The following is a 112,860-nucleotide window of genomic DNA, read 5'->3' as shown; positions in this document are numbered from 1 at the left end:
TTCAAGGGTCTCAAGGGCGTCTACAAGAAGATGCCGCAGTCGTTCAGCGAGGATCCGGTCGAGGCTTTCAAGCGCTGCGTCTACATCACCCCGTTCTGGGAGGACCGGTTCACCGAGATCGTCAACATGGTGGGCACCGACCGCGTGCTGTTCGGGTCCGACTGGCCGCACCCTGAGGGCCTGAAGGATCCCATCTCGTTCGTCGACGAGCTCACCGATTTCGAGCAGGACGATGTCGCCAAGATCATGGGCGGCAACCTGATGAAGCTGATGAAGGTCTCGAAGCCGGCCAAGAAGCCCGTGTCCGCCTGACGGCGTCCCCGGATTACACCTAGCGCCCGCCTCCGAGGTCCGTTCGGAGGGGCCCAACTTTGTCTGCCCTGGTGAAAACTCGGCCTATAGACGGGCCCGCCCGTGTTGCTATAGAAAAGAACCCACGCAACACCACGGTCAGTATCCAGAGATAGACGGGCATCCATCGCGGCCTCGCCGAGGCGGCCGACTAGGAGCGCACGATGAATCTGGCTCCCGCGGAGTCATTCCCCACTCAGGTCGCTTTGAGCCCTCGACTGCTGTCGGAGCTGGGCGATCCGCACAGCACGCTGAGGGCAACCACCCAACGCAGCGGAACGGTAGTAATCGTTCGCGCGGGCGGTGAGGTCGACGCCTCCAACGAGCACATTTGGCAGCGGCTGGTCGGCGAGGCGGCCGCAGTCGCCAGCGAACCCGGTCCATTCGTTGTCGACGTCAACGGCCTGGGCTTCATGGGTTGCTGCGCGTTCGCCGTCCTGGCTACCGAATCGGAGCGGTGCCGTCGTCGCGGAGTCGATCTTCGGCTGGTGAGCTGCGATCCGAGCGTCGCCCGGGTGGTAGAAGCATGCAATCTCCGCGACGTTCTGTCCCTGCATCCCACCACCGATGCCGCACTGACGACGGCACCTGCAGGCCGTTAGCAAACTGTTGCGCTGAGCATCCGTTACCCGTTGATAGGCTTATTACCTGCGAGTAATTGGATTCGCGCGGGTTCATTGCCCGGTCCGCAAAGGAGGGACGGCCATATGGTCGCCGAAAAGGACTGGGACAAAACCGTGGGTCCGGCCGACGAAGTGCGCCGCATATTCGAGAATGTGCCCGCGATGCTCGTCGGCTTGGAGGGCCCGGACCATCGCTTCGTCGCCGTCAACGCGGCTTACCGCGCCTTCAATCCGACCGGTAACCCCGTGGGAAAGCTTGCGCGGGAGGTCTTTCCGGAGCTGGAGAGCCAGCAGATCTATTACATGTTCGACCGGGTGTATGAAACCGGTGAACCACAGTCCGGATCGGAGTGGCGGCTGCAGGCCGACTACGACGGTTCCGGATTGCAGGAGAAGTTCTTCGACTTCGTCGTCACACCCCGCCGACGCGAGGACGGATCGATCATGGGTGTGCAACTCATTTTCGACGATGTCACCGCCCGGGTGCGGGCACGGCTGGCCGCCGAGGCGCGCATCGAGGAGCTGTCCGAGCGCTACCGAAACATGCGCGATTCGGCCACCGTTATGCAGCAGGCGCTCCTGGCCCCGTCGGTGCCCGTCGTTCCCGGTGCCGACATCACCGCGCAGTACCTCGTCGCCGCCGAGGACACGGGTGCCGGCGGCGACTGGTTCGACGCAATCGCGCTCGGCGATCGGCTGGTTCTGATCGTCGGCGATGTCGTCGGCCACGGCGTCGAAGCCGCCGCGGTGATGTCGCAATTGCGCACCGCTCTTCGGATGCAGATTGTTGCGGGCAGCACCATCGCCGAGGCCCTCGACACTTTGGACCGCTTTCACGAGCACGTACCCGGATCGAAGTCGGCCACCATCTGCGTAGGTTCGCTCGACCACGCCACCGGGGAGTTCCAGTACTGCACCGCCGGACACCCGCCACCGCTACTGGTGAGCGCCGACGCGCAGTCGCGGTACGTGGAACCGACGGGCGCGGGCCCTCTCGGCAGCGGGGCCGGATTTCCGGTGCGCTCCGAGCTCCTCGACGTCGGCGACTCGGTCCTGCTGTATTCCGACGGCCTGATCGAACGTCCCGGGCGGCCGCTGGTTGCCAGCACCGCGGAATTCGCCGACCTGGCCGCCAACATCGCCGGCGGCAGCCGCGGTTTTCTCATCGACGCGGGGGCGCGGCCGATTGACCGCATCTGTTCGGAAACCCTCGAGTTGCTGCTCCGGTCAACCGGCTACAACGACGACGTGACACTGCTTGCGGCGCAACGGCGTACGCCACCTTCGCCGTTGCACATGACCTTGGATGCGACGATCCACGCCGCGCGCGCCGTGCGCCATCGGTTTCGTGATTGGTTGGCGGAGATCGGTGCCGACGACGTCGACATCTCCGACGTGGTGCATGCGATCTCGGAGTTCGTCGAGAATGCCGTCGAACACGGTTACGCCACTGACGTTTCCGACGGTGTCGTCGTCGAGGCGTCCTTGTCTGGCGATGGCAACCTCCATGCCTCGGTCAGCGATCATGGCAAGTGGAAGGACTACCGGGAAGGCGCAGGGGGTCGCGGGCGCGGACTGGCGATGGCCGAAGCCCTGGTATCCCGGGTGCTCGTCACGCATGGCGCCGACGGGACGACTGCCAGTCTCACGCACCGCCTGTCCCGACCGGCAAACTTCGTCTCCGACCCGATGATCGGCCGGCCGACCTACCAGCGGGCGATGAACTCCGAATTCGTCTCCATGGTGGACGAAGCCGGTCACATCATCGTCAGCGGCGATGTCGATGCCCACACCGCATCCACCCTGGATCGCCAGATTGCAGTCGAAAGCCGCTCGGGCATAGCATCTTTGACGATCGACCTCAGCGCGGTCACCCACCTGGGATCGGCGGGCATCAGCGCGCTCGCCGCCGCGCGGGACCGGGCGCGCATGCAGGGTGGCGACTGTCTGCTGGTGGCACCGCCCGGAAGCCCGGCGCACCATGTCTTGTCGCTGGTCCAGATCCCCGTAGTCAGCGGCGACATCGAGAACGTCTTCGTCGAAGATTAGGTCAGCGCGCCTTGCCGTGACGCACCTGATTGAACGGCACCCCGCGGTCGGCGGCGTATTCCCGCGGAAAGTCCAGCACCCGTTCGCCGATGACGTTGCGGGCCATCTCCGTGGTGCCGCCGCCGATGGCGACGTTCTGCCGCGACAGATACCGCAGCCCGGCCTCCAGCCCTTCGCCGATGTCGCCCACCACACCGGCCGCCCCCGTGATCGCCAGCGCGGTGTCCATCTCGAGGGTCACGGTCTCGGAGTGGAAGAGCCGGATGAGTGTGCCGCCGGCCGGGGGCAGCACGCCGTCCCTGACGTTGCGGTAGACGTGATCGATCAGCTGCTCGGCCACCGCGCGGTGCACCAGCGCCCGGCCGGCCATTTCGTGCACGCGTTCGTTGTCGGCCTGTCCCGTCTTCTCGGCGAGGTCGGCGTAGTCGACCGGGGTCGTGTGGCCGCCTTCGTGGCCCGCGCCGCTGGAGAACTCCGAGCCCTGCCCGACGGCCCGGCGTTCGTGATACAGCTGCCGCGACGCCACCGCCCAACCACCGTTGACCTCCCCCACGACGGCGTCGTCGCCGACGTCGACCTCGTCGAGGAACTCCTCGCAGAATTCCGTTGAACCGCTCAGCATCGTGATGCGCCGCAACGTGATTCCCGGGTGCGCGATGGGCACGAGGAACATCGTCAGTCCCTCGTGCTTGGGCACTTCCCAGTCGGTGCGGGCCAGGCACAGTCCGTAATCGGCGGCGAACGCGCTGGTGCTCCACGTCTTGGCGCCGTTGAGCACCCAGCGGTCGTCCCGCCGTTCGGCGCGGGTGAGGACGCCGGCAAGATCCGATCCGCCGCTGGGCTCCGACAACAGTTGCACCAGAACCTCATCGCCACGCAGGGCGGCGGCGATGTGCTGCCTCTTCTGATCTTCGCTCCCCATGTCGAGCAGCGTGGCGCAGCAAATGGTGAATGTCGGGGTGTTGAGGATCAACGGCATCTCGTAGTTGCGGGATTCCTCGTCGAATGCCTTCTGGTATGCGTACTCCAGCCCCAGGCCACCGTATTCGCGGGGAAAGCAGATGCCGGCGAATCCCCCGTCATAGAGCCGCTTTTGCAGTTCGCGAGCCCGCAGCCAGGACCGTTCGTCGTCGCGTGGTGCGCCCGGCGGAGAGTCGGGGTCGATGGCAGGCATGTTGTCCGCCAACCACTCTCGCGCGCGGGCGGCGAACTCCGCGACTGTTTCGGCTGCCGTCATCCGGCGTTCGCCATCGACCGGACCGCCTTCTCCGACTCGTACACCCTCAGGTTGTGCTCCTCGGGAGTGCCAAACATCGAGCGGTACAACGTAACCCGCCTCAGGTACAGGTGCAGGTCGTGCTCCCAGGTCACGCCGATGCCACCGTGCATCTGCACGCAGGCCTGAACGACGCGTCCCGCCGTCTCCCCGACGTAGGACTTCGCGATGCTGGCCGATAGGCCCGCCTGGGACGCGCCGGCGGCCACGTCGGCGACCGCCGCGGCAGTGGTGGCGCGGCACGCCTCCAGCCACAGCTTCATGTCGGCGAACCCGTGTTTGAGCGCTTGGTATGACGCGAGCGGACGACCGAACGTGTGCCGGTCCAACGCCCATTTGACGATGAAGTCGAACACCGTCTGCAGGACGCCGACCACCTCCGCGCACTGCAGCACCTGAGCGATCTGGCTCTGCCGTTCGATCAGCGCTGGGGTCTCGGCCGCGCCGCCCACGGCCGCCGACCGCTCCACGTCCACACCGTCGAACTGCACCCGCGCGTACTGCTTAACCAGGTCGACCGACTGCTGGGGCACAATCCGTACGCCCGGCGCGTCCGTCGGCACCAGGAATTGGCGAACGTCAGAAGCATTTGGGCCGCACCGCGCCACCACCAGCAGCAGGGCACTCTGGGCGCCGGCCTCGACGCGGTCCTTGGTGCCGTCGATGCGGTAGCCGGAGTCGGTTTCGGTGGCCGTCAGGGACGGGTCCAGCGGCGCCCAGCCCCGCCCTGGCTCGGACACCGCCCACGAGGCCACCGTTTCGCCCGACATCAGCGACTCGATCGTGTCGGCGTGCGCGTGCGCCTCGGCGCAGCCGGCGAGTGCGGCGAGCACGATGCTGACCGGGTACAGCGGTCCGGGCGCGACCGTCTTGCCCAGCTGCTCGGCGACCATCGCGAGGTCCGCCACCCCGCTGCCCGACACGCTGCCGCCGCCCAATTCCTCCGGAACCAACAGACCCGTCCACCCGAGTTCGGCGGCCCGCTGCCACCATGCAGGATCGAAGGACGCGCCCGCGGCGTGCAGCTCGCGGACATGACGCAGCGGCGCTTCCTTTTGCAGAAAGGCTTGGGTTGTCGAAGCGAAGAGTATCTTTTCGGGAGAGTCGACGGCGGTCATGGTGTCGACAGGGCCTTCCTGGGCATTCGATCGCCGCTGCCAGGGATGCAAGGTGGAAAGTGTGGGTGGATGATCGTCCGCCTCATCGGTCCTCGTCGGAGTTCGCTGGAGACTCTGATGCTATCAATGAGCAATACAGTAAGAGATACCGGAGTCCAGTCGATAATGATGTTGACCAGCGGTGAGCGCGATGACTAAGGCGAAGGAACCCCCGGAGGATTCGGCCACATCGAAAGCCGACGCCATGGCCCTTCTCGAGGAGGCCGAGGCCGAGGCCGCCGAGGCCGAAGCACTGGCAGCAGCCGCACGCGCCCGCGCCCGCGCCGCCCGGCTGCGCCGCGAGGCACTGGCCAAGGCCGAGCCCGAGCCCGAGGCCGAAGCTGAGATCAAGGCCGAGGCCCAGCCCGAAGATGAGCCCGAACCCGAGCCCGAGGCTGAGAGCGAGCCCGCCGCCGAGACCGAGGCCCAGGCCACCGATGCGGAAGCCCCAGACGCCGAGCCCGAAGAGACGGCCGATGAGGAAGTCTCCGACGAGACCGCCGACGCTACGGAACCGGCGTCCCGGCCGGCCCGGTGGCGGCGCTGGCTGCCGTCACTGTCCGTGACGTGGAAAGCCGCGGCGATCATCCTGATCGTGGGCTTCGGCGCGGCCAGTGGATACATGATCTGGCAACACAATTCCGCCACTGAGCGAGACCAGCGCGCCGCGAGGTTCATCGCCGGTGCCCGACAGGGCGTCATCAACATGACCTCCCTGGACTTCAACAGAGCCCAGCACGACGTCCAGCGCGTCATCGACAGCTCCACCGGACAGTTCAGGGACGATTTCCAGCAGCGTGCAAAAGATTTCACGACGGTCGTCGAGCAGTCCAAGGTCGTCACCGAAGGAACGGTCAACAGCGCGGCCCTTGAATCCATGGACGACCATTCGGCATCGGTATTGGTCTCCGCGACCTCCAAGATCACCAATTCCGCGGGCGCCAAGGACGAACCGCGCGCGTGGCGGCTCCGCGTAACCGTGACCGACGACGGCGGGCAGTACAAGATGTCGAAAGTTGACTTCGTGCCATGACCGAAAAGACGCCCGAGGCAACCGACAAGCCCGCACCGCAGGAATCCCCAGCGCGACCCACCCGGAAGCGGTTGCGCATGCTGCGAAACGTGAAGCTCGTTCCCGTGATTTTGATCGTGCTGCTGCTGATCTCCGCCGGCTCGGCGGCGTGGCTGTACTTCAAGCAGTACAAGCCCCAGCAGCAGACCAGCCCCGACGTGGCCCGCGTGGTGGTCAGCGCGGCATCGGATGGCACGGTGGCGTTGCTGTCCTATTCGCCGGAGTCGCTCGACAAGGATTTCGCCGCCGCCAAGTCGCACCTCACCGGGGACTTCCTGTCCTACTACAACCAGTTCACCTCGGAGATCGTGGCTCCGGCGGCCAAACAAAAGTCGCTGAAAACCACGGCTCACATCATGGGCGCGGCGGTGTCGGAGTTGCATCCGAACTCGGCCGTCGTCCTGGTCTTCGTCGACCAGAGCACCACGAGCAAGGACAAGCCCGATCCGTCGATGGCGGAAAGCAATGTGCTGGTGACCCTGACCAGGGTCGACAACAACTGGCTGATCACCAAGTTCGACCCGATCTAAGCCGCGCGACGCGAGCGCTACATCGCGAACACACGGCGCAACGTCTGCGCGTGCAGGGCCCGGTTCTCTTGGGACACAACCCAATCCGGCACCAGCGAATCGAATCCGTTGAAAGTCGCCGCAATAACGTGCAACTCGGTGTGAACGTAGGCGTGTAACAGCCTGTTGGCATAGTCGATCGCCTCGTCGCGGCACGGGTCGATCTCGGAGCAGCTGATAAACGTGGGGGGCAGGCCCTCCAGGTTCGCCCGATGCGCCGGAACGTGTTGACCGTTGGCGCCGGCCTGACTGAGGTAGTGGTTCCATGCCCGGCTCACCGCGGGGCCGTTGAGCCCCGGCGTGCGCTGGAATTCGCGCCGCGACTGGGTGGCGTCGGAGTCCAGCATCGGCTGATGCAGGATCTGCACCAGGATCTGCGGACCTTCGTCGTCGAACATGCGCTGGGTCAGGCCCGCGACCAGTGCGGCGCCGGCGTCACGGCCCATCACCGCGATCCGGCTGACATCCACGTTCAGTGCGGTGCAGTTCCGGATGGCGTAGTAAAAGCCCGCCTCGACATCGTCCAACGCTGCCGGGCAAGGGTTTTCCGGCGCCAGCCGATAGTCGACCGAGACCAGCAGGCATCCCGCGTCCCTGGCCAGCTCCACGCATTGCGCGTGATCGGTGTCGAGACTTCCGGTCACGAAGCCGCCGCCGTGGGCATAGAGCACCAGGGGTGTGCCCGAAGCGTCGTGCGAGGGTCCCCGGTACAACCGGAGGTCGAGCTGCTGGCCTCCCGGCCCGGGTATCGATCGCGATTCGATGGTCACGCCATCGGCGCCGACCGCCGCGGCACGCTTTGCGGCCAGCCGGTTGGCGTGTTCCCGCTCGGCAGAAAGTGTCTCGGCCTGGAATTCGACGATGCCCACATCGATCGCGGCCTCGCGCAGCACCGGGTCGATGCGGTTAAGACCTTGCGGCCGCGTCAGATCCGTTTGTGTCATACCCTCTCAACTTCCGTCCGGGAAACCCTCTTCAAGGTAGACCTGCGATTCCATGTGGTGAAAGATGCGGTACCCCTCGCCGCGCGGCGCCAGCAGCCAGGTGATCCAGCTGGCGCCGGTGTGCGCGGTATCAGATTCTTCTCCGGTGAAGCTCCACCGGCTCAGCACGACGCAGCGAACGATGCCGCCGGGCAGTTCCTCGGCGGACCACAGCCCCGACGACATCGACGCTCGCTTCAAACGGCCGGCGTGCCGGGCCCAATGCCGGTCGAGTGCGTCGGCGCCGATCAGCGGCATCGCGTACTCGTCGCCGATGTACATCGGCCGCGGATCGTCACGCTCCCACAGGTCGGCGACCGCGGCGACATCCAGCGCCGCCCATTTCGCGTCGTATTCGCCGATCAGAGCGCTCAACTTGGCGGTCAGATCGGCCATCGCTCACCGTTCCCCGGGCAACGCCTTGACCGTCGCGGGTAGCCCGTAGAGCGCTGTCGCGTTACCGCGCATGATCCGCTCGCGCTGGTCGGCGGGAAACCGGTTGATGGCGTAGGTCGGGGCGTCGTAGCTCCAGTGCGGGTAGTCGGTCGAGAACATGAGATTGTCGCCGAGGTCCATCATCTCCAGGTATTCGCGGAACTGCACGGTGTCGATGTCCTCGAGCGGCTGGGTGGTGAACCGGATGTGTTCGCGCACGTAGTCCGACGGGCGGCGACGCACGTGTGGCAGGTCGCCGCGGCGGGCTTCCCAAATCCTGTCCATCCGCGACATCACCGGCATCGCCCAGGTGAAGCCGCCCTCGACGAAGACCACCCGGAGGTCGGGATGGCGATCGAACGCACCGTCAAACACCAGGCTCATCAGGTGCGAGACGTACAGCAGCGGCCAGGACGCGAAGAAGTCATGCCAATGCGCGGGGTTGCCGACCGGGTACAGCGGAATCAACTCGAAGGGTGTCTGACCCATCAGGTGTGTGGCCACCGGGAAGCCGTTGCGCGAGGCGGCTTCGTAGAGCGGGTCGAAATGCGGGTTGCCGAAAGGGATTCCACGCGTCTGCGGGGTCATCAGCACCTGCGCCATGTACGGATGCCCGGCCCACCGTTCGACTTCGCGGGCCGCCTGTTCGGGCGTTTGCGCGCTGACGCTGATCGACCCGCGCCAGCGGCCGTGCCAGTTGTGTTTGTCGAGCCAGACGTCGGCAAGCCAGTCGTTGTGGGTCGACTTGAGCACATGCTCGGCCTGCGGCAGCTGCGCGTCACACATCGGCTCCAGCGTCGCGATGCTGACCCCGGCGTCGAGCAGCAACTGCTTGGCGGCGAAATCCGGGTCGCTGCCGGCGACTCCGCCGTTGGGCGGGGCCGCATCAAGGCGCAGCGACATCGTCTTGTAGGAGTCCGGGGTGTCGTAGAAGTGCGGCACGGGGCTAACGGCGTTTCCCGTCGGCCAGATCTTGTCCACCCATTCGGCCGGCGCATAGGACTTCAACACGTCGGCAGAGACGGGCAGTGGGTGCACATCGGTGTCGACGATGGTGACCGCAATTTCGTCCTCTTGACCCGTTGGGGAATCGACTCGCTCGATCGTGGTCATACCGCACTCTCCTTCACCGCAAACCCGTAGAGCTCATTGGCGTTTCGCCACAACACCTTGTCGCGTTGCGCATCGTCGAGCCCCTCGGCCAGCACCTCCGGCGACGAGGTGGACCAGTGCGGGTAGCTCGACCCGTACATCAGCAGGTCGGACTTGCCGCTGAACTCCATCCAGCGCTGCATCGCGCCCGTGTCGACCGGCCCGTCGAACGCCGACGAGCAGAACCGGACATGGCCGGGCAGGTACTCGCTGGGATAGCGGTCCACCCAAGGTGTTTGGTCGCGCATCGACAACCAGAAGGTGTCCAGCCGCCACATCAACGGGGTGAGGATGTCGTAGCCGCCGTCGGCGAACACGAATTTCAGGCTCGGGTGCCGGCCGAACACGCCCTCGACGATGAGGGTGGCCAGGTGCACGAAATAGTTCAATGGCATGAACGCCGCATATCCGGGGTAGGTGTGCGCGTGGCCGGCGAACGTGGGGGGATGGTCGACGCCGTTGCCGCCGTTGATGTGCACCGCGACCGGCAGGCCATGGGCGGCCGCGGCCTCCCAGATGGGCTCGAACATCGGTTTGCCATATGGCTCGCGTGACTGCATCGGAACGCCGACCTGCACCAGCTTGGGATGCGCAGCGAGGCGCTCGATCTCGGCGACCGCGCCCTTCGGGTCCTCGGGATTGACGCGGATGGTGCCTAGGAAACGGGTGGTGAAGCGGTCGGTGCTGTCGGGTTCCAGCCACCGGTCCAGCAGCCAGTCGTTGACCGCGGCGCAGATCCTGCTGTTGAGCAGGTAATCCGCGATGTTTCCGCGGGTCAGCGGGTTCAGGATCGCGTAGTTGACGCCCTGCGAGGACAGATGCCGGCCGACTGTGTCGGGATCCGACCCCGGGTAGCTCTCTCCGTAGAGGTCTTGGCGGTAATCGCCGCCCGGCGCCTGGTACCACTGCTGCTCGACGTCGGGGATCGCCCGCAGCTTGTGGGCATCGGGGAGATAGCGCCGGATCTCGGCGTTGTAGCGGAAGTGCGGCTGCACATTGGTATCTACGATGTTGGGGCTCATGCCGTCAGGTACACCTCACCGTCGGTGACGTCGACTTCGTAAGTGCGGACGCGGCGCCGCGGATCGGCGATGTTTTGTCCCGTAGTGACATCGAATTCCCAATTGTGCCAAGGGCATCGAACGATTTGGCCGTCCCGAGCCCGGCGCATCCGGTCAGGTAATTCGGGAGCCGACTCGTTGGTGCCGCCGATCAGCCCCAGACACAACGGCGCACCCTCGTGCGAGCAATAATTCACGATCGCATACAACGCACCGCGCACGTTGTACACACCCACACCGAACTTCCCGACGTCAACCAGTTTCATGCCGCCGGGTGGCAGCTCGTCGAGGGAACACACGAAACGCCGCGTGGGCACCTGCTGAATCACCGCCTTCTTGACACCAGGGTCAATACTGTGCCCGTTACGGTAACTACTACAAGACCATTGGGCTTCGTTGCTATTTATACTATGATAGCGATATTCCCTGCGATACATATCCGCCATACCGGCTGTTCAGGAGGAGCGCCGATGACGCTCAGCACCGACCCCGGCGGCCAGTCCGTCACTCTCGACCTCACTGGTGAAACCAGTCCATACCCGTTCTTCGAATACATGAGGAGTACCGACCCGGTCTGGCATGGTTCCTTGGCGGACCACACACAGATGCCGGAGGAACTGCGGCCGACCGACGAGTGGGTGCTGTTCGGTTACGACGCCCTGTTCCAGGCGTTCCGCGACGACCGCATCTTCAGCTCGCACAAGTACGACGAGACCATCGGTTTGGTGATGGGCCATACCATCCTGGCGATGGGCGGCAAGGAACATCACGACCACCGCAACCTGGTGGCGAAGGCCTTCCGCGCCACCGCGCTGGAGCGCTGGGAGCCGTCGGTCATCGCACCGGTCTGCGATCGGCTGGTCGACGAGATCAAAAACGAGGGCCACGCCGACCTGGTGAAGGCGGTGACGTTCGAGTTTCCGACCCGGATCATCTCCACGCTGCTCGGACTCCCCCGCGAGGATCTCGACCTCTTCCGGCGACTGTCCCTCGACCTCATCTCGATCCCGACCGACATCGAGGCGGGGCTCAACGCCGCAGCCGAGCTGCACGGTTACTTCTTCAACCAGGTCGAACAGCGGCGCCGCAAACCCACCGACGACATCATCGGCGATCTGGTCGCCGCCGAAATCGACGGCGAGAAGCTCAGCGACGAGGCGATCATCGCGTTCTTGCGCCTGCTGCTGCCCGCCGGACTGGAGACCACATATCGCTCGTCGGGCAACCTGCTGTACTTGTTGCTGACGCATCCCGAGCAGTTGGCGATGGTCTATCACGACCGGTCTCTGATTCCCGCGGCGATCGAAGAAGGCCTGCGCTACGAAACCCCGCTGACCACGGTCATGCGGACTACCACCGAAGAAGTCGAAATCGGCGGCAAGACAATCCCGCCCGATGCAGCCATTGGGATGTGCATGGGCTCGGCAAACCGCGACGACAGCCGCTGGACCGACCCCAACACGTTCGACATTCGCCGGCCCCGCCAGGCCCACATCGCGTTCGCCGGCGGGATTCACATGTGCCTCGGCATGCATCTGGCGCGCCTGGAAACGCAGGTCATGCTGAACAGCCTCTTCGACCGCGTCAAGGATTTGGCGTTCGTGCCCGACGACGGAACCGGCGAGGAGTCGAAAATCGTCGGGCTCACCTTCCGGTCGCCCAACAAGCTTCCGGTCACGTTCAGCCCGGCCGCATGAGAAGCCGCGCGGCCATCCTCCACGATGTCGGAGGGCCTTGGTCTGTCGAGGAATTCGAGCTTGACCCGCCCAAAACCGGCGAAGTTCTGGTCGAGATGGCCGCGGCCGGGTTGTGCCACTCCGACGACCACATCCTCAAGGGCGACATGTCGGCGCCCAACGAGGTGATGCGATCCCTCGGGCTGCCCACCATGTTCCCGATGATCGGCGGCCACGAGGGCTCCGGTGTCGTGCGTGAAGTCGGTGACGGTGTAACAGATTTCGTGCCGGGCGACCACGTGGTGATGTCGTTTGTCGCCGTGTGCGGACAGTGCCGCTGGTGCGCGACCGGGATGGAGTACATCTGCGACGTCGGCATCGGCACCATGATCCCGGGAATGCCCACCGATGGCACCTTCCGCCATCACACCGCCGACGGCCGCAATCTGGGTCACATCGCCAAGGTCGGTGCGTTCGCCGAACACACTGTCGTATCGACGAATTCACTCGTGAAGATCGAGCCCGACCTGCCGCTGGGGCCGAGCGCGCTGCTGTCGTGCGCGATCCCGACCGGCTACGGCTCCGTCGCGAATCGCTCCAACATGCGCGCCGGGGACACCGTCGTCGTGATCGGCGTCGGTGGGATCGGCACGGGAGCGATCCAGGGCGCCCGCATCAACGGCGCCGCGCAGATCGTCGCCGTCGATCCCGTTGAGTTCAAACAGAAGTCGGCGTTGCAGTTCGGCGCGACCCACAGCGTCGCGACGGTCGACGAGGCGCTCGACCTGGTGCGCGGTCTGACGTACGGGGTAATGGCCGACGCCGTGGTGGTTTCGCCGTCGTTGATCACCCCCGACGACGTGCGCGACGCGGTGCGACTCACCCGCAAGGGCGGGACCTGTGTGCTCACCGGGATGACCTCACAGTTGACTCGGTCAGTCAACATCGATCTGCAGGACTTCATCCTGATGAATAAGACGCTGGCGGGCACCATATTCGGGTCCTGCAACCCGAAGTCGGACATCGCCCGGCTAGCCAGGCTCTACCAGACCGGGCAGCTGCAGCTCGACGAGATGATCACCAGGCGATATCGCCTCGACGACATCAACGACGCCTACGACGACCTCCTCAACGGCAAGATCGTCCGGGGCATCATCGATTACGGGACCGCCTGACACTGCCTGTCGCGCGCTGGGCTTGCCCGTAGGCGTCGATCGGGCTGTGCAACGCCAAGCCGCCATCGGCATGCACGATTTGGCCCGTCACCCAGGGCAATTCGAGAACGCCCACGATGGCGTCGGCCACGTCGCCCGCGTCACCCACGCCGCCCAGCGCCGTCCGCTCGGCTAGTCCTTCCACCCAGCCCGGAAGTTGTTCGGGCTTCGCCAGCATCGGCGTCCGGGTGACACCGGGCCCGACGGCGTTCACCCGGATGCCGTGCTCGCCCCATTCCACGGCGGCGACTTTCACCAGCATGTCCACGCCCGCCTTGGACACGCAGTAGGCGCCCATATCGCGGTCGGCGAGGGTGCCGCTGATGCTCGACACCGCGACGATCGAGCCACCCACGCCCGCGTCGACCATGGCCCGCGCGCCCGCCCGGATCGTCAGCCATGTCCCGGTGAGGTTGACCGCCAACACCCGTTCCCATTCCGCGGGCGGCTGTTCGAGCAGCATGCCCGACGCGCCGATTCCCGCGCAGGTCACTATCCGGGTGGGCACGCCGTGGTCGCGCACGGTTTGTTCCATCGCGGTCGAAACGGCGTCGGGATCGCTGACATCGCAAGCGATGTCGCCGCCGGACAGGTCCCACACCACGACGCCGTGACCGGCCTCGCGCAGGCGCGCTGCCACCTCGCGCCCGATCCCCGACCCGCCGCCCGTCACCAGGGCGGTCATTGCGCGGACCTCAGTTTGGCCAGGGTGCGCTCCCACAGCTCGCGCGCTAGCTCGGGGTCATAGGCCGCGCGATTGGCCTTGGCGATCTTGTGCTTCGCGTAGTACGCGCCGGACGTCCAATCGACGCCGGGCCGACTCGACGCCAACCAGACCAGCTGGTCGGCTCCCTGGTCCGCGGTGACCGTGAACCGGGCGCTTATCGGCACGCGGTACTTCATGAACGTGAGAAACCGCGATCCCGACGCGTCGCCGAAATTCGAGTTGACGAAGCCGGGGTGAAACACCGCGGCCGAGAGCCCGCTGGCATGGTATCGCCGATGTAACTCCATGGTGAACAACACAATTGCCAGTTTGCTGAAGGCATACGCGACGCTGGGTCGTCGTCCCGCCGTGCTCTCCAGGTCGGAGATCCTGGCTCGGGGAAGCAGCCGCTGGGACGAGCTCGTCGTGTTGATGACGGCGGCACGCGACTCGACGAGCACCTCGATCAATTGCGTGGTGAGTAGAAACGGCGCGAGATAGTTGACCTGAAAAGTCGTCTCGTAACCGTCGGCGGTGCTGTGGGTCTTGGTGAACATGCCGCCGGCGTTGTTGGCCAACACGTCGATGCGCGGGTATTGGGAACGAATCTTGTCCGCCAGCGCCCGAACCTGGGACAGGTCGGAGAAGTCGGCCACGAAATAGTCGGCGTCCAATTCGGCGGCCACCGCGGCGGTCTTGCTTTCCGAGCGCCCCACCACAATGACGTTCTCGCCGTCGCTGTGCAGCCGACGGGCCGCCGCGGCACCGATGCCGTCGCTGGCACCCGTGATGAGAATCGTCCTGCGCGCCATTGCCTGGTCCTCCACGGGGAGTCTAGCGAGCGCGATCTAAGCGGAGCGCTCAGCGGCCGCGGCCCGATTCAGGCCAGCGAGTAGCGCACCGGCAAATGCTTGAGGCCGCCGACGAAGGTCGTCGCGACAAGCTCCGGATCACCGGTCAGCTCAATGGATTTGAGCCTGGGCAACAGCTCGGAAAAGAAGCTGTTGACCTCCATGCGAGCCAGGGCGGCGCCCATACAGAAGTGCACGCCATAGCCGAAGGCCAGGTGCTTGTTGGGGTCGCGCCCGACGTCGAAGCGGAACGGATTGTCGAAGACATCCTCGTCGCGATTCGCCGACACGTACGACAGCAGCACGGACTCGCCCGCGGCAATGGGCACCCCGCGCACGACGGTGTCCTCGGCGGCGGTGCGCATGAACTCCTTGACCGGGGTGACCCAGCGGATCATCTCCTCGGTGGCCAGTGGCATCAAGTCGAGGTTGTCGCGCAGCCGCTCACGCTGGTCTGGGTTCTCGATAAGTGCCTGCATGCCCCCGGAGATGGTGGCGCTGGTGGTGTCGTGGCCCGCGGTGGCGACGATGAGGTAATACGACACGGTGTCGATGTCCGACAGGGGCTCGCCGTCGACTCGGGCGTTGGCGATCGCCGACGCGAGATCCTCGGTCGGGTGCTCGCGGCGTGCCGCCGTGACACCGTTGAAGTACTGGAACATGTCCATCAACGCCGGCAGCTGGTCCTCGTTGGTGCTGCCGCGCTTGAACTCCGAGTCGTCGCTGCCGAACAATTCCTGCGTCAACTTGAGCATGCGGGGAAAGTCGGCCTCCGGCAGGCCCAGCAGCGACATGATCACGTAGAGCGGGTAATTGACCGCCACCTGTTGAACGAAGTCGCACTCGGGGCTCGCGGCCATCATCTTGTCGACGTAGATCTTGGCCAGCTCGTCGACGCGAACCTTCAGCGCTCGCATGGCCTTTGGGCGAAACCAGTCGGAGCCGATCGCACGCACCACCCGGTGCTGCGGGTCGTCCAGATGGATCAGCGTGCGCACGCCCGCGGCGGCCTGCATCTCGTCGCCTTCCGCGGTGGTCAGGACCGGGCGCGGCCAGTTGGTGAACAGCATGTTCTCGCGCTCGATGTCCATGATGTCGGCGTGTTTGGTGATCGCCCAGAACGGCCGGTAGTGGGGCACGTCGACCCAGGACACGGGTGCGCTGGCGCGCAAGTGAGCCAGCGCGGCGTGCAGGCGCGGCTCGTCTGTGTACGCCAGCGGATCCGCCAACAACTTGGCGGCCTCGTCCATCGTCGTTGTGCTCACTCGCGAAACTCCTTCAGTGCGGCGGTGATACAGGACTTCGAAGCGGTCGGGAAGATCGGCAGGACCCGGTCGACGGCGCCCTCGCAGCGGCTTTTCAGGGCCGCGCCGACGGTGTCGACCGGGCCCACGACCGCGAAAGCGGCCAGCATTTCGTCGTCGATGAGCGAGCCCATCGTGTCCCACTCCCCCGCGAGGGACAGGCGGTGCAGCTCGGTGTGCAGCTCGCCCCAGCCGTGCAGGTCGAGGACCTTCCGATACGCCGGCGTGGACCCGTAGAAGGCGATCTGCTTGCGGACCGCGGCGGCGGCGGCCGCCAGTTCGGCGTCGTTGTCGCCGGTCGCCACCATCACTTCGGTTGACACCTCGAAATCACGGCCGTCGCGGCCGGAGCGCTGCATGCCGCGCCGCAGCGCCGGCAGCGTCACCTCGTCGAGGTAGCGCTTCGACACCATCGGGTGACCGAGGTGGCCGTCGGCGACCTCGCCGCACATTTCGGTCATGGCCTCGCCGACGGCGGCGAGGAAGACCTTCGGCGCCGGATGTGGCTGCGGCTCAGGGGTGAACATCGGGGTCATGATCTTGTGGGTGTAGAAGTCGCCCTCGAAGCGGAGTTTGGTGCCGTCCTTCCACGCCGACCAGATCGCGTGCAGAGCGGCGACGAATTCGCGCATCCGCCGCGCCGGGTGGCTCCACGGCATGCTGAACCTCTTCTCGATGTGGGGCTGGATCTGCGTGCCCAGCCCAAGGATGAATCGGCCCTCCGAATACGCCTGCAGGTCCCAACCGATGTTGGCGACGATCATCGGATTGCGCGCGAACGCCACCGCGATGTTGGTGCCGAGCTCGAGGCGCGACGTGTGTTCGGCGGCGAGCAGCAACGGCAGAAACGGGTCATGGCTAGTTTCAGCGGTCCAGCCCCCGTCGTACCCCTGCCGCTCGAGGTCCGCGGCCGCCTCGGTCACCCCGGCGAGTCGATTGGGGATGCCCCCGTCGATCTTGAGGCGGGGGGCGTCAGCCATGCGGGTAACTTTACAGTAAGCAATCCAGTATGTGACCCTGCAAGTTCCAACTAGGCGATCGCAGCCGCACGAGGTAGGACAGAAGCATGACGAAAGCCCAGGACTGGGACGAGACGCTCGAGGATCTCGACCGTCGCCGGCAACGCACGTTGGCCATGGGCGGGCCGGAGCGCCTCGACAAGCACCGCGGCAAGGGCAAGCTCGACGCCCGCGCGCGGATCGAGCACCTGCTCGACCCGGGCACGTTCCGCGAGCTCGGCACCCTCGTCGGCGGTGAAGTCGCGGCCGACGGGCTCGTCGTAGGCTCCGGTGCGATCAACGGCTCGCCGGTGATGCTGGGCGCCGAGGACTTCACCACGATGGCCGGCAGCATCGGACCCGGAGGCAACTCCAAGCGATACCGCATCGCCGAACTGGCGCTGCGCGACAAAATTCCGCTGGTGATGCTGCTCGAAGGCGCGGGCTTTCGTCCCACCGGTGGGCATTACGGCCGCAGCCCGACCGACCTGCTGGCCCAGGCGCAGTGCTCGGGTCGTGTGCCGACCGTCGCCGCCGTACTCGGCCCCTCGGCCGGCCATGGCGCGTTGGTGGCCCCGGTGTGCGACTTCCGAATCATGAGCGCGCAGGGCGCGATCTTCACCGCCGGGCCCCCGGTCGTCAAAGAGTCCACCGGCGAAGACATCTCGAAGGAGGACCTCGGCGGACCCGACGTCGCTTTGCCCAGCGGGGTGATCCACAACGTCGCCGAGGACGACGAAACCGTGCTCGACGACATCCGGCGCTACCTGTCGTACTTCCCGCCGAGCGCCTGGTCCTACCCGTCGCCGCTGCCCGCCTCCGAGACCAGCGAGCCGCGCCAGACACCGGAGCTGCTCGACATCGTCTCCCGCGACAACCGACGCGTCTACGACATGCGGGCGGTGCTCGACGTGATCTTCGACCGGCCCGACTGGTTCGAGGTCCAGCCGCAGTACGGCAAGGCGATCATCTGCGCGCTGGCCCATCTCGGCGGCCATCCGGTCGCGGTGGTGGCCAACCAGCCCCAGGTGCTCGCCGGCTCCATCGACGCCGCCGCCGCGGACAAGGCGGCGCACTTCATCATGGTGGCCGACTCGTTTCACTTGCCGATCGTCTTCCTCGCCGACAACCCCGGGATGCTGCCCGGCAGTCGGTCCGAGCGCAGCGGCGTGCTGCGCGCCGGGGCCCGAATGTTCGCCGCGCAGACCGCGGCCACCACCTTGAAACTGCACCTCACGCTGCGCAAGGCGTACGGGTTCGGTTCCATGGTCATGTCGTTGCTGGGCTTCGACCACCAGGTCGCGACCTTCGCCTACCCCGGCGCGACGATGGGCGCCATGAGCGCGGCGGCGCTGAGCAAGGCGTCGCACGCGGGCGAGGATCTGTCGGAAAAGCTGCGCAATGCCGAGTTGCAGGCGTCGTATCGGTCGGCCGAGGGCATGGGATTCGACGAACTCATCGACCCCCGCGAAACACGCGACGCCTTGCTCGCATCCCTGCTTCGGGGTCTGTCCAGCCGTCAGGCCGCCGCCGAACCGGTGACCCGAACCGTCATCATGCCGTGAGGCGATAGGCAGCGACCACGGGTTCCAGCTCGTCGGGCGTCGCGCCGTGCAGGATCACCGCGTCGGCCCCGTAGTCGAACTCCTCGCGGATGCGGTCCACACACTGGTCCGCAGACCCGGTGGCCGACGGTTCCAGCCATTCGTCGGGTATCAGCGTCGCGATGTGCTCGATCTGCTCGGGCGTGGCCTTGTGATCGATCCCGCCCGCGATCGACGTCACCACCGCGTCTTCCCGAAACCGTTGCAGCACAGCTGGATCCCACTTGTTGGTCCGCACCAAGAGATCACCGTAGCCCTGCAGATAGGTGGCCAGGCGCGCGACGGTCTTCTTCAGCCGCAACTCCTCGGGAAGGTGGTCACCGACCGTCGCAAAGCACGACCACACCCGCACGCCGTCGGGATCGCGGCCCGCCTTCTCCGCGGCGGACTTCACCGTTTTGACGCAGCGCTGCAACGTCTCCGGGGTGAAGTAGGTGTGCAGGATGACGTCGTCGAAAACCCGGCCGCCGAGCGCGAGCGTCTGCGGCCCGAAGGCCACCAACGCCAGGCGAATGTCTTCGTTGAAGTCCGGATCCAGAAACAGGATCGGGTAGTTGCCCATCGGGCCGTCGTGGTTGAAGATCACCTCGCCGTGCCAGAGCCGGCGCATGACCTGGGCCCAATCCTCCATCTGTGCGGTCGTGACGGCGGGGATGCCGAATGCTCCGTAGATCGCGGCGATGCCGCGGCCGATGCCGAGGGTGAATCGACCGCGGGAAAGCCGGTGCATGGTGGTGGCCCACGATCCGGTGATCAGCGGATGACGGGTGTTGTGATTGGTTGCGGCGGTGGCGATCTGCATCCGCGTGGTCACCGCGCACGCGGCACCGACGAGCGACGAGGCCTCCTTGAGGTTCCAGCGCTCGGAGATGAACGCGGTGCCGAAGCCCAGCTCCTCGCCGCGGCGCGCCTCGTCCATCAAGGTCGCCGGTCCCTCGCCGCCGGCCCCGGCCAGCAGGTAGTAGCCCAATTCGTCCAGCGCGCGATCGCTCAATTCCAAACCCCTTGCTTGTAGCCGCAATTCCAGACCTCGATGATCTTGCCGTCGACGACGCGGAACACCTCGATGCTGGCGACGTTGGTATCGGTCCCGTCCTTGGTGGTCATCGTCGAGTCGTAGACGATCGCGACGTGCTCACCGTCGTCGCCGGCGACCACGATGTTCAGATCGAAGCGCAAGCTGTCGAACAACTCCCAGAGGTCCTTGACGCGATTGACCGCCTGCTCCCGGGTCAGGGTGTGCGCCTCCCCCACCTCGTGCCGAATCACGCTGTCGGCGAACAACTCCTCGGCAAGCGTCAGGTTGCGTTCGTTCCACACCACGAGGTTGTAGAGTTCGACCACTTCGCGCGCGGTCCGAACGGCCATCAGCCGGCGGCCGCGTCGTCGGCGACCCCGCGCAGGAATCGCTCGGTGACCCGTTGCACGCGCCGGGAGAACACGTGGCCGACGTGGCCGCCGTCGTACCAGTACAGCTGGCCACCCCAGCGTTCCTGCAGCGCGATTGCGGGTTCGCGCATCGCCATTCGGTCGTGCCACGCGCCGACGATGAGCCTGCGGTCCGGAGGCGGGGCGGGGTCGGCCGCGAGCGGGTCGATCACCGAGGTCAGCTTCGAGATCTCCGGGGACCCCAATAGCTCCCGGAACCCGTTACGCGACGGACCCCACCGCGCCAGGTGTCGAGCGATCATCGCGTTGAGCCCCAGAATCGGGGTGTAGAGCGCAACCGCGTCGATCTGCCTCTCCAGGTGGGAAACCAGCGCGGCGACCGGGGTGCCCATCGAAATCCCCGCCACCACAACGGCGGTCGCCTGCGGCTGCACCCACCGCACCACCGCGCGCACCTCCGAGACCGCGCGCATCATGCCGGCGACGTTGCCCAGCGGATCCACGTCGGGGTAGGCGGGCCATTCGCGGCGGCGGCACCCGTGGCCGGGCTGCACCGGCATCGCGACGTTGAACCCCAGCCCGTGATGTATCCGGCCGATTCGAGACAACAACAGGTCTTCCGTGCCGCCCTGGCCGGCGCCGTGCACCCACACCAGCCACGGCCTCGGGAGACCGCGGTGCCGGCACAGATGCGCCACCGCGCGCGCCGGGCCACCCAGACCCTCGGCTTCCAGCGTCCGCGGCAGCGCCGGATCGTGCTCGAACATCATCCGCTCGTATGCCAGTCCCGCGATCCGCCGTCGCCGTAACGACGTCACCCGCAACGGTTTTGGATCGGCGTGCGCACGGTCGATGCCCAGCTCCGACAGCTCCTCGGCCGCCGCGGAACACGAACCCAGCGACCGCAGCGGACCGGGCACCCCGCCCAGCAGCGAGAAGCCGCTCAGCACAAGCTCGTCCAGCATGACCTCGCCGAACTGACGCACGCCGCGCCGCGACGCCGGGACCCAGCCCGTCGACTCGTTGAGGCCCGACACCGTGCGCGGTAGCACCATGCCCAGCTCGCGGGCTGCGAGGCCCAAAGCGCTCAATGCCTTAACCGCCATCGCTGAGCTTCAGGATGGTTCGGGTCAGATGCAGGGACTTGATCCGCCAGTCGCCGTCCCGCTTCTCGTATGTCTCGCGGTAGTGGCCGGCCCCGCGCAACTCGTGGCCGTCGCCGAAGACGATCCAATCTTCCATCGCCCAGATGCCCATCGCGGTGGTGTCCGAGGTGAGGGTGATCTCCGGGGTGTGGCAGTGGTGCATGGTGGCCGCGTTCTCGAGCCCGCCCAGCACCGTCGGGACGAAGTTGTCGACACCCTCGATTGGCGGCGCCGTCTTGGGGTCGGCCCCACCGGTAGAGACCGCCATATCGAGGTACACCACCACGTCGGCGGTAAACACGCCACGCCAGCCCTCGAGGTCTTTGGCATCCAGAAATCGGCAGTAGCGCGCCTTGAGTTGCCGGATGGCTTCGAGCTCGTCAGCCGCTGTCGTCATTTCGCTCCTTGCCGCGCACCGACCGAACTGCTGAAATCTATACTGTAACGGACTTAGTATCAACGCTCACGGGAGGCGCCGGCGTGAAAGTGCCCTTCACCTGGAAGGTAACCGGGTGGTTCATGGTCGGGTGGTCGCCCGAATTCCCGATCGGCGAGGTGCGGCCGCTCCGCTATTTCGGCGAGGACCTGGTGGCCTACCGCGACGAGTCGGGTGAGCTGCATGTCCTGGAGGCGCACTGCAAACACCTGGGCGCGCACATCGGCCACGGCGGCACGGTAGTGGGCGACTGCGTGCAGTGCCCCTTCCACGGGTGGCGCTGGGGCCCCGACGGCACCAATCGGTACATCCCCTACCAGCCGGAGCGGCCCAACCGCGCGCTGCGGCTGCGGGTCTTTCCCGTGCGGGAGCAGTACGACTGCGTGTTCGTCTGGCATCAGCCGGACGGCAAGGAGCCGCAGTGGGAGATGCCGGACATCTTCCGCAAGTTCCCTCAGTTCGAGACCGACCCGGCGGCCTATTACCGGGCGTATCCGGAGTTCTCCCGGCGCGCGGAAAGCGAACCGGTGCATCCGCAGATCGTGGCGGAGAACGCCCCCGACAGCGCCCATTTCGAGTATGTGCACCACGCCACCGTGACGCCCCGGGTGCTGGACTGGAAGATCGTCGACCGCGAATGGCAATTCGTCGCGGGTTGGCCGGACGCCAGCAGCGACGACCCGGAGGATCTCGCGCTGCGATTCCACAGCCACCTGTTCGGCCTGGGCGGGGCGATCAGCGTCTTCGAGGGCGCGCAGAACCATCGGCTGATCTTCACCTGCACACCGGTCGACGACGAGTGCTCCGACCTCTTCTACTCGATCTGGTGGCCCCGAATCCCCGGCGACACGTCCGACGTGCCGGACGGCAAGCTGCGCGAGGTCATCGAAAAGCAGTTCCTATCCACCGTTTTCGACGATCTGCAGATCTGGCGCTATCAGAAATATGTGGAGCGCCCGCCGCTCTCCAAGGTCGACGCGAAAGGGTATATGGCACTGCGCAAGTGGGCGACCCAATTCTACGAAGTGCCGGCATGACGGCACTCAAAGACCTCGCGGCCCCCGCGCACACCGCGATCGTCACCCAAGAATGCCAGGGCGCGGTCATCGGCCCGCATGCCGGCCTGGCCGCGCTCGCGAAGGAGGCGCGTCGCGTCGCGCTGCCCAACATCGTGCGGCTGCTGCCGGTGGCGCGGGCGGCCGGTGTGCGCGTCGTGCACTGCCTGGTGCAGCGACGGCCCGACGGGCTGGGCTCCAGCCACAACGCAAAGATCTTCGCGCTCGGGCGCGGCGAGGTAGACATCGTTCCCGGCACGCCCGGTGCGGCGGTACTTCCCGAATTGGGTCCCGAACCAACGGATCTGGTGCTGAGCCGGTGGCACGGCGTCGGGCCGATGGGCGGTACCGATCTTGACGCGGTGCTACGCAACCTCGGAGTATCCACCATCGTGGTGGTCGGTGTTTCGTTGAATATCGCGATACCCAACGTCGTCATGGACGCAGTCAACGCCGCCTATCGCGTCGTCGTGCCCCGCGATGCCGTCACCGGCATCCCGACCAATTACGGCGAGGCCATCATCGACAACACGCTGTCGCTGCTGGCGACCATCACCACAACCGACGACCTGCTGGGGGTATGGACGCAGCCATGACCGACACCGCAACACAATTCACGGTGCCAGCCGTCGCGACAGCCGTCGCCGCCGCGATTCCCGATCGGGAGTTGCTGATTCAGGGCGAGCGGCGCTACAGCTATGCGCAAATCCTCGAGCGATCGAACCGGCTGGCCTCATACCTGCATTCGCGGGGATTGGGATGTCACACCGAGCGCTCAGCGCTCGCCGGACACGAGGTGGGCCAGGATCTGCTCGGCATCTACGCCTACAACGGGAATGAGTTCGTCGAGGCGTTGCTCGGCACCTTCGCCGCGCGGGTTGCGCCCTTCAACGTCAACTTCCGGTATGTCAAGAGCGAGCTGCAGTACCTGCTGGCGGACTCGGGGGCGACCGCGCTGATCTACCATTCCGCGTTCGCGCCGCGCGTGGCCGAAGTGCTGCCGGATCTTCCGCAGCTACGCGTGCTGATTCAGATCGCCGACGACTCGGGCAACGACTTGGTCTACGGCGCAGTGGATTACGAGACCATCGTCGCCGCCAGCTCGCCCGCGCCGCCACCGGTGCAGCATTCGCCCGACGACTTGTATGTCCTGTACACCGGTGGCACCACGGGGATGCCGAAGGGCGTGCTGTGGCGCCAGCATGACATCTTCATGACGTCGTTCGGCGGGCGCAGTCTGATGACCGGGGAGCCCTTCGGCTCCATCGACGAGATCACGGCGGCGGTGGCCGCGGGCGCCGGCACCAAGTTGATGATTCTGCCGCCGCTGATCCACGGTGCGGCCCAGTGGAGCGTGATGATGGCGATCACGACCGGGCAGTCCGTCGTCTTCCCTTCCGTCGTCGATCATTTGGACGCCGACGAAGTGGTGCGCACCATCGAGCGGGAACGATTGCCCGTGGTGACCGTAGTGGGCGACGCAATGGCGCGGCCGCTGCTTGCCGCCATCGAAAAAGGCACAGCCGACGTGTCGTCGTTGGGCGTGATCGCCAACGGCGGCGCGTTGCTCACCCCTTATGTCAAGCAGCGCTTGATCGAAGCGCTGCCCAACGCCGTCGTCGTCGATGGCGTCGGATCCTCGGAGACCGGTGCGCAGATGCACCACCTGTCGACGTCGGGGGCGGTGTCGACCGGAACCTTCAACGCTGGACCGGACACCTTCGTGGCGGCCGAGGACTTGAGCTCGATCCTGCCGCCGGGACACGACGGCATGGGCTGGCTGGCGCAGCGGGGCTACGTTCCGTTGGGTTACAAGGGCGACGCGGCCAAGACGGCCAAGACATTTCCGGTGATCGACGGCGTGCGCTATGCGATCCCCGGCGACCGGGCACGCCACCGCGCCGACGGCAGCATCGAGTTGCTGGGCCGCGATTCGGTGACGATCAATTCCGGCGGCGAGAAGATCTTCGTCGAGGAGGTCGAGACCGCGATCGCGTCGCATCCCGCGGTCGCCGATGTGGTGGTGGCCGGGCGGCCGAGCGAGCGGTGGGGCCAGGAGGTCGTTGCCGTAGTCGCGCTGGCCGAGGGCGCCGACGCCAGCGCCGACGAGCTGGTCGCACACGCCGCACAATCCCTGGCTCGCTACAAACTTCCCAAAGCGGTGGTGTTCCGTCCGGTGATCGAGCGCAGCCCGTCGGGCAAGGCGGATTACCGGTGGGCGCGCGAGCAGGCGGTGAACGCATGAAATATCAAGGCCGCGTCGCCGTCGTCACCGGTGCCGGCTCCGGTATCGGCCGTGCTTTGACCTCTGCCCTCACTCAGGACGGGGCACACGTCGCTGCGGCCGACATCGACGAACGGGGTCTGGCCGAAACCCAGGCGGCGTGCCGCCCCGGCCACGTCACGACGTTCCAGGTCGATGTCGCCGACCGCGACGCGGTGTTCGCATACGCCGACGACGTGCGCAGCCAACTCGGGCCCGCCTCAATGGTTTTCAACAATGCCGGGGTCGATCTCTTCGCCGGTGTGGCCGACATGTCCTGGAAGGACTTCGACTGGCTCATCGGCATCAACGTCGGCGGTGTGGTCAACGGAACCAAGGCGTTTCTGCCGCAGCTCATCGAGTCCGGTTCCGCCCAGCGCCCCGCCCGCCTGGTCAACCTGTCCAGCGCCTTCGGGCTGATCGCGGTCCCGTACCAAGGCGCCTACAGCGCTTCGAAGTTCGCGGTGCGCGGCCTCACGGAGGCCCTCCGGCAGGAGATGATCATCGAGCGCCATCCCGTGACGGTGCATTGCGTGCACCCGGGCGTGGTGCGCACCAACTTCGGGGCCAACATGCGCACCGCGGATACCGAAGATCCTGACCTCGCAAAGTCACTGTTCGACCGCGCGGCGCTCACCGCTCCCGAGAAGGCCGCCCGCATCATTCTCCGAGGGACCGAGAAGAACCGCGCCAGAATCCTCATAGGTCCCGATGGACGGGCGATGGCGGCGCTGCCCCGTGTCCTCGGTGCGCAATACGCCGGCCTGTTGGCTCGCGTTGCAAGGCTGACGAACTCGCGTGCACCCGTAGGGAGATAACCCCCCCATATTGTCTACTGTAAGGATTACAGTACGATCTTACGCGAGGACCGTCCGTTCAAGGCCATGATGTTGGAGATCCGGTGACGACCAACGTGCACACCGCCGCCGGCACCGGCGACGAAACCGTCAGCCTGCGCGACCCCTACCCGTTCTTCGCCCATAAGCGCAGGCAGGCCGGCGTTTTCCGCGGCACCGTCATGGACTACTCGAAGACGCCGGAATCCCTGATGCCCAAGCGGGAGTATTCCGCGGTTTCTTTCAATGCGGTCAACACGGTCTTTCGCGACGGCCGGGTCTTCAGTTCCGAGCCCTACGACAAAACAATCGGCCTGTTCATGGGGCCCACCATCCTGGCGATGGAGGGAAAGAAGCATCGCGATCATCGCAACCTGGTGTCCGCGGCGTTCAAGTCGAAGGCGCTGGCGCAGTGGGAGCCCGCCATCGTGCGCCCGGTCTGCAACGCGTTGATCGACGAGTTCATCAACGCCGGTACGGCGGATCTAGTACACAATTTCACCTTCGAGTTTCCCACCCGCGTCATCGCCCGACTGCTCGGTCTGCCCGACGAAGACCTCGGGATGTTCCACAAGCGCGCCGTGGAGTTGATCAGCTACCACGTCAACTACGAACGGGCCTTCGAGGCGTCGGCGGCGCTCAAGGACTACTTCGTCGAGCAGATCGAGCGGCGCAAATCCAAACCCACCGAGGACATCATCGGCGACCTGGTCACCGCCGAGATCGACGGCGAAAAGCTCAGCGACGAAGCCATCTACTCCTTCCTGCGCCTGCTGTTGCCCGCCGGATTGGAGACCACCTACCGGTCGTCGGGAAACCTGCTATATCTGCTCCTGACCCATCCGGACCAATTCGACGCGGTGCAAGCCGACCGCGGCCTGATCCCCCAGGCCATCGAGGAGGGGCTGCGCTTCGAGACGCCGCTAACCACCGTGCAGCGGTTCACCACCGAGGACACCGAAGTGGAAGGCGTTGAGATCCCGGCACGCTCGGTGATCGGCGTGTGCATCGGCTCCGCGAATCGCGACGAGCAGCGCTGGGAGCGTTCGGAGGAGTTCGACATCTTCCGCAAGCACATGCCGCACATCTCCTTTGCCGCCGGCGAGCACACGTGTTTGGGACTGCACCTGGCGCGGCTGGAAACCCGCGTCGCACTCGAATGCCTGCTGAATCGGTTGACCAACATCAAGCTGCTGGCGGACGACGACCCACACATCCACGGTCAACCCTTCCGTTCGCCGACGGCGCTTCCCGTGACGTTCGACGCGAAGTAGGGTCCGGGAATGGTCAAGGTAATGGAGGGCTTTCGGGTCCTGGAGCTTGCGCAGTTCACGTTCGTCCCCGCGGCCGGGGCCATCCTCGCCGACTGGGGCGCGGACGTCCTCAAAGTCGAGCACCCGCTGCGCGGCGACACCCAGCGCGGCTTCCTCAACATGGGCGGCATCCAAGTCGATCCGGACAGACACCCGCTGATGGAGCACCCCAACCGGGGCAAGCGCAGCATCGGGATCGACGTCTCCACGCCGGGCGGCCAGGAAGTGATCTACGAACTGGCCAAGACGTCCGACGTGTTCCTGACCAACTACATGCCCGCGCAACGGCAGAAGCACAAGTTCGACGTGGAACACATCCGCGCGGCGAACCCAGACATCGTGTATGCCCGCGGTTCTGCGTATGGCGACAAGGGCGCAGAGCGAGACGTCGGCGGGTACGACGGGACGGCGTTCTGGACGCGCAGCGGCATCGGATACGCGCTGACACCCGAGGAGCTCGGCGGCGCACTGGGACAGGGCATTCCCGCGTTCGGCGATTCCATCGGCGGCATGTTCATCGCCGGCGGCATCTCGGCCGCGTTGCTGCATCGTGAGCGCACCGGCGAGGCCCTCGAGCTCGACGTGTCGCTGCTGAGCACCGCCTGGTGGGCAGCGGGGGCCAGCGTGACGCAGGGCATGGAGACCGGCGAGGTCATGCGCACGTTCATGCCGGGCTCCGGAGCGCCGTCGGTCAATCCGTTCATGGGCAACTACGAAACCTCCGACGGCGGCACCATCAACCTGTGCATCATCAGCCCGACCGGGTTGATCCGCGACACCTTCGAGCATCTCGGCATCCCCGAGGCAGCAGATGATCCGCGCTTCGCGGATGTGCTCCCGTTGATACAGAACGCAGACGCGGCCGCCGAACTGATCGCGAAGGCCTTCGCGGGCAAGCCATTTGAATACTGGCGCCAGCACCTGAAAACGATGAAAGGTCAATGGGCGCCGTTCCAGAGCCTGATCGACCTGGCCGGCGACGAGCAGGCCATCGCCAACGACATGATCAGCGAGATCGAGCTCGCCAGCGGCGGCGAACCGTTCAAGGTCGTGCGCGGCCCGGTGCAGTTCAACCACGAGCCGCTGGTGACCACCAGGGCGCCCCAGGCCTCCGAGCACACCGAAATCGTTCTGATGGAGCTCGGGATGGATTGGGATCGCATCGCGGAACTGAAGGAATCGGGAGCCATTGCGTGAATCGCGCCGGCGACGATGCAGTGGGGCACCCCCAGGCGCGAAGCGGCGAGGGGGACGAAGCGATGAGGTGGGGGCACCTCCCGCTTGCGGGGGAGAGCGGCGCGCATGAATGACGTTGCCGTTATTGGGGTTGGGCTGCACCCGTTCGGTCGGTTCGAGGGCAAATCCGCGATGCAGATGGGAGCCGACGCGATTTTTGCCGCGGTCGCCGACGCCGGTGTCGCGTGGCAGGACATCCAGTTCGCCACCGGTGGCAGTTGGACGGTGGCCAACCCCGACGCAATTGTCGCCATGGTCGGCCTGACGGGAATCCCATTCACCAATGTGTTCAACGCGTGCGCGACCGCGGCCAGTGCCGTCAAGGCCTGTGCCGATGGGATCCGGTTGGGCGATTACGACATCGGCATCGCCATTGGCTTGGACAAGCACCCGCGCGGAGCGTTCACCGAAGACCCGGCGCTGGTCGGTATGCCGAGATGGTATGCCGAGAACGGGCAATACCTGACCACCAAGTTCTTCGGCATGAAGGCGAACCGCTACTTGCACGAGCACAACATCTCTGCTGACACGCTCGCCAAGGTCGCCGCGAAGAACTTCCGCAATGGAGCGTTGAACCCCAACGCCTTTCGCCGCAAGCCAATCCCCGAGGACCGGATCCTTAGTTCGCCGATGCTCAACTACCCATTGACCCAGTACATGTTTTGCGCACCCGACGAGGGCGCCGCGGCCGCGGTGATGTGCAGGGCCGATATCGCGCACCGCTACACCTCCAAACCCGTGTACCTGCGGGCAGCGGAGGTCCGCACTCGCCGCTACGGCGCCTACGAGGTCAACACCACCTTCGCCCCGGTCGACGAGGACGTGTCGCCGACCGTTTACGCGGCGCAGGCAACATTCGAGAAGGCCGGCGTGGCGCCCGAGGACGTCGACGTGATCCAGTTGCAGGACACCGACGCCGGCGCCGAAATCATCCACATGGCCGAATGCGGGTTCTGCGCGCACGGGGATCAGCAGAAGCTTCTCGCCGACGGTGCCACCGAGATCGGCGGTGCGATGCCCGTCAACACCGATGGTGGGCTGATCGCCAACGGTGAGCCGATTGGCGCCTCCGGACTGCGCCAAATTCACGAAATCGTTCGTCAACTCCGCGGCGAGGCTGGAGACCGTCAGGTCCCGGGCAATCCGAAGGTCGGGTTCACTCAGCTATACGGGGCGCCCGGCACCGCCGCCGCCACGATTTTGACGACCTGACGCAGCGCCGAGTCCGCCACCCCGCAGATCGCTGTAACTTTCGCGCGGGCCGTTTCGTCGTAGTAGCGAGCGGGGAAATTCGCTTCCCGCACAGCAGCTCGACGGAAGGAATTGCGATGTCGCATTTGACTGGACAACTCGCAGTGCGGTGGCACGCCGGTCGTGCCGGCGTCGTCGCGATCGCCACCGCGGCAACCGGTCTGGCGTGGCTGTTGGGACGGATCGCCCACGTCGACTACATAGTGGATACGCCGATCGGCACCCGGGAAATCACCCTCGCGCTGACCATCGTCGCCACCGCGGCCGCGGGCATCGCCGGCTGGATCGCGATCGCGTTGCTGGAGCGCTACGCCTCATCTCCCCGAATCATTTGGATCGCGCTGACCCTGGTCGTTCTGGTGGTATCCATCGTGCCGATCTTCCGGACGACCGCGAACCTAGACACCCAACTCATGTTGACCGCGCTGCACTGTGTGGCCGCAGCGGTCCTGATCCCCGCCCTGCCTCAGCGGCACAAGACGGCAACCCGCCGCCGGTAACTATCGAAGGAGTGCTCATGCATATCGTGATTTTCGGTGCCAATGGCTCGACGGGGAGGCTGCTGACGCGGCGCGTGCTCGACGCCGGTCACTCGGCGGTGGCCGTGACCCGACGACCCGACGACTTCCCCATCAGCGATCCGCGGCTGACGGTTGCCGGCGCGGACGTGCGGCGCGAGGGCCTCGCCGCGATTGTCGCGGGCGCCGACGCCGTGCTGTCGACGCTCGGTGTGCCGTTCACCCGCCAGCCCGTCGACACGTATTCGGTCGGCACCCGCAATGTCGTGAACGCGATGCGCGAAACCCGCGTCAATCGGCTCGTCGTCGTGAGCTCCACCGGCGCCTACCCTGCGCCAGGCCGCCGCCAAGCGCCCCTGATGCTGCGGCTGTTCGAGCCGATCATCACCCGCACAATTGGTAAGACCGTCTACGACGACATCCGGCGGATGGAGGCGTTGGTGCGCGAGAGCGGCCTCGACTGGACGATCGTGCGTCCGTCGGGATTGTTCGATTTGCCTCAGGTTACCAATTATGTTGCTGGAGAAGTTGATCCGGTGGGCGCATTCACGGCGCGCATCGACCTGGCGGACTACCTCGTCAAACTTGCCCAAGACAGGACGGCAAGGCGGAAGACGGTTGTCGTCTCTACAACCGAGCACACGCCCACGGTGTGGGAAATGATCCGACGCGAGGCCTTCAAGAGCGACGCGCAGGCGACGAATGCCACGGCGTCGCCTTAGGAACCGCAACGATATTGACTGACGACCTGACGCTGCGCCGAAACGGCGCCTCAGGAAACTTTCGGCGGCGCGTAGGCGGGCTTGCCCAGCCCAAGCGCGTACTCGCCGATCATGTTTCGGAACACCTCCAGCGTGCCGCCGTAGATTCCGACCAAGGGGGCGAACCGGTAGGCGTATTCCGCGCTGCCGTCGTCGGCGGCACCATCGGTGCCGAACGGCAGGGCCGACGCCGCCCCGAGGATGTCCATCAGGTCCGGGGAGATCTCCCGCATCGTTTGCGCGATGGCGACCCGGCCGTAGATGTTCGGGGACGACAGCGCCGCCTCCAGCCGGGCGAAGCTGCGGCCCAGTCGGTACGCGACCGACTTGTCGTCGACAAGCCGGCGGCCGGTGGGGTCGGGCTGCGTCACGCGCACCACGGCCTTGTCCACCGCCTCGGCAAGAGAGCCCGCCTGGTGCATCATGATCGAGGTGTCCTGCAGCCCGTCGGGCGCGGCGGCAACCGCGCCGTGCTCGGTGTTGAGCGGCTCGCGCAGCACCGTCCAGCCCGCGTTCACGTCGCCGAGCCGATACTTGTCGTCAACGCGGACGTCGCTGTAGTAGACGATGTTGGTCCGGTCGCCGTCGACGGTGCGGATGCCCTGGATTTCGATGCCCGGGGTATCCAGCGGCACCAGAAACATGGTCAGGCTCTTGTGTTTCGGCGCACCGGGATCGGTGTTGGTGATCAGAAAGACGTACTGGCAGTTGTGCGCGCCGGTGGTGAACATCTTGGAGCCATTGATTACCCACGCGTCACCGTCGCGCACCGCGCGGGTCTTGCAGGTGGCAACGTCGGAGCCGCCTTCCGGTTCGGTGTAGCCCAGGCACAGCCTGACCTCGCCGCTGAAGACCTTGGGCATCACCTCGTCGCGGACTTCGGGTGAGCCGAACTTCTGCACCGAGCGCGCCACCATGGCGGTGGTCCCCCACGTCACCCATGGCACGTGCGCCCGGCGCTTCTCCAGCTCCCAGATGCGCCGATGCACCCGGCTGAACCCGCCTTCCGATTCGGGCTTCCACTCCTTGGCCAAGTAGCCCGCGGCGCCGAATTTGAGATGCAGACCTTCGTCGAAGTTGTCGCCGGTCTCGCGGTCTCGCCTCCTGACCTCTTCTGTCATGTGGGTGCCCAGAAAGTTCCGCGCCTCGTCGAGGAAGGCCTGGTCCGCGTCGGACAGCTCAACCCGGGAGAAATCCATCTAATGCTCCTGTCCTACCGTTGGGGGGCGCATTCTCGGGCGGTCACAATCTCGGCAACCCGCTGGGCGGTCGCACCCGGGTCGCCGCCCGCCAGCGGCCATCCCCTCGCTCGGACCAGATACGCCGTCGCGGCGGCCTCCGACGAAACCCCAAGGCCGCCTTGGATGTGCACCGCCATGGTCGCGGCCTTGGCGGCCTCCTCGGCCATGAACACGAACGCCGACGGCGCCAACTCAGGGCGTTCGTCGGGTTCGTTGTCCAGGAACCAGGCGGCGCGGCGGGCGAGGTTTCGTCCCCCCTGGACGGTGATGGCCATATTCGCCAGCGGATGCGAAATCGCCTGCAGCGTCGAGATGGGCACACCCAGCGTGTAGCGGGATTTGGCGAACTCCGCGGCGATGGTCATCGTTTCCTCGACCAGGCCGACCAGGGCCGCCGCGGTCAGCAGCCGCCATTCATCTAGCGCCCGTTGGTAATTCGCGACCGCGTCGGGCCCTTCGGCGATGACCGCGCGGGTGTCGGCGGCGGCCGGATCCACCCAGGCCATCGGCAGCCGGCCGATGTTGTCGACCTTGGCCGGCCGGGTGCCGAACGTCAGGCGCACCACCTGGCCGCCGTCACGGACGATGATGTGGTCGGCGATCGAGCCGGTCGGTATCAGGCGGGCACCCGGCCCGTCGTCGAGGCGCGCATCGAGCGCGACGAGCTGGTCTCCGTTTGCCACCCCGGCGGTGTCGGCACCGAGCCCTCCCAGGCGTCCCAGCAGCCGGGCCGCGCAGACATGGTCGATCCACGGGACCGGGGCCAGCGACCGGCCGATCTCTTCGGCCACCAACGTCAGGTCGACCAGCGTGGCCCCGTCACCGCCACACGATTCCGGCAGCGCCATCGTGGTCGCACCCATCGCGCACAACCGCTCCCAGAGGTTCTTGTCGAAGCCGGAAGGCTCTGCGGCGCGCACCGTTTCGATCGAGCAGTGGGTTTTGAAGAATTGCTTGTACGCATTCTGCAGATCCACGTGATCGTCGGACAGGCTGTAGTCCAGTCTGCGTAGTTCGAAGCGGTCCATGGTCAGTGCTCCTGTCCGAAGAAGAATTCCTGCGCGTTGTTGTAGAGGTAGTTGTCCAGCACCTCGGCCGGCAGGTCCAGCGCACGGGCTTCGGGTATCACGCGACGCATGCGCAGGACCGGCCAGTCGGACGCGTAGATCACCTTGTCCGGTCCGCGCGTGCGCATGTAGTGCAGCAGGCTTTCCGGCAGCCGCTTCGGCGACCATGCCGAAGTCATCAACCGCAGGTTGGCGTACTTGAGCAACAACCGGATCGCGACGTCCCACCACGGGTCCGCGCCGTGGATCATGCACAGCTTCAGTTCTGGAAACCGCACGCACACGCGGTCGAGATGCATGGGGTGCTGCACCTCGCCGGGAATCGGCGGCCCCGGGATACCGGTGTTGATGCACAGCGGGAGATCGATCTCCGCGCATTTGGCGTAGAGCGGATAGTAGACCGCGTCGCTCGGCGGATACTGCCCGTCGCCCCAGAAGCTCGGCCCCACAACCGCGTACGCGACCGGCAGGTCGCCGACGATCCCACTCAGCTCCCGCAATGACCGCACCGGACGCAGCAGGTTGACCCCGCCCATGGCCAGCGCGAACCGATCCGGCCTGGCTTCGACGAATTTGCGCGCGGTGGTCGACGGATTGGCGAGCGAGTCCATCAGGATCGCCTTCTGCACACCTTGTTCGTCCATCTCGTCAAGCAGCTCGGACAGGTCGACCGGCGCGAACATCGACTCCGGCCCCTTGAAGTAGTCGTCGCGGACCTTGAGCATCCAGGAGGGCTGGGAATCAGTCTCACCGAAGTGCACATTGATCAGGCAGTCGATCGCTCCTGTGTTCATGACACCTTCTGTTCGGCTTGCTCTCGGGCCCAGCGGTAGTTGGGCTTACCGTTGCCGAGCCGCTGAATCTGCTCGACGAAGATGAATGCCTTGGGCGCCTTGAAATGCGCGAGCTGCGCGGTGCAGAAGGTGTAGAGGTCCTGCCCGTCGCCGGCGAGGTCGGCGCCCGGGTGTGCGGCGACGAGCGCGACGACTTCCTGGCCCCACCGTTCGCTCGGCCGCCCCACCACGAGGGCGTCGGCGATGCCCGGATGTGCGCGCAGCACCTCCTCGACCTCTTCGACGAACACCTTTTCGCCGCCGGTGTTGACCACCAGTGAATCGCGGCCGAAAAGGCGGATGGTGCCATCCTTTTCAAGGGACGCCCGGTCGCCCGGGATCACGACTCGCTGGCCGTCGATCTCCGGGAATGTCCGTTGGGTGCCGTCGGGATCGCTGAAATAGCCGAGCGGAATCCGGCCGGTCCTCGCGGCCCAGCCGACTTCCTGCTCACCGGGTTCCAGGAACCGGCTGCGGTCGGCGGAGACAACGGTGGCGCCGACCCTGGGTTCGAAGGTTTCGCTGGCGTGCCCGTCGCGGCTGTGCCCGAATGCCATGTTTCCGGATTCCGATGATCCGTAGCCTTCGATGATGGTGATGTGCGGCAGGCATTCCATCAGTGCCCGTTTGTATTTCGCGTTGGTGGCCGCGCCGCCGGTGCCGATGGCGTTCAGCGCCGACAGATCGTAGGTGTGCGCACGTAATTCCGCGACCAGCGGGCCGGCGTACGCGTCGCCGACCATCGTCATCATGCCCACCTTTTCCCGCTCGGCGGTTTCCCACACCGACCGCACGTCGAGCTTGCGGCGATCGTCGTAGAGCACGACGGGCAGGCCCGCACACAGCGCCGCGAACGCGGTCCACATGCCCGCCGCATGCATCAGTGGCGAAACCGCGAACCACGGCGGGCCGCCGGAACGGACCTTGTCGTGAATCTCGGTGACGCTGTCGTGATCGGCGCCCACCATCGACGACACGTACATGTCGCTTTGGCGCCACAGCACTCCCTTGGGCCGCCCCGTCGTTCCGCCGGTACACATCATGATCAAATCGTCCGGCGATCCAGCCAGGTCGAGGTCGGCGGCGCCGGCGGCCAAGGCGTCATCGAGCGAGATGGCGCCCGGCAGTTCGGAAGCGCCGCTGCCGTCGTCGACGGACACCAGTAACTCAGTGCCGTTGGGCGGCAACACCTCCGCGAACCGGGCGCCGAGCGAGCGGTGATAGATGATGCCCCGGGGACGGATGTAGTCAAGCAGGTCGCCGATCTCGCGCACCGAGTAGTGATGGTTGACGTTGACCGGGACAACGCGCGCTTTCAGGCATCCGATCAGCATGTCCGGATACAGGTCGTTGTACATGATGAGCGCGATTCGGTCCTGACCGCATTCCCATCGTTCGAGCGTGTCGCGCGACGCGTAAACCCCGAATCCCTTGTCGATGAGGAAGTTTGCCAGCCTAGTGGTTCGAACCGCCGAGTCGGCGAAGGTGCTGCGCCGGTCGCCGCAGGCGGTCATCAGGCGGTCGGGTACGACCTCGGCGATAGCGTCGAGCACCGCCCCGACGGTCCATTCGCTCACCGGGCAGGCCGCCTAAGCCGCCACTGGGGCTTTGACGCCCAGCAGATCTAAGGCGTTGTCGCGCATGATCTTTCGAATATCCGCTTCGCTGAAATCCTTGAGCTCTTCGACAAACGACACCGGAGACTCGAGGCCCTCGCCGTGCGGCCAGTCGGAGCCGAACAGGATCTTGTCGACGCCGATGACTTCGGCCAACTCCGGCAGATCGTCCTCGTAGTAGGGGGCGATCCAGACGTTGTTGCGCAACTGCTCCACCGGATCCTCGGGGAAATCACGGGGCTGGGTGTTGGCCGCCTTCTTCAGGCGTTTGACCAGCCGGTGGACGAAGTACGAACCGTTTTCGATGCTGACCGCCTTGAGTTTCGGATGCCGGGTGAACACGCCGTGCACGATCATCGAGGCCATGGTGTCGTGAATGGCGCGGTCGTCGAGAAGAACGTTGTCCAGCGGGTCCTTGGCGCCGAACCCCTCGAACGTTGACTTGCCGCCCCACGCCGCCGCGATGTGCAGATAGCCGCTGTCGCTCAGGTGGAATCCCACCGGCACCCCCGCCTCGGCCAGTCGCGCCCAAACCGGATCGTGGCTGCGATCACCCAGCGACCGTGGCTTGACCAGGCCGGGCACCGGCGCCGGTCGCACCAACACGAGCTTGGAGCCGCGCTCCAACACGAACTCCACCTCGGCGAGGGCCCGGACCGGATCGGCCAGCGAGATGATCGGCGCGGCGATGATCCGGTGGTCGGGCCGGTCGAAGCCCCAGTCCTCGTCCAGCCACAGGTTGAAGGCGTGCACCGACGCCATCGTCGCCTCGATGTCGTGCTTGAGCGCCTCCTCGACCCCACACCCGAATGTCGGCAGCATGAACACGGTCTCGATGTCCTGGGTGTCCATCACCTCTATGCGCGCATCACGGTTCTGGTACTCGGGGTGTTCGGCCAGGCGCTCGACCTTCATCAGCGACGCCGGGTCGACGCCTTCGGGAATCTCACCGCGGAACAACAAGTCCAGGCAGCCCGGCACGATGATCGGGTCGAAGGTGGGATTGGGAACGAAATGGTTAACCCGGCCCCCGATCACGGCTAAAGTGCGCTTGCCTTGGGTCACCATCTGCACACCGCGGCTCTTGAATGCCTTGTCCAGGTGGCGGGTGAATGAGTCGAGCGGTTCGTAGTAGTGGTTGTCGACGTCAATCGCCTTGTACCGCAAGGTACCCATCATGATTCCTTTCCAGGACCCGCGAGCGAGGGAAACTGCGGCGGGCGCTTCTCGAGGAAGCTGGTGATCCCTTCGATGACATCGGGCCGCGGCATCGCCTCGTGCAGCAACACCTCGGCACGCGAAGTAGCTTCCACGACATCGCGCGTCGCGTCGCCGTATACCTGGGTCTTGATCACCGCCATCGACGCCGGCGAGCAATTGCGCGCGATGTCCTCGGCGTAGTCGAGCGCGCGCTTCATCAGGTCTTCCGGCGCGACGACCTCTTTGACGAGGCCCAGCTGCGCGGCCTCCTCGGCGAGGAAGGTGCGCCCGCTCAGCAGCAGGTCGAGGGCGACGCCCCAGTTGGTCAGCCGCGGAAGTATCCAGGAGATGCCGAACTCCGCGATCAGCCCGCGGCGGGCGAACACGGCGGCGAACTTTGCTCCCGCGGCGGCAAACCGGACGTCGCACATCAGCGCCTGGGTGAGACCGATGCCGACGCAGGAACCGTTGATCGCGGCGATGACGGGTTTGCGCAGCGTGGTCACGAAATGCGGCGGCCGTTCGCCGACCAAGTCGGCCAGGTCGGTCTGACCCGCCTTCTCCATCGTTTCGCCCATTTTGGCCGCCGAACCGGGCGCGCCCAGGTAGGCGCCGGCGCAGAATCCCCTGCCCCGGCCGGTCAGCACGATGACCCGGACGTCCGGGTCCTGTTCGGCGCGGTCGACGGCCGCGTAAAACCCGGCGGCAAGGTCGGGGCCCCAGGCGTTCAGCCGGTCCGGGCGATTGAACGTGAGGATCGCGATTCCACTGTCGGTGGTCTCGTACAGCACCGCGTCTTCGGCGTCTGAGGCGCCGTCGCTGCCGGACATCGTGCGCGGCACCCCCTCGTGCTTGACTACCGGATTCGGTGGGCTTTTTGTACCCATACTGTATACCTATCGGTACCGCATTCCACAACTGCCACCGGGGCCACATGAAACCCGGGCCAAACAGCGAATTCCGTGTCGCGGAAGTTTCCAATCGACGCGCGAATCCCCCGCTCACGAGGCGACGGATAACTCTCCCGTGGATTGTGGCGAGCGACACGCCGCGAACCACGTTTGGTCCCGCCCGGCGACCGGGAAGACGGACAGAAGACATCGATTAGCGAGGGGAGGGAATGCAATGGTTGACATCAACAGCGGTGTGGCGGAAGCCGTCAAGGGCGTCGTGGAAGACGTGAAGGGCAAGGCCAAGGTCGTCATCGGCGCGGTGATCGGTCGTGACGACTTGTTCAACGAGGGTAAGGCCCAGCAGGACAAGGCCCAGGCCCAGCGCAATGCGGCGAAGAAGGAGGCCGAAGCCGAATCCGCCCGCAGCGCGGCCAAGCTCGCGGAGAAGCGCCAGCAGGCCGAACAACAGTAATCAGGAACTGTACGTCGAAGGCCCGGCCCAGTCCAGGCCGGGCCTTCGCCTTGAAAGTGCTCTGCTGCCAATCGTTTTCGGCGCCGGCTACTGGTCGATGAGCCCCAGCCGGCGATAGGCCTTCTCGATCTGCGCCTTCGCCTCGGGCGGCAGCTCCGCTTGGGGCGGCCGGGAATGCGGATAGTCACCTATCGGCAGACCCAGCAGCGAGGCCGCGTACTTGAAAGCGCCACCCCAATGGGTGAAGTAATCCGATCGCCCCGGGTAACAGGTCCACCAGGACCCGACGTCCAGGTCGAACTGGTCCATTCCGGACTCGCGCCCGTAGTCCATCGCCTCTAGCAGCTTGTCGTTGCACACCAGATCCCAGTACTCGGAAAACAGTCGCCGCTTGGGGGTCTCGAACAGGTAGCCGGCCGTACCCAATTGCGCCGGGCACACGATGCCGGCACGCAACCACCCGGCGCGGTACACGGTCCGGTCGCATTCCCAGACCGCCAGGTCGGGCGCCAACTCGTGCAGCCGCCGGCTCGCCTCAGGCCGGAAGGCGCCCTCCTTGGTGGCGCACACGGCGGGTACCTCGTCGTAGATCCTTGCGCTTTCGGCCGGGGTCAACACGTAGCCGGACGACGGGGAGTTGAACATTCCCAACGCGATATCGGTGCGCGCGGCGATGTACTTGAAGAACCTCAGCACGCCCTCGCCGCCGTGGGCCTCCATCATCGGCGTTTGGATGTAGGCGATGTCGGCCCCCACCTCTTGGGCGTGGAGCGTCAACGTCAAACAGTCCTTCGCCGACATCGCCGCCGTGCAGGCCTGCACGACGACATCGGGATTCAGCCTGCGCGCCTCCTCGATCGCCACCTCTAACAGGCGTCTGCGCTCATCGAGGGTCAGCGACCAAAACTCGGCGATGCCGCTGGTACACCACAACATCGGGTGGCCGAGGTCGCCGACGCAGTAGCGCACCAGCGTCCGATAGGCGTCCCAGTCGATGTCATCACCGTCGGTGCCGCTGAACGGCGTATAGAGGGAGTCGCCGATTCCCCGCAACGCCCCTCGCGCCCAAACGCGAGCCTCAGTAGCCGTCGCCATAGTCCACTCCTTGTGTGAGCCAAACGATTTGAAGTCAGGTGAAGTCGGAACCACCGTCGACATTGATGTTGGCCCCGGTCATGTAGGAGTTGCGCCGCGACGCGAGGAACGCGGCGACGGGCCCGATTTCTTCCGGCAGCCCGGCCCGGGGCATTTGCGCCGGATGCCCGAAGTGCTTGCCAATGGCCTCCATCAGGCGATAGGGATCGCTGCCGTCGACGCCGACCGAATTCGCCCAGCCGACGAGCGACTCGGACGCGATGCTGCCCGGCGACACGACGTTGACCAAGATCTCGTCCTTCGCCAGCAACAGAGACAGGTTTTTCGAGACACTCGTGAGCATCGACTTGGCCGCCGTATAGGCGGGCAGCATCACACTTTGTCGCTGGGTCGAGTGCGCCGAAAAGTTAACGATCCGAGCCCATTGCGCATTGCGCAACAACGGAAGTGCCGCGCGAACGCAACGCACCATCCCCAGCACGCCTTCTTCGACGGCCTCGCGCCACTGGTCGTCGGTCAGGACTTCGAAGTTGCCCGGCGCGCCCGGCCCGACCGTATTGATGAGCACATTGAGTTCGCCGTTCCACCGCTCGCCAAGCTCGGCGAACAGCTTGTCGACCTCGCCGGCATCACCGATGTCGGCGGCGAGCCCGAGGGCATCGGGGCTGCCGCGCCCCGTCAAATCCGTCACCGCGCTGTCGAGGCTGGCACGTGTTCGGCCGACGACCGCCACCCGGGCGCCTTCCTCGGCGAGGCAACGCGCCGTAGCCAGGCCCATGCCACGGCTACCGCCGACGACCACCGCAGCGGCGTTCGCCAGTCCTAAATCCATGGTGTAATCCGCGGCTCGTCGGGAGGTTCACCCAAAAGGTTGTGCCCGGCCATCTTCGCCCGTCCAGCCTTATTTACCAAAAAGCCTACGATAGGTATTACAGTAGCAGATGGAAATCCGCACAAGAGCCGAGTTGACTGGTCAAAGGCGAACAGCGACACGCCCGCGTATGCGCAGGTGGGAGAGGATCTGCCGGTAGATTCACCTGCACGGGTGGCACGGTTCTTCAAGACCGCAGACGCAGGATACATTCTGATGGAGGTGCCCGTAGTGGCAAAGCAGGCAACCGCTGATAAGCGGCAGCGACGCGAACGCGGATCCATCAATCCCGATGACATCATCAGCGGCGCATTCGAACTCGCGGAGCAGGTGTCGATCGACAACTTGAGCATGCCTCTGCTTGGCAAACACCTCGGCGTCGGCGTTACCAGCATCTACTGGTACTTCCGCAAGAAGGACGATCTGCTCAACGCAATGACCGATCGCGCTTTGAGCAAGTACGTGTTCGCCACCCCGTATGTCGAAGCGAGCGACTGGCGCGAGACGTTGCGCAACCATGCACGTTTGATGCGTAAGACGTTCATGGGTAACCCAATTCTGTGCGACCTGATTCTGATTCGCGCGGCGCTGAGTCCCAAAGCCGCGCGCCTCGGGGCCCAGGAGATGGAAAAAGCGATCGCCAACCTGGTCGAGGCCGGCCTCACGCCCGAGGACGCCTTTGACACCTATTCCGCGATTTCGATGCACGTCCGCGGGTCGGTCGTGCTGCAGCGACTCTACGAAAAGAACCAATCTTCGGACCTCGGACAGCGCGCAATCGAGGACGCCGTGGCGATCGATCCGGGAACCACTCCCCTGCTGGCCCAGGTAACCGGAATCGGCCACCGCATCGGGGCCCCCGATGACACCAATTTCGAATACGGTCTCACGTGCATCCTCGACCACGCCGACCGGTTGATCGAAGAGGGCAAGGGGTCGAAGGGCGCCAAGCCGGCGCCATCGCGGCAACGCAAGGCGGCCAAGTCACCCTCTCAGCGGGCGCGAAGCAAGGCGCCGGCATCCCGCTAGCCAGCCAGCGAATCGGGTTATCACGCTTCGGGTTCGGGCACGTGGAAGTGCTCATCACGTAGCCGAAACGCCTCCTTGGTGCCGTGCTGTGCGCGCGTCTTGACGAAGTTGAACTCGTCCGGCCCGAATTGCAGGTTGGTGCCGAAGGCGTGGAACAGATAGCTCGCCACCTCCTCGCCCTGGTACGCCTGGGTCTGCTCGACGAGGCGGAACGCCTCCTTGGCGATGACGACTCCATCGGCCGGCATTTTGGCCGCCTTCTCGGCCCAGTACCGGGCGCGGGCCGTGACGGATCCGGGATCGCATGTGTCAGTGAAGATTCCGAGCTGCTCGATATCGCCGGCTTCGATGACATCGCCGGTCAGCAGCAGCCGCCGGGCCAGCACGGGTCCAAGTCGATGGAAGAACATGTGCAGGCTGCCGAGCGCCGGGCCGAGGAAGCGCGTCGCCGGCATCCCGATCTTGGTGTCGCGCGCGATGACGGAGATGTCGGTCATCAGCGCCATCTCGAAGCCGCCGCCCAGGGCGTAGCCGGCGATCTCGCCAACCGTCACCTTGGGGAAGCCCAGGAAGTTGTGGTAGAAGCCAAATGACTTGCGGTCCACCGTAAGTCGCCTGCGCTGGCTGGGACGGCGCTTGGCCGCCGCATCGTCCTGACCACCCTCCTTGCCGTACCAGCCGTATGCGTTGTTCATGTCGGCGCCGGTACTGAACACGCCGTCGGCCCCGCGCAGCAGGACCACGGTGAGGTCGTCGTCGTCGGCCACCCGATCCAGGCAACGGGCGACGGCGTCGCGCATGGCGGCGTCGTAGGAGTTGCGTTGCTTGGGATTGTTCAGCGTGATCGTCGCGATTCGCCGCTCCGGATCGACCTCGAAAAGTATGCGATCGTCCGGGTCACCCGAGGCAGTCATCCGTCGGATTCCTTTCGCCGCCTGCCGAATTTGAATCCGGTCAGTTTCTCCGGCGGTGAGGCCAACGTGTTGACCTCACCGCTGCACAGCACTTCGTCGTCGAGCAGGAGCCGGGCCGTCGACGTGATCCCCCGTTCGACCTGCGTGCGAACGATGTCGAACCGCAGCTCGGTCAGGATCGGCGTCGGCCTGCGGAACGTCACAAGCAGTGATCGCGTCTTGCCGGAAAGGCCGGTGACGCAATTGTGATGCTGTATGACGCAGTCGAAAAAGACGCCCAGAAAGCCGCCGTGCACCAGTCCGGGCGGCCCTTCGTAGACGAGGGGAAACACGACCCGGCCGCCGGCCTTCTCGGCGTCGAGATGGTCGAACCCATACTCCGGAAAGCACGGGTTGTAGGCGCCGATGTCGGTGGCGTGATTGAGGTACACCCGCCGGGGATCGTCTTCCATCTCACCGATTCGGGGCGCGTAGTCCTTCGGAGCGGCGGCGGCCAGCTCGCTTTCCCACTCGGCGAACTTGGCCAGCATGACGTCGACAGTGGGGTGATCGTGCTCGAGGCTGAGCAGCAGAGAGCTGAGACGACGCATGGCGCCGGCGGCGGCCGTGGTCTGGGCCAGCGGGGCCTCGCCGAATTTGGTGTTCGGACCGGCAGCGTGGGTGCGCGTCGAGGCGGGTGCGGCCTGCCCTCGCTCGAAGGCCATGCTTCCCCCTTTTCGCCGGGTCAGGCCCCGGATATTTCCGTCGGCAGCGTTTCCTTGCTAACTTATACAGCGTATCAATCGTATTCCCTACTGTATGGGTAACCGTATCGGCGGAGAAAGGCCGGATTCGACGGTGAGTCACGAGGCCGAGAAGGCCGGTGCCGAGGGTTCGGTGGCTGTGCGCCGAGACGGCGCGGTTTTGCGGATCACGCTCGACCGCCCATCCCGACGTAATTCGTTGACCCAATTGATGATCGGGGCTTTGGTCGAGACGTTGACCGATGCCGCCGCCGACGACTCGCTGCGGGCGATTCACCTCCGGGGTGCCGGAGATGACTTCTGTGCGGGTGTCGACTGGGTGGCGACCAACGATCGGCAACGTCCGCGCACCGGTGATCTGGTGCGGCGCGTTCCCCACGAAGCCCATCGGGCGATCGAGCTCGTCGGAAGCATTCAGCTGCCGGTGGTGTGCAGCGTGCAGGGACGCGCGGTGGGGTTTGGCTGCAACCTGGCGCTGGCCGCCGACTTCACCGTGGCCGCGACCGATGCGGTGTTCTGGGAGCCGTTCGTCGACCGTGGCTTCAGCCCGGATTCCGGTTCGACGTGGCTGCTCCCCCGGCTGGTCGGCCTGGCCCGGGCCCGGCGGATGCTGCTGCTCGGCGAGAAGGTCAGCGCGGCGGATGCCGCCGACTGGGGATTGATACACCAGGCGGTAAGCCCTGCCGAACTCGACGGCACCACCGAGGAGCTGGTGGGACGGCTGGCCTGCGGGCCGACGGTCGCACTCGGGCTGGCCAAGCAAGCGCTGGGCTTCGGTCAGCATGCAACGCTGAGCCAGTCCCTGACCCAGGAGCTGTTCAATCTCGAACTTTCGTGTCGGACAAGCGATTTCAAAGAAGGCCTGGAAGCCTTCCGGCAACGCCGCGCCCCGAAGTTCAACGGCCGATGAGGAGCAGGGATGCCTACTGACTCGTTCGACACCATCAACTACGACGTCGACGGGCACACGGCCACCATCACGCTGAACCGGCCGGAGGCCCTCAACGCGCTGAGCCCCCACATGATCACCGAACTGCGGACCGCCTACGACGAGGCCGAGAATGACGACAAGGTGTGGCTGCTCATCGTGACCGGCACCGGACGCGCCTTCTGCACCGGGGCAGACGTCAAAGCCATTCCCGGCGACGGCAAGGTGATCAACGAACGGCCGTACTTGTCGACCTACGAACAGTGGGAGGCACCGCAGGAGGGCACACCGCCGTTTCGCACGATGGCCAAGCCGGTGCTCGCCGCGATCAACGGATTGTGTTGTGGTGCCGGGCTGGACTGGGTCACCACTGGAGACATTGTCATCGCGTCGGACAAAGCGACGTTCTTCGATCCGCATGTCAGCATCGGGCTCGTGGCCGGGCGTGAGGTGGTCCGGGTGGCGCGAGTGCTGCCGCGCTCGATTGCCCTGCGCATGGCCCTCATGGGCAAGCATGAGCGGATGAACGCACAGCGGGCATACGAGCTTGGGCTCATCAGCGAGATCGTCGAACACGACCGCCTGCTGGAACGCGCCCACGAGATCGCGGACATCGTCAACTCCAATGCGCCGCTGGCGGTCCGGGGTACCCGGCTCGCCATTATCAAAGGCCTGGACCTGCCGCTGCACGAAGCCGAGATGCTGGCCGAGTCATTCCGCGAACGCAACCTGCACACCGAGGATTCTCTCGAGGGGCCCAAGGCGTTCGTGGAAAAGCGGAAGCCCGATTGGCAGTGTCGATGAATTTCGAAACCATCCTGCTCGACGTCGACGCCTCCGACCACGTCGCGACCATCACGCTGAATCGGCCCGAGCAACTCAACGCGTTCAACCGAGCCATGTGCGAGGAGATGACCGAAGCCTGGCGCGCAGTCAAACTCGATGACTCGGTGCACGCGGTCGTGCTGCGGGCGGCCGGCGACCGGGCGTTCAGCGCCGGCCTGGACATCAAGACGCCCTACGGCCAACCCGAAAACGTCTGGAACCACGAAGATCCCGGCGAGACGCTGAGCCCCAAGTGGCAAAAGATGTGGAAACCCGTGGTGTGCGCCGTCCAGGGTATGTGTACCGCCGGCGCGTTCTACTTCCTCAACGAATCCGACGTGGTCATCTGCTCAACGGACGCAACATTTTTCGATTCACACGTGTCGGCCGGCCTGGTCTGCGCGTTGGAGCCGATCGGCCTGATGCGGCGCATCGGTCTGGGCGAGACGTTGCGGATCGCGCTGATGGGCAACGACGAACGGGTCGGCGCCGACACCGCGCTGCGAATCGGCTTGGTATCGGAGGTGGTCTCCCCCGACCGGCTGTGGGACCGTGCCCGTGAGATCGCCACGGCGATCGCCGCCAAGCCGCCTTCGGCGACCCAGGGCACCGTGAAAGCGATCTGGGAGTCGCTGGACAAGCCGTATCGAGCCGCGTTGGAGCAGGGGCTGATCTACACCCGGCTGGGAAACCCGCTCGGCACCGCCGAGTTAGCCGCCCAGAAGAGCGAGGGCCCCCGCCAGCCGAAGATCCGCTGATGCCTCTTCATCCACTCAGCCAACGCATCGCCGACGTACTGGCCCTGCAGCCGGACTCGCACGCCATCGAGTATGAAGGCCAGTGGCTCGCGTGGCGTCAAGTTGGCGACGCGGCAGGGCACATCGCATCCCTCACCCCCAACCACAAAGCCGGAATCGGGATGCTGCTGCGCAACCGGCCAGCCCACGTCGCGGCATTCCTGGGTGTGCTGCTGGGCGGCGGAACTGTGGTCACCATCAACCCATCTCGCGGCGATGAGCGCACCCGAGCCGATATCGCAGCGCTACGACTGCCACTGGTCCTCGGCGAACCCGACGACCTGGCGACGCTGGTCACCCCGGAGACCCCGACGGTCGCGATCTCGGGCCTCCTGGACGATGTCGGCGGGTCGGCGCGACACACCCCGGGGACCGCTGACCCGCCCGGCGTGGCGGTCCGGATGCTGACGAGCGGAACCACCGGCCCTCCCAAACGAGTTGACCTCAGCTACGACATGCTGGCGCGCAGCGTGATGGGTCCCGACCCGGAGAACACGCCGGCGCCCACCCGACTGAGGCGGGGAGTCGCGATCGTCAATTCGCCGCTGGTGCACATCGGCGGTGTGTTCCGGGTTTTGCAATGCATCGCCGAGGCGAGATCGTTTGTGCTGCTGGAAAGATTCGAACTCAATGCCTGGGCCGAGGCGGTGCGCAGGCACCGGCCCCGCGCGGTCTCGCTGGTGCCGGCGGCATTGCGGACGGTGTTGCACTCCGATGTGCCGCGGGCCGACCTGGACAGCATTCGGGCGGTCACCTGCGGCACGGCTCCGCTCTCCGCCGACGACGCGGACGCGTTCACCGACAAGTATGGCATCCCAGTGTTGACCTCCTATGCCGCAACCGAATTCGGCGGAGGCGTCGCGGGCTGGACGCTCACCGACTACCAGAAGTACTGGCGCGCAAAACACGGCAGCGTCGGCCGGGCGAACGCTGGTGCGCAACTGCGGGTAGTCGGCGATGACGGCGAGACGCTCGAGCCGGACCAGGTGGGCTTGCTCGAGGTGAAACCCGGGCAACTCGGGCCGTCGGCGACGTGGATGCGGACCACGGATATGGCGCGAATCGACGCCGACGGCTTTGTGTGGATCGTCGGGCGGGCCGATCAGGCGATCATCCGCGGCGGGTTCAAGGTCATGCCCGACGACGTGCGGATCGCGCTCGAGGGCCACCCCGCGGTGGCGGGTGCCGCGGTGGTCGGGCGACCCGATGAACGGCTCGGCGAGACTCCGGTGGCCATGGTAGAACTGCGCGAAGCCGAAGACACCGACGCCGACGCGCTGGTGGAGTATCTGCGAACGCGACTGGCCCGCTACGAGATTCCGACCGAAATCGCGGTCGTCGACACGATCCCGCGAACACCCTCGGGCAAAGCCGATCTGAGTGCGGTCCAGGGCTTCTTCGACGAATCCGCCGCGCAGCGAGACCATGCCCGGTGAGTTGACGGTCGCCGATATCCTGCGGACCCAGGCGCAGTCGCGCGGCGACCACCCGCTTCTGGTCTGCGACGCCGACCGCATCGGCTACGCCGAGGCCGATCGGCGGTCGGCCGAGCTGGCCCGCGGACTGATCGCCCTCGGCGCCGGCAAGGGAACACATGTCGGCCTGCTCTACCCCAACGGCGCCGACTTCGTCGTCGGGATGCTCTCGGCCGCGCGAATCGGTGCCGTCGTGATCCCGTTTTCCACTTTCGTCACCGCTCGCGAGCTGCGCGAGCAACTGGTCCACAGCGACGTCGAAATTCTCTTGAGCGCAGCGTCGTTCCGCTCCCACGACTACGCGGAACGAATCGCCGAGGCGCTGGCGGACCCGCGCTTCGATTCCGGCGAGCGCCTGTTTATCGCCACCGCACCGCAATTGCGCCACGTGGTCTTCACGCATCAGCGGGTGTGCGGGCTGGGCGCGTCCGTCGAGCCCGCACTGCTGGCCGCCATGGAACACGACGTCGAAGGCTGCGATCCGCTGGCCGTCGTATACACGTCGGGATCGGCGAGCGCTGCGAAAGGAGTGGTGCACACCCACGCCGCCCTGCTCGAACATCAGCAAAACCTCAACGAGATCCGCGGGTTGACCGCGGCCGACAAGCTGTTCTGCAATTCGCCGTTCTTCTGGATCGGCGGGTTCGCGTTCGGCTTGCTGGCAACGCTGGTTGCGGGGTCGACGCTGGTGTGCTCCAACGCCGGCTCTGATGCCAGCGGAGCCGGCGAGACGCTCGACCTGCTGGAGGCCGAAAAGCCAACCATGACCAACGGTTTCGCCGCAGGAATCGCACACCTGATCAACCATCCGAGTTTCGCCGAACGCGATCTGACCTCGATGCGCCGGGGCAACCTGTATCCGATCATGCCGCCCGATGTTCGCCCGGCCGACCCGGAACTGCGTCACAACATGCTGGGAATGACCGAGGCCGGCAGCGTCGTATTGATCAGCGACGACGAATCCGATCAACCCGAATCGCGGCGCGGGTCGTTCGGCAAGCCGGCGCCCGGTTTCGAGACCATGGTCGTCAACCCGGATTCCGCGGGAGTCGGGGAGCTGTGCATCCGTGGGCCGTACGTGATGCAGCGGTATTACAAGCGCAGCCGCGAGGAATGCTTCGACGCCGACGGCTGGTTCCACACCGGCGATTTGGTGCGCGTCGATGCGGACGGCTTCTTTTACTTCGTCGGCCGGCTCAGCGCGATGATAAAAACCGCGGGCGCCAACGTCTCGGCGGCCGAGGTGGAGAAGGCCATCGCCAAGGTCACCGGCGCCGAGGCACACGTCGTGGGCATTCCGGACGCGGGGCGGGGAGAGCTGGTTGCGGCCGTGGTTGTCCAGCCCGATCTCGACGAAGGCGCGTTGCGCGAGCGGCTCAAGGCCGAATTGTCGGCGTACAAAATTCCGAGGCGGTTCGTCGCCCTACCGCGTGCGGAAATACCGCTGCTGTCCAGCGGCAAGGTCGACACGCAGCGGCTGAGGAAGCTATTCGATGACTGACACCATCGACCGGCTGGTCAGGTTGCGTGCCGCACAGCACGGCGCCAAACCGATGGTGATCGACCCGACGGCCCGGATCAGTTATCGCGAACTTGATGCAACCACACGCGATTTGGCCGCGGCCTTCGTCGACGCCGGCGTCGGAAAGGGCACGCGCGTCGGGCTCATCATGCCCAACTGCGTGCGCTGGGTGCAGGTCGCCGTTGCCCTGACCCGCATTGGCGCCGTGCTGGTTCCGCTGAGCACCCTGCTGCAAGCCGGCGAACTGGTCGCCCAACTACGGGCCGCCTCGGTGCAGTTCCTGGTGAGCGTCGAGGAATTCCGCGGCCATCGCTACCTGGACGACGTTTCCTCCGTGCCGCGGCTCGAACTTCCTGCCCTACGCGAAGTTTGGCCCGCCGACCGGTCCGCCCACGCCGCGGCAGGCGAGGGCGCTTGCCGGATCGTCGACGCCATGACCGAAACAGTCACCCCCTCCGATCCGCTGGTCATCATGTTCACTTCCGGCAGCAGCGGAGCACCCAAGGGCGTCATCCACTCGCATGGCAACGCGTTGGGCGCGGTCGAGTCGGGCCTGGCGGCGCGCTGCATCACCGCCGACACGCGCCTGTACCTCCCGATGCCGTTCTTCTGGGTCGGCGGCTTCGGCAGCGGGATACTGTCGGCGCTGCTGGCCGGTGCCACCCTGGTGACCGAGGAAATCCCGCGTCCCGACACCACCCTGCGGCTCCTCGAAACCGAGCGCGTCACACTGTTTCGCGGCTGGCCCGACCAGGCCGAGGCGCTGGCCCGGCACGCGGAAACGGTTGGCGCCGATCTGTCGGCGCTGCGGCCCGGCAGCCTGGAAGCGCTGCTGCCGCCCGAACAACGCGCCGCTCCCGGGGCGCGGGCCACGCTGTTCGGCATGACGGAGGCGTTCGGGCCCTACTGCGGCTATCCCGCCGACACCGACATGCCGCCGACGGCGTGGGGCAGCTGCGGAAAACCCTTCGAGGGCATGGAGGTCCGCATCGTCGACCCGGACAGCGGTCGGCCGGTTGCCGCGGGAACCGTTGGCATGATCCAGATCCGGGGACCGCACACGCTGCGCGGCATTTGCCGTCGCAGCCGCGAAGAGCTGTTCACCGCCGACGGCTTCTACCCCACCGGCGACCTTGGCCACCTCGATCGAGACGGGTTCCTGTTCTACCACGGCAGATCCGACGACATGTTCAAGGTCAGCGGCGCGACCGTGTACCCCAGCGAGGTCGAGCGGGCGCTGCGCACGATCGACGGCGTCGACAACGCTTACGTCACCAATGTGTCCGGGCCGTCGGGTGAGCGGGTCGCCGCGGCGGTGGTCTGCGCGGGGGCGGTCACCGCCGAACAACTGAGCGCGTCGGCCCGAAAATTGTTGAGCGCCTTCAAAGTGCCGACCGTGTGGCTCCAGCTGCGATCCGACGACGACGTTCCGCGCGGCGGCACCGGCAAGGTCGACATCCATCGTCTGCGGGAGGTTTTGCTCGGCGCGGAGCGCGATTAACGACGACTGCCCGACACCGCCGACCGCGGCAACCGGCCCGCGCGAGAATGACCGGTCATGACGTCACCGTCGACCACGACGTCGAATGCCAGATTCAGCCGGATGGGCTTGGTCACCGATTGTCGCCATGTCAGCCGGGTGCCGCCCTCCACGATCGTGCTCGTAATGTCTTGCAACGGAACCGTTTCGGTTTTATAGGTCGCCGTCCCACCGAGCCCGGCACCGGACTGCGTGAACGCATACTCCACCGCAAGTGTGCCGATCGGGGTTTTGATCGTCACATCCCATTCGCCTTCGACGCCCAACTCATGCCTCCACTGGTTCTCGCCCGCTGGGGCGCCACACGGTGCCGCGACGCTCGCACTCGAACAGTTCCTCGACGGCATGCGGGATTCGTGGGCCATACCACCGCTCCAGCAGGTGGAGAGCCAAATCCAGCCCCGATGTCACGCCACCCGCGGTGATGAGGTCCCCGTCGTCAACCACCCGGGCCGCCACCGGGTGCACGCCGGAGGCTTCGAGCAGGTCCAACCCCAAATGATGAGTCGCCGCGTGGCGTCCTTCGATCAGACCCGACATCGCCATGACCACCGATCCCCCACACACCGCCGCCATCGTCACCTCCGGGTTGGCGAAAGCCTTCCGCAACAACGGTGTTAGCTCCGTCTGGCTCGCCCGGGCCAAAACCACCGGAATGGTCTCGACGCCATCGTCCGGGTCACCGGCCACGGGCCCGCTGGCGCCGGGCACGATCACACACCCGCGGCTGTCCGGATCGAGCGTGGCGGTGGCAGTCAGCGCGAGTCCACGGGTTCCCCCGGTCACGCTGCGCGCCCCTTCCGCCGACACCAGCGTCACGGCCAACTCGCCCCCGAGGCTGTCGCTGCCCGCGGCCAGCACTTCGAATGGCCCGACGACGTCGAGCGGGTCAAACCCGTCGTACAGCACGATTTGCACATGCATTCCGCCATCGTCACGGGTCCGGCGGCGGTGGACCAGTGGCTGGATTGACACAATGCGCCGGTATATTGCCAAGCCATGCACCGCGTGGCAGTCCTGGCGGAGCCGGACGTCATCGCGTTCGACCTCGCCATCGCGGTCGAGGTATTCGGCCGTGTCCAGCTCGAGGACGGCGCGCCCGGCTACCGCGTCCGAGTGTGCGGTTGCGAGCCGCTCCTAGCGGCCGGACCGATCCGCATCTGCACCGATTTCGGCTTGGAAGAACTCGGCAACGCCGACACCATCGTCGTGCCGGGACGCAACGACGTCACGGCGCCGGTTCGCGACGACGTCGCCATCGCGCTCAAGTCGGCCCACGGCCGCGGAGCCCGAATCGCGTCCATTTGCAGCGGAGCCTTCACCGTGGCCGCCGCGGGCATATTGGACGGCAGGCGCGCGACCACCCACTGGCTGGCGGCCGAATTGTTCGCTGCCGCTTATCCGAACGTCCGGCTCGACGCCGATGCCCTCTACGTCGACGAGGGACAGATTCTCACGTCGGCCGGAGCATCCGCCGGCTTGGACCTCTGCCTCCATATGGTCGCAAGCGACTACGGTTCCGCGGCTGCCGCCGACGCCGCCCGCTTGGCCGTCGCCCCGCTCCATCGTGCCGGCGGGCAAGCACAATTCATCATCCGCAACCGCCGCATGTCCAACACCGAACTCGATGGCCTGCTGGCATGGATCGAGAACAACGCGCACCAGCCGCTGATCCTCCGCGGTATCGCGCGGCAGGCGTCCACCAGCGAAAGAACGATCAATCGGCGTTTCAAGCAGGAGACCGGGCAGACACCCATGCAGTGGGTCAACGGCATTCGGATCAAGCATGCGCAGGAGCTGCTGGAGCGAACGTCCGACAGCGTCGAAAACGTCTCACGCCGAGTTGGTTTCGCATCGGCGACGAATTTTCGTGAACAGTTTCGCCGACTGGTCGGGGTGGCACCGCAGAGTTATCGCAATACGTTCCGGGACAAGGCCGGCCGGTGACGGGTCAGGGAACGCGCGTCCAGGGTTGACAGTTCTGCGACTCGAAGGCCTTCACCGATGTGTTGATATTCGCGAACATCGGACCGATCGAGGTGTTCGTCTGGAGCACATGGTCCTTGTTCGCATCGGGCGTGCTGTAGGTGAACCACGAGCACATCGAGTCCTGGGTCGGCACATTGTTGATCCAGACGCCAAAAGCTGACCCCGAGCCGCCCGTGTGATACAGGCCCGGCGCAATGTCCGGTCCTACGACAAAGACGCCATTACCGGGGATCGGGTCGATCGGGTCGGCGATCGCCGGAGGCGCGACCGCGATCATGCATGCGGCGACCACGGCCGACGTGCGAAGTATTGGGGGCATTTCTCATCTCCGTACCGTTGCCCACCCCAATGGCAGGGTAAGCCCAGCCGCGCTCGCACAACAACAGCTAATCCCGTGAACCGTTGACCTCCACGACAACCCCATGGGCCGTGAGGTGGTCGATCAGCGGAACGGCGCCGGCGGCAAGGTGTTCTGACATCGCGGCCCGGGCTAGTTTGTCGTCGCGCTTTTTCAGCGCGGACAAGATCCGGCGATGGTCCTTCATCGATTGTTCCGGCCACCCCTTGATGTTGGGGAACACCGATTCCGGTGCGTAGCGCGTGATCTGCAACATCAGTTGGGCGAGCTTCGGTGAATCCGCGGCAACGTTGATGGCCCGGTGAAATTCGTGGTTGAGCCGAACGGTTCGCTCGTGGTCGTCGCCGGCATAGGCGTCTTCGAGCTGCGCCTGGATCTCCTTGAGTTCGCGCAATTGGTCGTCGGTGATGTTGACCGCGGCGCGCGCGGCCAGCTCGCCGCCGACGTGAGCCTGCACGTTGGCGACGTCGGCGACGTCTCGCCCGGTCACGGGCAGCACCACGAATCCCCGGCGCGGCTGCTGGGCGATGAGGCCCTCGGCGCGCAGGGCGAACAGCGCCTCACGCACCGGCGTGACGCTGATCCCCAGTTCCGCGGCCAGCTGGTCCAGCCGAACGTAGGATCCCGCGGCGTAGGTGCCGTCGAAGATCCGGGTGCGGACGAATCGCGCGACGTCCTCGGAAAGCTGAGGCCGCGCGGCGAAATCCGGAACGCTCATCGCCTCACACCTGATACTCGGCGAGCAATCGCTTGCTGATGATGGACTTCTGGATCTCGCTGGTTCCTTCTCCGATGAGCAGGAACGGCGCATCGCGCATCAGCCGCTCGATCTCGTATTCCTTGGAATAGCCATAGCCGCCGTGAATCCGGAAGCTCTGTTGCGTGACCTCCGAACAGTATTCGCTGGCAAGGTATTTCGCCATACCGGCGGCGACGTCGTTGCGTTCTCCCGAGTCCTTCAGGCGCGCCGCGTTGACCATCATCAGGTGTGCGGCTTCGACTTTGGTCGCCATCTCGGCCAGCTGGAACGCGATGGCCTGGTGCTCGGCAATCGGCTTGCCGAAGGTGTGGCGTTGCTGCGCATAGCGCACCGCGAGCTCGAAGGCGCGGATTCCGATGCCGCACGCTCGGGCCGACACGTTGACTCGGCCGACCTCGATGCCGTCCATCATCTGGAAAAATCCCTGTCCCGGTGTGCCACCGAGAATGTCGTCGGCGCTCGCCCGGTACCCGTCGAAGATGAGCTCGGTGGTTTCGATGCCCTTATAGCCGAGTTTGTCGATCTTGCCGGGAATCGTCAGGCCCGGCACGACTTCACCGAAACCGACCGGCTTCTCGACAAGAAACGCGGTCAGGTTGCGGTGTGGCTTGTCCGAACCTTCGTCGGTGCGCACCAGCACGGCCACGAGTGTCGACGTCGCGCCGTTGGTCAGCCACATCTTCTGGCCATCGATGCCGTAGGTGCCGTCGGAATTCCGCTTGGCCCGGGTGCGGATCGCGGCCACGTCGGAGCCCAGCTCGGGCTCCGACATCGAGAACGCGCCGCGGGATTCGCCGATCGCCATGCGTGGCAGGAACCGTTGCTTCTGCTCGTCGGTGCCATGCTGACGCAGCATGTACGCCACGATGAAGTGGGTATTGAGCACCCCGGACACGCTCATCCACCCGCGTGCCAGCTCTTCGACGCAGAGCGCGTATGTGAGCAGCGATTCCCCAAGCCCGCCGTACTCCTGCGGAATCATCAGTCCGAACAGACCCATCTCGCGCATCTGGTCGACGATTTCCTGGGGGTAGGTGTCGGCGCGCTCGAGTTCCGGCGCGTTGGGAATGACTTCCTTATCGACGAATTGCCGTACGGTAGCGATGATTTCGGTCTGAAATTCGGTCAGGCCGAGCGTCTGCGCGAGTCTGGTCATGGGCTGTCGTTCCCTATCGTGTTGTTGCTTGTCAAGCGTTGGATGTCGGCCGGGGTCAATCCCAGGCACTGCGCGAGCAGGTCGGCGGTGTCTTGTCCCAGGGTGGGTGCCGGCGCGCTGGCGGGATGGGCGCCGTCGAACGAGACCGGCATGCCGGGGGCGAAGTAGTCTCCGACACCGGGTTGATGCAGCCGCGAGAACAACGGATTCGCGGTCACTTTGGGGTGTTCCGCGGCCTCCGCGAAGGTGCGGTATCGCTCGAACAGGACGGTGGTGTTCGACAATGCCGCGGTGATCTCCTCGGCCGTGTGGTCGGCGAACCAGGTGGCGAACAGGCCGGAGAGCGCGTCACGGTACCGGTATCGGTCCCCCTCGGCGGCGAAGTCCATCCCCAGCGCCTCTGCTAGCGCCGACACCGCGGCACCGGTGCCCGTCGTCTCGACCAGGTCGCGAAAGTGCCTGCCAGTCAAGGTCACAACCATGAATGCCACACCGTCACGACTGGTGAAGTCCTGGCCGTATTGGCCGTAGATGGCATTGCCCAACCGCTGGCGTTGGGTCCCGTTCACCTGCGGCTCGGTCAGCAGCCCCAGATTTCCCGCGGTGGCCAGCGCGACGTCCTCGAGGGCAAGGCTGATGCGCGCACCCGTCCCGGACTGCTCGCGGCGCCGGACGGCGGTGACGACGGCCAGGGCGGCGTACAGGCCGCAGCACACATCCCAGGCGGGCAGCACATGATTGATCGGACCGGCATGATCGGCGGGTCCGGTCACGAGCGGGAATCCGAGACCGGCGTTCACGGTGTAGTCCACCCCGGTGGAACCGTCCCCACGCCCGACCAGCTGCACGTGGATGACGTCGGAACGCCTGGCGGACAGCTGATCATGGCTCAGCCAGGACAGACCGGCGGCATTGGTGACGACGATGCCGTCGCCCTCCACGATCAGCCGCTGGACCAGCTCTTGACCTTCGGCCGAGCGCAGATCGATGGTGGCTGAACGTTTTCCCTTGTTCAATCCGGTCCAGTAGATCGACGTGCCGTCCGCCGCCAGCGGCCATCGCTGGACGTCGGAGGCGCCGCCAATCGGATCGACGCGGATCACTTGGGCGCCTAGCTGACCCAGCGTCATGCCGCACAGCGGTGCGGCGACGAAGCTCGACACCTCCACCACGGTCAGGCCGCTCAGCGGCAACTCGTTCACGTCGAACCGACCCGTTCGAAGACCGCGGCAAGCCCCTGGCCGCCTCCGATGCACATGGTCTCCAACCCGTAGCGCGCCTCCCGGCGATGCAGTTCGCGCGCCAGGGACGCCAGCATCCTGCCGCCGGTGGCGCCGACCGGATGGCCCAGTGAGATGCCCGATCCGTGCACATTGGTTCGGTCGTGATCGGCGGAGCCGAAATTCCATTCCCGCATCACCGCAAGCGCCTGTGCGGCAAAGGCTTCGTTGAGTTCGATGACGTCGATGTCGGACAGTTGCAGGCCCGCCCTGCCGAGCGCAACCTCGGTCGCGGGCACCGGGCCGATGCCCATGATGTTCGGCGCCACACCCGCCAGCCCCCACGACACAATGCGGACCAACGGCGTCAGCCCGTGTTCTGCGGCCTTCTCGCGCGTGGTCACGACGCACATGGATGCCGCATCGTTCTGTCCGCTGGAATTGCCTGCGGTGACCGTCGCTTCCGGATCTTCGGCCAGCAGAACGGGTTTGAGCTTGCTCAGCGACTCGACCGATGTGTCGGCGCGCGGATGCTCGTCGGTGTCGATGAGCTCCTCGCCGTGCCGGCTGCGGACCGCGACTGGAATGATCTCCTCGGCGAAGACGCCGTCCTTCTGCGCCGCCACCGCGCGCTGGTGTGAGCGCACCGCGAGCTCGTCTTGCTCCTGGCGCGAAATGCCGTACTGGCGACGCAGATTCTCGGCCGTTTCCAGCATCCCGCCCGGAACCGGGTGGTGCCGGCCGCCGGCCGTGGTGCGTCCCCGAGCCAGTCCGTCATGCACTCGAACACCGCCGCGGGCGCCACCCCACCGCATGTCGGTGGAATAGAACGCGACGTTGCTCATGCTTTCGCATCCACCGGCGACGACGAGATCGTGGTCACCGTTGGCCACCTGCAGACACGCTTGGATCACCGCCTGCAGGCCGGACCCGCAGCGGCGGTCGACCTGCATGCCGGGAACCGTCACGGGCAGACCGGAATCCAATGCCACCACTCGCCCGATCGCGGGCGCCTCGCTGCTCGGATAGCAGTGCCCGAGGATGACGTCTTGCACGGCGTCCGGCGCAAGCCCGGTTCGTTCGAGTAGCCCTTTCAGCGCGGCGACACCGAGTTCGACCGCGGTCTGCGACTTGAACATTCCGCCGTAGCGGCCGATCGGTGTGCGTACCGGCTCACAAATAACCGCTTCACGCATGGCTATCCTTTCGCGGCAGAGCTCAGATGTGCCGGCCGCCGGTGACTTCCATGACGGTGCCGGTCATATACGAGGACAAATCGGAGGCCAGGAACAAGGCGACGCTGGCGACCTCGCTGGGCTCACCCGCCCGGCCCATTGGAACCTCGGCCTCCTTCTGGTCCCAAATGCGTTGCGGCATGGCCTCTGTCATGGCCGAGCGAATCAAGCCGGGGGCGATGACGTTCACCCGGACCCCCAGATAGGCGAGTTCCTTGGCGGCGGCCTTGGTCATCCCGACGATGCCGGCCTTGGCCGCGGAATAGTTGGTCTGGCCGATCATGCCGACCTTGCCGGACACCGACGACATGTTGATGATCGCGCCGCGCTTGTTTTCCCGCATGATCGCGGCCGCCAGACGGATGCCGTTCCAGGTTCCCTTCAGGTGCACGTCGATGACCTGATCGAATTGTTCTTCGGTCATCTTGCGCATCGTCGCGTCGCGGGTGATCCCGGCGTTGTTGACCATGATGTCGAGGCCGCCGAAACGTTCGACCGCGGTCTGGATGAGGCCCTCGACGTCGGCCGCTTGCGTCACATCGCACCGGACCGCCAGGGCAATGTCGTCACCGCCCAGCTGCTTGGCGGCGGTTTCGGTCGCCTCGAGATTCACGTCTCCGAGCACGACGCGTGCGCCTTCGGCGACGAATCGCTCCGCGATAGCGAAACCGAGACCCTGTGCACCACCCGTGACCACCGCGGCCTGACCGCTGAGCAACGACACTGAAGACCACTCATCCTTAATCGCGTTCTTGCTCCCAGGGGGACCCCTGAGATCCGAATATCATATTTCATATAGGATCCTGTCCCGGGAGCTGGGGTACCCAATTCGAGGAAAAGGAGCGTCTGCGCATGACCGTCGCGGGAGTCCACGAAGAGCCCGAAGTCTGTGCCGAGGACTTCCAGGCGATCCTCGAGGCGACCCGGCACTTCGTCCGCACCGCGGTGATCCCGCGCGAGCAGGAGATCCTGACCGACGACCGGGTGCCTGACGATCTGCGCGAGCAGGCCAAGACGATGGGTTTGTTCGGGTATGCGATTCCTCAACAGTGGGGCGGCCTTGGGCTCAACCTTGTCCAAGACGTCGAGCTGGCAATGGAATTGGGCTACACCTCGCTGGCGCTGCGGTCGATGTTCGGCACCAACAACGGCATCGCCGGGCAGGTTCTCGTCGGCTTCGGCACCGACGAGCAGAAGAAGCGCTGGCTCGAGCCGATGGCATCGGGCGACGTCGTCGCCTCCTTCGCGCTGACCGAGCCTGGCGCCGGATCCAACCCCGCGGGCCTGCGAACCAAGGCCGTTCGTGACGGCGGCGATTGGGTGATCTCCGGGCAGAAACGCTTCATCACTAACGCGCCCGTGGCCAACCTCTTCGTGGTGTTCGCGCGCACGCGCCCGGCCGACGACCAAGGCCCGGGGATCGCCGTCTTCCTGGTTCCGGCGGACGCCGCGGGTGTCGAGGTCGGCGCCAAGGACGCCAAGATGGGCCAAGAAGGCGCGTGGACCGCCGATGTCAGCTTCGACGACGTCCGACTCGGGACCGACGCGCTGATCGGGGGCAGCGAAGACATCGGTTATCGGGCGGCGATGACCTCCTTGGCGCGCGGCCGGGTGCATATCGCCGCGCTCGCGGTGGGAGCCGCGCAACGGGCTCTCGACGAATCGGTGTCCTATGCCGCCACCGCGACGCAGGGCGGGACGCCGATCGGAAGCTTCCAGTTGGTGCAGGCGATGATCGCCGACCAACAGACCGGGGTGCTGGCCGGTCGGGCGCTGGTCCGCGACGCGGCCCGGCTGTGGGTCACCAACGAGGACCGCCGGGTCGCGCCGTCGGCCGCGAAGCTGTTCTGCACCGAAATGGCCGGCAAGGTAGCGGATCTCGCGGTGCAGATTCACGGCGGCAGCGGCTACATGCATGGCGTGCCCGTCGAAAGGATCTACCGCGACGTGCGGCTACTGCGGCTCTATGAGGGCACCAGCGAGATACAGCGTCTGATCATCGGGTCGAACCTGGTCAAGGCGGCGCAGCAATGACCGGCAGACTCGAAGGCAAGGTTGCGTTCATCACCGGGGCCGCGCGCGGGCAAGGGCGGGCGCACGCCGTCCGCATGGCCGAGGAGGGTGCCGACATCATCGCGGTCGACATCGCCGGCAAGCTCCCGTCCTGCGTGCCCTACCCGCCGGCGACCGAGGAGGACCTCGCCGAAACGGCTCGGCTGGTTGAAGAAACGGGTCGCCGGATTGTGACGTCGGTTGTTGACACTCGCGATTTCGACGGACTGCGCAAGGCGGTCGACGACGGGGTCGCCGCACTGGGGCGCCTGGACATCATCGTGGCCAACGCCGGGATCGCGGCCCCGCAGGCGTGGAACCACATCACGCCGGAATCCTTTAGCGACGTGATGGATGTCAACGTGCTTGGCACCTGGAACACCGTGATGGCCGGTGCGGACAAGATCATCGAAGGCGGCCGCGGTGGCTCGATCATCCTGATCAGTTCGGCGGCCGGAGCGAAAATGCAGCCGTTCATGGTGCACTACACCGCTAGCAAGCACGCCGTCACCGGCCTGGCCCGCGCCTTTGCCGCCGAATTGGGCAAGCATTCGATCCGGGTCAACAGCGTTCACCCGGGACCGGTGAACACCCCCATGGGATCGATCGAAATGGTGGAGGCGATAGGCAAAGCCATGGAAACCAATCCGCAGCTGAACCACGTCCTCACCCCGTTTCTGCCCGACTGGGTCGCCGAGCCGGAGGAGATCGCCGACGCCGTGTGCTGGCTGGCCAGCGACGAGTCACGCAAGGTGACCGCGGCGCAGATCCGGGTGGACCAGGGCTCCACGCAGTATTGATTGCGCCGCGCTCAGCTCAGCGCAGCAATTCCAGCGTCCCGAGGTCGCGGATGGCTTGGCAGCCGCGGCTGAGCATGGCCAGCACCATATCGTCGCCCCGCTCGGTGGCGGCCGCGAACGCGAACCCCAGGGCCGAGATCAGCGGCGCCTGCAGCACCCCGAGCCGGTAGTCCCGCCAACATATTTCGCGGTCGTAGTCGGTGACGCCGCAACCTGTTAACGCCCGGTGATAGTCGGCAACAAGCCCTTCCTCGATGCTGGCGCGCAGTCGCGAATTCAAGCTTGTCGCGGTGAAATAGGCGAGATCCCTGGCCGGCAGGCCCACGCCGAGCGTCTGCCAGTCGACCACGCTGACCCGCGTTCGGTCCGGATCGAACAGCATGTTGTCCAGGCGATAGTCCCCGTGCAACAGGGCAAATCGGTCATACTCGGCCAGCAGCCACGGTTCCACCAAACCCATTGCGGTGCGGAATGTTTCGCGGTCTTCCGCGCTCATTCGATCGCCGAGCTTCTCGATGGTGATGTCGGCGCTCATCCGCGCCACCTCGCCCATGCCGCTGGCGCCGGCCTCGTCGGGCCGCCCAAACGCGATGCCCGGAAAATCCAGCCAGACCGGGTCGCACCAGCTCGGCGCGTGCAGGCCGGCCAGAGCGTTGGCCGCGAGGCGCGCTTCTTGTTCACCGCAGCCGGCGAGCTGACCACCCTGAACCGCCGGCGCTTGATCGGCCAGCAGCAAGGCGAAATCCATTGCATCTTCCGTGATCTCGCAGTAGAAGCACTGCGGCGTCGGCACCTGGACCCGATCAGCCACGGACGAGTAGAACGCGCACTCGCTGCGATAGCCGACGACCACGCGGTCACGGACGGTGTCGTCCTGGGCGGGCAGTTTGATCACATAGGTCTGCGGCAGATCACCCGGATCCGTCGCGTATCCGGCCGTCACGCGGTAGGTCGCGCCGGTCTGGCCGGTGCCGATCGCAACGACGTCGACGTGCGACACCTCGACGGTCGGATGGCGCTCGCGAAGCACGGCCGACAGCCACTCGGGCGTCACGTCGCCGGGATACCGCGGAATGGACACCACAGCGCTCATAGGCAGCACGCCTCCGTTATCGAGACCGTCGATGGACGGCTCAACTGTAAGGCATACGGCAAGGGCAGCGGTCGAGGGCCGCTCCGGTCAGGAAGGATCCGCCGTTGGGGGGCCTCCGGCGACGCCAGCGTCCGACTTGTCTCCACGGCGGGTGCCCATCGCTCGCCCGGCTGTCCAGTAGGCCTGGGCGTGGATCTCGGACTTGCGCAGACCGAACTCGTCACGCAGCCGCCGTCGAACGTGCTTGAGGGTCGCGGCCTCGGGCGTCGCCCACACGTACCACCCCGACCAGTCGCGGCCCTCGATCGCCGCAGCCAACGACCGCTCGTCGCCGCGAGCGACCCAATGCACCCGCAGCCGAGGGTGTTTCGCGAGCGGGATCAGCGCGTCGTCGTCGTCATGACGCTCGAGGTACATCTCGATCGGGACATCGTCGGGGACGGTTTCGACGATCCCATTCATCCCGGGGATCGATGCCGAGTCACCGATCAGCAGGTAGCCGGCCGGCGGCTCGTCGGGAACAGCGAAGCGCGACGAGCCCATCAGGCACATGACCGCGATCGTCGTGCCGGGTTCGACGGACCTCGCCCACAACGATGCCGGGCCGGCCGGCTCGTGCAGCACGACGTCGACGGCGAACCGGCCCGTGGCGACGTCCGCCTCGGAGATCGTGTATGCGCGCTGGAACTCTGTTTTCGACCCGTCCGGGTCGGGAAACCAGAACCGCAACCACGCCGCGGGTTCGACCTTCGCGTCCTGGAACAGCGTCGGTGACTCCATCCGCACCCGCACGAAATGCGGTGCAATGCGGACGGTTTCGACCACCGTCGCGGTGTGGTCGCGCGCGCCGAAACCCCGCAAGATCACGCCCTGCAATCCGCGTCCCATCAGCGGTCCTCTCCCGTGGCGGCGCGTTCCGCCACCCCTTCGGCTAGTAGTTGCCCCTAAACTAAGGGTTGCCTAACCAAAGGTCAACTCTGGGGTACCTGCGGTCAGTGTGCTACGCGGGCGCGGCGTGCGCGGTTTGGGCCGGTTGCCAGGTCGGGAGCCGACCGTTCTCCGTCGTGCGCAAGGGGGGACTCGAACCCCCACGTCCGAAGACACTGGAACCTAAATCCAGCGCGTCTACCAATTCCGCCACTCGCGCGTAGGCGTTCCACAGACTACCGCGCGGTACCTTCAAGGGGTGTCCACTACAAGGCGTCGCAGGCCCGCGCTGATCATTTTGGTGATCGTCGCGGCCTGCGGCTGCCTGGCCCTGGGCTGGTGGCAGTGGACCCGGTTTCAGTCCGCCTCGGGTAGCTTCCAAAACCTCGGCTATGCGCTGCAGTGGCCGTTGTTCGCATGGTTCTGCGTCTACGCGTACCGCAAGTTCGTTCGCTATGAGGAGGCGCCGCCGGAGCCGCGCAAGGACGGCGCCGTCACCGAGATACCCGCCGGGCTGCTGCCCGAGCGCCCCAAGCCCACGCAACAACCACCCGACGATCCCGCGCTGCGGGAGTACAACGCCTATTTGGCAGAGCTCGCCAAGAACGACGCCGAAAAGCAGAACAGGACAACCGCATGACCACACCCGAGACGCCCGGTGCGCCAGCCTTCCCCGTCGAGAAGATCCGCACCGCGTTGTTCGGCTACCGGATCATGGCGTGGACGACGGGTATCTGGCTGATCGCCCTGTGCTACGAGATCGTCTCGCATCTCGTGTTTCACCACGAGATCCGGTGGATCGAAGTGGTGCACGGCTGGGTGTATTTCGTCTACGTGCTGGCGGCGTTCAATCTGGCGGTCAAGGTCCGCTGGCCGATCGCCAAGACCATCGGCGTGCTGCTGTCCGGCACCATCCCCCTGCTCGGGATCATCGTCGAGCACTTCCAGACCAAGGACGTCAAGGCGCGCTTCGGCATTTAGCAACCGCATTTCCCGCCGAGCGTGCGGCTGGCTTCACGCTCGAGGCCGAACGTGCGGCCAGCTTCACGTTCGTGGTGCCGCCAAGCCCCGCAGCGCCGGCACCAACAACGCCAGCGCGCGACCGCGATGCGAGACCGCATCCTTCTCGGCGGGGCTGAGTTGCGCTGCGGTGCGGTCGCTTCCGTCGGGAATGAAGACGGGGTCGTAGCCGAACCCGCCGTCGCCGCGCGGCTCGCGGGCGATGGTGCCGGGCCACTCGCCGCGGACGACGACTTCGCCGGATGACGAGACCAGCGCGCAGGCCGACACGAAGGCCGCGCTGCGCCGTTCGTCGGGCACATCGCGCAGCTGCGCCAGGAGCAGCGCGGTGTTGGCGGCGTCGTCGCCGTGTTTACCCGACCAACGCGCTGACAGCACGCCCGGCATCCCGCGCATAGCGGCCACCTCCAAACCGGAATCGTCGGCCACACTCGCAAAACCGGTCGCGGCGAACGCATCCCGCGCCTTGGCCAATGCGTTGTCCTCGAAGGTCGCACCGGTTTCGGGCGCTTCGTCGAACGGCTCCACGTCGTTCAGCGACAGCAACGTCAACCCCGACAGCCCAGCGCCGTCCAGCACCCGGCGCAGCTCGGCCAGCTTCTTGGGGTTGCGGCTGGCAACCAGCAGCCGGGTCATGACCTATTCCTAACCACGCGTCTGGGCCGTTGCCGATGCACCCCGGCCACCTTACGGACTGCGAGATACGGGTCGGCGACACGCTGCGCAAGGAATAGACAGGGCGACGAAGTAGCTTCGTCCAGAGTGAGTCAAAAACCCGACACCGAGACGCTAAAGGCGCTCAATAACAACATCACCGACGAGTTTCGCGCCAATGCCGGCAAGGTCGGCGGACGATTCGAGGGCAACGAGCTGCTGCTACTCACTACGAAGGGCGCGAAGTCCGGCGAGCCGCGCGTCGCGCCGCTGGTGGTATTCCGTATCGACGGCAAGCTGCTGATCGTGGCGGGTTACGGTGGCGCCGACGTCAACCCGGGGTGGGTGCACAACCTGCGAGCCAACCCGCGGGCGCGCGTCGAAGTCGCCACCGACTCGTTCGACGTCGTCGCGCACGAGCTCGACTCGTCCGAACGCCAGGCGATCATCCCCAAGATCAACGCGACCGTACCCGCGTTCGCGTACGCGAACTACCAGTCAAAAACCACACGCACAATCCCAATATTCGAGCTGCAGAAGGACGAGTCATGACGGACCGGAAGGGGCAGTTAGGCCAACGCCAGGGTGGCGACCAGCAGATGGGTCAGCTTCCGAACGCCTTCGGCGGTGGCGCCCCCTCGGGCAACACACCCGGGTACGGCCGCTCCAATGCCTCCCGCTGCGCCGCGAACAAGGTGTCGCAGGCGCCGAGCGCCATGTCGAGCAGCTTGTCCAGCGTCGAACGGGGAAACGTCGCGCCCTCACCTGTCCCCTGAACCTCGACCAGGGTCCCGGTGTCGGTGGCCACGACATTCATGTCCACCTCGGCGCGCGCGTCCTCCTCGTACGGCAGGTCGACTCGAATCCTGCCGTCGACCACGCCGACGGAGACCGCCGCGATGGCGCACGACAATGGCCGGGGATCGGAGAGCTTTCCCGCCGCCGAAAGATAAGTCACCGCGTCGGCCAGCGCCACGTAGGCACCCGTGATGGCCGCGGTGCGGGTGCCGCCGTCGGCCTGTAACACGTCGCAGTCCACTGCAATCGTGTTCTCCCCCAACGCCGCCAGGTCGATGCACGCCCGCAGCGACCGGCCGACCAGCCGGCTGATCTCCTGGGTGCGCCCGGACAGGCGGCCGCGCACCGATTCGCGATCGGAACGAGTGTGGGTGGCCGACGGCAACATCGCGTACTCCGCGGTCAGCCATCCCAGGCCCGACCCCTTGCGCCAGCGCGGCACGCCCTCGGTGACGCTGGCTGTGCACATGACTTTGGTGTTACCGAATTCGATCAGTACCGAGCCCGCCGGGTGTTCGGTGAACCCGCGGGTGATGACGACGGGGCGCAGCTCGTCGTCGAGGCGACCGTCTTCTCGTTTGGACACGACGCCAACCCTAACCGGTTGACTCAGACCCTTTCAGAGCGGCGGACGTCGAATGTCTCACCGCATACCACCGCATGCACTGGGCCGTCGAACTCGGCCTTGGCCTCGCTGATCACGTCCTCGCGCGACGTCCACGGCGGGATGTGAGTCAGCAGCAGCTCGCGAACACCGGCCTGTGCCGCGGCCCTACCGGCCTCGGTGCCCGAGAGGTGCAGAGCGGGTGGACGGTCGTGCGCGTGCGTCCAGGACGCCTCGCAAAGGAAGACGTCGGCGTCGCGGGCCAGCTCGACGAGCTGATCGCACGTACCCGTGTCACCGCTGTAGACGAACGAGGCGCCGCTGGGATCGGTCACCCGCAAGCCGTAGGACTCGGTCGGATGAGCCACCACCCGCGGTGTCACGGTGAGCGCGCCGAACGTCACCGGCTCACCGTCGACCCAGTGGTGGACGTCGAAGATGTCGGAGCAATCGTCGATCTCCCCGCCATAGGGTGACGACGCGGCCCCCAACCGTGACCACGTGTCGCTCGGGCCGTACAGCAACGCCTTGCCGAGCGGGCGCGACGGGTGGTAGCGGCGCCACACGAACAACCCCGGCATGTCCAGACAGTGGTCCGCGTGCAGATGGGACAAGAGCACATGCACCGAGCCGGGGTCCATGTACCGCTGGAGCGCGCCGAGGACACCCCCGCCGAAGTCGAGAACCAATGGCGGGGTATCCGGAGCCCGAAGCAGATAACCCGATGCAGGCGAATCCGGACCGACCACGCTGCCCGAGCAGCCGAGCACGGTTATTCGCACGGACACTACTGTGCCATGCCCGATCGCAGCGTGGAGAAAACATTGCCGCATTGATGTGATCAGAATCTCAACGCGCGCTTGCGCAGCTAGGCCGGGCTAGTCGATACGGGAGCGGCGTACGGGTTGGACGCCCGTCACTGCGGGACCCAGGAACCGCGCGGCCAGTTTGGTGAACGCCTCGGGGTCGCCGGTGGACTCGAAGACCCGGGTGGCCGGCGGCGCGTCATGTGGCCGCAGCAGGTCCCGCTCGGTGAGCACCCGTAGCACTTCCTTGGCGGTTTCCTCCGCACTCGAAACCAGCGTCACGTTCTCGCCCATCGCCAGCTGGATCAGCCCGGACAGCAGCGGATAGTGGGTGCATCCCAGCACCAGGGTGTCGACCTGCGCGCGCTGCAAGGGCTCCAGATAGCCCTCGGCCAGCCCGAGGACCTGACGCCCGCTGGTGACGCCGCGCTCAACGAAGTCGACGAACCGCGGGCAGGCCACCGCGGTGATCTCGGTGTCGCGGGCGGCGGCGAACGCGTCCTGGTAGGCGTGCGATGCGATGGTCGCCTGGGTGCCGATGACGCCGATGCGGCCATTGCGGGTGGCGGTGACCGCGCGGCGCACCGCGGGCAGGATCACCTCGATGACCGGCACGTCGTAGCGCTCGCGGGCGTCCCGCAGGCACGCCGCGGACGCCGTGTTGCACGCGATCACCAGGGCCTTGACGCCGCGGCCGACGAGATCGTCACCGATGGCCAGCGCGTGCGCGCGAACCTCGGGGATGGTTAGCGGGCCGTAGGGACCGTTGCCGGTGTCGCCGACGTAAATCATGTCCTCGTCGGGCAGCTGGTCGATGATGGCCCGCGCGACCGTCAAACCCCCGACGCCGGAGTCGAAGACCCCGACGGGCGCTAATGGCGAGCTCATGTCTTGGGGCGCCGCGAACCGGCTCTCCTCGAGGCGCGGGCCTTACGCTCCGGACCCGACAGGACGTAGGCCGCCAGGATTCCGGCCAGCGCGCCACACAGGTGCCCCTGCCACGACACACCGCCGCATTTGTCGAGCACCGGCACGGCGCTGACCAAGATGCCGCCGTAGGCGAAGAGCACCACCAAACCGGTGACGATGTCCCAGAATCGACGCACGAATATGCCGAAGACCAGCAAGAACGTCAGCCAGCCGAAGATCAGGCCGGAGGCCCCGATGTGGTCGGACTCGAAGCGGCAGCCGCCCCAGTTGCCGATCAACCAGGTGCCGAAGCCGCCGACGATCCACACGATCGCGGTGGCCCACACGAACCGGGACAGGCCGGCCAGCGTCATCAGGAACCCGAGCACCAACGCGGGGACGGTGTTGGCCAGCAGGTGCGTCCAGCTCGCGTGCAGGAACGGCGCCCAGATGATCCCCCACAGCCCGTCGGCTTCCAGCGGCCTGATGCCGTTGCGGTCGAGCGAATGGTGCATCAGCTGATCGATCAGCTCGATGACGTACAGCAAAGCCACGAACGTGACGATCGTGGCGCCGCCCACCATCCAGTCGGGCCGCTTCTTGGAACCCGTCGCCGGTGTTCGGTTCCCGGCCGGGCCGGTCATGCCCATAGCTGCCCTTCCAGAGCGTTTTTGGCATCGTCCAGGCTACCGGCATAGGCGCCGGTGGACAGATACTTCCAGCCGGCGTCGGCCACCACGAAGGCGATGTCGGCACACGCACCCTCGTTGAGCTCCTTTCGGGCGATGCCCAGCGCGGCGTGCAGCACCGCGCCGGTCGAGATGCCCGCAAAGATTCCTTCGGAGTCCACCAGCTCGCGGGTGCGACGGATCGCGTCGGCTGCGCCGACCGAGTAGCGGGTGGTCAGTACGTCGGGGTCATAGAGTTCGGGCACGAATCCCTCGTCGATGTTGCGCAGCGCGTACACGCCTTCGCCGTAGCGGGGTTCGGCGGCCACGATCTTGACGTCGGGAACGCGCTCGCGCAGGAACCGCCCGGTGCCCATCAGGGTGCCGGTGGTGCCCAGGCCCGCGACGAAGTGGGTGATCTCGGGCAGGTCGGCCAGCAGCTCGGGCCCGGTGCCGCGGTAGTGCGAGTCGGTGTTGGCGGGGTTGCCGTACTGATAGAGCATCACCCACGACGGGTTGGCCGCGGCCAGCTCCTTGGCGGTCGCCACCGCGGTGTTCGACCCGCCCTCGGCCGGCGAGAAGATGATCCGCGCGCCGTAGAGCTCGAGCAGCTGACGCCGTTCGACGGACGTGTTCTCGGGCATCACGCAGATGAGCTGGTAGCCCTTGAGCCGGGCCGCCATCGCTAGCGAGATGCCGGTGTTGCCGCTGGTGGGCTCGAGGATCGTCGCGCCGGGCGCCAGCAGCCCGTCCGCTTCGGCCTGTTCGATCATCCGCAGCGCCGGGCGGTCCTTGATCGAGCCGGTCGGGTTCCGGTCCTCGAGCTTGGCCCACAGCCGCACGTGCGGCCCGTCCGGCCCGTCGCTCCAGCGCGGTGAGAGCCGCGACAGGCCGACCAGCGGCGTGTTGCCCAGGGCGGCCAGCAGCGAGTCGTAACGCGTCATGCGCCCCGCTTACCCGCCCGCCACCGCGGGCAGGATGGTCACCGAGTCGCCGTCGGCGACCGTGGTGTCCAGGCCGCCGGAGAACCGCACGTCCTCGTCGTTGACGTAGATGTTGACGAAGCGGTGCAGCTTGCCTGGATTGTCGGAGTCGATCAGCCGCTCGGAGATGCCGGAGTAGTTGGCTTCCAGGTCGCTGATGATCGCGCCCAGCGTGGCACCGCTCGCCGAGACGCGCTTCTCGCCGCCGGTGTGCGGCCGGAGGATGGTCGGGATGGACACGGTGACGCTCATGCGGGCCTTTCTCGGACTGTGCGTTCAGTACTGCTCGACGATATCGACAGGTTCTTCGGTGACGACGCCGTCGACGATGCGATAGCTGCGCAGCTCGTGGTGGTCGGGGTCGCGGGTGGACATCAGCACGTAGTGCGCGTCGGGCTCCGCGGCCAGCTTCACGTCGGTGCGGCTCGGGTAGGCCTCGGTCGCGGTGTGTGAGTGATAGATGACGACCGGGACCTCGTCGGCATCGTCCATCGCCCGCCACACCTTCAGCTGTTCTTGTGAGTCGAAGCGATAAAACGTCGGCGAGCGTTCGGCGTTGACCATCGCGATGTGCCGCTCCGGACGATCGGAGCCCTCCGGGCCGGCCAGCACCCCGCACGCTTCGTCGGGATGGTCGCGACGCGCGTGCGCGACCATGGCGTCCACCAGGTCAGCACGGATCACCAGCACCTCAACCTTTCCCTTTCCCGTTGGGGCCGAACGCTCCGGGCAACATGTCGCGATAGGTGGGTATTCCGGCCACCGGCTCCGCGGCCAGCACCCCGGCCAGCACGGCGCGCGCCAGGCAATCGGCCGCGGCCGCGCCCACCTCGGTGGTCAGCGCGGTCTCCGGAGAAAACGCGGCGGGCGGTGGTTTCGAGCCGACCGCCGGCGCCACCTCGACGGCCCCGGTAGCCAGCGCGAACACGGCGTCGCCGTCCAGCGGTGTGTGTGCCGGCCGGATGGTGCGGGCCAGTCCGTCGTGGGCGGCGATCGCGACACGCTTGCAGGCCGCCGGGGTCAGCGCGGCATCGGTCGCCACGACCGCGATCGTGGTATTCAGCGGGCTCAACGGCGACGGCAGCCGCGCGAACGCGTCGATCTCCTCGGCCGGCGGTGGCCGCAGCGCGAACTCTTCGGTCAGGGCCGCCATCCACGGCAGGCCCGTGGCCCGGTCGACGACGTCGCCCGCGGAGTTCACCGCGACCAAGGCGCCGACCGTCACGCCGGACGGCAGTGTCGTCGAGGCCGTCCCGATGCCACCCTTGAGGACGCCGGCGCGCGCCCCGACGCCGGCGCCGACCGTCCCGACGAGCACCCCTTCATCGCTCGCGGCACTCGCCGCCCGATAGCCGAAGTCAGCGTCCGGCCGGCGGTCCCAGCCGCCGACCGGCAGGTCGAAGATCACCGCGGCGGGCACGATGGGCACCACGCCACCTTCCATCGCCACGCCGCGCTCGTGTTCCTCCAGCCAGCGCATGACGCCGTCGGCGGCGGCTAGGCCGTAGGCGCTGCCGCCGGCCAGTAAGACCGCGTCGACGAATCGCACGGTGTTGGCCGGATCCAGCAGATCGGTCTCGCGGGTGCCGGGCGCGCCGCCCCGGCAATCGACGGCGCCGACCGTCCCGGGCGGGGTCAGCAGGACGCTCACACCGCAGGCCCAACCGGCGCCCAAGGACGCATCGGGGTCCAGTCGCTGGTAATGGCCGACGCGGATTCCCCCGACGTCGGTGATCATTGGCGCCCCATCAGCACCAGGACCAAATATTCCTGCAAGACAGTCAGCCACTGGTAGACGTCGTAATGCGGGGCCAACGGATGGTCCGATGGCAGGCGGTCCGGGCCCTCGGGCCCGATTTCGAGCAGGACGCCCAGCGTCAGTCGAATGTCGTTGACCGCCGCGATCCACGCGTTGGCGCCGTCCTCGGTCAATTCGAACCGGCCGCCTTCGTCCGGCAGCGTGTCCAACAACTCCTGTGCGGCAACACGTTTGGCGTTGATGATCTCCGGCTCGTGCAGGCTGCGCAGCGCGGCGTTGAGGCCCTCGGACGTATCTTCCGCGGCGTCGTCCTCGTCGGATTTGTGGAAATCGGGCAGCAGTCGCCGCAATGTCGACTCCCGCGGTGGTTCGGCGTTTCCGGTCTTGATACCGGTGATCTCCTCGAGTTCGTCTGCTGGCGAGGAAGATTCGCGCTCGTCGAGCAAACCGATCATCGCGGTGACGAGGTTCTTGAGCAGGTCCGCCTCATGCGGAGCCAAGGCGGACCGAAAACGGGGACCGTTTGCGGTCTCGACGCGCTTCCATTTGCGCACGCGGAGTCCCGGGTGCCCTCAATCTCACCGGTCCTGCTGCATCGTCGCCCACAAACCGGCGGCGTGCAGTTTGGACACGTCGACTTCCATGGACTCCCGGCTGCCCGCCGACACCACCGCCTTGCCTTCGTTGTGCACCTGCAGCATCAGCTTGGTGGCATGCGGCTCGCTGTAGCCGAACAACTTCTGGAATACATACGTCACGTAGGTCATCAGGTTGACCGGGTCGTCCCACACGATGGTGACCCAGGGACTGGCCGTGACGTGGACCGGAGCGGACTCGCGTTGTCCGGTAGTGCCAGGCTTGGTGGGTGCTGACGCAACAACCATGGCCTCCACGATACCGAGACACGGCTCCCCTGCAGCCAGCCGTTACCTTTACGGAATGAACGACCCGGCCCTCGCTGGGCTGCTAACGGACAAATACGAGTTGACCATGCTGGCGGCGGCGCTGCGCGACGGCACCGCCGATCGCCGGACCACGTTCGAACTGTTCGCCCGCCGCCTGCCCGAGGGTCGGCGCTACGGCGTGGTCGCCGGCACCGGTCGGCTGCTGGAAGTGTTGCCGCAGTTCAGGTTTGACGACGGCACGTGTCAGCTGCTGGCGCAATTCCTGGACGCCGACACGCTGCGCTTTCTCCGCGATTTCCGGTTCGGCGGCGATATCGACGGTTACGCCGAAGGCGAGCTGTACTTCCCCGGTTCGCCGGTATTGTCCGTGAGCGGCAGCTTCGCCGAATGTGTGGTGCTCGAAACCCTGGCGCTGTCGATCTTCAACCACGACACCGCGATCGCATCCGCGGCCGCACGAATGGTCAGCGCCGCGCAGGACCGACCGCTGATCGAGATGGGATCACGGCGAACCCACGAACACGCCGCGGTGGCGGCGGCGCGCGCCGCCTATATCGCCGGGTTTACCGCGACGTCCAACCTGGAGGCCGAACGGCGATACGGGATCCCCACGGAGGGCACCGCCGCACACGCCTTCACGATGGTGCACACCCGCCGCGACGGGCCCGACGAAGTCGCCGCATTTCGTGCCCAGGTCGACGCCCTGGGTGCGCAAACCACGCTGCTGGTCGACACCTATGACGTGACGACCGGCGTGGCCAATGCAGTGGCCGCCGCCGGTGCCGAGCTGGGCGGGGTGCGCCTGGACGCCGGCGAGCTGGGCGTGCTGGCCCGCCAGGTGCGCGAGCAGCTCGACCAGCTGGGCGCGACCCGGACACGCATCGTGGTGTCCGGCGATCTCGACGAGTTCTCCATCGCCGCGTTGCGCGCCGAGCCGGTGGACGGCTACGGCGTCGGCACGTCACTGGTCACCGGCTCGGGCGCACCCACCGCGAGCATGGTCTACAAGTTGGTCGAAGTGGACGGCATGCCGGTCCACAAGCGCAGCGCCCACAAGGAATCCGGCGGCGGCCACAAAGCGGCACTGCGGCGCTGCCGCCCGACCGGCACGATCACCGAGGAGGTGGTGCATCCGGCCGGCAGTCCGCCCCCGGCCACCGAGCCGTTCCGGGTGCTGACCGTCCCGCTCGTGCGCGGCGGGGAGGCGGTAACCGAAACGGGCCGCGGAGCGCTGGCCGCCGCCCGGGACCTGGTGGCGTCCGGGCTGCACAGCCTGCCCTGGGAGGGGCTGAAATTGGCGCACGGCGATCCGGCGATCCCGACCGTGCGGGTCGGCTTCTGAGCCATGCCAGAAGCGTCCGTGCCCGAGTTGCTGGCCACCGCCGTGGCCGCGCTCGACGGCAGCGAACGCAGCGGCCAGCAGGAAATGGCCGGCGCCGTGGCGCGGGCCTTCGAAACCGGCGAGCACCTCGTCGTGCAGGCGGGCACCGGCACCGGCAAGTCGCTGGCGTACCTGATTCCCGCGATCGTCCACGCCATCACCGAAGAGGCGCCGGTCGTGGTTTCGACGGCGACCATTGCCCTGCAGCGTCAACTCGTCGATCGCGACCTGCCACGCCTGGCCGACTCGCTCGCCGACTCACTGCCCCGCCGACCGCGGTTCGCCTTGCTCAAGGGACGGCGGAATTACCTATGTCTCAACAAGATTCACAACGGCGGCGCCGCCGATACCGATGCGGATGCCGAGCGGCCGCAGGACGAACTCTTCGACGCGATGGCGGCCACCGCGCTAGGCCGCGACGTGCAGCGGCTCACCGCCTGGGCCTCGACGACCGACACCGGCGACCGCGACGACCTCAAACCCGGTGTGCCGGAACGATCCTGGTCGCAGGTCAGCGTTTCCGCGCGGGAATGCCTCGGCGTGGCCCGCTGCCCGTTCGGCACCGAGTGCTTTTCGGAACGGGCGCGCGGGACGGCCGGCCGGGCCGACGTCGTCGTCACCAACCACGCCTTGCTGGCCATCGATGCGGTTGCCGAGTCGGCGGTGCTGCCCGAGCACACGCTGTTGGTGGTCGACGAGGCGCACGAGCTGGTCGACCGGGTGACGTCGGTGGCCACCGCGGAGCTGACACCGACCACGCTCGGTGTTGCATCCCGGCGGATTACCCGGCTGGTGGATCCCGAGATAACCCAGCGGCTGGAGGCGGCATCGGCCAACTTCGGGGCCGCGATCCACGACGCGACACCGGGCCGCATCGACCATCTGGACGACGAGATGGCGACCTATCTGGCCGCGCTGCGCGACGGCGCCAGTGCGGCACGCTCGGCGATCGACACCACCAGCGACGCCAAGGCCGCCGCCGCGCGCGCCGAAGCCGTTGCGGCGCTGAGCGAAATATCCGATACGGCGTCGCGCGTCCTGTCCTCCTTTGTTCCTACGATCCCCGATCGCACGGACGTGGTCTGGCTGGATCACGAGGACAATCGGGGTTCGCCGCGCCCGGTGCTGCGGGTCGCGCCGCTGTCGGTCGCCGCGTTGCTTCGCGATCGGGTGTTCGCGCGGGCCACGACCGTGTTGACGTCGGCGACCCTGACGGTTGGCGGATCCTTCGACGCGATGGCGACCGCGTGGGGGCTGGCCGGACCGGACTCCGCTGAATACCCGCCCTGGCGCGGCCTCGACGTCGGATCGCCTTTCCACCACGCCAAGGCGGGCATCCTCTACGTCGCGGCCCATCTGCCACCGCCGGGCCGTGACGGCACCGGTTCGGCCGAGCAGCTGACCGAGATCGCCGAGCTCATCACCGCCGCCGGCGGGCGCACGCTGGGATTGTTCTCATCGATGCGCGCGGCCCGGGCCGCCGCCGAGGCCATGCGCGAACGGCTGCCGACCCCGGTCCTGTGCCAGGGCGACGACAGCACGTCCGCGCTCGTCGAGCAATTCAGCGCCGACGCCGAGACCTCGCTGTTCGGCACGCTGTCGCTGTGGCAGGGCGTCGACGTGCCCGGCCGCTCGCTGTCGCTGGTGATGATCGACCGCATCCCGTTCCCCCGGCCCGACGATCCACTGCTGGGCGCTCGCCAGCGCGCGGTCGCCGCGCGCGGCGGCAATGGCTTCATGGCCGTCGCCGCCAGCCACGCGGCGCTGCTGCTCGCGCAGGGGTCGGGACGGCTGTTGCGCCGCGTCACCGATCGCGGCGTGGTCGCGGTGCTCGACTCGCGGATGGCCACGGCCCGCTACGGCGGTTACCTGCGCGCCTCGCTGCCGCCGTTTTGGCAGACCACCGACGCCGCGCAGGTCCGTGCTGCGCTGGAGCGGCTGCGCACCGCCGAGCCGGCTAACGGGCCAGTGTGACCAGGCCGAGCTCGTTGCCGGCGGCCAGCATCGGATGATTGGGCAGCACTCGCACCGTGTATCCCACCGCGCCGGCCAGCGGCAGCGTCATCGTGGTCGAGAAGACCTGGTTGCCCCCTTCGGCGGTGCCCGTATACGACATCTCGACGGTCAGCGGGTCCTGCAACGCGTCGCCGGCGTCCACCCTGCCCACCAGTGCCTGGACGGTGACCTCGTCGGGTGCCAGCCCGGCCAGTTGCAGGGTCGCGGTCAGGGTCAGCTTCGAGCCCAGCACCGGAGTATCGGGCAACCCGGTGCTGTCGACGTCGGTGATGTCGATCTTGGGCCAGGCCTCTTCGGCGCGCCTGCGGTAGGCGGCCAGCTCACGGGCGACGCCGAACTCGCCGGCGCTCTCGTCGCCCTCGATGGGCGCGACAGTCCTTCGCCACGACTGCGCGGCCGGCGTGTAGTAGTTCTCGACGTAGTCGCGCACCATCCGCGACGCCAGCACTTTCGGGCCCAGCGTCTGCAAGGTGTGGCGTACCATTTCGATCCAGCGCGGCGGCACTCCATGTTCGTCGCGCTCGTAGAACTTCGGTGCCACCGCCTGCTCCAGCAGGTTGTAGAGCGCGCTGGACTCCAGGTCGTCGCGACGGGCCTCGTCGGCCAGGCCGTCGGCAGACGGTATCTCCCAACCGTTTTCGCCGTCGTACCATTCGTCCCACCAGCCGTCGCGGATGGACAGGTTCAACCCGCCGTTGAGCGCGCTCTTCATGCCCGAGGTGCCGCAGGCTTCCAGGGGCCGCAGCGGGTTGTTCAACCAGACGTCGCAGCCCCAGTACAACAGCCGGGCCATCGACATGTCGTAGTCGGGCAAAAACGCGATGCGGTGACGCACCTCGGGCCGGTCGGCGAAGCGCACCACCTGCTGGATCAACGCCTTGCCCCCGTCGTCGGCCGGGTGCGACTTGCCGGCGACGATCAACTGAATCGGTCGTTGTTCGTCGAGCAACAACTGTTCAAGTCGGTCCGGATCGCGCAGCATCAGCGTCAGCCGTTTGTACGTCGGCACCCGCCGGGCGAACCCGATGGTGAGCACGTCGGGATCGAATGCGGTTGCGATCCAGCTCAATTCGGCATCCGAGGCGCCGCGTTCCAGCCACGAACGGCGCAGCCGCGCCCGGACATCCTGGACCAGCAGCGCCCGTAGTTGCGACCGGATCCACCACAGATGACCGGGGTCGACCTCCTGCAGGCGCAGCCAGACACCGGGGTCACTGAACGAGTTCGACCCAGCCAGCTCGCGGCCCAGCTGCAACCACTGCGGCGCCGCCCAGGTGCGCGCGTGCACGCCGTTGGTGATCGACCCGATGGGCACCTCGCCGGGGTCGAATCCGGCCCACAGTTCGTTGAACATGGCCCGGCTCACCCGACCGTGCAGCAACGAGACACCGTTGGCGCGCTGAGCAAGTCGCAGACCCATGTGGGCCATGTTGAACTTCTCCGGGTCGTCTTCGGCGCCGAGCGCGATGATCCGCGCCGTCGGCACGCCGGGCAGCAACATGGGCGCGCTCGGGCCCCGCTTCTTATCGGGTTCGTCGTCGAGATGGTCGTCGAAGTAGAGCCGCACCATCTCGACGGGGAAGCGGTCGATTCCCGCGGGCACCGGGGTGTGCGTGGTGAACACGGTGCTGGATCGCACGACGGCCAACGCGGTATCGAAATCCAATCCCGAATCGGTGATCAGCTCGCGGATGCGTTCGGCTCCGAGGAATCCCGCATGGCCCTCGTTCATGTGAAAGACCTCGGGGGCGGGCAGCCCTTCGATGGCAGTGAACGCGCGGATCGCCCGGACGCCGCCGATACCGGCCAGGATCTCCTGCCGCATCCGGTGTTCCTGATCGCCGCCGTACAGGCGATCGGTGACGCTGCGCAGTTCGTGCTCGTTCTCGGGCACGTCGGAATCCAGCAACAGCAGCGGAACGCGGCCCACCTGAGCGACCCACACCCGGGCCCGCAGCTGCGCGGAGTCGGGCAGGCTCAGCTCGACCAGCACGGGATCACCGGCGGCGTCGGTCAGCAGCCGCAACGGGAGGCCCTGCGGGTCCAGTGACGGGTAGGTCTCGTTCTGCCAGCCGTCGGCCGTCAGCGACTGCCGGAAGTAGCCGGAGCGGTAGTAAAGGCCCACCGCGATCAGCGGCACGCCGAGATCCGAGGCGGACTTCAGGTGGTCACCGGCGAGGATGCCCAGGCCGCCGGAGTAATTGGGCAGCACCTCGGCCACGCCGAACTCCATCGAGAAGTAGGCGACGGCAGCCGGCATTGCGGCCCCGGCCTGCTGATGTTGCTGATACCACAGCGGACGGCTCAGGTAGTCGTTCAGCTCGGCGGCGAGTTCGTCGAGCCGGGACAGGAACCCCTCGTCGAGCGCCAACTCGTCGAGGCGGGCCGGCTTGACGGCGCCCAGCAGCGCAACCGGGTCTCGACCGCAGCGCTCCCACAACGTCGGCTCGATGGTTGCGAAGAGATCCTGCGTCGGCTTGTCCCACGACCACCGCAGGTTGTTCGACAGCTGGTCCAGCGCAGCGAGGCGCTCGGGTAGGTGAGCACGGACGGTAAAGCGGCGGAGGGCTTTCACGCGTCTCTACCTTACTGAGGAATCGCCCGCGTGCACGGGGAGCTCAGCCTCCGCTTTTGGCCCGTGTGTGTGGCCGGACACTAGGGTGGGTATCGGGTAGTTATTGGGCAGCAAAGATGCTTCCCGAGCAGAGAACCATCCCCACTGGAGAGAGTTTTTCGACGATAGGCATTCCGCGACGCAGCACTCCGCGGTCTGGCCGCACACAATCGGAACGGAGTGGTGGTGCCCGGTCGTGTCGAGATCGATAACGTCCAGCCCGTCGTTTCCTGCGGCGCCTACCCCGCCAAAGCCGTGGTCGGTGAGATGGTCCCGGTCAGCGCGACGGTGTGGCGTGAGGGCCATGAGGCCGTCGCGGCGACACTGGTGGTGCGATACCTGGGGCCGCGGTATCCGCAGGTAGCGGAGACCCGCCGGATCAAGGCGGTCCAGGCCCCGGAACGGCCGGTGTCGGCGGGCCGAGACTTAGGGGCCAAGGCGACCGAACGCGTCAAGCCGCTGCAGCTTCGGATGACGATGGGCCAGGAACCGTACGTTTTCCACGGCCAATTCACCCCCGACCGGGTCGGCTTATGGACGTTCCGCATCGACGGGTGGGGAGATCCGATCCACACCTGGCGGCACGGGCTTGTCGCCAAGCTGGACGCCGGCCAGGGCGAGATCGAACTGTCCAACGATTTGTTGATCGGTGCCGCGCTGTTCGAGCGCGCCGCGACCGGGGTGCCGCGCGCGGGCCGCGATCCCCTGCTGGCCGCCGCCAAGGCGTTGCGGACCCGCGGGGACGCGGTGACGCGCACGGCGCTGGCTCTGTCGCCCGAGATCGATGAACTTCTGACCAACTATCCGTTGCGCGACATCGTCACCCGGGGCGAGCAATTCGGGATCTGGGTGGATCGGCCGCTGGCCCGCTTCGGCTCGTGGTACGAGATGTTTCCGCGCTCGACCGGCGGCCGGGACGCCGCCGGCAAACCGGTACACGGCACCTTCGCCACGGCGGCCGCGGAGCTACCCCGCATCGCCGAGATGGGTTTCGACGTCGTCTACCTGCCGCCGATCCACCCGATCGGCAAGGTACATCGCAAGGGCCGCAACAACTCCCCGACCGCCGCCCGCGGTGACGTGGGATCGCCATGGGCGATCGGCAGCGACGAGGGTGGCCACGATGCCATTCACCCCCAGTTGGGCACCATCGACGACTTCGACGATTTCGTCGCCGCCGCACGCGATCTCGGCATGGAGGTGGCCCTGGATCTGGCGCTGCAGTGCGCACCGGACCACCCGTGGGCCCGCGATCATCGGCAGTGGTTCACCGAATTGCCGGACGGCACCATCGCCTACGCGGAGAACCCCCCGAAGAAGTACCAGGACATTTATCCGCTCAACTTCGACAACGACCCCGCCGGCCTCTACGACGAGGTGCTACGCGTGGTCCGGCATTGGATCGACCACGGCGTCAAGTTCTTTCGAGTCGACAACCCGCACACCAAGCCGCCCGACTTCTGGGCCTGGCTGATCGGCCAGGTCAAGGACACCGACCCCGACGTGCTGTTCCTATCGGAGGCTTTCACCCCGCCGGCCCGCCAGTACGGGCTGGCCAAGCTCGGCTTCACGCAGTCCTACAGCTACTTCACCTGGCGCACCGCGAAATGGGAACTCACCGAATTCGGCGACGACATTGCCGCACTCGCCGACTTCCGCCGCCCGAACCTGTTCGTCAACACCCCCGACATCCTGCACGCCATCCTGCAGCACAACGGCCCCGGCATGTTCGCCATCCGCGCGGTGCTGGCGGCGACCATGAGCCCGGCCTGGGGCGTGTACTCCGGTTACGAGCTGTTCGAACACCGCGCGGTGCGGGAAGGCAGCGAGGAGTACCTGAATTCGGAGAAATACGAATTGCGCCCCCGCGACTACGCCGGCGCGCTCGCCGAAGGCAAATCACTCGAGCCACTCATCAAGCAGCTCAACGCGATTCGGCGGCTGCATCCCGCGCTGCAGCAGTTGCGCACCATCCACTTCCACGGCGTGGACAACGACGCGTTGATGGCCTACAGCAAGTTCGACCCGGCCACCGGAGATTGCGTGCTCGTCGTGGTGACCCTCAACGCGTTCGGGCCCGAGGAGGCCACGCTGTGGTTAGACATGGCCGCATTGGGTATGGAACCTTACGAACGTTTTTGGGTACGCGACGAGTTAACAGGCCAAGAATTCCAATGGGGGCAAGCGAATTACGTTCGTATCGACCCCGCCGCGGCGGTCGCACACATCATCAACATGCCGCTCATACCGTATGAATCCCGAATCACGTTGCTACGCAGGAGGTGAGCGGACGTGAGCCGAGCTGACCAACTAGCCGGGGCGCACCTAGCGCCAGACCCCGCCGATCTGACCAGCCTGGTGTCGGGGGCGCACTACAATCCGCACGGCATCCTGGGCGCCCACGAGTACGGCGACCACACCGTCATCCGGGCGTTCCGTCCGCATGCGGCCGAAGTCGTCGCGATCGTCGGCGACGACCGATTCCCGATGCGTCATATCGATTCGGGCCTGTTCGCCGTGGCGCTGCCGTTCGTCGACCTGATCGACTACCGACTACAGATCAGCTATGAGGGTTCCGCCCCGTACACGGTCGCCGACGCCTACCGATTCCTGCCCACCCTGGGCGAAATCGACCTGCATCTGTTCGCCGAAGGCCGACACGAGCGGCTCTGGGAAGTGCTTGGCGCCCACCCCCGCTCGTTCACCACGGCCGACGGTGTCGTCAATGGGGTGTCGTTCGCCGTGTGGGCGCCCAACGCCAAGGGCGTCAGCCTGATCGGCGAGTTCAACGGCTGGACCGGCACCGACGCCCCCATGCGGGTGCTGGGCTCGTCCGGAGTGTGGGAGCTGTTCTGGCCCGGGTTCCCCGTCGACGGTTTGTACAAGTTCCGCGTGTACGGCGCCGACGGAGTCGTCACCGAGCGAGCCGATCCGTTCGCTTTCGCCACCGAGGTGCCGCCGCACACCGCATCGCGTGTGACGGTCAGCCAGTACCAGTGGGCCGACGACGAGTGGGTGGACCGGCGCGCGCGGCGCAACCCGGTATTCGAGCCGATGAGCACTTACGAGGTCCATCTTGGCTCGTGGCGTCCCGGGCTCAGCTATCGCCAGCTGGCCCGTGAGCTGACGGATTACGTTGTGGAACATGGGTTTACCCACGTGGAGCTGCTCCCGGTGGCCGAGCACCCGTTCGCCGGATCCTGGGGATATCAAGTCACCTCGTATTACGCGCCGACATCGCGATTCGGAACACCCGACGATTTCCGGGCCCTGGTCGACGCCCTGCACCAAGCCGGCATCGGCGTCATCGTTGACTGGGTGCCGGCGCACTTCCCCAAGGACGCGTGGGCGCTCGGACGGTTCGACGGCACCCCGTTGTACGAGCATTCCGATCCCAAACGCGGAGAGCAACTCGACTGGGGCACTTACGTGTTCGACTTCGGCCGTCGGGAGGTTCGGAACTTCCTGGTGGCCAACGCGTTGTACTGGCTCGAAGAATTCCACATCGACGGCTTACGCGTGGACGCGGTCGCGTCGATGCTGTACCTGGATTACTCGCGTCCGGAGGGCGGCTGGACCCCCAACATCTACGGCGGGCGGGAGAACCTGGAGGCGGTGCAGTTCCTGCAGGAGATGAACGCCACGGCGCACAAGGCCGCACCGGGCATCGTCACGATCGCAGAGGAATCGACCTCCTGGCCAGGGGTGACGCGCCCGACCAGCCTTGGCGGCCTGGGCTTTTCGATGAAGTGGAACATGGGCTGGATGCACGACACGCTGGACTACATCAGCCACGATCCGGTGCACCGCAGCTACCACCACGGCGAGATGACGTTCTCGATGCTCTACGCGTTCAGCGAGAACTATGTGCTGCCGCTCAGCCACGACGAGGTGGTGCACGGCAAGGGCACATTGTGGGGGCGGATGCCGGGCAACAACCACGTCAAGGCCGCCGGCCTGCGCAGCCTGCTGGCCTACCAGTGGGCGCATCCGGGAAAGCAGTTGCTGTTCATGGGGCAGGAATTCGGGCAGCGCGCCGAGTGGTCCGAGCAGAACGGCCTGGACTGGTGGCAGCTGGACGAGGTGGGTTTCTCCAACGGCGTTCTGCGCCTGGTGGGTGATATCAACGACATCTACCGCACCCATCCGGCGCTGTGGAGCCAGGACACCACCCCCGAGGGGTACTCCTGGATCGACGCGAACGATTCGGCCAACAACGTGTTGAGTTTCCTGCGGTACGGCAACGACGGTTCCGTAATGGCCTGCGTGTTCAACTTCGCGGGATCAGAGCACAGCGGCTACCGGCTGGGGCTGCCCAGCGCGGGCCGCTGGCGCGAGGTACTCAATACCGACGCGACTGTCTACAACGGCTCGGGGATCGGCAATCTCGGTGGCGTCGACGCCACCGAGGACCCGTGGCATGGCCGTCCGGCCTCGGCGGTGCTGGTGTTGCCGCCCACGTCGGCGTTGTGGCTGGAGCCCGAGTAGTTACGCGGCGCCCCAACGGCTCTCAGTAAAGAGCGTTGGCGAGGTTGCGCCGGCCCGCGACCACCTCGGGGTCGGCCGGATCGAAGAGTTCGAACAGCTCGATCAGGCGGGTACGCACCCTGGTGCGCTCGTCGCCGGATGTGCTGCGCACCAACGCGATCAGGCGCGCGAACGCCGCACCGACATCCTGGTTGAGCAGTTGCACGTCGGCGGCCGCGAACGCCGCGTCGACATCGTCCGGCGCGGCGTCGGCGACGGCGACGGCGTCCGGACGCTGCGCCGTTGCGCGAGTGAGGAAGTCGATCTGCCGGATCGCGGCCTTCGCCTCGACGCTGCCGGGATTTGCCTCCAGCAGGGCTTCATACGACGTCTTCGCGGCCTCGAAGTCGCCGGCCTCGAGATGCTGGCGGGCCGCCGCCAGCTCGGGATCGACTTCCGCGGGCCCCTCGGAACCGCTGGGGCCCTTGAGCTTGCCGGCCGTCGCCGACAGTATCGAGTCCAGCCACCGACGCAACTGATCGGCGGGTTGCACACCCTGAAAGCTGGAGATCGGCTGCCCCGCAGCCAAAGCCACCACCGTGGGGACGGCCTCGACACCGAATATCTGCGCCACCCGGGGCGCCACGTCGACGTTGACCGTCGCCAGCGACCACGTGCCGCCGTCCTCGGAAGCAAGGCCACCCAGCGTGTCGACCAGCTGGACGCAGGCGTCGCTGCGCGGTGACCACAGCGCCACTACCACGGGAACTTCGTCGGAGCGGATCAGGACTTCGTTCTCGAAGTTGGCCTCGGTGACCTCGGTGGCGCCGGGCGCCGGCGCAGCCGTCGGCCCGGTCGCCGAGGCGTTCTGTTGAGCCCGCTGCTTGAGGCCGGACAGATCGACTGCACCGCTCAAAGCAGGTCCGATCGAGGGTCGCGGACGAGTCACGCCGTCAAGTCTGTCATGCGCGTCGGCTACCGATCCACCCGGTGGCCGCGGCGCTCATGCAGTGCTCATGCCGGGGCAAAACCGGCCGAAATCGGCGCCCGAAAGGCCCGCGAGCGGCCCATATGACGAAAATCACACCCCACCGGGCCCCGGCAGGTCCCAGCAACGCCGTCCGGTCCAGCTAACCGGCCCGCAGAATCAGCGCGTCGCCCTGGCCACCGGCCCCGCAGAGCGCCGCCACGCCGTAGCCGGAGCCGCGGCGCGCCAGTTCCAGCGCCGCGTGCAGGGTGATCCGGGCGCCCGACATCCCGATCGGATGCCCGACGGCGATCGCGCCGCCGTTGACGTTGACGATGTCGGGATTCACGCCGAGCTCGCGCGTCGAGGCCAGCGCCACCGCCGAGAACGCCTCGTTGATCTCCACCACGTCGAGCTGATCAACGGAGATGCCCTCCCGGGCGAGTGCCTTCTTGATCGCGTTGGCCGGCTGCGACTGCAACGTCGAATCGGGCCCCGCGACGACACCGTGCGCACCGATCTCCACCAGCCAGGTGAGCCCCAGCTGCTGCGCTTTGTCCTTGTTCATCACCACCACCGCGGCCGCGCCGTCGGAGATCTGCGACGCCGAACCGGCGGTGATGGTGCCGTCGCTGCGAAACGCCGGTTTCAGACCGGCCAAAGACTCGGCGGTGGTGTTTGCGCGGATCCCCTCGTCCTCGGTGAACTGCAACGGATCACCCTTGCGCTGCGGAATGTTCACCGGCACAACTTCGTCGGTGAAGACGCCGTCCTTCCACGCGGCGGCCGCCTTTTGATGCGACCGCGCAGCGAACTCGTCCTGTTCGGCGCGGGTGAACTTGTCGACGTCGTTGCGCTGCTCGGTGAGCGCGCCCATCGGCTGGTCGGTGAACACGTCGTGCAGGCCGTCGTAGGCCATGTGGTCCAGCACCGTCACGTCGCCGTACTTGTAGCCGGAGCGGCTGTCCATCAGCAGGTGCGGGGCCTTCGTCATGGACTCCTGGCCGCCGGCCACCACCACGTCGAACTCGCCGGCACGAATGAGCTGGTCAGCCAGCGCGATGGCGTCGATACCGGACAGGCACATCTTGTTGATGGTCAGCGCCGGAACGTCCCAGCCGATGCCGGCCGCCACCGCGGCCTGCCGGGCGGGCATCTGGCCGGCCCCGGCCGTCAACACCTGGCCCATGATCACGTACTCGACCGCCGAAGCGTCCACGTTGGCCTTCTCCAGCGCGCCGGCGATCGCGATGGCCCCAAGATCACTGGCCGAGAAATCCTTCAGCGAACCCATCAACTTGCCAATGGGTGTCCGCGCTCCAGCAACTATCACCGACGTCGTCATGAGTACCTCCTGGGCGTGCACCGACGGCCGTTTCCGCTACCTGGAGAAGCGGAATCTTTGCCGCCACGTTACCGTGGTGTGATGACGACCGATCAAGTTGACGCCCGCCACCTCCTGGCAACGTCCTTGGTGACCGGCCTGGATCATGTCGGCATTGCGGTCGCCGACCTAGACGCCGCAATCACCTGGTACCACGACCACCTCGGCATGATCCTGGTGCACGAGGAAGTCAACGACGACCAGGGCATCCGCGAGGCGATGCTGGCCGTCCCCGGCACTAGCGCGCAGCTCCAGTTGATGGCCCCGCTCGACGACTCGTCGACGATCGCGAAGTTCATGGAAAAGCGCGGACCGGGCATCCAGCAGATGGCCGTTCGGGTGAGCGATCTGGACACCATCTGCGAGCAGCTGCGCGAGCAGGGCGTGCGACTCGTCTACGAGGCGGCCCGGCGCGGCACAGCAAACTCGCGGATCAACTTCATCCACCCCAAGGACGCCGGCGGCGTCCTGATCGAGTTGGTGGAGCCGGCTTCCTAAAGCCCCGGCTTGCGCTGAGCGTGCGGCCAGCCACACGTTCGGTCTTCAGTGTGCGGCTAGCCGCACGTTCGCGAATTTGTGCGACCGCAATTAAGACCATCGTCGGGTAGGACCGCGGGTCGCGCGGTTGGCCCAACACGACGTGTGCCAATGTCGTCGATCGTCCACGCCCGCGTGCGAATCAGCCGGCCAAACCACCAGATGTGCTGTGCCGGAACGTATTTCGTGGTCGCAACCGGGACACCGATAGGTCTTGACAGCGCGGGCGGCCGCGACGGGCCGCACGTCGTATTCGTCGCCGTCGGGCCCCGTTTCGACTCGGCGAAAGACCGCGCCTACGGATCGCCCACGCGGCGGTGTGCGGCGTCGAGCCATGCCGTCAGTCTAGTCAACGTCAGAACAGCCGGTACTCGTCGTTGTCCATCCCGCGCATCTTGTCGTAATCCAGTGTTATGCAACGGATTCCGCGATCGGTGGCCAGCGTGCGCGCCTGCGGCTTGATCTGCTGAGCGGCGAACACCCCTTTCACCGGCGCCAGCAGGCTGTCACGATTGAGCAATTCGAGATAGCGGGTCAGCTGCTCCACCCCGTCAATCTCCCCGCGCCGCTTGATTTCCACCGCGACCGAGCCACCGAGCTCGTCGCGGCACAGCAGATCGACGGGGCCGATCGCCGTCATGTACTCGCGGCGGACCAACGTGTATCCCTCGCCCAGCAGTTGAACATGCTCGGCGAGCAGCGCCTGTAGGTGAGCCTCGACGCCGTCCTTCACCAGACCGGGGTCCACGCCGAGGTCGTGGCTGGAATCATGCTCGATCTGCTCGACGGTGATGCGCAGCTGCTCGCCCGCCTTGTTCTCCACCACCCACACCGGCACCTCGCCGCTGGCGTCTTCGCTCAACCAGCACGGCGGGCTCATCCAGTTCAGCGGCTTGTAGGCGCGGTCATCGGCATGAACGCTGACCGACCCGTCGGCCTTGAACAGCAGCAATCTGCGCGCGGATGGCAGATGCGCGGTGAGTCGGCCGACGTAGTCGACAGTGCATTGGGCGATGACGAGGCGCACCCGACTCACCTTAGAGCGCGGCAGACAAATAGGCTGGCGCCACCATGTCGGCCGAGAAGACCCTGGCCCAACGGATAGGCCGGGTGCTGGAACGGGTGACCCGTCAGAGCGGGCGCCTGACGGAAACGCCTGCCTACGGCTCCCTGCTCCTCGGCCGGGTGTCGGAGAGCCAGCGACGTCGCCGCATCCGCATTCAGGTCATCATGACCGTCGTCATCCTGGGGGCCAACCTGCTTGGCATCGGCGTCGCCCTGCTGTTGGTGTCGGTCGCCATCCCCCAACCGAGCGTGTTCAACGACGCGCCCTCGTGGCTGACATTCGGAGTCATCCCGGCCTATCTCGTGGTCGCCTTCGCACTGGGCACCTATTGGATCACCCGCAAGACTGTGATGGCGTTGCGCTGGGCGATCGAAGGTCGCAAACCCAGCCGCATCGACGAGCGCAACACATTCATCGCCCCGTGGCGGATCGCATTCGTCGACCTCGTTTTGTGGGGAGTCGGGGCGGTGCTGTCGACGATCCTCTACGGCCTGGTCAACACCCTGTTCATCCCGCGGTTCCTGCTATGCGTGAGCTTTTGCGGCGTTCTGGTTTCCACCGGTAGCTACCTGCTCGCCGAGTTCGCGCTACGCCCGGTTGCCGCTCAGGCGCTCGAGGCCGGCCCACCGCCGCGGCGGCTGACGGCGGGCATCATGGGCCGAACCATGATGGTCTGGTTCCTAAGTTCGGCCGTGCCCGTCATCGGTATCGGACTACTTGCGATCTTCGAGGTATTGCTGGGGAATTTGACCGAGACCGAGTTCGCGGTAGGCGTGCTGATCATTTCCTCGGCCACGCTGATCTTCGGTTGCGTCCTGATGTGGATCCTGGCCTGGCTGACGGCGACACCGGTGCGGGTGGTGCGCGCGGCCCTCCAACGTGTCGAGCGGGGTGATTTGCGGGGAAACCTGGTGGTTTTCGACGGGACCGAGCTCGGTGAGCTGCAGCGTGGTTTCAACCGGATGGTCGACGGTCTACGCGAGCGCGAGCGCGTGCGCGACCTTTTCGGCCGGCACGTCGGCCGCGAAGTCGCCCTGGCCGCGGAACGCGAGCGGCCGAAACTGGGCGGCGAAGAACGCCATGTCGCAGTCGTTTTCATCGACATCGTCGGCTCCACGCAATTGGTGACCAGCCAGCCTCCGGCCGAAGTCGTCCAAGTCCTCAACCGGTTTTTCGCGATCGTCGTCGAGGAGGTGGATCGTCATTGCGGGCTGGTCAACAAGTTCGAAGGTGACGCGTCGCTGGCCATCTTCGGCGCGCCGAATCGTCTGGAGAATCCCGAGGACGAAGCGCTGGCCGCCAGCCGGGCCATCTGCAAGCGGCTTGCCGGCGAAATGTCCGACCTGGACGCCGGCGTCGGAGTGGCCGCGGGCCGGGTCGTCGCGGGCAACGTCGGCGCGCAGGAACGGTTCGAATACACCGTGATCGGGGAACCGGTCAACGAAGCAGCCCGGCTGTGCGAACTGGCCAAGTCACACCCGGGCCGCTTGTTGGCAACCGCCGACACCCTGCGGGACGCAAGCGAAAAGGAAAGCGCCCGTTGGTCTTTGGGGGACACCGTGACACTGCGCGGGCACGACAATCCCGTCCGGTTGGCCGCGCCGACCGGCGGCTAGGGTCGCCAAAGCTCCAACGTGGTCCGCGCGCCCGCGGGCAGCTCGAGTATTTCGACGGGCGTGCCGTCGGGGTCGTAGACGAAGAACATCCGCACCCCGCCGATGTCGACCGCCGCTTCGGTACGCACGTCTGGATGCTGACGCCGCAGAGTTTCGTACGCGTCGTCCAGGTCGGCGACGCGGAACGAGACATTCGTATAGCCGAGGTGCGGCCCCGCCGGGGCGGCGGGCAGCTTGCCCAGAAAGAGCAGCTCGACCATCGCGCCGCCGATCAGCCCCCCGATCATGCGGCCGTTCTGTGCGGCGCCGCCTGTCACCGCGTCGAGCCCGGCTCCCTCCAGCTCGACATCGAAAACGACGTCCATGCCGAGCACCGCGGTGTAGAAGGTCAACGACCTCTCCATGTCGGAGACGCCGATACATGCGTGGGAGAAGTTCTCCACCGCGATGGGTTGCGGCTCGGTCATGCGGCCTCCTTTGCTGACGTTCGGGTTCACGACGATGTCGGTTTTCCGCCAGTTTTGTCGGCGGGCAGGTGTAACTGTTGAAGCGTGCATGAAGATTTCGAACGTTGCTACCGCGCGGTCCAGTCAAAGGACGCCCGGTTCGACGGCTGGTTCGTCACCGCGGTCCTGACGACGCGGATCTACTGCCGGCCCAGCTGCCCGGTGCGGCCTCCTTTTGCCCGTAACGTGCGGTTCTACCCGACCGCGGCCGCCGCGCAACGGGCGGGCTTCCGGGCCTGCAAGCGCTGCCGCCCCGACGCGTCCCCGGGCTCGCCCGAATGGAACGTGCGCGGCGACGTCGTCGCGCGGACGATGCGGCTGATCGCCGACGGCACCGTGGACCGTGAGGGGGTCGGCGGTCTCGCCGGCCGCCTCGGTTACACCACCCGCCAGCTGGAGCGGCTTTTGCAGGCCGAGCTCGGCGCGGGTCCGCTGGCGCTGGCCCGCGCGCAGCGGGCGCAGACGGCCCGGGTGCTGATCGAGACCACACAGCTGCCGTTCGGCGACGTCGCGTTCGCCGCCGGGTTTTCCAGCATTCGTCAGTTCAACGACACTGTGCGTCTGGTGTTCGAGAGCACACCGACGGCGCTGCGCAAACAGGCGGCGGCACGATCCGACGCGAATTCGCCTGGGGCGGTGAGTCTTCGACTTCCGGTGCGCACTCCATTCGCCTACGAGGGTGCATTTGGTCACCTAGCCGCCGGCGCGGTACCCGGCTGCGAGGAGGTCCGGGACGGTGCGTACCGGCGCAGCCTGCGGCTTCCCTCCGGCAGCGCCGTGGTCACCCTGACACCGGCCGTCGATCACGTCCGCTGCGTGCTGGTGCTCGACGACTTCCGCGACCTCACCACCGCGATCGCCCGCTGCCGGCGGCTGCTGGACCTCGACGCGGATCCCGAAGCGGTCGTGGACGCGCTCAGCCGTGATCCCGACCTATGCCCGGTGGTCGCCAAGGCGCCCGGTCAACGCATCCCCCGCACCGTCGACGAGGCCGAACTCGCAGTGCGCGCGGTACTGGGTCAACAGGTATCGACCAAGGCCGCGCGCACGCATACCGCCCGCCTGGTTGCCGCGTACGGCCGGCCAGTTGACGATCCCGCAGGAGCACTGACTCATACGTTCCCGTCCGTCGAGGAGCTCGCCGAGATCGATCCCGTCCATCTGGCGGTTCCCAAGGCGCGACAGCGGACACTCAGCGCCCTGATTGCCGGCCTCGCCGACGGAACGGTCGTGCTGGACAGCGGAAGCGAATGGGAAAGCGCGCGAAGGCAATTGCTCGCCCTGCCGGGGATCGGGCCCTGGACCGCCGAAGTGATTGCGATGCGCGGCCTCGGCGACCCGGATGCGTTCCCGGCGAGCGACCTGGGACTTCGGATCGCCGCCCAGCAGCTCGGCCTGCCCGCGGATGAACGGACCCTGCTCGACCACAGCGCCCGCTGGCGTCCCTGGCGGTCCTATGCCGTCCAGCACCTGTGGACCACGCTCGAGCATCCGGTGAACCAGTGGCCACCTCAGGAGGTTGCATGATCCACTACCGCACCATCGAGAGCCCCATCGGTCCATTGACGTTGGCCGGGCACGGCTCGGCGTTGACCAATCTGCGGATGGTCGATCAGACCTACGAGCCCAAACGTACGGACTGGTCGGCCGATCCCGAGGCATTCACTGATGCCGTCGACCAACTGCGCGCCTATTTCGCCGGCGAACTCACCGATTTCGACATCGAGCTGGATCTGCGGGGCAGCGAATTCCAACAGCGGGTCTGGAAGGCGCTGCTGACAATTCCGTACGGGGAAACCAGGTCGTACGGTGAAATCGCCGAACAGATCGGCGCTCCCGGCGCCGCACGCGCCGTCGGGTTGGCCAACGGCCACAACCCCATCGCGATCGTCGTTCCCTGCCACCGCGTGATCGGTGCTAGCGGCAGCCTCACGGGTTATGGCGGCGGGCTGGATCGGAAGCGAACGTTGCTGGAATTGGAGAAAAGGCGCGCGTCGGTGAATTTGACGTTATTCGACTAGACCACGGAGCCGTGAATGCAAAAACACCCCCGTTGCCGGGGGTGTTTTTGTGTATGTTCGGCGGTGTCCTACTTTTCCACCCTAACGGGGCAGTATCATCGGCGCTGACAGGCTTAGCTTCCGGGTTCGGGATGGGACCGGGCGTTTCCCTGTCGCTGTGGCCGCCGTAACTCTATTACGGTAACACTATTTTGTTGGTTGTTCTGGTGGGGGGTGTGGTGCCACGGCAATTGCCGTAGGCATGGAATGTGGTTGCGATTTGTGTTGGTAAGTTTTCGGCCGGTTAGTGCCAGTTCCCTGCACCCATTGCTGGGCTTCCAGGTCTGGCCTATCGATCCCGTGTTCTGCGGGGGGCCTTATCCCTCTAAAAGGGTGAGAAACCTGATCTTGGAGAAGGTTTCCCGCTTAGATGCTTTCAGCGGTTATCCTTTCCGAACGTGGCTATCCAGCGGTGCCCCTGGTGGGACAACTGGTGTACCAGAGGTTCGTCCGTCCCGGTCCTCTCGTACTAGGGACAGGTTTCCTCAGGTTTCTGACGCGCGCGGCGGATAGAGACCGAACTGTCTCACGACGTTCTAAACCCAGCTCGCGTGCCGCTTTAATGGGCGAACAGCCCAACCCTTGGGACCTGCTCCAGCCCCAGGATGCGACGAGCCGACATCGAGGTGCCAAACCATCCCGTCGATATGGACTCTTGGGGAAGATCAGCCTGTTATCCCCGGGGTACCTTTTATCCGTTGAGCGACACCCCTTCCACTCGGGGGTGCCGGATCACTAATCCCGACTTTCGTCCCTGCTTGACTTGTAGGTCTCGCAGTCAAGCTCCCTTGTGCATTTACACTCAACACCTGATTGCCGTCCAGGTTGAGGGAACCTTTGGGCGCCTCCGTTACATTTTAGGAGGCAACCGCCCCAGTTAAACTACCCGCCAGGCACTGTCCGTGAACCGGATATACGGTTCGACGTTAGGTGTCCAATACGATCAGAGTGGTATTTCAACAACGACTCCACAATTACTGGCGTAACTGCTTCAAAGTCTCCCACCTATCCTACACAAACCGTACCGAACACCAATACCAAGTTGTAGTGAAGGTCCCGGGGTCTTTTCGTCCTGCCGCGCGTAACGAGCATCTTTACTCGTAGTGCAATTTCGCCGAGTCTATGGTTGAGACAGTTGAGAAGTCGTTACGCCATTCGTGCAGGTCGGAACTTACCCGACAAGGAATTTCGCTACCTTAGGATGGTTATAGTTACCACCGCCGTTTACTGGGGCTTAAATTCTCCGCTTCACCCTTGCGGGTTAACGGGTCCTCTTAACCTTCCAGCACCGGGCAGGCGTCAGTCCGTATACATCGTCTTGCGACTTCGCACGGACCTGTGTTTTTAGTAAACAGTCGCTTCTCACTGGTTTCTGCGACCGGTTCCCGCTCCCAGCGAAAAGCTGTTCACGGTGTGCCGGTCCCCCTTCTCCCGAAGTTACGGGGGCATTTTGCCGAGTTCCTTAACCATAGTTATCTCGTACGCCTCGGTATGCTCTACCTGACCACCTGTGTTGGTTTGGGGTACGGGCCGTGTGTGTGCTCGCTAGAGGCTTTTCTTGGCAGCAGAGGATCACCGAATTCACCTCAACCGGCTATGCATCACCTCTCAGGATTAGTGAGCGACGGATTTGCCTATCGCTCTCCCTACAGGCTTGCCCCAGTATTACCACTGACTGGTACGGCTACCTTCCTGCGTCACCCCATTGCTTGACTACTACCAGCGAAGGTCCCACGCAGCCCCGAAACTCCATGCCCCCGAAGGGGAATGGTCGATCCGGATTTGGGTGGTTAGTACCGCTGATTCGTCAGGGACGCTCACACACGGGTACGGGAATATCAACCCGTTGTCCATCGACTACGCCTGTCGGCCTCGCCTTAGGTCCCGACTCACCCTGGGCGGACTGGCCTGGCCCAGGAACCCTTGGTCTTACGGCGGGCAAGGTTCTCACTTGCCTTATCGCTACTCATGCCTGCATTCTCACTCCCCCACCCTCCACCACCGGTCACCCGGTGGCTTCGCGGAATGGGGGACGCTCCCCTACCCAACCTTGCGGTTGCCGCGGCTTCGGCGGTGTGCTTGAGCCCCGCTACATTGTCGGCGCACAATCACTTGACCAGTGAGCTATTACGCACTCTTTCAAGGGTGGCTGCTTCTAAGCCAACCTCCTGGTTGTCTTTGCGACTGCACATCCTTTTCCACTTAGCACACGCTTAGGGGCCTTAGCCGGCGATCTGGGCTGTTTCCCTTTCGACGCACGGAGCTTATCCCCCGCCGTCTCACTGCCACGCTATACACCACGGCATTCGGAGTTTGGCTGACGTCAGTAACCTAGTAGGGCCCATCGGCCATCCAGTAGCTCTACCTCCGTGGTGAAACACGTAACGCTGCACCTAAATGCATTTCGGGGAGAACCAGCTATCACGGAGTTTGATTGGCCTTTCACCCCTACCCACAACTCATCCCCTCAGTCTTCAACCTAAGTGGGTTCGGGCCTCCACGCGGTCTTACCCGCGCTTCACCCTGGCCATGGGTAGATCACTCCGCTTCGGGTCCAGAACACGCCACTACACCCCTTACGGGGATACGCCCTATTCAGACTCGCTTTCGCTGCGGCTACCCCACACGGGTTAACCTCGCGACATGTCCCTGACTCGCAGGCTCATTCTTCAAAAGGCACGCCATCACCCCACAAGGAGGCTCTGACGGATTGTAGGCACACGGTTTCAGGTACTCTTTCACTCCCCTCCCGGGGTACTTTTCACCATTCCCTCACGGTACTAATCCGCTATCGGTCATCGAGAAGTATTTAGGCTTACCGGGTGGTCCCGGCAGATTCACAGCGGATTCCACGGGCCCGCTGCTACTCGGGAGTTGATACAAGGCAGGTGCCGGGTTTTCGCGTACCGGGCTCTCACCGTCTATGGCGGACCATCCCAGGCCACTTCCGCTAACTACGACACTTTCTGACTGCCCCTCAGCCAGGTAGAGCTGAGATGTATCGATCCCACAACCCCGCACACACAACCCCTACCCGGTATCGCATGCGTGCGGTTTAGCCATGTTCCACGTTCGCTCGCCACTACTAGCGGAATCACAATTGTTTTCTCTTCCTACGGGTACTGAGATGTTTCACTTCCCCGCGTTCCCTCCCGCACCCTATATATTCAGATGCGGGTAACACGACATAACTCGTGCTGGGTTTCCCCATTCGGAAATCCTCGGATCAACGCTCGGTTGACAGCTCCCCGAGGCATATCGCAGCCTCCCACGTCCTTCATCGGCTCTCGATGCCAAGGCATTCACCATGCGCCCTTAGACACTTACTAACACAAAAACCAAAGATAAAAATTACACATTTATGGACACGCCACCACGAGGGCAGCGCATCCTTAGATGCTCGCAACCACTATCCAATACTCAAACACCACACCCCACCACCAAGATGGGGGGACACCACTCGAATAAACCGGAGTGTTGCCTCAGGGCCCAATAGTGTGTCTGGCAATTAGTCTGCTGTTGCGCACCCGGCTCTCGTCCACTACAGACGAAAACCCCTCACGGCTTGCACCCCACCAATTGGAGTGCTTTTCGTGGTGCTCCTTAGAAAGGAGGTGATCCAGCCGCACCTTCCGGTACGGCTACCTTGTTACGACTTCGTCCCAATCGCCGATCCCACCTTCGACAGCTCCCTCCCAAGGGTTAGGCCACTGGCTTCGGGTGTTACCGACTTTCATGACGTGACGGGCGGTGTGTACAAGGCCCGGGAACGTATTCACCGCAGCGTTGCTGATCTGCGATTACTAGCGACTCCGACTTCACGGGGTCGAGTTGCAGACCCCGATCCGAACTGAGACCGGCTTTAAAAGGATTCGCTTAACCTTACGGCATCGCAGCCCTTTGTACCGGCCATTGTAGCATGTGTGAAGCCCTGGACATAAGGGGCATGATGACTTGACGTCATCCCCACCTTCCTCCGAGTTGACCCCGGCAGTCTCTCACGAGTCCCCGGCATTACCCGCTGGCAACATGAGACAAGGGTTGCGCTCGTTGCGGGACTTAACCCAACATCTCACGACACGAGCTGACGACAGCCATGCACCACCTGCACACAGGCCACAAGGGAACGCCTATCTCTAGACGCGTCCTGTGCATGTCAAACCCAGGTAAGGTTCTTCGCGTTGCATCGAATTAATCCACATGCTCCGCCGCTTGTGCGGGCCCCCGTCAATTCCTTTGAGTTTTAGCCTTGCGGCCGTACTCCCCAGGCGGGGTACTTAATGCGTTAGCTACGGCACGGATCCCAAGGAAGGAAACCCACACCTAGTACCCACCGTTTACGGCGTGGACTACCAGGGTATCTAATCCTGTTCGCTCCCCACGCTTTCGCTCCTCAGCGTCAGTTACTGCCCAGAGACCCGCCTTCGCCACCGGTGTTCCTCCTGATATCTGCGCATTCCACCGCTACACCAGGAATTCCAGTCTCCCCTGCAGTACTCCAGTCTGCCCGTATCGCCCGCACGCTCACAGTTAAGCCGTGAGATTTCACGAACAACGCGACAAACCACCTACGAGCTCTTTACGCCCAGTAATTCCGGACAACGCTCGCACCCTACGTATTACCGCGGCTGCTGGCACGTAGTTGGCCGGTGCTTCTTCTCCACCTACCGTCAATCCGAGAAAACCCGGACCTTCGTCGATGGTGAAAGAGGTTTACAACCCGAAGGCCGTCATCCCCCACGCGGCGTCGCTGCATCAGGCTTGCGCCCATTGTGCAATATTCCCCACTGCTGCCTCCCGTAGGAGTCTGGGCCGTATCTCAGTCCCAGTGTGGCCGGACACCCTCTCAGGCCGGCTACCCGTCGTCGCCTTGGTAGGCCGTCACCCCACCAACAAGCTGATAGGCCGCGGGCCCATCCCACACCGCAAAAGCTTTCCACCATAAAGCATGCGCTAAATGGTCCTATCCGGTATTAGACCCAGTTTCCCAGGCTTATCCCGAAGTGCAGGGCAGATTACCCACGTGTTACTCACCCGTTCGCCACTCGAGTACCCCCGAAGGGGCCTTTCCGTTCGACTTGCATGTGTTAAGCACGCCGCCAGCGTTCGTCCTGAGCCAGGATCAAACTCTCCAAACAAAAACCCCTCGATAACGAGGTGAATTTACAATCAGAGATACCTGACAAGACGCCAATATCTGGCATCAAAAAACGACCATACCCACACACGGGGGGTGCAAAGTATGGTCAAAAAACAACAACAAAAATAAAAACCACCAAACACACTATTGAGTTCTCAAACAACACTCACGCTTGTTTTCGCCCGCTTCGGGGCAACCCTGCCAGCTTAATATAAGTCCGGCAGAGGAGTCAAGCCCCGGTTTCGGTCGGCTCCAAGTGGCGACCGCGCCTGTTGGGCAACAACTTCCGACTACTCTACCCGTTCGATCTCGGCTCCCAAAATGGCCAGGTTCTCCACGAACAGCGGGTAGCCGCGGTCGATGTGGAAGACGTCGTGCACCTCGGTGTCGCCGTCCGCGACCAGCCCCGCGAGCACCAGGCCGGCGCCGGCGCGGATGTCCGAGCACCACACCGGGGCGCTGGAAAGTTGTGGCAGGCCGCGCACCACGGCGTGGTGGCCGTCGGTGCGAGCGTCCGCGCCGAGCCGGATCATCTCTTCGACGAACCGGAAGCGCGCTTCGAAAACGTTCTCCGTGATCATCGAGGTGCCGTCGGCGATCGACGCCAGGGCGATCGCCATCGGCTGCAGGTCCGTCGGGAAACCTGGGAACGGCAACGTCGCGACGTTGACCGCCTTCGGACGCTCGTACTGGGTCACGCGGAAGCTGCTGTCCGTCTGGGTGACGGTGGCTCCCGCGTCGTGCAATTTGTGCAGCACCACCTGAAGATGCGCCGGGTCAACGCCCGTCACCGATATGTCCCCGCGAGTCATAGCGGCGGCGATGCCCCACGTGGCCGCGACGATGCGGTCCCCGATCACCCGGTGCTCGGTGGGATGAAGCCGCGGAACGCCGGTGATGGTCATCGTCGGGGATCCCGCCCCCTCGACCTGCGCGCCCATCTGGTTCAACATCGTGCACAGATCGACCACGTCGGGTTCCCGCGCGGCATTGTGAATCGTGGTGACACCCTCGGCGACGACCGCGGCCATCAGGATGTTCTCGGTAGCCCCCACCGAGGGAAACTCCAACTGAATCTCCGCGCCACGCAGCGTGTCCGCCTGCGCCACCACGCATCCGTGCTCGATGTTGCAGTGCGCACCCAGCTGCCGCAGCCCCGCCTGATGCATGTCCAGCGGACGCGATCCGATCGCGTCACCGCCGGGCAGCGCGACCCTGGCCCGCTTGCACCGCCCGACCAGCGGCCCCAGCACGCAGACCGAGGCCCGGAACTGACGCACCGCCGCGAAGTCGGCGTCGTACTTCGGTTCGTCGGGTGAGGTGATTCGCGCGGTATCGCCGTCGAGTTCGACGGTCGCGCCCAGACCGCGCAAGACCTCCGCCATCAGCGGCACGTCGAGGATGTCGGGGCAATTGGTGATGGTGCTGGTGCCTTCGGCCAGCAGCGTCGCAGCCATGAGCTTGAGCACGCTGTTCTTGGCGCCTCCGACAGCGACTTCGCCTGACAACCGGTTGCCGCCGGTCACCACGAATCGCTCGGACACGGGCGTCAGTGTAGTGAAGCGGGTGGCGCCTTGTCAGTCAGCCGAGACGGTCAGCCGAGTACCGTTTTGCTCATGGCGATACATCTGACCCGCATCTATACGCGAACCGGCGACGACGGGACCACCGGGTTGAGCGACTTCTCGCGGGTGTCGAAAAACGATCCGCGGCTGGTGGCCTACGCCGACTGCGACGAGGCCAACTCGGCGATCGGCGTGGCGATCGCCCTGGGGCAGCCGGAGAAGGAAATCGCGGACGTCTTGCGGCAGATTCAGAATGACCTGTTCGACGCCGGCGCCGATCTGTCTACCCCCATCGTGGAGAACCCCGAATACCCACCGCTGCGAGTTACCCAGGCCTACGTCGATCGGCTCGAACGGTGGTGCGACTCATACAACGAGCCACTGCCAGCGTTGAATTCCTTTGTGCTACCGGGCGGTTCGCCGTTGTCGGCGCTGCTGCACGTCGCTCGCACGGTGGTACGGCGGGCCGAGCGATCGGCGTGGGCCGCGGTCGATTCCCACCCCGACGGCGTCAGCGTGCTGCCGGCGAAATACCTCAACCGGCTCTCGGATCTGCTTTTCATCCTGTCGCGGGTGGCCAACCCCGACGGCGATGTGCTCTGGAAACCCGGCGGCGGCGCACCCGGAAGCTGACGCGGGCGGCCAAATCGGCTCGGCCGCTTAGGTTTCAGACGCTGCGGCGACGCGCACGCGGCGACGGTCGAGACTCCAGCCACGACAAGAACGCGGTCAGCGCGCCCCGGTCCAACGCGAGCTCATAACCGGACCTACGGTCTTGCGTCGTGTCACGCAGTTCCAGCACCACGATCTCGTCGGTCATGATGTCGAACTCGTCGCCGCGCGGTGCCCGCCGGGCCACGATCTCCACGCCGCGCCTGCTGAGCCGGCGATCGGGCCACAAGCGCAGGCTGGACAGCCGGTAGAACGCGGCCTCGCCGCCGCGGTAGCGGATCACGCCGTGCCGCCAGCCGTGACCACCCACCGCGGGGATGTCCCGCATGATTCCCGCCGTTCCGCCCTGGCGCAGCTTCAGTAGCCGATAACTCAGGGCGAGTACCGCCGCCCCCAACACGACGACGAGCACGACCATGCCGACCATGGGCGCGCTCATCGGCGGTCAGTCGATCGCGCCGACGGCGCGCAGTCTGGCGCGGCCCCTCGCGGCGATGCGGGGATCGTCGGACTCCGAATCTTCCTTCGCGGCGGCCTCGTCGATCTCCGACTCGAACTCCGCCGATTCGGCAAGAACGGTGACGGTCTCCTCGGTTACCGACAGGAACCCGCCGTCCACCGCGATCCGCAGATCGTCTTCGCCTTCCCGTTCGACGCGCACCATGGCGTCGTCGACCAGTTGCGCCACCAGCGGGATGTGGCGGGGCAGGATGCCGATTTCGCCGACGGTGGTGCGGGTGAACAGGAACGTCGCCTCGCCCGACCAGATCTTCCGGTCGACGGCGACGATCTCAACATTCAATTCCGCCATGCCACAATACCTTTCAGCGCCTTGTGACTCAGTCCTCAGGAATCCAGCTTGGCGCCGAAGCTTTCGGCTTTCTTGGCCAGGTCGTCGAGCCCACCGATCAGGAAGAAGGCCTGCTCGGGTATGTGGTCGAAGTCGCCCTTGGACAGCTTGTCGAACGCCTCGATGGTCTCCTTCAGCGGCACCGTCGAACCCGGCTGACCGGTGAACTGTTCGGCCGCCATCATGTTCTGCGAGAGGAACCGCTCAATGCGCCGGGCGCGCTGCACCAGCTGCTTGTCCTCCTCGGACAACTCGTCGATACCGAGAATGGCGATGATGTCCTGAAGGTCCTTGTAGCGCTGCAGGATTCGAATGACCTCCTGCGCCACGCGGTAGTGCTCGTCACCGACGACACCCGGGTCGAGGATCGTCGAGCTCGACGCCAGCGGGTCGACGGCGGGGAAGATGCCCTTGGAGAACACCGCACGCGACAGCTCCGTGGTGGCGTCCAGGTGTGCGAACGTCGTCGCCGGCGCCGGGTCGGTGTAGTCGTCGGCGGGCACATACACCGCCTGCATCGACGTAATCGAGCGGCCCCGCGTCGAGGTGATCCGCTCCTGCAGCTCGCCCATCTCGTCAGCCAGGGTGGGCTGGTATCCCACCGCCGACGGCATACGACCGAGCAGGGTCGAAACCTCGGATCCCGCCTGGGTGAACCGGAAGATGTTGTCGATGAACAACAGAACGTCCTGGCCCGCCTCGTCGCGGAACCATTCGGCCATTGTCAACGCCGACAGCGCCACCCGCATACGGGTGCCGGGCGGCTCGTCCATCTGGCCGAATACCAGCGCGGTGTCCTTGAGCACGTCGGCTTCCTTGAGCTCGACCCACAGGTCGTTGCCCTCGCGGGTGCGCTCCCCGACACCGGCGAAAACCGAAGTCCCACCGAAGTTTCGGGCAATACGGTTGATCATCTCCTGGATGAGCACCGTCTTGCCGACGCCGGCACCGCCGAACAGTGCGATCTTGCCGCCACGCACATAGGGGGTGAGCAGGTCGACGACCTTCAGGCCGGTCTCGAGCATCTCGGTGCGGGGCTCGAGCTCTTCGAACGCGGGGGGTTTGCGGTGAATCGACCAGTGGTCGAACTCTTCTCCGTATCCCGGCTTGTCGAGGCAGTACCCGAGGGCGTTGAAGACATGGCCCTTGACGCCCTCGCCCACCGGCACCGAGATCGAGTTGCCGCTGTCGGTTACCTCGACGCCGCGCACCAGACCGTCGGTGGGCTGCAGCGAAATGGTGCGCACCAGGTTGTCGCCCAGGTGCTGCGCAACCTCGAGCGTGAGGGTCTTCTTGAGCTCCTCGAAGGTGATGTCGGCGTTCAGCGCGTTGAACAGGTCCGGGACGGAGCCGCGCGGGAACTCGACGTCGACGACGGGCCCGGTGACCCGTACCACGCGGCCGTTGGTGTCGGAGTCCCCGGACTTCCCGGTGTCTTTGGTCTTCTCGTCAGTGGCAGTCATGTTTCTTCTTCCTCGTGGTGCTACTTAGCGTCGGCGAGTGCGTTTGCGCCGCCGACGATTTCGCTGATCTCCTGGGTGATCTGGGCCTGCCGCTCGCGGTTCGCCATCAGCGTCAGTTCCTTGATCAGGTCGTCTGCATTGTCGGTGGCCGACTTCATCGCGCGTTGGCGTGAAGCCAGCTCCGATGCCGCGGCTTCCAATAGCGCCGCGTACACACGGGTGGTCAGGTACCGCGGCAGCAATGCTTCGAACAGCGTCGTCGCATCCGGCTCAAACGAATACAGGGTGTGCAGTTCGGGTTCTTCCTCGACGTACTCCACCACCAGCGGAGCGATGCGGTGGGCCACCGCCGTCTGCGACATCATCGACTTGAACTCCGAGTAGACGATGTGCAGTTCATCAACACCCTGGCCGCCCTGGTCGTCTGCCGACTCGTCGTCGCCCGCACCCTTCATGAAGGTATCGACCAGGGTGGACCCGATCTCCGCGGCGTTTTCGTACTTGGGTTGCTCGGAGAATCCCGTCCACGATTCGGTGATGTCCCAGTTGCGGAATTTGAAGTAGTTCAGCGCTTTACGGCCCACGGTGTACAGAACCGGCGTCTTTCCTTCCTCCCGTAGCAGGGAGAACAGCTCCTCGGAGCGACGAAAGACGCTGGAGTTGTACGCGCCACACAAACCGCGGTCGGAGGACACCACCAGGACGCCGGCCCGCTTCGGTTCTGCGCGCTCGACCAGCAAGGGGTGATCCAGGGCGGCTTCGGCGGACAGGGTGGTGAGCATCGAGGTGATCTGAAATGCGTACGGCCGTGCGGCATCCAGCCGGGTCTGCGCCTTACCGATGCGCGACGTCGCGATCATCTCCTGAGCCTTGGTGATCTTTTTGATCGACCCCGCCGACCGGATGCGGCCGCGTAATTCACGAAGTGTGGCAGCCATCGTTAGCTACTTCTTGTCCTTACCGGAGTCCTTCTTGGAGTCCTTGGATTCCTTCTGGTCCTTCGGCTTCTCCTTTTTGACTTGCACCGACTCCTTTTCCAGCTCCTCCTCTTCCATCGGCTCGACGTGCTCGTCGGGCACCACCGACCCGCCGTCGCTGGCCGCGAAGCCCTTCTTGAAATGCTTGATGATCTCGGTGAGTTGGTTCTCGCCCTCTTCGGAGAGCTTCTGGCTGTCGCGGATCCCGGCCAGGAATTTCTCCTCGGATGCCCGCATGTGGTCCAGCAGTTCGGTTTCGAACCGCCTGACGTCCTCGACGGGCACGGAGTCGAGGTGGCCGCCGGTGCCCAAGAAGATCGAGACCACCTGCTCCTCGACCGGCATGGGCTGGTACTGCCGTTGCTTGAGCAGTTCGACCAGTCGTTCACCGCGATCCAGCTGCGCCTTGGACGTGGCGTCCAGGTCGGAGGCGAAGGCCGCGAACGATTCCAGCTCGCGGTACTGCGACAGGTCGAGACGCAACGAGCCCGCGACCTCTTTCATGGCCTTGATCTGTGCCGCGCCGCCGACGCGCGACACCGAGACGCCGACGTTGATGGCCGGGCGGACACCCTGGTTGAACAGGTCGGACTCGAGGAAGCACTGCCCGTCGGTGATGGAGATGACGTTGGTGGGGATGTAGGCCGAGATGTCGTTGGCCTTCGTCTCGATGATCGGCAGCCCCGTCAGCGAGCCGCCGCCCAGGTCATCGGAAAGCTTCGCGCAACGCTCCAGCAGCCGCGAGTGCAGGTAGAACACGTCGCCCGGATAGGCCTCGCGGCCCGGCGGGCGGCGCAGCAGCAAGGAGATCGCGCGGTACGCCTCGGCCTGCTTGCTCAAATCGTCGAAGACGATCAGTACATGCTTGGCGTCATACATCCAGTGCTGGGCGATCGCCGAACCGGTGTAGGGCGCAAGCCATTTGAAGCCGGCGGAGTCCGAGGCGGGCGCCGCGACGATGGTGGTGTAGTCCATCGCGCCGCCCTCTTCCAGAGCACGGCGGACGGCCGCGATGGTGGTGCCCTTCTGCCCGATGGCGACGTAGACGCAACGCACCTGCTTGCGCTCGTCGTCCGACTCCCAGTTCTGCCGCTGGTTGAGGATGGTGTCGATGCAGACCGCGGTCTTGCCGGTCTTGCGGTCGCCGATGATCAGCTGACGCTGGCCGCGGCCGATCGGGGTCATCGCGTCGATGGCCTTGATTCCGGTCTGCAGCGGCTCTTTGACGCCTTGACGCTGCACCACCGACGGCGCCTGGATTTCCAGCGCGCGCCGCACGTCGGTGTCGATGTCGCCGCGCCCGTCGATCGGCTGGCCCAGCGGGTTGACGACTCGGCCCAGGAACGCGTCGCCGACGGGGACCGACAACACCTCGCCGGTGCGCTTGACCTGTTGGCCTTCTTCGATTTTCTCGAACTCACCCAGGATCACCGCGCCGACGCTGTGCTCGTCGAGGTTCAGCGCGACCCCGAGCACCCCGCCCGGGAACTCGAGCAGCTCCTGAGTCATGACGGAGGGCAAGCCTTCGACGTGCGCGATGCCGTCTCCGGCGTCGACGACGGTACCGACTTCCTCGCGGGAGGTGTCGGAGGTGAAGGAGCCTACGTACTCCTCGACAGCGCTCTGGATGTCGTCAGCCGAGATTGTCAACTCTGCCATGGCTTTTCGTTCTTCCTACTTGATCTTCGTTCGCGTGGGGTTGTGGTTCGGGTGTTCAGTCGGGTAACTGAGCTTTGGCCGCGGCGAGACGGGACGCGAGCGTACCGTCGATCACCTCGTCGGCCACCGCGATGAGCAGTCCACCCAGCAGTTCGGCGTCGATCTGGAGATGAACCGTGACCGGATGACTGTAGATGCGGCTGAGTACTTCGGTGAGGCGAGTGCGCTGGGCATCGCTGAGTTCGGCCGCGGCACTGACTTGTGCGACGATTTCCCCGCGCCGCGCCACCGCCACTTCCGCCAGGAGTTTCATGGCTTCCTCGGCCGGTTCGCCCCTCAGCAGTTCGACGGTCTGGGTCAGCAACGCCCTCGCGATCGGGGTGACGCTGCCGCTGGCGTTGTCAAGCACCTTGCGCAGCAACCCAACCCGTCCCTCGGCGGGGGCGGCGAAGTCGCCCAACAGGATGCCGAGCCGGGGCTGTGCCTCGAGGATGCGGGAAAACCGGAACAGTTGGTCTTCGACGTCATCGACCCGGTCTTCACGCTCGGCGACTTCCAGCAGCGCTTGCCGCGACACGTGCTCGATGGCGTCGACCAGATCGGAATTGGCCGACCAACGCTCCGAGACGGCCAACCGCAGCACCTCGAGCGTGGCATCACCGACCTTGCCGGATACCAGCCGCTCGATCAGCCGGACGCGGGGGGCCGCGTCCTCGGCAGGCACGGTGAGATAACGGGTGACAACGATTTCGCGGTCCAGCATTTGGGCCACCGACACCAGCTCAGCGGAGAGCGTGGTAAGCCCCTTGTTGTCCAGGTCCTTGGCCAGGTCGTTGAACCGATCCGACAGGTCGCCCAGCGCCAGCCGACTGGCCGAGCGCATCTTCTTCAGCAGCGGGTACTCGACCTCGGCCGCCGCGGGCGCCATCTCGTCGAGCTCGTCAAGGAATCGGTCCACCGTAGCCGCTTGCTGGTCCGCATCGGCAACATAGCTGCGCACCAATTCGCCTGCCTGGCGCACCGATTCGTGGCCCAGCTCCAGGCGAAGCTGACGGGTGAGCTGAGTCCGCATGAGCTCGATCTGGCTGGCGCCCTGCGCCTTGATGCGTTCGGCCTCGACATCGGCCTGCGCCTGCAATTGCTCGGCTATGCGTACCGCGTCCGTCTTGGCCTCTTCGACGACCCGCTTCGCCTCTTCCTTGGCAGCTTCCACGGCCTTGCTGTGTGCCTCGGTCGACTCGGTCAACCGGGTGGCGGCCGCGGCCGATTCCTCCAGCTGTTGGCGCACCGCGCTCTGCCGGGCGGTCATCAGGTTGCGCACCGGCGGCACGACGTACCGCACCACCAGGAACACGATGACCGCGAACCCGATTAATTGTCCGATGAACGTCGACATTGATGATTACCTTGTCGCGGCCGAGGTGGTTACGTCGACGCCGAGGATCCGGCTGGCCAGTGTCGCCGACATCGTTCCGACGTTGGCGCGCAGATCCAGTTCCACTGCGTCCCTTTCCCGTTTCAGTTGCTCGGAGGCCACCTGCACCGTCGACATCACCTCTTGCTCGGCACGGGCCCGCGCGTCTTCGACGACCTTGCGGCCGTCCGCGCGCGCGTCGTCGCGGAACGACGATGCCTGCACGCGGGCTTCCTTCATGGCCGCCTCGTAATCGGCCTGCGCCGCTTCGAACTGCTCGGCCGATTTCTTGTTGTCGGCAGTGGTTTTGGCGACCATGGCGTCGCGTTCGCGCAGCACCTTCAGGATCGGCGGCACCACGAAGGTGCCGATGACGGCGAGCACGATCAGGAAGATGGCCAGCACAAAGAAGAAGGTGCCGTTGGGGACGAGGAAGTTACTGCCGCCCTTGCCGCCCTCTGCTACCGCCTGGCTGGCCGCCAAAACCATAGGGTTCACTTCACCCATTGCAACCCATCACAGCCGAACTACGTGACGGGGGTGGCGAAGACGAACAACGCCATGAACGCCAGGTTGATGAAGTAGGCCGCCTCAACCAGACCGACGGTGATGAAGAAGGGCGTGAACAACCGGCCCTGCGCCTCGGGTTGCCGGGCGATACCCGATACCAGCGCGTTACCGGCGATACCGTCACCGATACCGGCTCCGATTGCGCCGCCACCCATGATGATTCCACCGCCGATGAGAGCACCGGCAGCGATAGTGGGGTCCATTCTTTCCTCCTTTATGTGGTGGCTATCTGGTAGCGGTCTACCAGGTTTCAGTCATGGTGCTCCTCGAGCTCCATGGCTTGGCTGAAGTACAAGATCGTCAGAATCGAGAAGATGAAGGCCTGGATTGCCCCGACGAACAAGTCGAACGACTTCCAGATCGCGTTGGGCGCCCACATGATGTACGGCGGGAACATCGCGATCAGGGCGACCAGGATGCCGCCGGCGAAGATGTTGCCAAAGAGTCGGAGCGACAACGAGATCGGCTTCGCCAATTCTTCGACGACGTTGATCGGCGCCAAAAATGCCACGTGCCCCTTGAGCACCTTGATCGGGTGCCCGACGATGCCGCGGCGCCAAATCCCGGCCACGTGATAGCAAACGAACACGAAAAGGGCCAGCGCCAGAACGTAATTGATGTCCGCCGCGGCCGACTTGAGCAACTCGGTGGTGTGCCCGGATTTGTCGGTGTACTGCAACGGCAGCACCGACAGCCAGTTGGAGATCAGGATGAACACGAAGATCGTGACCGCCAGCGGCAGCACGAACGGCGCTATGCGCATCCCGACGGCGGCCTCGATCTGGTTGCGCATCTGGATGGTGAGCGCCTCCCAGAACAACTGGACTCCGCTGGGAACGCCGCTCGACGTGATCTTGGCGCGCAGGAAGAAGGCCAGCGCGATCACGATCACCGCCGCGATCGCGGTCGACAGGACGGTGTCGGTGTTGACGGTCATCCCGAGCCACGTCGCGGTGGTGTGCTCGCCGACCTCGATTTGGGACCCGGCCAGGATCGTCTCAGTCATCGCTGGTGGTCCCTCCGTCCGCGTCCGAGCCAGCCGCCGCCGGCTCGCCGGTGCGCAACTTCTTCCAGACCGGCAGCGCGGTCGACGCGACCAGCAGCACCTGGAAGAGCGCCAGCCCGAACATCGCACCCAAGCCGTTCGGCCGGAAGACGTAGGCAATGATCAGCGCGACCACGGTGATAATCGCCAACCGTGTCGCAGAGTTGAGCGCCATCGAGCTCTTCAGTGGATGCTCTTTCGCGGTGATCGACGCGACCGACCGCCGCACCAGGAGCGCGTTGAGCAAACCCAACAGCAAACCGATGCCGAAGAACACACCGAGCATGAGGTGACCGGACAATCCGGCGGCCAGGATCGCCAGCGCGGTGATTCCGACGCTGATAACGAACAGCCGAACCGGACGGAAAGCAACAGAGGGGAACACCAACGGCGCGTCCTGCGCTGGTGTCGTCACTGCAGCACCTCAATCCCAGGTAGTGGAGCGGAAGTCCCCCGACCGACCGATCGGTGGCCCGCCGAGCGTATCGCACGTCACACTGGAATCACCCAAGGGGTAGCTCCCTTTGTCGGTCGTGAATCGGCGCGACCGGATAAGCGTCCGGCGGGCCGGCTGGCCGGCAACCCTCGAGGCTTCATTTCGGGGTTCTACCTGCACCGTATCATATGGTGGCCGAAACTACTACTCCTCGTCGTAGTAGTCGTCACGGCGGCGCAGGAGCGGGATCGCGGTCGCCACCCCGGCGACCACGATGGCCCCCAGCATCACCGCGCCGGTGTCGCGCGGGTTGAAAAATATCGTGCTCGCGGCGCCGAACGCGACGATGCCGACCCATAGATAGATGAGCAGGACCACCCGGCGATGCGAATGACCGATCTGCAGCAACCGATGGTGCAGGTGCATCTTGTCGGGGCTGAACGCGCTGCGCCCGGCGCGTGTGCGGCGCACGATCGCCAATAAGAGGTCGAGCATCGGCACGAACATGACCGCCACCACCAGCAGGAACGGCGACAGCAGAGCAAACACATCGCGAGCGCCGTAGGCGTTCTGGGAGATGGGTCCGGCGGCCGTCGTGGACGCCGCGGCGAGCATCAAGCCGATCAGCATCGAGCCGGAATCGCCCATGAAGATCTTGGCGCGGTGGAAGTTGTGCGGCAGGAAGCCCAGACAGGCTCCGGCGAGCACCACCGAAATCACCGCCGGCGGGTAGAACAGCACGTCCCCGCCGTGGTCGCGGAGCAGGCCGACCGAGAACATGCAGATCGCCATCGCGGTGATGAGTCCCAGCCCGGCGGCCAGTCCGTCGAGCCCGTCGACGAAGTTCATCGCGTTGACGATCGACACCGTCAGCGCAAGCGTGAGCAGGATCGACGAGGCCTGGTCCAGCACGATCGTGCCGACACCGCCCAACGGGATATAGATGACGCTCCATGCGACGCCCATGGTGACCAGCACGCTGGCCGCGGTGATCTGGCCGGCGAACTTGGTCAGCGCATCCAGCCCCCAGCGGTCGTCGATAAGCCCGATGCCCATGATCACCGCGCCGGCCACCAGCACCGCGGGCATTCCCGTCGAATAGACGAACCCGCGGGTGAGTGCGGGAAGCTGAGACGCCAGAAAGACGGCGCAGACGACGCCGACAAACATCGCCAGTCCGCCCATCCGCGGGGTCGGGGTCACGTGCACATCGCGTTCGCGCGGATAGGCGACCGCTCCCAATCGGGTGGCCAGTACCCGCACCGGTCCGGTGGCGAAGTAGGTGATGATGGCCGCGGTCAGCCCGACGAGGGCGAGCTCGCGCAGCGGAACACCGGCGCCGCGATCGGACAGGGCGAAGAAGCCGCCGGCAAGGCTGGCTAGATCGCTAACCGGGCCGCTGGACACGTCGAGACCGTACTGCACCAACCTGAGATCCGCCGCGCCGCGCTAGGCGATCAGGCTTCCCGGGTCCGTCCCGAGCACCTCGGCGATCCGTTCGGCGCTGACCGGACCCGCCCGCAGGATTCGCGGGGCGATTCCGGTCAGGTCGACAATTGTGGACGCGGCCTGTTGCTCGGACGGGCCGGCGTCGAGATAGACGTCGACGAGATCGCCCAGTTGGTTGCGCGCTTCGTCGGCGTTCACCGCCGGCGAGCGGCCGGAGACGTTGGCGCTGGAAACCGCCATGGGTCCGACCTCGCGCAACAGCTCGATGGCGACGGGGTGCAGCGGCATTCGCAGCATCACGGTGCCGCGCGCATCGCCGAGATCCCACTGCAGCGACGGCGCTTGCGTCACCACCAGACTCAGAGCGCCCGGCCAGAATGCGCGGATCAGTTCGCGGGCTCCGTCGGGCATCGTGTAGACCAGGCCCTCGATGGTGTGCCAGGACCCGACTAGCACACCCACCGGCATGTCGCGGCCGCGGCCCTTCGCCGAGAGCAGCGCTGCCACGGCGGTGCCGTCGAACGCGTCGGCGCCGATGCCGTACACGGTGTCCGTCGGCATGACGACCAGTCGGCCGCCCTTCAGCGCCCCCACCGCCGAGGAGATTCCCAACGCACGCTGGTCGGGGTCGGCACAATCGAATACCTCAGCCACCGCTCCCCCTTCTGCGAGCCGTCACAAACCTTGGCCTGCCAGTCAGATCTTGCCGCGCCCGGACGTCGTCGAAAAGTCCTGTGCTTTCGACCAATTCGACGGTCCGTGCCGACGTGGTGTCATCGTGCTCGATGGCGAACAGGCCGCCGCCGCCCAACCAGCGCCCGGCCAGATTCACCACGGCGGTGATCACCGTCATGCCGTCCGGCCCGCCGAACACGGCGTGCGGCGGATCATGTTGGGCTACTTCGGGTTCCAGGACGACGCTGTCGGGAACGTAGGGCGGGTTCGCTACTAGTAGGTCAACCCGCGCGTCCAACTCGGGAAGCAGGTTCGGTGTGGTGACATCGGCACGGACGAGTTCGACTTCGGTGCCCTCGATGTTGCGGCGGGCGTACTCGAGCGCGGCCTCGGAGTCGTCGATCCCGATGACCCGGGCGGAGGGACGGTGCCGGGCCAGCGCCACGGCCAACGCGCCAGATCCGGTGCACACATCGACGATGAGCGGTCTCGTGGCCAGTGGCTGCGCCGAGGCCCACGCGAACAGGGACTCCGTCTCCGGTCGCGGTATGAACACACCGGGGCCGACATGCAGCAGCACCGGGCCGAACGACGCCGTCCCGATCAGATGCTGCAGCGGCACCCGCCGCGAGCGCGCGGCGACGACGTCCCGGTACTGCGGGAGAAACTCGTCGTCGATGGAATCGACCAGACTCAGCCGACCCCGATCGGTACCGGTGAGATGCGCGGCCAATTCCTCCGCGTCGAAACGCGCAGAGTCGATACCCGCTTCGGCCAGTTGCGCCGCAGCAGAATCGATTGCGCGCCGCAGGACTGTCATGCCTGTTGCAACCGCGACTGCTTGTCGGCGGCGCTCAGCGCGTCGAACAACGCGTCCAGGTCGCCGTCCAGAACCTGATCGAGATTGTGTGCCTTGTAACCGATTCGGTGATCTGTGATCCGGTTCTCCGGAAAGTTGTATGTGCGAATTCGCTCGCTGCGGTCCACCGTGCGGATCTGGCTCGCCCGGTCCGCCGACGCGTCGGCCAGCGCCTGTTCCTCGGCGATTGCCTGCAGGCGCGCCGCCAGCACCTGCAACGCGCGGGTCTTGTTCTGCAGCTGGGAGCGTTCGTTTTGACAGGTGACGACGATTCCGGTGGGCAGGTGCGTGATTCGCACCGCGGAGTCGGTGGTGTTGACGCCCTGCCCGCCCTTGCCGGACGAGCGGTACACGTCGATGCGCAGATCCGACTCGTCGATCTGCACCTCGCCGACTTCCTCGGGCTCCGGATAGACCAGCACGCCCGCCGCCGAAGTGTGCACGCGGCCTTGGGATTCCGTCACCGGGACGCGCTGTACCCGGTGCACGCCGCCCTCGAATTTCATTCGCGACCAGACACCGTCGGCCGTGTCGCCCTTACTGGCGATGGTCAGCGTCGCGTCTTTATAGCCGCCGAGGTCCGACGTGGTTTCGTCCAGGACCGTGACATTCCAGCCGTGCCGCTCGGCGTAGCGGATGTACATCCGGGCCAGGTCCGCGGCGAACAGTGCCGATTCTTCGCCGCCCTCACCGGATTTGACTTCCAGCACGATGTCGTCGGCGTCATGCGGGTCGCGAGGCGCCAGCATGTCGGTCAGTTGGGTGTCCAGTTCGGCGACCCGGGCTTCCAGTTCGGTGACCTCGTCGGCGAACGACTCGTCGTCGGCGGCCAGTTCGCGGGCGGTCTCCAGATCGCCGCGGGCCGACACCAGCTTGTGGTAGGTGGCGATGATCGGAGCCAGCCGGGCGAACCGGCGGCCGGCTTTGCGCGCCTCGTCGGGATTGCTGTGCAATTCGGGATCGGCCAGCCGCAGCTCGAGGGCGGTATGTTCGGCGAGCAGCACGTCGATCGTCTGTACCGGCTGCGCCATGTCACCTCCTCCCGCAAACGCAAACCGACGCCCGGCCTGTGCGCCATCAGCACAGTTCGGGCGTCGGTAAACCAGCTATTTGTCGGCCTGCTCCGGCGCGGCCGCCTCCGCGGCGCCGCCCTTGCGCTTGCCGTAGCGCTTTTCGAAACGTGCCACCCGGCCACCGCTGTCGAGGATCTTCTGCTTGCCGGTATAGAACGGGTGGCACTGCGAGCAGACCTCGACGACGATGTGCCCGCCGGGCTTGGTGCTGCGGGTCTGGAAGGTGTTGCCGCACCCGCAATGCACGGTGGTCTCCTCGTACGCGGGGTGAATGTCAGCTTTCATGTGTCCTCTTCGATCATTGGCCGCCGATATGGCGTACCGCGAACCTGATCTGGCTCTGCGTAGTCGACCATCGATTATGCCAGGTCAACCACCATCAGCCCAAACAGCGGGATGCGCCCGCGCATTCCCGGGATTCCGGCGGCGTCAGGCCGGGGTGTAGGCGCGGGTTTTTCCGACGCGCGTCCACAGCACACCGCCGCCGGGTTTGGTGCCGCGGGCGGCCAGCTCCCGCTTGACGATCTTGTTGGTGGCCGTGATCGGCAGTCGGTCGGTGAGCCACACATACCGCGGCCACGCCTTGGGGGATAAATCCGGCTGTTCGTCCAGGAACCGGCCGAACTCCTCGGGTGTCAGGGCGACGCCGTCGCGCAACACGATCGCCGCCATGACCTGGTCGCCGACCTGCTCGTCGGGTACCGCGTAGACGGCCGCGTGGCTGACCGAAGCCAACCTTTGCAGGATCCGCTCGATCGGCGCCGTGGTCATGTTCTCCCCGTCGACGCGCAACCAGTCACCGCTGCGACCGGCGAAGTAGATCCACCCGTCGGCGTCCCGGTAGGCGAGATCGCCCGACCAGAACATGCCGTTTCGAAGGCGGGTGTCGGTGGCCTGCGGGTCGTTGTAGTAGCCGGCGAACAACCCCGCGCCGGTGGTGTTGACCAGCTCCCCTATCGCCTCGTCGGCGTTGGCGAGCGCGCCGTCGTCGCCGAAGGTGGCGACGGGACATTCGGCCAGGGTGTCCGGATCGTAGATGGCAACCCCGGGAAAACCCCGGCCCAACGACCCGGGCGGGCAGCCGTCCTCTCGGGTGATGACGATCGCGGCCTCGGTGGAGCCGAAGCCGTCCCACACCGTGCAGTCGAACCGACGGCTGAACTCCGCGATGTCGCGATCGCTCGCCTCGTTGCCGACCGCGATCCGTAACGGGTTGTCGCGGTCATCGGGCTGCTCCGGCGTGGCGAGTACAAAGGCCAGTGGTTTGCCGACGTAGTTCATGAAGGTGGCCCCGTAGCGGCGCAAGTCGGCCAGCAGCCCGGATGCCGAGAACGTGGCGGGGACCATCGCCGCCCCGGCGCCCACCGCCACGCTCCACCCGGTGAATAGCGCGTTGGCGTGAAACAGCGGCATCGCCATGTAGCAGACATCGGAGGCATCGAGCTCCCACCGCGCGATCAGCGTCGCGCCGGCAAACAGCACGGTGAGATGGGTGACCTGCACCGCCTTCGGGTCGCCGCTGGTCCCGGAGGTGAACATCATCATGAACGTGTCGGTGGGCGCGACCTCGCGATAGGGAGCCAGCGGCCCGGCGTCGTCGAGCAGCGCCCGCCAGGCCTCGCCGGACACGTCCAGCACCCGCACACCGGGCAGGTCGAGACCGTCCAGCAACGCCTTGTGGGCCGGATCGACGAGCAGGATCTGGCAGTCCGCGTGCACGATGTCCCTGGCCAGGGCGGCGCCGCGACGGGTGTCGTTGATCCCGCAGAGCACGTACCCGCCGAGCGCCGCCGCCGCCATGGCGGTGAGCATCTCGGGGGTGTTGCCCAGCAGCGTGCCGACGTGCAGCGGACGGTCTGGATCGGCGACGCGGATCAGCGCCGCGGCGGCGGCGGACGCATCGGCCAGATGCTGACGCCAGCTCCAGACCCGTTCGCCGTACTTCAGCGCAGGGGTGTCCTGGCCCAAACGTTCGCGAAGCAGCTGCTGAAGCGTCTCCGCCACGGCCGGCCTCGCGCGAGCTGCCCGCTAGTCGGAATCCATGGATCCAGGCGTCGTCTTGGACACCTGAACCAGGAACTCGTAGTTGGTCTTCGTCTTGCGCAGCTGCGACATCAGCAAGTCGATGGCCTGGTGGGAATCCAGCCCCGACAGCACGCGGCGGAGCTTGTGCACGATGCCGAACTCGTCGGGTGAGAGCAACAGCTCGTCCTTGCGGGTGCCCGACGGGTTCACGTCGACCGCGGGGAAGACCCGGCGTTCGGAGATCTTGCGGTCCAGCTTGAGCTCGGCGTTACCGGTGCCCTTGAACTCCTCGAAGATGACCGTGTCACCGGTGGACCCCGTCTCGACCATCGCGGTGGCGATGATGGTGAGCGATCCGCCTTCCTCGATGTTGCGCGCGGCGCCCAGGAAGCGCTTGGGCGGATACAACGCGGTGGAGTCGACACCACCGGACAGGATGCGGCCCGACGCGGGCGACGCGTTGTTGTAGGCGCGACCCAGGCGGGTGATCGAGTCCAGCAGCACGACGACGTCCTTGCCCTGCTCGACGAGCCGCTTGGCTCGCTCGATCGCCAGCTCGGCAGCCTGGGTGTGATCCGACGGCGGCCGGTCGAATGTCGAGGAGATGACCTCGCCCTTGACTGAGCGCTGCATGTCGGTGACCTCCTCGGGCCGCTCGTCGACGAGCACGACCATGAGGTGGCATTCCGGGTTGTTCTTGGTGATCGCGTTGGCGATGTCCTGCAGGATCGTCGTTTTACCTGCCTTGGGCGGCGACACGATCAGCGCGCGCTGGCCCTTCCCGATCGGCATGATCAGGTCGATCACGCGCGTGGTGAGCCGGTCCGGGGTGGTTTCCAGACGCAGCCGCTGGTTGGGGTACAACGGCGTCAGCTTGGAAAAATCGGGCCGCTTCTTGGCGTCTTCGACGGATCCGCCGTTGATGGTGTCGAGGCGGACCAGCGGGTTGAACTTCTGCCGCTGGTTGGGCTGCTCGCCTTCGCGGGGCACCCGAACCGCACCGGTCACCGCGTCGCCGCGGCGCAAGCCGTTCTTGCGGACCATATTCATGGAGACGTAGACGTCGTGCGGACCGGCCAGGTAGCCGGAGGTGCGGACGAACGCGTAATTGTCGAGGACGTCAAGGATGCCGGCCACCGGCTGAACGACGTCGTCTTCGCGCAGTTCGGCGTCGGCGCCGTCGCCGCCTCGTTCACCGCGGCGCCGGCGGTCGCGCTCGCGGAACCGGCGTCCCCGCCGTCCCTGACGCCCCTCGCCGTCGTCGTCTTGCTGGTTCGAGCCGCCGCGATTCTGCTGGCCGCCCGAGGCTTGTTGGTCGCCGCCGGCGTCTTGC

General features: G+C 65.8%; 109 protein-coding genes, 1 tRNA gene, 3 rRNA genes and 1 pseudogene (2 of these 114 cut by a window edge). 40 read left to right on the top strand and 74 right to left on the bottom strand.

The window, feature by feature from the left end; translation table 11 throughout:
- The 3 genes from ACQI5H_RS12875 to ACQI5H_RS12865 form a co-directional block, all read left to right on the top strand.
- Nucleotides 1–312 carry the 3' end of an amidohydrolase family protein gene (locus tag ACQI5H_RS12875; RefSeq protein WP_427079744.1) on the top strand. Its footprint begins 894 nt before the window's first position, so only the last 312 of its 1,206 coding nucleotides appear in the window; its start codon lies off the left edge, out of view; it ends in the stop codon at nt 310–312.
- 203 nt (nt 313–515) lie between these two features.
- Complete coding sequence (locus tag ACQI5H_RS12870; RefSeq protein WP_427079743.1) at nt 516–953, top strand: anti-sigma factor antagonist; 438 nt, start codon at nt 516–518, stop codon at nt 951–953.
- Between the two features lie 105 nt (nt 954–1,058).
- Entirely contained in the window at nt 1,059–3,023 is a 1,965-nt protein-coding gene (locus tag ACQI5H_RS12865; RefSeq protein WP_427079742.1) for a SpoIIE family protein phosphatase, read from the top strand.
- A gap of 1 nt (nt 3,024) precedes the next feature.
- On the opposite strand, the gene ACQI5H_RS12860 is transcribed toward ACQI5H_RS12865, so the two are convergent.
- Together ACQI5H_RS12860 and ACQI5H_RS12855 are read right to left on the bottom strand one after the other, a co-directional pair.
- Entirely contained in the window at nt 3,025–4,260 is a 1,236-nt protein-coding gene (locus ACQI5H_RS12860) for an acyl-CoA dehydrogenase family protein (protein ID WP_427079741.1), read from the bottom strand.
- The gene (locus tag ACQI5H_RS12855) at nt 4,257–5,417 is read right to left on the bottom strand and encodes an acyl-CoA dehydrogenase family protein (protein WP_427079812.1); all 1,161 of its coding nucleotides are present in this window, start codon (nt 5,415–5,417) and stop codon (nt 4,257–4,259) included. The genes ACQI5H_RS12860 and ACQI5H_RS12855 overlap by 4 nt, the downstream gene beginning before the upstream one ends.
- A 190-nt stretch (nt 5,418–5,607) precedes the next feature.
- Between ACQI5H_RS12855 and ACQI5H_RS12850 the strand changes: the two genes are divergently transcribed.
- Both ACQI5H_RS12850 and ACQI5H_RS12845 read left to right on the top strand, forming a co-directional pair.
- On the top strand, nt 5,608–6,489 hold the full coding sequence (locus tag ACQI5H_RS12850) for a hypothetical protein (RefSeq protein ID WP_427079740.1): 882 nt from the start codon (nt 5,608–5,610) through the stop codon (nt 6,487–6,489).
- Nucleotides 6,486–7,058: a hypothetical protein gene (locus tag ACQI5H_RS12845; RefSeq protein ID WP_427079739.1), complete on the top strand. Its 573-nt coding sequence runs from the start codon at nt 6,486–6,488 to the stop codon at nt 7,056–7,058. The genes ACQI5H_RS12850 and ACQI5H_RS12845 overlap by 4 nt, the downstream gene beginning before the upstream one ends.
- A 17-nt stretch (nt 7,059–7,075) precedes the next feature.
- Here ACQI5H_RS12845 and ACQI5H_RS12840 read toward each other — a convergent pair whose 3' ends face one another.
- Genes ACQI5H_RS12840 through ACQI5H_RS12820 form a run of 5 tightly spaced genes read right to left on the bottom strand, consistent with a single transcriptional unit; the run spans nt 7,076 to nt 11,057 of the window.
- Nucleotides 7,076–8,041 carry an alpha/beta hydrolase gene (locus ACQI5H_RS12840; protein WP_427079738.1) on the bottom strand — a complete coding sequence of 322 codons (966 nt, stop codon included), beginning with the start codon at nt 8,039–8,041 and terminating at the stop codon, nt 7,076–7,078.
- Nucleotides 8,042–8,047: 6 nt separating this feature from the next.
- On the bottom strand, nt 8,048–8,476 hold the full coding sequence (locus ACQI5H_RS12835; protein WP_427079737.1) for a hypothetical protein: 429 nt from the start codon (nt 8,474–8,476) through the stop codon (nt 8,048–8,050).
- A gap of 3 nt (nt 8,477–8,479) precedes the next feature.
- On the bottom strand, nt 8,480–9,628 hold the full coding sequence (locus ACQI5H_RS12830; protein WP_427079736.1) for an amidohydrolase family protein: 1,149 nt from the start codon (nt 9,626–9,628) through the stop codon (nt 8,480–8,482).
- Entirely contained in the window at nt 9,625–10,689 is a 1,065-nt protein-coding gene (locus tag ACQI5H_RS12825; RefSeq protein WP_427079735.1) for an amidohydrolase family protein, read from the bottom strand. Before ACQI5H_RS12825 ends, ACQI5H_RS12830 begins: the two co-directional genes overlap by 4 nt.
- On the bottom strand, nt 10,686–11,057 hold the full coding sequence (locus tag ACQI5H_RS12820; RefSeq protein ID WP_427079734.1) for a Rieske (2Fe-2S) protein: 372 nt from the start codon (nt 11,055–11,057) through the stop codon (nt 10,686–10,688). The genes ACQI5H_RS12825 and ACQI5H_RS12820 overlap by 4 nt, the downstream gene beginning before the upstream one ends.
- Before the next feature lie 141 nt (nt 11,058–11,198).
- Here ACQI5H_RS12820 and ACQI5H_RS12815 point away from each other — a divergent pair, with 141 nt between their 5' ends.
- Both ACQI5H_RS12815 and ACQI5H_RS12810 read left to right on the top strand, forming a co-directional pair.
- Nucleotides 11,199–12,425 carry a cytochrome P450 gene (locus tag ACQI5H_RS12815; RefSeq protein ID WP_427079733.1) on the top strand — a complete coding sequence of 409 codons (1,227 nt, stop codon included), beginning with the start codon at nt 11,199–11,201 and terminating at the stop codon, nt 12,423–12,425.
- Nucleotides 12,422–13,579, top strand: coding sequence for a Zn-dependent alcohol dehydrogenase (locus ACQI5H_RS12810; protein WP_427079732.1), 1,158 nt, complete (start codon nt 12,422–12,424; stop codon nt 13,577–13,579). The genes ACQI5H_RS12815 and ACQI5H_RS12810 overlap by 4 nt, the downstream gene beginning before the upstream one ends.
- On the opposite strand, the gene ACQI5H_RS12805 is transcribed toward ACQI5H_RS12810, so the two are convergent.
- The 4 genes from ACQI5H_RS12805 to ACQI5H_RS12790 all read right to left on the bottom strand — a co-directional run bounded on the left by ACQI5H_RS12805 (nt 13,557) and on the right by ACQI5H_RS12790 (nt 17,459).
- The gene (locus ACQI5H_RS12805) at nt 13,557–14,303 is read right to left on the bottom strand and encodes an SDR family NAD(P)-dependent oxidoreductase (protein ID WP_427079731.1); all 747 of its coding nucleotides are present in this window, start codon (nt 14,301–14,303) and stop codon (nt 13,557–13,559) included. The two genes, ACQI5H_RS12810 and ACQI5H_RS12805, sit on opposite strands and share 23 nt — an antisense overlap.
- Nucleotides 14,300–15,136 carry an SDR family NAD(P)-dependent oxidoreductase gene (locus ACQI5H_RS12800; RefSeq protein WP_427079730.1) on the bottom strand — a complete coding sequence of 279 codons (837 nt, stop codon included), beginning with the start codon at nt 15,134–15,136 and terminating at the stop codon, nt 14,300–14,302. Before ACQI5H_RS12800 ends, ACQI5H_RS12805 begins: the two co-directional genes overlap by 4 nt.
- A gap of 68 nt (nt 15,137–15,204) precedes the next feature.
- The gene (locus ACQI5H_RS12795) at nt 15,205–16,425 is read right to left on the bottom strand and encodes a cytochrome P450 (protein ID WP_427079811.1); all 1,221 of its coding nucleotides are present in this window, start codon (nt 16,423–16,425) and stop codon (nt 15,205–15,207) included.
- An 11-nt stretch (nt 16,426–16,436) separates the two neighbouring features.
- The gene (locus ACQI5H_RS12790) at nt 16,437–17,459 is read right to left on the bottom strand and encodes an LLM class F420-dependent oxidoreductase (RefSeq protein ID WP_427079729.1); all 1,023 of its coding nucleotides are present in this window, start codon (nt 17,457–17,459) and stop codon (nt 16,437–16,439) included.
- An 86-nt stretch (nt 17,460–17,545) separates the two neighbouring features.
- Between ACQI5H_RS12790 and ACQI5H_RS12785 the strand changes: the two genes are divergently transcribed.
- Entirely contained in the window at nt 17,546–19,042 is a 1,497-nt protein-coding gene (locus ACQI5H_RS12785; RefSeq protein WP_427079728.1) for an acyl-CoA carboxylase subunit beta, read from the top strand.
- On the opposite strand, the gene ACQI5H_RS12780 is transcribed toward ACQI5H_RS12785, so the two are convergent.
- Genes ACQI5H_RS12780 through ACQI5H_RS12765 form a run of 4 tightly spaced genes read right to left on the bottom strand, consistent with a single transcriptional unit; the run spans nt 19,032 to nt 22,012 of the window.
- Nucleotides 19,032–20,075: a TIGR03857 family LLM class F420-dependent oxidoreductase gene (locus ACQI5H_RS12780; protein WP_427079727.1), complete on the bottom strand. Its 1,044-nt coding sequence runs from the start codon at nt 20,073–20,075 to the stop codon at nt 19,032–19,034. The genes ACQI5H_RS12785 and ACQI5H_RS12780 overlap by 11 nt on opposite strands.
- Complete coding sequence (locus tag ACQI5H_RS12775) at nt 20,072–20,449, bottom strand: ester cyclase (protein WP_427079726.1); 378 nt, start codon at nt 20,447–20,449, stop codon at nt 20,072–20,074. Before ACQI5H_RS12775 ends, ACQI5H_RS12780 begins: the two co-directional genes overlap by 4 nt.
- A complete protein-coding gene (locus ACQI5H_RS12770; RefSeq protein WP_427079725.1) occupies nt 20,449–21,576 on the bottom strand; it encodes an alpha/beta hydrolase in 1,128 nt (375 codons plus the stop codon). Before ACQI5H_RS12770 ends, ACQI5H_RS12775 begins: the two co-directional genes overlap by 1 nt.
- Nucleotides 21,566–22,012: a nuclear transport factor 2 family protein gene (locus ACQI5H_RS12765; protein ID WP_427079724.1), complete on the bottom strand. Its 447-nt coding sequence runs from the start codon at nt 22,010–22,012 to the stop codon at nt 21,566–21,568. Before ACQI5H_RS12765 ends, ACQI5H_RS12770 begins: the two co-directional genes overlap by 11 nt.
- 83 nt (nt 22,013–22,095) lie before the next feature.
- On the opposite strand from ACQI5H_RS12765, the gene ACQI5H_RS12760 reads away from it, so the two are divergent.
- The 9 genes from ACQI5H_RS12760 (at nt 22,096) to ACQI5H_RS12720 (ending at nt 31,245) form a co-directional block, all read left to right on the top strand.
- The gene (locus ACQI5H_RS12760; RefSeq protein ID WP_427079723.1) at nt 22,096–23,088 is read left to right on the top strand and encodes a Rieske 2Fe-2S domain-containing protein; all 993 of its coding nucleotides are present in this window, start codon (nt 22,096–22,098) and stop codon (nt 23,086–23,088) included.
- Entirely contained in the window at nt 23,085–23,702 is a 618-nt protein-coding gene (locus tag ACQI5H_RS12755) for a cysteine hydrolase (RefSeq protein ID WP_427079722.1), read from the top strand. The genes ACQI5H_RS12760 and ACQI5H_RS12755 overlap by 4 nt, the downstream gene beginning before the upstream one ends.
- Entirely contained in the window at nt 23,699–25,351 is a 1,653-nt protein-coding gene (locus ACQI5H_RS12750) for an acyl-CoA synthetase (RefSeq protein ID WP_427079721.1), read from the top strand. The genes ACQI5H_RS12755 and ACQI5H_RS12750 overlap by 4 nt, the downstream gene beginning before the upstream one ends.
- Nucleotides 25,348–26,187, top strand: a complete 840-nt coding sequence (locus ACQI5H_RS12745; RefSeq protein ID WP_427079720.1) for an SDR family NAD(P)-dependent oxidoreductase — start codon at nt 25,348–25,350, stop codon at nt 26,185–26,187. The genes ACQI5H_RS12750 and ACQI5H_RS12745 overlap by 4 nt, the downstream gene beginning before the upstream one ends.
- An 83-nt stretch (nt 26,188–26,270) precedes the next feature.
- Complete coding sequence (locus tag ACQI5H_RS12740; protein ID WP_427079719.1) at nt 26,271–27,479, top strand: cytochrome P450; 1,209 nt, start codon at nt 26,271–26,273, stop codon at nt 27,477–27,479.
- A 21-nt stretch (nt 27,480–27,500) separates the two neighbouring features.
- The gene (locus tag ACQI5H_RS12735; protein WP_427079810.1) at nt 27,501–28,715 is read left to right on the top strand and encodes a CaiB/BaiF CoA transferase family protein; all 1,215 of its coding nucleotides are present in this window, start codon (nt 27,501–27,503) and stop codon (nt 28,713–28,715) included.
- 105 nt (nt 28,716–28,820) lie between these two features.
- Nucleotides 28,821–29,966 carry a thiolase family protein gene (locus ACQI5H_RS12730; RefSeq protein WP_427079718.1) on the top strand — a complete coding sequence of 382 codons (1,146 nt, stop codon included), beginning with the start codon at nt 28,821–28,823 and terminating at the stop codon, nt 29,964–29,966.
- Nucleotides 29,967–30,082: 116 nt separating this feature from the next.
- On the top strand, nt 30,083–30,505 hold the full coding sequence (locus ACQI5H_RS12725) for a DUF6069 family protein (RefSeq protein ID WP_427079717.1): 423 nt from the start codon (nt 30,083–30,085) through the stop codon (nt 30,503–30,505).
- A 17-nt stretch (nt 30,506–30,522) separates the two neighbouring features.
- Nucleotides 30,523–31,245, top strand: coding sequence for an NAD(P)-dependent oxidoreductase (locus tag ACQI5H_RS12720; protein WP_427079716.1), 723 nt, complete (start codon nt 30,523–30,525; stop codon nt 31,243–31,245).
- Between the two features lie 50 nt (nt 31,246–31,295).
- On the opposite strand, the gene ACQI5H_RS12715 is transcribed toward ACQI5H_RS12720, so the two are convergent.
- From ACQI5H_RS12715 to ACQI5H_RS12690, 6 genes are read right to left on the bottom strand one after another with little or no spacing between them, the layout of a single operon-like run.
- Entirely contained in the window at nt 31,296–32,483 is a 1,188-nt protein-coding gene (locus ACQI5H_RS12715; RefSeq protein WP_427079715.1) for an acyl-CoA dehydrogenase family protein, read from the bottom strand.
- A 14-nt stretch (nt 32,484–32,497) separates the two neighbouring features.
- A complete protein-coding gene (locus tag ACQI5H_RS12710; RefSeq protein WP_427079714.1) occupies nt 32,498–33,553 on the bottom strand; it encodes an acyl-CoA dehydrogenase family protein in 1,056 nt (351 codons plus the stop codon).
- 2 nt (nt 33,554–33,555) lie between these two features.
- Nucleotides 33,556–34,386, bottom strand: coding sequence for an amidohydrolase family protein (locus tag ACQI5H_RS12705; protein WP_427079713.1), 831 nt, complete (start codon nt 34,384–34,386; stop codon nt 33,556–33,558).
- Nucleotides 34,383–36,002: an acyl-CoA synthetase gene (locus ACQI5H_RS12700; RefSeq protein WP_427079712.1), complete on the bottom strand. Its 1,620-nt coding sequence runs from the start codon at nt 36,000–36,002 to the stop codon at nt 34,383–34,385. The genes ACQI5H_RS12705 and ACQI5H_RS12700 overlap by 4 nt, the downstream gene beginning before the upstream one ends.
- 12 nt (nt 36,003–36,014) lie before the next feature.
- Nucleotides 36,015–37,217, bottom strand: coding sequence for an amidohydrolase family protein (locus tag ACQI5H_RS12695; RefSeq protein WP_427079711.1), 1,203 nt, complete (start codon nt 37,215–37,217; stop codon nt 36,015–36,017).
- A complete protein-coding gene (locus tag ACQI5H_RS12690) occupies nt 37,217–38,071 on the bottom strand; it encodes an enoyl-CoA hydratase (RefSeq protein WP_427079809.1) in 855 nt (284 codons plus the stop codon). The genes ACQI5H_RS12695 and ACQI5H_RS12690 overlap by 1 nt, the downstream gene beginning before the upstream one ends.
- Before the next feature lie 295 nt (nt 38,072–38,366).
- Between ACQI5H_RS12690 and ACQI5H_RS12685 the strand changes: the two genes are divergently transcribed.
- Nucleotides 38,367–38,606, top strand: coding sequence for a CsbD family protein (locus ACQI5H_RS12685; RefSeq protein ID WP_427079710.1), 240 nt, complete (start codon nt 38,367–38,369; stop codon nt 38,604–38,606).
- Nucleotides 38,607–38,693: 87 nt separating this feature from the next.
- On the opposite strand, the gene ACQI5H_RS12680 is transcribed toward ACQI5H_RS12685, so the two are convergent.
- Both ACQI5H_RS12680 and ACQI5H_RS12675 read right to left on the bottom strand, forming a co-directional pair.
- Nucleotides 38,694–39,701: a dihydrodipicolinate synthase family protein gene (locus ACQI5H_RS12680; RefSeq protein ID WP_427079709.1), complete on the bottom strand. Its 1,008-nt coding sequence runs from the start codon at nt 39,699–39,701 to the stop codon at nt 38,694–38,696.
- Nucleotides 39,702–39,735: 34 nt separating this feature from the next.
- Nucleotides 39,736–40,533: an SDR family NAD(P)-dependent oxidoreductase gene (locus ACQI5H_RS12675; protein WP_427079708.1), complete on the bottom strand. Its 798-nt coding sequence runs from the start codon at nt 40,531–40,533 to the stop codon at nt 39,736–39,738.
- A 255-nt stretch (nt 40,534–40,788) separates the two neighbouring features.
- Between ACQI5H_RS12675 and ACQI5H_RS12670 the strand changes: the two genes are divergently transcribed.
- The gene (locus tag ACQI5H_RS12670; RefSeq protein ID WP_427079808.1) at nt 40,789–41,601 is read left to right on the top strand and encodes a TetR/AcrR family transcriptional regulator; all 813 of its coding nucleotides are present in this window, start codon (nt 40,789–40,791) and stop codon (nt 41,599–41,601) included.
- 20 nt (nt 41,602–41,621) lie between these two features.
- On the opposite strand, the gene ACQI5H_RS12665 is transcribed toward ACQI5H_RS12670, so the two are convergent.
- Entirely contained in the window at nt 41,622–42,515 is an 894-nt protein-coding gene (locus ACQI5H_RS12665; RefSeq protein WP_427079707.1) for an enoyl-CoA hydratase/isomerase family protein, read from the bottom strand.
- Nucleotides 42,512–43,219 (bottom strand): hypothetical protein, encoded by a 708-nt coding sequence (locus tag ACQI5H_RS12660; protein ID WP_427079706.1) that lies wholly within the window; start codon nt 43,217–43,219, stop codon nt 42,512–42,514. Before ACQI5H_RS12660 ends, ACQI5H_RS12665 begins: the two co-directional genes overlap by 4 nt.
- A gap of 94 nt (nt 43,220–43,313) precedes the next feature.
- Between ACQI5H_RS12660 and ACQI5H_RS12655 the strand changes: the two genes are divergently transcribed.
- Genes ACQI5H_RS12655 through ACQI5H_RS12630 form a run of 6 tightly spaced genes read left to right on the top strand, consistent with a single transcriptional unit; the run spans nt 43,314 to nt 50,306 of the window.
- The gene (locus tag ACQI5H_RS12655; protein ID WP_427079705.1) at nt 43,314–44,168 is read left to right on the top strand and encodes an enoyl-CoA hydratase/isomerase family protein; all 855 of its coding nucleotides are present in this window, start codon (nt 43,314–43,316) and stop codon (nt 44,166–44,168) included.
- 9 nt (nt 44,169–44,177) lie between these two features.
- A complete protein-coding gene (locus tag ACQI5H_RS12650; RefSeq protein WP_427079704.1) occupies nt 44,178–44,990 on the top strand; it encodes an enoyl-CoA hydratase/isomerase family protein in 813 nt (270 codons plus the stop codon).
- Nucleotides 44,987–45,769, top strand: coding sequence for an enoyl-CoA hydratase/isomerase family protein (locus tag ACQI5H_RS12645; protein ID WP_427079703.1), 783 nt, complete (start codon nt 44,987–44,989; stop codon nt 45,767–45,769). Before ACQI5H_RS12650 ends, ACQI5H_RS12645 begins: the two co-directional genes overlap by 4 nt.
- Nucleotides 45,769–47,244 (top strand): class I adenylate-forming enzyme family protein, encoded by a 1,476-nt coding sequence (locus tag ACQI5H_RS12640; RefSeq protein ID WP_427079702.1) that lies wholly within the window; start codon nt 45,769–45,771, stop codon nt 47,242–47,244. The genes ACQI5H_RS12645 and ACQI5H_RS12640 overlap by 1 nt, the downstream gene beginning before the upstream one ends.
- Nucleotides 47,234–48,784, top strand: coding sequence for a class I adenylate-forming enzyme family protein (locus ACQI5H_RS12635; RefSeq protein ID WP_427079701.1), 1,551 nt, complete (start codon nt 47,234–47,236; stop codon nt 48,782–48,784). Before ACQI5H_RS12640 ends, ACQI5H_RS12635 begins: the two co-directional genes overlap by 11 nt.
- Nucleotides 48,777–50,306, top strand: a complete 1,530-nt coding sequence (locus ACQI5H_RS12630; RefSeq protein ID WP_427079700.1) for a class I adenylate-forming enzyme family protein — start codon at nt 48,777–48,779, stop codon at nt 50,304–50,306. Before ACQI5H_RS12635 ends, ACQI5H_RS12630 begins: the two co-directional genes overlap by 8 nt.
- On the opposite strand, the gene ACQI5H_RS12625 is transcribed toward ACQI5H_RS12630, so the two are convergent.
- Both ACQI5H_RS12625 and ACQI5H_RS12620 read right to left on the bottom strand, forming a co-directional pair.
- Nucleotides 50,303–50,611 carry a hypothetical protein gene (locus tag ACQI5H_RS12625; protein ID WP_427079699.1) on the bottom strand — a complete coding sequence of 103 codons (309 nt, stop codon included), beginning with the start codon at nt 50,609–50,611 and terminating at the stop codon, nt 50,303–50,305. The genes ACQI5H_RS12630 and ACQI5H_RS12625 overlap by 4 nt on opposite strands.
- 1 nt (nt 50,612) lies before the next feature.
- A complete protein-coding gene (locus tag ACQI5H_RS12620) occupies nt 50,613–51,269 on the bottom strand; it encodes a DJ-1/PfpI family protein (protein ID WP_427079698.1) in 657 nt (218 codons plus the stop codon).
- Between the two features lie 75 nt (nt 51,270–51,344).
- Between ACQI5H_RS12620 and ACQI5H_RS12615 the strand changes: the two genes are divergently transcribed.
- Entirely contained in the window at nt 51,345–52,292 is a 948-nt protein-coding gene (locus ACQI5H_RS12615) for a GlxA family transcriptional regulator (protein WP_427079697.1), read from the top strand.
- Between the two features lie 4 nt (nt 52,293–52,296).
- Here ACQI5H_RS12615 and ACQI5H_RS12610 read toward each other — a convergent pair whose 3' ends face one another.
- The 6 genes from ACQI5H_RS12610 to fabG all read right to left on the bottom strand — a co-directional run bounded on the left by ACQI5H_RS12610 (nt 52,297) and on the right by fabG (nt 57,808).
- Entirely contained in the window at nt 52,297–52,653 is a 357-nt protein-coding gene (locus tag ACQI5H_RS12610) for a hypothetical protein (RefSeq protein ID WP_427079696.1), read from the bottom strand.
- 67 nt (nt 52,654–52,720) lie between these two features.
- Nucleotides 52,721–53,410: a GntR family transcriptional regulator gene (locus ACQI5H_RS12605; protein ID WP_427079695.1), complete on the bottom strand. Its 690-nt coding sequence runs from the start codon at nt 53,408–53,410 to the stop codon at nt 52,721–52,723.
- 4 nt (nt 53,411–53,414) lie between these two features.
- Nucleotides 53,415–54,608, bottom strand: coding sequence for an acyl-CoA dehydrogenase family protein (locus tag ACQI5H_RS12600; protein WP_427079694.1), 1,194 nt, complete (start codon nt 54,606–54,608; stop codon nt 53,415–53,417).
- Entirely contained in the window at nt 54,605–55,810 is a 1,206-nt protein-coding gene (locus ACQI5H_RS12595; RefSeq protein WP_427079693.1) for a CoA transferase, read from the bottom strand. Before ACQI5H_RS12595 ends, ACQI5H_RS12600 begins: the two co-directional genes overlap by 4 nt.
- Entirely contained in the window at nt 55,807–57,024 is a 1,218-nt protein-coding gene (locus ACQI5H_RS12590) for an acetyl-CoA C-acetyltransferase (protein ID WP_427079692.1), read from the bottom strand. Before ACQI5H_RS12590 ends, ACQI5H_RS12595 begins: the two co-directional genes overlap by 4 nt.
- 22 nt (nt 57,025–57,046) lie before the next feature.
- Nucleotides 57,047–57,808 carry a 3-oxoacyl-ACP reductase FabG gene (gene fabG / locus ACQI5H_RS12585; RefSeq protein ID WP_427079807.1) on the bottom strand — a complete coding sequence of 254 codons (762 nt, stop codon included), beginning with the start codon at nt 57,806–57,808 and terminating at the stop codon, nt 57,047–57,049.
- 107 nt (nt 57,809–57,915) lie between these two features.
- Here fabG and ACQI5H_RS12580 point away from each other — a divergent pair, with 107 nt between their 5' ends.
- Both ACQI5H_RS12580 and ACQI5H_RS12575 read left to right on the top strand, forming a co-directional pair.
- The gene (locus ACQI5H_RS12580; RefSeq protein WP_427079691.1) at nt 57,916–59,097 is read left to right on the top strand and encodes an acyl-CoA dehydrogenase family protein; all 1,182 of its coding nucleotides are present in this window, start codon (nt 57,916–57,918) and stop codon (nt 59,095–59,097) included.
- The gene (locus tag ACQI5H_RS12575) at nt 59,094–59,915 is read left to right on the top strand and encodes a mycofactocin-coupled SDR family oxidoreductase (protein ID WP_427079690.1); all 822 of its coding nucleotides are present in this window, start codon (nt 59,094–59,096) and stop codon (nt 59,913–59,915) included. Before ACQI5H_RS12580 ends, ACQI5H_RS12575 begins: the two co-directional genes overlap by 4 nt.
- A 16-nt stretch (nt 59,916–59,931) precedes the next feature.
- On the opposite strand, the gene ACQI5H_RS12570 is transcribed toward ACQI5H_RS12575, so the two are convergent.
- From ACQI5H_RS12570 to ACQI5H_RS12560, 3 genes and pseudogenes are all read right to left on the bottom strand, one after another.
- A complete protein-coding gene (locus ACQI5H_RS12570; protein ID WP_427079689.1) occupies nt 59,932–61,008 on the bottom strand; it encodes a phosphotransferase family protein in 1,077 nt (358 codons plus the stop codon).
- Nucleotides 61,009–61,152: 144 nt separating this feature from the next.
- Nucleotides 61,153–61,896, bottom strand: a pseudogene (locus ACQI5H_RS12565) (siderophore-interacting protein); the annotation flags it as partial.
- A 177-nt stretch (nt 61,897–62,073) separates the two neighbouring features.
- A tRNA-Leu gene (locus tag ACQI5H_RS12560) sits at nt 62,074–62,155 on the bottom strand.
- Between the two features lie 39 nt (nt 62,156–62,194).
- Between ACQI5H_RS12560 and ACQI5H_RS12555 the strand changes: the two genes are divergently transcribed.
- Together ACQI5H_RS12555 and ACQI5H_RS12550 are read left to right on the top strand one after the other, a co-directional pair.
- A complete protein-coding gene (locus ACQI5H_RS12555; RefSeq protein ID WP_427079688.1) occupies nt 62,195–62,575 on the top strand; it encodes a hypothetical protein in 381 nt (126 codons plus the stop codon).
- Nucleotides 62,572–62,916 (top strand): DUF3817 domain-containing protein, encoded by a 345-nt coding sequence (locus ACQI5H_RS12550; RefSeq protein WP_076060337.1) that lies wholly within the window; start codon nt 62,572–62,574, stop codon nt 62,914–62,916. The genes ACQI5H_RS12555 and ACQI5H_RS12550 overlap by 4 nt, the downstream gene beginning before the upstream one ends.
- A 63-nt stretch (nt 62,917–62,979) precedes the next feature.
- Here the strand turns inward: ACQI5H_RS12550 and rdgB are convergent, their stop codons facing one another.
- On the bottom strand, nt 62,980–63,591 hold the full coding sequence (rdgB, locus tag ACQI5H_RS12545; RefSeq protein WP_427079687.1) for an RdgB/HAM1 family non-canonical purine NTP pyrophosphatase: 612 nt from the start codon (nt 63,589–63,591) through the stop codon (nt 62,980–62,982).
- A gap of 126 nt (nt 63,592–63,717) precedes the next feature.
- Between rdgB and ACQI5H_RS12540 the strand changes: the two genes are divergently transcribed.
- Entirely contained in the window at nt 63,718–64,161 is a 444-nt protein-coding gene (locus tag ACQI5H_RS12540; RefSeq protein WP_427079686.1) for a nitroreductase family deazaflavin-dependent oxidoreductase, read from the top strand.
- 52 nt (nt 64,162–64,213) lie between these two features.
- Here the strand turns inward: ACQI5H_RS12540 and rph are convergent, their stop codons facing one another.
- The 10 genes from rph to clpS all read right to left on the bottom strand — a co-directional run bounded on the left by rph (nt 64,214) and on the right by clpS (nt 71,020).
- Nucleotides 64,214–64,993, bottom strand: coding sequence for a ribonuclease PH (gene rph / locus ACQI5H_RS12535; RefSeq protein ID WP_427079685.1), 780 nt, complete (start codon nt 64,991–64,993; stop codon nt 64,214–64,216).
- Between the two features lie 23 nt (nt 64,994–65,016).
- Nucleotides 65,017–65,799, bottom strand: coding sequence for a cyclic nucleotide-degrading phosphodiesterase (locus ACQI5H_RS12530; protein WP_427079684.1), 783 nt, complete (start codon nt 65,797–65,799; stop codon nt 65,017–65,019).
- A 90-nt stretch (nt 65,800–65,889) separates the two neighbouring features.
- A complete protein-coding gene (murI, locus tag ACQI5H_RS12525; RefSeq protein WP_427079683.1) occupies nt 65,890–66,705 on the bottom strand; it encodes a glutamate racemase in 816 nt (271 codons plus the stop codon).
- The gene (locus ACQI5H_RS12520; protein WP_427079682.1) at nt 66,702–67,376 is read right to left on the bottom strand and encodes a rhomboid family intramembrane serine protease; all 675 of its coding nucleotides are present in this window, start codon (nt 67,374–67,376) and stop codon (nt 66,702–66,704) included. Before ACQI5H_RS12520 ends, murI begins: the two co-directional genes overlap by 4 nt.
- Nucleotides 67,367–68,338, bottom strand: a complete 972-nt coding sequence (locus ACQI5H_RS12515; protein WP_427079681.1) for a cysteine synthase — start codon at nt 68,336–68,338, stop codon at nt 67,367–67,369. Before ACQI5H_RS12515 ends, ACQI5H_RS12520 begins: the two co-directional genes overlap by 10 nt.
- Nucleotides 68,339–68,347: 9 nt before the next feature.
- Nucleotides 68,348–68,629, bottom strand: a complete 282-nt coding sequence (locus ACQI5H_RS12510) for a MoaD/ThiS family protein (RefSeq protein ID WP_427079680.1) — start codon at nt 68,627–68,629, stop codon at nt 68,348–68,350.
- A gap of 24 nt (nt 68,630–68,653) precedes the next feature.
- Nucleotides 68,654–69,121, bottom strand: coding sequence for a Mov34/MPN/PAD-1 family protein (locus tag ACQI5H_RS12505; protein WP_427079806.1), 468 nt, complete (start codon nt 69,119–69,121; stop codon nt 68,654–68,656).
- Nucleotides 69,069–70,115 carry a P1 family peptidase gene (locus tag ACQI5H_RS12500; protein WP_427079679.1) on the bottom strand — a complete coding sequence of 349 codons (1,047 nt, stop codon included), beginning with the start codon at nt 70,113–70,115 and terminating at the stop codon, nt 69,069–69,071. Before ACQI5H_RS12500 ends, ACQI5H_RS12505 begins: the two co-directional genes overlap by 53 nt.
- On the bottom strand, nt 70,112–70,690 hold the full coding sequence (locus ACQI5H_RS12495) for a DUF2017 domain-containing protein (protein WP_427079678.1): 579 nt from the start codon (nt 70,688–70,690) through the stop codon (nt 70,112–70,114). Before ACQI5H_RS12495 ends, ACQI5H_RS12500 begins: the two co-directional genes overlap by 4 nt.
- Before the next feature lie 24 nt (nt 70,691–70,714).
- Nucleotides 70,715–71,020 carry an ATP-dependent Clp protease adapter ClpS gene (gene clpS / locus ACQI5H_RS12490; protein WP_076127052.1) on the bottom strand — a complete coding sequence of 102 codons (306 nt, stop codon included), beginning with the start codon at nt 71,018–71,020 and terminating at the stop codon, nt 70,715–70,717.
- Between clpS and ACQI5H_RS12485 the strand changes: the two genes are divergently transcribed.
- Together ACQI5H_RS12485 and ACQI5H_RS12480 are read left to right on the top strand one after the other, a co-directional pair.
- Nucleotides 71,019–72,383: a nicotinate phosphoribosyltransferase gene (locus ACQI5H_RS12485; RefSeq protein ID WP_427079677.1), complete on the top strand. Its 1,365-nt coding sequence runs from the start codon at nt 71,019–71,021 to the stop codon at nt 72,381–72,383. The genes clpS and ACQI5H_RS12485 overlap by 2 nt on opposite strands.
- Before the next feature lie 3 nt (nt 72,384–72,386).
- A complete protein-coding gene (locus ACQI5H_RS12480) occupies nt 72,387–74,396 on the top strand; it encodes an ATP-dependent DNA helicase (RefSeq protein ID WP_427079676.1) in 2,010 nt (669 codons plus the stop codon).
- Here the strand turns inward: ACQI5H_RS12480 and glgP are convergent.
- The gene (glgP, locus tag ACQI5H_RS12475) at nt 74,380–77,013 is read right to left on the bottom strand and encodes an alpha-glucan family phosphorylase (protein WP_427079675.1); all 2,634 of its coding nucleotides are present in this window, start codon (nt 77,011–77,013) and stop codon (nt 74,380–74,382) included. The genes ACQI5H_RS12480 and glgP overlap by 17 nt on opposite strands.
- A gap of 225 nt (nt 77,014–77,238) precedes the next feature.
- Here glgP and ACQI5H_RS12470 point away from each other — a divergent pair, with 225 nt between their 5' ends.
- Entirely contained in the window at nt 77,239–79,338 is a 2,100-nt protein-coding gene (locus tag ACQI5H_RS12470; protein ID WP_427079674.1) for an alpha-1,4-glucan--maltose-1-phosphate maltosyltransferase, read from the top strand.
- Between the two features lie 6 nt (nt 79,339–79,344).
- Nucleotides 79,345–81,540, top strand: a complete 2,196-nt coding sequence (glgB, locus tag ACQI5H_RS12465; RefSeq protein WP_427079673.1) for a 1,4-alpha-glucan branching protein GlgB — start codon at nt 79,345–79,347, stop codon at nt 81,538–81,540.
- Nucleotides 81,541–81,562: 22 nt separating this feature from the next.
- Here glgB and ACQI5H_RS12460 read toward each other — a convergent pair whose 3' ends face one another.
- Nucleotides 81,563–82,468 (bottom strand): tetratricopeptide repeat protein, encoded by a 906-nt coding sequence (locus ACQI5H_RS12460; protein ID WP_427079672.1) that lies wholly within the window; start codon nt 82,466–82,468, stop codon nt 81,563–81,565.
- A 181-nt stretch (nt 82,469–82,649) separates the two neighbouring features.
- Nucleotides 82,650–83,831 (bottom strand): acetyl-CoA C-acetyltransferase, encoded by a 1,182-nt coding sequence (locus tag ACQI5H_RS12455; protein ID WP_427079671.1) that lies wholly within the window; start codon nt 83,829–83,831, stop codon nt 82,650–82,652.
- Between the two features lie 78 nt (nt 83,832–83,909).
- Here ACQI5H_RS12455 and mce point away from each other — a divergent pair, with 78 nt between their 5' ends.
- A complete protein-coding gene (gene mce / locus ACQI5H_RS12450) occupies nt 83,910–84,368 on the top strand; it encodes a methylmalonyl-CoA epimerase (protein WP_427079670.1) in 459 nt (152 codons plus the stop codon).
- 90 nt (nt 84,369–84,458) lie between these two features.
- Here the strand turns inward: mce and ACQI5H_RS12445 are convergent, their stop codons facing one another.
- Nucleotides 84,459–84,743: a hypothetical protein gene (locus ACQI5H_RS12445; protein ID WP_427079669.1), complete on the bottom strand. Its 285-nt coding sequence runs from the start codon at nt 84,741–84,743 to the stop codon at nt 84,459–84,461.
- Between the two features lie 19 nt (nt 84,744–84,762).
- Nucleotides 84,763–85,434: an endonuclease NucS gene (nucS, locus tag ACQI5H_RS12440; protein WP_427079668.1), complete on the bottom strand. Its 672-nt coding sequence runs from the start codon at nt 85,432–85,434 to the stop codon at nt 84,763–84,765.
- Nucleotides 85,435–85,478: 44 nt separating this feature from the next.
- Here nucS and ACQI5H_RS12435 point away from each other — a divergent pair, with 44 nt between their 5' ends.
- Nucleotides 85,479–87,089 carry an adenylate/guanylate cyclase domain-containing protein gene (locus ACQI5H_RS12435; protein ID WP_427079667.1) on the top strand — a complete coding sequence of 537 codons (1,611 nt, stop codon included), beginning with the start codon at nt 85,479–85,481 and terminating at the stop codon, nt 87,087–87,089.
- Here the strand turns inward: ACQI5H_RS12435 and ACQI5H_RS12430 are convergent.
- The gene (locus ACQI5H_RS12430) at nt 87,086–87,556 is read right to left on the bottom strand and encodes a VOC family protein (protein ID WP_427079666.1); all 471 of its coding nucleotides are present in this window, start codon (nt 87,554–87,556) and stop codon (nt 87,086–87,088) included. The genes ACQI5H_RS12435 and ACQI5H_RS12430 overlap by 4 nt on opposite strands.
- A gap of 84 nt (nt 87,557–87,640) precedes the next feature.
- Between ACQI5H_RS12430 and ACQI5H_RS12425 the strand changes: the two genes are divergently transcribed.
- Together ACQI5H_RS12425 and ACQI5H_RS12420 are read left to right on the top strand one after the other, a co-directional pair.
- The gene (locus tag ACQI5H_RS12425) at nt 87,641–89,122 is read left to right on the top strand and encodes an AlkA N-terminal domain-containing protein (protein ID WP_427079665.1); all 1,482 of its coding nucleotides are present in this window, start codon (nt 87,641–87,643) and stop codon (nt 89,120–89,122) included.
- Nucleotides 89,119–89,616, top strand: a complete 498-nt coding sequence (locus ACQI5H_RS12420; RefSeq protein WP_427079664.1) for a methylated-DNA--[protein]-cysteine S-methyltransferase — start codon at nt 89,119–89,121, stop codon at nt 89,614–89,616. Before ACQI5H_RS12425 ends, ACQI5H_RS12420 begins: the two co-directional genes overlap by 4 nt.
- Before the next feature lie 55 nt (nt 89,617–89,671).
- Here the strand turns inward: ACQI5H_RS12420 and rrf are convergent.
- The 4 genes from rrf to murA form a co-directional block, all read right to left on the bottom strand.
- Nucleotides 89,672–89,785: ribosomal RNA gene (gene rrf, locus ACQI5H_RS12415) — 5S ribosomal RNA — on the bottom strand.
- A gap of 94 nt (nt 89,786–89,879) precedes the next feature.
- A 23S ribosomal RNA gene (locus ACQI5H_RS12410) occupies nt 89,880–92,984 on the bottom strand.
- Between the two features lie 278 nt (nt 92,985–93,262).
- Nucleotides 93,263–94,793, bottom strand: a 16S ribosomal RNA gene (locus ACQI5H_RS12405).
- The 16S, 23S and 5S rRNA genes sit together here, the layout of an rRNA operon.
- A gap of 292 nt (nt 94,794–95,085) precedes the next feature.
- Nucleotides 95,086–96,339: a UDP-N-acetylglucosamine 1-carboxyvinyltransferase gene (murA, locus tag ACQI5H_RS12400; protein WP_427079663.1), complete on the bottom strand. Its 1,254-nt coding sequence runs from the start codon at nt 96,337–96,339 to the stop codon at nt 95,086–95,088.
- Nucleotides 96,340–96,411: 72 nt separating this feature from the next.
- On the opposite strand from murA, the gene ACQI5H_RS12395 reads away from it, so the two are divergent.
- The gene (locus tag ACQI5H_RS12395) at nt 96,412–96,993 is read left to right on the top strand and encodes a cob(I)yrinic acid a,c-diamide adenosyltransferase (RefSeq protein ID WP_427079662.1); all 582 of its coding nucleotides are present in this window, start codon (nt 96,412–96,414) and stop codon (nt 96,991–96,993) included.
- A 34-nt stretch (nt 96,994–97,027) separates the two neighbouring features.
- Here ACQI5H_RS12395 and ACQI5H_RS12390 read toward each other — a convergent pair whose 3' ends face one another.
- The 17 genes from ACQI5H_RS12390 to rho all read right to left on the bottom strand — a co-directional run.
- Nucleotides 97,028–97,471, bottom strand: a complete 444-nt coding sequence (locus ACQI5H_RS12390) for a DUF2550 domain-containing protein (protein WP_427079661.1) — start codon at nt 97,469–97,471, stop codon at nt 97,028–97,030.
- Between the two features lie 6 nt (nt 97,472–97,477).
- Nucleotides 97,478–97,843: a F0F1 ATP synthase subunit epsilon gene (locus ACQI5H_RS12385; RefSeq protein WP_076060295.1), complete on the bottom strand. Its 366-nt coding sequence runs from the start codon at nt 97,841–97,843 to the stop codon at nt 97,478–97,480.
- A gap of 35 nt (nt 97,844–97,878) precedes the next feature.
- Nucleotides 97,879–99,345 carry a F0F1 ATP synthase subunit beta gene (gene atpD, locus ACQI5H_RS12380; protein ID WP_427079660.1) on the bottom strand — a complete coding sequence of 489 codons (1,467 nt, stop codon included), beginning with the start codon at nt 99,343–99,345 and terminating at the stop codon, nt 97,879–97,881.
- 20 nt (nt 99,346–99,365) lie between these two features.
- Nucleotides 99,366–100,283, bottom strand: coding sequence for a F0F1 ATP synthase subunit gamma (locus ACQI5H_RS12375; RefSeq protein WP_427079659.1), 918 nt, complete (start codon nt 100,281–100,283; stop codon nt 99,366–99,368).
- 6 nt (nt 100,284–100,289) lie between these two features.
- Entirely contained in the window at nt 100,290–101,981 is a 1,692-nt protein-coding gene (gene atpA / locus ACQI5H_RS12370) for a F0F1 ATP synthase subunit alpha (RefSeq protein WP_427079658.1), read from the bottom strand.
- A 55-nt stretch (nt 101,982–102,036) separates the two neighbouring features.
- Entirely contained in the window at nt 102,037–103,377 is a 1,341-nt protein-coding gene (locus ACQI5H_RS12365) for a F0F1 ATP synthase subunit B/delta (protein ID WP_427079657.1), read from the bottom strand.
- Nucleotides 103,378–103,383: 6 nt separating this feature from the next.
- Complete coding sequence (locus tag ACQI5H_RS12360) at nt 103,384–103,902, bottom strand: F0F1 ATP synthase subunit B (protein WP_427079656.1); 519 nt, start codon at nt 103,900–103,902, stop codon at nt 103,384–103,386.
- A gap of 20 nt (nt 103,903–103,922) precedes the next feature.
- On the bottom strand, nt 103,923–104,168 hold the full coding sequence (locus ACQI5H_RS12355) for a F0F1 ATP synthase subunit C (RefSeq protein WP_066928722.1): 246 nt from the start codon (nt 104,166–104,168) through the stop codon (nt 103,923–103,925).
- Nucleotides 104,169–104,215: 47 nt separating this feature from the next.
- Nucleotides 104,216–104,971, bottom strand: a complete 756-nt coding sequence (gene atpB, locus ACQI5H_RS12350; RefSeq protein WP_076060285.1) for a F0F1 ATP synthase subunit A — start codon at nt 104,969–104,971, stop codon at nt 104,216–104,218.
- On the bottom strand, nt 104,964–105,425 hold the full coding sequence (locus ACQI5H_RS12345; RefSeq protein ID WP_427079655.1) for an ATP synthase subunit I: 462 nt from the start codon (nt 105,423–105,425) through the stop codon (nt 104,964–104,966). Before ACQI5H_RS12345 ends, atpB begins: the two co-directional genes overlap by 8 nt.
- Before the next feature lie 225 nt (nt 105,426–105,650).
- Nucleotides 105,651–106,871: a glycosyltransferase family 4 protein gene (locus tag ACQI5H_RS12340; RefSeq protein WP_427079805.1), complete on the bottom strand. Its 1,221-nt coding sequence runs from the start codon at nt 106,869–106,871 to the stop codon at nt 105,651–105,653.
- 24 nt (nt 106,872–106,895) lie between these two features.
- Nucleotides 106,896–107,549, bottom strand: a complete 654-nt coding sequence (locus ACQI5H_RS12335) for an L-threonylcarbamoyladenylate synthase (RefSeq protein WP_427079654.1) — start codon at nt 107,547–107,549, stop codon at nt 106,896–106,898.
- Nucleotides 107,542–108,390 (bottom strand): peptide chain release factor N(5)-glutamine methyltransferase, encoded by an 849-nt coding sequence (gene prmC / locus ACQI5H_RS12330; RefSeq protein ID WP_427079653.1) that lies wholly within the window; start codon nt 108,388–108,390, stop codon nt 107,542–107,544. Before prmC ends, ACQI5H_RS12335 begins: the two co-directional genes overlap by 8 nt.
- Complete coding sequence (prfA, locus tag ACQI5H_RS12325; protein WP_427079652.1) at nt 108,387–109,460, bottom strand: peptide chain release factor 1; 1,074 nt, start codon at nt 109,458–109,460, stop codon at nt 108,387–108,389. Before prfA ends, prmC begins: the two co-directional genes overlap by 4 nt.
- 75 nt (nt 109,461–109,535) lie before the next feature.
- Nucleotides 109,536–109,787, bottom strand: coding sequence for a 50S ribosomal protein L31 (rpmE, locus tag ACQI5H_RS12320; RefSeq protein ID WP_427079651.1), 252 nt, complete (start codon nt 109,785–109,787; stop codon nt 109,536–109,538).
- Nucleotides 109,788–109,931: 144 nt separating this feature from the next.
- Nucleotides 109,932–111,506: a fatty-acid--CoA ligase FadD1 gene (fadD1, locus tag ACQI5H_RS12315; protein WP_427079650.1), complete on the bottom strand. Its 1,575-nt coding sequence runs from the start codon at nt 111,504–111,506 to the stop codon at nt 109,932–109,934.
- 24 nt (nt 111,507–111,530) lie between these two features.
- On the bottom strand, nt 111,531–112,860 hold the 3' portion of the coding sequence (gene rho / locus ACQI5H_RS12310) for a transcription termination factor Rho (RefSeq protein WP_427079649.1). 536 nt of this gene lie beyond the right edge of the window; 1,330 of the gene's 1,866 nt are visible here — the last part of the coding sequence; its start codon lies off the right edge, out of view — the gene reads right to left on this strand; it ends in the stop codon at nt 111,531–111,533.

Origin of the sequence: Mycobacterium heidelbergense (assembly GCF_050205645.1) — a bacterium.
Lineage (GTDB): Bacteria > Actinomycetota > Actinomycetes > Mycobacteriales > Mycobacteriaceae > Mycobacterium > Mycobacterium heidelbergense_A.
This window is presented reverse-complemented; position numbering and strand designations above follow the sequence as displayed.

Bases quoted from the DNA above. Each gene is read 5' to 3' on its own strand.
- ACQI5H_RS12870 (WP_427079743.1), top strand. From the start codon at position 516: ATGAATCTGGCTCCCGCGGAGTCATTCCCCACTCAGGTCGCTTTGAGC.
- ACQI5H_RS12865 (WP_427079742.1), top strand. From the start codon at position 1,059: ATGGTCGCCGAAAAGGACTGGGACAAAACCGTGGGTCCGGCCGACGAA.
- ACQI5H_RS12860 (WP_427079741.1), bottom strand. From the start codon at position 4,260: ATGACGGCAGCCGAAACAGTCGCGGAGTTCGCCGCCCGCGCGCGAGAG.
- ACQI5H_RS12855 (WP_427079812.1), bottom strand. From the start codon at position 5,417: ATGACCGCCGTCGACTCTCCCGAAAAGATACTCTTCGCTTCGACAACC.
- ACQI5H_RS12850 (WP_427079740.1), top strand. From the start codon at position 5,608: ATGACTAAGGCGAAGGAACCCCCGGAGGATTCGGCCACATCGAAAGCC.
- ACQI5H_RS12845 (WP_427079739.1), top strand. From the start codon at position 6,486: ATGACCGAAAAGACGCCCGAGGCAACCGACAAGCCCGCACCGCAGGAA.
- ACQI5H_RS12840 (WP_427079738.1), bottom strand. From the start codon at position 8,041: ATGACACAAACGGATCTGACGCGGCCGCAAGGTCTTAACCGCATCGAC.
- ACQI5H_RS12835 (WP_427079737.1), bottom strand. From the start codon at position 8,476: ATGGCCGATCTGACCGCCAAGTTGAGCGCTCTGATCGGCGAATACGAC.
- ACQI5H_RS12830 (WP_427079736.1), bottom strand. From the start codon at position 9,628: ATGACCACGATCGAGCGAGTCGATTCCCCAACGGGTCAAGAGGACGAA.
- ACQI5H_RS12825 (WP_427079735.1), bottom strand. From the start codon at position 10,689: ATGAGCCCCAACATCGTAGATACCAATGTGCAGCCGCACTTCCGCTAC.
- ACQI5H_RS12815 (WP_427079733.1), top strand. From the start codon at position 11,199: ATGACGCTCAGCACCGACCCCGGCGGCCAGTCCGTCACTCTCGACCTC.
- ACQI5H_RS12810 (WP_427079732.1), top strand. From the start codon at position 12,422: ATGAGAAGCCGCGCGGCCATCCTCCACGATGTCGGAGGGCCTTGGTCT.
- ACQI5H_RS12805 (WP_427079731.1), bottom strand. From the start codon at position 14,303: ATGACCGCCCTGGTGACGGGCGGCGGGTCGGGGATCGGGCGCGAGGTG.
- ACQI5H_RS12800 (WP_427079730.1), bottom strand. From the start codon at position 15,136: ATGGCGCGCAGGACGATTCTCATCACGGGTGCCAGCGACGGCATCGGT.
- ACQI5H_RS12795 (WP_427079811.1), bottom strand. From the start codon at position 16,425: ATGGACGAGGCCGCCAAGTTGTTGGCGGATCCGCTGGCGTACACAGAC.
- ACQI5H_RS12790 (WP_427079729.1), bottom strand. From the start codon at position 17,459: ATGGCTGACGCCCCCCGCCTCAAGATCGACGGGGGCATCCCCAATCGA.
- ACQI5H_RS12785 (WP_427079728.1), top strand. From the start codon at position 17,546: ATGACGAAAGCCCAGGACTGGGACGAGACGCTCGAGGATCTCGACCGT.
- ACQI5H_RS12775 (WP_427079726.1), bottom strand. From the start codon at position 20,449: ATGGCCGTTCGGACCGCGCGCGAAGTGGTCGAACTCTACAACCTCGTG.
- ACQI5H_RS12770 (WP_427079725.1), bottom strand. From the start codon at position 21,576: ATGGCGGTTAAGGCATTGAGCGCTTTGGGCCTCGCAGCCCGCGAGCTG.
- ACQI5H_RS12765 (WP_427079724.1), bottom strand. From the start codon at position 22,012: ATGACGACAGCGGCTGACGAGCTCGAAGCCATCCGGCAACTCAAGGCG.
- ACQI5H_RS12755 (WP_427079722.1), top strand. From the start codon at position 23,085: ATGACGGCACTCAAAGACCTCGCGGCCCCCGCGCACACCGCGATCGTC.
- ACQI5H_RS12750 (WP_427079721.1), top strand. From the start codon at position 23,699: ATGACCGACACCGCAACACAATTCACGGTGCCAGCCGTCGCGACAGCC.
- ACQI5H_RS12745 (WP_427079720.1), top strand. From the start codon at position 25,348: ATGAAATATCAAGGCCGCGTCGCCGTCGTCACCGGTGCCGGCTCCGGT.
- ACQI5H_RS12735 (WP_427079810.1), top strand. From the start codon at position 27,501: ATGGAGGGCTTTCGGGTCCTGGAGCTTGCGCAGTTCACGTTCGTCCCC.
- ACQI5H_RS12730 (WP_427079718.1), top strand. From the start codon at position 28,821: ATGAATGACGTTGCCGTTATTGGGGTTGGGCTGCACCCGTTCGGTCGG.
- ACQI5H_RS12725 (WP_427079717.1), top strand. From the start codon at position 30,083: ATGTCGCATTTGACTGGACAACTCGCAGTGCGGTGGCACGCCGGTCGT.
- ACQI5H_RS12720 (WP_427079716.1), top strand. From the start codon at position 30,523: ATGCATATCGTGATTTTCGGTGCCAATGGCTCGACGGGGAGGCTGCTG.
- ACQI5H_RS12715 (WP_427079715.1), bottom strand. From the start codon at position 32,483: ATGGATTTCTCCCGGGTTGAGCTGTCCGACGCGGACCAGGCCTTCCTC.
- ACQI5H_RS12710 (WP_427079714.1), bottom strand. From the start codon at position 33,553: ATGGACCGCTTCGAACTACGCAGACTGGACTACAGCCTGTCCGACGAT.
- ACQI5H_RS12705 (WP_427079713.1), bottom strand. From the start codon at position 34,386: ATGAACACAGGAGCGATCGACTGCCTGATCAATGTGCACTTCGGTGAG.
- ACQI5H_RS12695 (WP_427079711.1), bottom strand. From the start codon at position 37,217: ATGGGTACCTTGCGGTACAAGGCGATTGACGTCGACAACCACTACTAC.
- ACQI5H_RS12690 (WP_427079809.1), bottom strand. From the start codon at position 38,071: ATGTCCGGCAGCGACGGCGCCTCAGACGCCGAAGACGCGGTGCTGTAC.
- ACQI5H_RS12685 (WP_427079710.1), top strand. From the start codon at position 38,367: ATGGTTGACATCAACAGCGGTGTGGCGGAAGCCGTCAAGGGCGTCGTG.
- ACQI5H_RS12680 (WP_427079709.1), bottom strand. From the start codon at position 39,701: ATGGCGACGGCTACTGAGGCTCGCGTTTGGGCGCGAGGGGCGTTGCGG.
- ACQI5H_RS12675 (WP_427079708.1), bottom strand. From the start codon at position 40,533: ATGGATTTAGGACTGGCGAACGCCGCTGCGGTGGTCGTCGGCGGTAGC.
- ACQI5H_RS12670 (WP_427079808.1), top strand. From the start codon at position 40,789: ATGGAGGTGCCCGTAGTGGCAAAGCAGGCAACCGCTGATAAGCGGCAG.
- ACQI5H_RS12665 (WP_427079707.1), bottom strand. From the start codon at position 42,515: ATGACTGCCTCGGGTGACCCGGACGATCGCATACTTTTCGAGGTCGAT.
- ACQI5H_RS12660 (WP_427079706.1), bottom strand. From the start codon at position 43,219: ATGGCCTTCGAGCGAGGGCAGGCCGCACCCGCCTCGACGCGCACCCAC.
- ACQI5H_RS12655 (WP_427079705.1), top strand. From the start codon at position 43,314: ATGGGTAACCGTATCGGCGGAGAAAGGCCGGATTCGACGGTGAGTCAC.
- ACQI5H_RS12650 (WP_427079704.1), top strand. From the start codon at position 44,178: ATGCCTACTGACTCGTTCGACACCATCAACTACGACGTCGACGGGCAC.
- ACQI5H_RS12645 (WP_427079703.1), top strand. From the start codon at position 44,987: ATGAATTTCGAAACCATCCTGCTCGACGTCGACGCCTCCGACCACGTC.
- ACQI5H_RS12640 (WP_427079702.1), top strand. From the start codon at position 45,769: ATGCCTCTTCATCCACTCAGCCAACGCATCGCCGACGTACTGGCCCTG.
- ACQI5H_RS12635 (WP_427079701.1), top strand. From the start codon at position 47,234: ATGCCCGGTGAGTTGACGGTCGCCGATATCCTGCGGACCCAGGCGCAG.
- ACQI5H_RS12630 (WP_427079700.1), top strand. From the start codon at position 48,777: ATGACTGACACCATCGACCGGCTGGTCAGGTTGCGTGCCGCACAGCAC.
- ACQI5H_RS12620 (WP_427079698.1), bottom strand. From the start codon at position 51,269: ATGCATGTGCAAATCGTGCTGTACGACGGGTTTGACCCGCTCGACGTC.
- ACQI5H_RS12615 (WP_427079697.1), top strand. From the start codon at position 51,345: ATGCACCGCGTGGCAGTCCTGGCGGAGCCGGACGTCATCGCGTTCGAC.
- ACQI5H_RS12610 (WP_427079696.1), bottom strand. From the start codon at position 52,653: ATGCCCCCAATACTTCGCACGTCGGCCGTGGTCGCCGCATGCATGATC.
- ACQI5H_RS12605 (WP_427079695.1), bottom strand. From the start codon at position 53,410: ATGAGCGTTCCGGATTTCGCCGCGCGGCCTCAGCTTTCCGAGGACGTC.
- ACQI5H_RS12600 (WP_427079694.1), bottom strand. From the start codon at position 54,608: ATGACCAGACTCGCGCAGACGCTCGGCCTGACCGAATTTCAGACCGAA.
- ACQI5H_RS12590 (WP_427079692.1), bottom strand. From the start codon at position 57,024: ATGCGTGAAGCGGTTATTTGTGAGCCGGTACGCACACCGATCGGCCGC.
- ACQI5H_RS12580 (WP_427079691.1), top strand. From the start codon at position 57,916: ATGACCGTCGCGGGAGTCCACGAAGAGCCCGAAGTCTGTGCCGAGGAC.
- ACQI5H_RS12575 (WP_427079690.1), top strand. From the start codon at position 59,094: ATGACCGGCAGACTCGAAGGCAAGGTTGCGTTCATCACCGGGGCCGCG.
- ACQI5H_RS12570 (WP_427079689.1), bottom strand. From the start codon at position 61,008: ATGAGCGCTGTGGTGTCCATTCCGCGGTATCCCGGCGACGTGACGCCC.
- ACQI5H_RS12550 (WP_076060337.1), top strand. From the start codon at position 62,572: ATGACCACACCCGAGACGCCCGGTGCGCCAGCCTTCCCCGTCGAGAAG.
- rdgB (WP_427079687.1), bottom strand. From the start codon at position 63,591: ATGACCCGGCTGCTGGTTGCCAGCCGCAACCCCAAGAAGCTGGCCGAG.
- murI (WP_427079683.1), bottom strand. From the start codon at position 66,705: ATGAGCTCGCCATTAGCGCCCGTCGGGGTCTTCGACTCCGGCGTCGGG.
- ACQI5H_RS12520 (WP_427079682.1), bottom strand. From the start codon at position 67,376: ATGGGCATGACCGGCCCGGCCGGGAACCGAACACCGGCGACGGGTTCC.
- ACQI5H_RS12515 (WP_427079681.1), bottom strand. From the start codon at position 68,338: ATGACGCGTTACGACTCGCTGCTGGCCGCCCTGGGCAACACGCCGCTG.
- ACQI5H_RS12510 (WP_427079680.1), bottom strand. From the start codon at position 68,629: ATGAGCGTCACCGTGTCCATCCCGACCATCCTCCGGCCGCACACCGGC.
- ACQI5H_RS12500 (WP_427079679.1), bottom strand. From the start codon at position 70,115: ATGATCACCGACGTCGGGGGAATCCGCGTCGGCCATTACCAGCGACTG.
- ACQI5H_RS12485 (WP_427079677.1), top strand. From the start codon at position 71,019: ATGGCCTCCACGATACCGAGACACGGCTCCCCTGCAGCCAGCCGTTAC.
- clpS (WP_076127052.1), bottom strand. From the start codon at position 71,020: ATGGTTGTTGCGTCAGCACCCACCAAGCCTGGCACTACCGGACAACGC.
- ACQI5H_RS12480 (WP_427079676.1), top strand. From the start codon at position 72,387: ATGCCAGAAGCGTCCGTGCCCGAGTTGCTGGCCACCGCCGTGGCCGCG.
- ACQI5H_RS12455 (WP_427079671.1), bottom strand. From the start codon at position 83,831: ATGACGACGTCGGTGATAGTTGCTGGAGCGCGGACACCCATTGGCAAG.
- ACQI5H_RS12445 (WP_427079669.1), bottom strand. From the start codon at position 84,743: ATGGCTCGACGCCGCACACCGCCGCGTGGGCGATCCGTAGGCGCGGTC.
- ACQI5H_RS12435 (WP_427079667.1), top strand. From the start codon at position 85,479: ATGTCGGCCGAGAAGACCCTGGCCCAACGGATAGGCCGGGTGCTGGAA.
- ACQI5H_RS12430 (WP_427079666.1), bottom strand. From the start codon at position 87,556: ATGACCGAGCCGCAACCCATCGCGGTGGAGAACTTCTCCCACGCATGT.
- ACQI5H_RS12420 (WP_427079664.1), top strand. From the start codon at position 89,119: ATGATCCACTACCGCACCATCGAGAGCCCCATCGGTCCATTGACGTTG.
- ACQI5H_RS12395 (WP_427079662.1), top strand. From the start codon at position 96,412: ATGGCGATACATCTGACCCGCATCTATACGCGAACCGGCGACGACGGG.
- ACQI5H_RS12390 (WP_427079661.1), bottom strand. From the start codon at position 97,471: ATGAGCGCGCCCATGGTCGGCATGGTCGTGCTCGTCGTCGTGTTGGGG.
- ACQI5H_RS12385 (WP_076060295.1), bottom strand. From the start codon at position 97,843: ATGGCGGAATTGAATGTTGAGATCGTCGCCGTCGACCGGAAGATCTGG.
- atpD (WP_427079660.1), bottom strand. From the start codon at position 99,345: ATGACTGCCACTGACGAGAAGACCAAAGACACCGGGAAGTCCGGGGAC.
- ACQI5H_RS12375 (WP_427079659.1), bottom strand. From the start codon at position 100,283: ATGGCTGCCACACTTCGTGAATTACGCGGCCGCATCCGGTCGGCGGGG.
- atpA (WP_427079658.1), bottom strand. From the start codon at position 101,981: ATGGCAGAGTTGACAATCTCGGCTGACGACATCCAGAGCGCTGTCGAG.
- ACQI5H_RS12365 (WP_427079657.1), bottom strand. From the start codon at position 103,377: ATGTCGACGTTCATCGGACAATTAATCGGGTTCGCGGTCATCGTGTTC.
- ACQI5H_RS12360 (WP_427079656.1), bottom strand. From the start codon at position 103,902: ATGGGTGAAGTGAACCCTATGGTTTTGGCGGCCAGCCAGGCGGTAGCA.
- ACQI5H_RS12355 (WP_066928722.1), bottom strand. From the start codon at position 104,168: ATGGACCCCACTATCGCTGCCGGTGCTCTCATCGGCGGTGGAATCATC.
- atpB (WP_076060285.1), bottom strand. From the start codon at position 104,971: ATGACTGAGACGATCCTGGCCGGGTCCCAAATCGAGGTCGGCGAGCAC.
- prmC (WP_427079653.1), bottom strand. From the start codon at position 108,390: ATGACAGTCCTGCGGCGCGCAATCGATTCTGCTGCGGCGCAACTGGCC.
- prfA (WP_427079652.1), bottom strand. From the start codon at position 109,460: ATGGCGCAGCCGGTACAGACGATCGACGTGCTGCTCGCCGAACATACC.
- rpmE (WP_427079651.1), bottom strand. From the start codon at position 109,787: ATGAAAGCTGACATTCACCCCGCGTACGAGGAGACCACCGTGCATTGC.